Source organism: Roseivivax halotolerans (assembly GCF_900115815.1).
GTDB lineage: Bacteria > Pseudomonadota > Alphaproteobacteria > Rhodobacterales > Rhodobacteraceae > Roseivivax > Roseivivax halotolerans.
In genome coordinates this window covers 1-97,234 of record NZ_FOXV01000013.1, presented here as the reverse complement: position 1 = coordinate 97,234, position 97,234 = coordinate 1, and the positions used below count along the sequence as shown (strand labels likewise).

At 63.7% G+C, this 97,234-nt stretch carries 98 protein-coding genes and 3 pseudogenes; 56 read left to right on the top strand and 45 right to left on the bottom strand.

Annotated features, from left to right (window positions below):
• The first annotated feature begins 546 nt into the window (after positions 1-546).
• Positions 547-711: a DUF1328 domain-containing protein gene (locus BM171_RS15670; RefSeq protein WP_093014589.1), complete on the top strand. Its 165-nt coding sequence runs from the start codon at positions 547-549 to the stop codon at positions 709-711.
• A 62-nt stretch (positions 712-773) separates the two neighbouring features.
• Here BM171_RS15670 and BM171_RS15665 read toward each other — a convergent pair whose 3' ends face one another.
• Positions 774-1,574: a response regulator gene (locus tag BM171_RS15665; RefSeq protein WP_093014586.1), complete on the bottom strand. Its 801-nt coding sequence runs from the start codon at positions 1,572-1,574 to the stop codon at positions 774-776.
• Between the two features lie 48 nt (positions 1,575-1,622).
• Here BM171_RS15665 and BM171_RS18735 point away from each other — a divergent pair, with 48 nt between their 5' ends.
• From BM171_RS18735 to BM171_RS15645, 5 genes are read left to right on the top strand one after another with little or no spacing between them, the layout of a single operon-like run.
• Positions 1,623-1,859, top strand: coding sequence for a NepR family anti-sigma factor (locus tag BM171_RS18735; protein ID WP_139218720.1), 237 nt, complete (start codon positions 1,623-1,625; stop codon positions 1,857-1,859).
• The gene (locus tag BM171_RS15660; protein WP_093014583.1) at positions 1,856-2,413 is read left to right on the top strand and encodes an RNA polymerase sigma factor; all 558 of its coding nucleotides are present in this window, start codon (positions 1,856-1,858) and stop codon (positions 2,411-2,413) included. Before BM171_RS18735 ends, BM171_RS15660 begins: the two co-directional genes overlap by 4 nt.
• Before the next feature lie 2 nt (positions 2,414-2,415).
• A complete protein-coding gene (locus tag BM171_RS15655) occupies positions 2,416-4,152 on the top strand; it encodes a sensor histidine kinase (RefSeq protein WP_093014580.1) in 1,737 nt (578 codons plus the stop codon).
• Entirely contained in the window at positions 4,152-5,093 is a 942-nt protein-coding gene (locus tag BM171_RS15650; RefSeq protein ID WP_093014577.1) for an amidoligase family protein, read from the top strand. Before BM171_RS15655 ends, BM171_RS15650 begins: the two co-directional genes overlap by 1 nt.
• Positions 5,090-5,839 (top strand): gamma-glutamyl-gamma-aminobutyrate hydrolase family protein, encoded by a 750-nt coding sequence (locus BM171_RS15645; protein ID WP_093014574.1) that lies wholly within the window; start codon positions 5,090-5,092, stop codon positions 5,837-5,839. Before BM171_RS15650 ends, BM171_RS15645 begins: the two co-directional genes overlap by 4 nt.
• A gap of 305 nt (positions 5,840-6,144) precedes the next feature.
• Here BM171_RS15645 and BM171_RS15640 read toward each other — a convergent pair whose 3' ends face one another.
• The 3 genes from BM171_RS15640 to BM171_RS15630 form a co-directional block, all read right to left on the bottom strand.
• The gene (locus BM171_RS15640; protein ID WP_093014571.1) at positions 6,145-6,378 is read right to left on the bottom strand and encodes a hypothetical protein; all 234 of its coding nucleotides are present in this window, start codon (positions 6,376-6,378) and stop codon (positions 6,145-6,147) included.
• 72 nt (positions 6,379-6,450) lie between these two features.
• Positions 6,451-7,347, bottom strand: coding sequence for a nickel/cobalt transporter (locus BM171_RS15635; RefSeq protein WP_093014568.1), 897 nt, complete (start codon positions 7,345-7,347; stop codon positions 6,451-6,453).
• Positions 7,329-7,994 (bottom strand): DUF1007 family protein, encoded by a 666-nt coding sequence (locus BM171_RS15630; RefSeq protein WP_093014565.1) that lies wholly within the window; start codon positions 7,992-7,994, stop codon positions 7,329-7,331. Before BM171_RS15630 ends, BM171_RS15635 begins: the two co-directional genes overlap by 19 nt.
• 162 nt (positions 7,995-8,156) lie before the next feature.
• On the opposite strand from BM171_RS15630, the gene BM171_RS15625 reads away from it, so the two are divergent.
• Both BM171_RS15625 and BM171_RS15620 read left to right on the top strand, forming a co-directional pair.
• Positions 8,157-9,443, top strand: coding sequence for an ATP-binding protein (locus tag BM171_RS15625; RefSeq protein ID WP_093014562.1), 1,287 nt, complete (start codon positions 8,157-8,159; stop codon positions 9,441-9,443).
• A gap of 105 nt (positions 9,444-9,548) precedes the next feature.
• Positions 9,549-9,815: a hypothetical protein gene (locus BM171_RS15620; RefSeq protein WP_093014560.1), complete on the top strand. Its 267-nt coding sequence runs from the start codon at positions 9,549-9,551 to the stop codon at positions 9,813-9,815.
• Positions 9,816-9,818: 3 nt separating this feature from the next.
• Here the strand turns inward: BM171_RS15620 and BM171_RS15615 are convergent, their stop codons facing one another.
• Together BM171_RS15615 and BM171_RS19410 are read right to left on the bottom strand one after the other, a co-directional pair.
• Entirely contained in the window at positions 9,819-12,032 is a 2,214-nt protein-coding gene (locus BM171_RS15615) for a PAS domain-containing hybrid sensor histidine kinase/response regulator (RefSeq protein ID WP_245760294.1), read from the bottom strand.
• Positions 12,029-12,424, bottom strand: coding sequence for an FIST C-terminal domain-containing protein (locus BM171_RS19410; protein ID WP_342741997.1), 396 nt, complete (start codon positions 12,422-12,424; stop codon positions 12,029-12,031). The genes BM171_RS15615 and BM171_RS19410 overlap by 4 nt, the downstream gene beginning before the upstream one ends.
• Here BM171_RS19410 and BM171_RS19405 point away from each other — a divergent pair.
• The gene (locus BM171_RS19405) at positions 12,377-12,505 is read left to right on the top strand and encodes a hypothetical protein (RefSeq protein WP_342741998.1); all 129 of its coding nucleotides are present in this window, start codon (positions 12,377-12,379) and stop codon (positions 12,503-12,505) included. The two genes, BM171_RS19410 and BM171_RS19405, sit on opposite strands and share 48 nt — an antisense overlap.
• A 58-nt stretch (positions 12,506-12,563) precedes the next feature.
• Here BM171_RS19405 and BM171_RS19400 read toward each other — a convergent pair.
• From BM171_RS19400 to BM171_RS15570, 9 genes and pseudogenes are all read right to left on the bottom strand, one after another.
• Positions 12,564-13,079 (bottom strand): annotated as a pseudogene (locus tag BM171_RS19400) (FIST N-terminal domain-containing protein); the annotation flags it as partial.
• A gap of 155 nt (positions 13,080-13,234) precedes the next feature.
• Positions 13,235-13,936 (bottom strand): response regulator, encoded by a 702-nt coding sequence (locus tag BM171_RS15605; protein ID WP_093014557.1) that lies wholly within the window; start codon positions 13,934-13,936, stop codon positions 13,235-13,237.
• 80 nt (positions 13,937-14,016) lie between these two features.
• Positions 14,017-15,315 (bottom strand): branched-chain amino acid ABC transporter permease, encoded by a 1,299-nt coding sequence (locus BM171_RS15600; RefSeq protein WP_093014554.1) that lies wholly within the window; start codon positions 15,313-15,315, stop codon positions 14,017-14,019.
• A complete protein-coding gene (locus BM171_RS15595; RefSeq protein ID WP_093014551.1) occupies positions 15,312-16,322 on the bottom strand; it encodes a branched-chain amino acid ABC transporter permease in 1,011 nt (336 codons plus the stop codon). Before BM171_RS15595 ends, BM171_RS15600 begins: the two co-directional genes overlap by 4 nt.
• 5 nt (positions 16,323-16,327) lie before the next feature.
• The gene (locus tag BM171_RS15590) at positions 16,328-17,149 is read right to left on the bottom strand and encodes an ABC transporter ATP-binding protein (protein WP_093014548.1); all 822 of its coding nucleotides are present in this window, start codon (positions 17,147-17,149) and stop codon (positions 16,328-16,330) included.
• A complete protein-coding gene (locus BM171_RS15585; protein ID WP_093014545.1) occupies positions 17,146-17,925 on the bottom strand; it encodes an ABC transporter ATP-binding protein in 780 nt (259 codons plus the stop codon). Before BM171_RS15585 ends, BM171_RS15590 begins: the two co-directional genes overlap by 4 nt.
• 109 nt (positions 17,926-18,034) lie before the next feature.
• Positions 18,035-19,228 carry an ABC transporter substrate-binding protein gene (locus tag BM171_RS15580; protein WP_093014542.1) on the bottom strand — a complete coding sequence of 398 codons (1,194 nt, stop codon included), beginning with the start codon at positions 19,226-19,228 and terminating at the stop codon, positions 18,035-18,037.
• A gap of 90 nt (positions 19,229-19,318) precedes the next feature.
• Positions 19,319-19,822: a GNAT family N-acetyltransferase gene (locus BM171_RS15575; RefSeq protein WP_245760293.1), complete on the bottom strand. Its 504-nt coding sequence runs from the start codon at positions 19,820-19,822 to the stop codon at positions 19,319-19,321.
• Positions 19,819-20,820: a GlxA family transcriptional regulator gene (locus BM171_RS15570; RefSeq protein WP_093014537.1), complete on the bottom strand. Its 1,002-nt coding sequence runs from the start codon at positions 20,818-20,820 to the stop codon at positions 19,819-19,821. Before BM171_RS15570 ends, BM171_RS15575 begins: the two co-directional genes overlap by 4 nt.
• A gap of 168 nt (positions 20,821-20,988) precedes the next feature.
• Between BM171_RS15570 and BM171_RS15565 the strand changes: the two genes are divergently transcribed.
• Positions 20,989-22,356 (top strand): class II 3-deoxy-7-phosphoheptulonate synthase, encoded by a 1,368-nt coding sequence (locus BM171_RS15565; RefSeq protein ID WP_093014534.1) that lies wholly within the window; start codon positions 20,989-20,991, stop codon positions 22,354-22,356.
• A gap of 45 nt (positions 22,357-22,401) precedes the next feature.
• On the opposite strand, the gene ggpS is transcribed toward BM171_RS15565, so the two are convergent.
• From ggpS to BM171_RS15550, 3 genes are read right to left on the bottom strand one after another with little or no spacing between them, the layout of a single operon-like run.
• The gene (gene ggpS, locus BM171_RS15560) at positions 22,402-23,901 is read right to left on the bottom strand and encodes a glucosylglycerol-phosphate synthase (RefSeq protein WP_093014531.1); all 1,500 of its coding nucleotides are present in this window, start codon (positions 23,899-23,901) and stop codon (positions 22,402-22,404) included.
• Positions 23,902-24,678 (bottom strand): HAD-IIB family hydrolase, encoded by a 777-nt coding sequence (locus tag BM171_RS15555; protein ID WP_093014528.1) that lies wholly within the window; start codon positions 24,676-24,678, stop codon positions 23,902-23,904.
• Positions 24,675-25,814, bottom strand: coding sequence for an NAD(P)H-dependent glycerol-3-phosphate dehydrogenase (locus BM171_RS15550; RefSeq protein WP_093014525.1), 1,140 nt, complete (start codon positions 25,812-25,814; stop codon positions 24,675-24,677). Before BM171_RS15550 ends, BM171_RS15555 begins: the two co-directional genes overlap by 4 nt.
• 423 nt (positions 25,815-26,237) lie before the next feature.
• Here BM171_RS15550 and BM171_RS15545 point away from each other — a divergent pair, with 423 nt between their 5' ends.
• Complete coding sequence (locus BM171_RS15545) at positions 26,238-27,149, top strand: UTP--glucose-1-phosphate uridylyltransferase (RefSeq protein ID WP_093014522.1); 912 nt, start codon at positions 26,238-26,240, stop codon at positions 27,147-27,149.
• A 30-nt stretch (positions 27,150-27,179) separates the two neighbouring features.
• Here BM171_RS15545 and BM171_RS15540 read toward each other — a convergent pair whose 3' ends face one another.
• Complete coding sequence (locus tag BM171_RS15540; protein WP_093014520.1) at positions 27,180-27,830, bottom strand: PAS domain-containing protein; 651 nt, start codon at positions 27,828-27,830, stop codon at positions 27,180-27,182.
• A 195-nt stretch (positions 27,831-28,025) separates the two neighbouring features.
• Here BM171_RS15540 and BM171_RS15535 point away from each other — a divergent pair, with 195 nt between their 5' ends.
• From BM171_RS15535 to BM171_RS15510, 6 genes are all read left to right on the top strand, one after another.
• Positions 28,026-28,916, top strand: coding sequence for a YicC/YloC family endoribonuclease (locus BM171_RS15535; RefSeq protein ID WP_093014517.1), 891 nt, complete (start codon positions 28,026-28,028; stop codon positions 28,914-28,916).
• Positions 28,917-28,921: 5 nt separating this feature from the next.
• Entirely contained in the window at positions 28,922-29,569 is a 648-nt protein-coding gene (gene gmk, locus BM171_RS15530) for a guanylate kinase (protein WP_093014514.1), read from the top strand.
• A complete protein-coding gene (locus tag BM171_RS15525; protein ID WP_093014511.1) occupies positions 29,566-30,087 on the top strand; it encodes a gamma carbonic anhydrase family protein in 522 nt (173 codons plus the stop codon). Before gmk ends, BM171_RS15525 begins: the two co-directional genes overlap by 4 nt.
• A gap of 67 nt (positions 30,088-30,154) precedes the next feature.
• Positions 30,155-31,333: a trans-sulfuration enzyme family protein gene (locus tag BM171_RS15520; protein ID WP_093014508.1), complete on the top strand. Its 1,179-nt coding sequence runs from the start codon at positions 30,155-30,157 to the stop codon at positions 31,331-31,333.
• Positions 31,330-32,346 carry a sensor histidine kinase gene (locus tag BM171_RS15515; protein ID WP_093014505.1) on the top strand — a complete coding sequence of 339 codons (1,017 nt, stop codon included), beginning with the start codon at positions 31,330-31,332 and terminating at the stop codon, positions 32,344-32,346. The genes BM171_RS15520 and BM171_RS15515 overlap by 4 nt, the downstream gene beginning before the upstream one ends.
• Before the next feature lie 72 nt (positions 32,347-32,418).
• Positions 32,419-32,907, top strand: coding sequence for a histidine phosphatase family protein (locus BM171_RS15510; RefSeq protein ID WP_217646732.1), 489 nt, complete (start codon positions 32,419-32,421; stop codon positions 32,905-32,907).
• A 4-nt stretch (positions 32,908-32,911) separates the two neighbouring features.
• Here the strand turns inward: BM171_RS15510 and trhA are convergent, their stop codons facing one another.
• On the bottom strand, positions 32,912-33,595 hold the full coding sequence (gene trhA / locus BM171_RS15505; RefSeq protein WP_093014502.1) for a PAQR family membrane homeostasis protein TrhA: 684 nt from the start codon (positions 33,593-33,595) through the stop codon (positions 32,912-32,914).
• A gap of 276 nt (positions 33,596-33,871) precedes the next feature.
• Here trhA and BM171_RS15500 point away from each other — a divergent pair, with 276 nt between their 5' ends.
• From BM171_RS15500 to BM171_RS15470, 7 genes are all read left to right on the top strand, one after another.
• Entirely contained in the window at positions 33,872-34,909 is a 1,038-nt protein-coding gene (locus BM171_RS15500) for a PstS family phosphate ABC transporter substrate-binding protein (RefSeq protein ID WP_093014499.1), read from the top strand.
• A gap of 86 nt (positions 34,910-34,995) precedes the next feature.
• A complete protein-coding gene (gene pstC, locus BM171_RS15495; RefSeq protein ID WP_093014496.1) occupies positions 34,996-36,459 on the top strand; it encodes a phosphate ABC transporter permease subunit PstC in 1,464 nt (487 codons plus the stop codon).
• Entirely contained in the window at positions 36,456-37,799 is a 1,344-nt protein-coding gene (pstA, locus tag BM171_RS15490) for a phosphate ABC transporter permease PstA (RefSeq protein WP_093014493.1), read from the top strand. Before pstC ends, pstA begins: the two co-directional genes overlap by 4 nt.
• Before the next feature lie 15 nt (positions 37,800-37,814).
• The gene (gene pstB, locus BM171_RS15485; RefSeq protein ID WP_093014490.1) at positions 37,815-38,615 is read left to right on the top strand and encodes a phosphate ABC transporter ATP-binding protein PstB; all 801 of its coding nucleotides are present in this window, start codon (positions 37,815-37,817) and stop codon (positions 38,613-38,615) included.
• A gap of 4 nt (positions 38,616-38,619) precedes the next feature.
• Positions 38,620-39,354, top strand: a complete 735-nt coding sequence (phoU, locus tag BM171_RS15480; RefSeq protein WP_093014487.1) for a phosphate signaling complex protein PhoU — start codon at positions 38,620-38,622, stop codon at positions 39,352-39,354.
• Positions 39,355-39,360: 6 nt separating this feature from the next.
• Entirely contained in the window at positions 39,361-40,050 is a 690-nt protein-coding gene (gene phoB, locus BM171_RS15475; protein WP_093014484.1) for a phosphate regulon transcriptional regulator PhoB, read from the top strand.
• Positions 40,051-40,122: 72 nt separating this feature from the next.
• The gene (locus BM171_RS15470) at positions 40,123-41,157 is read left to right on the top strand and encodes a patatin-like phospholipase family protein (protein ID WP_093014481.1); all 1,035 of its coding nucleotides are present in this window, start codon (positions 40,123-40,125) and stop codon (positions 41,155-41,157) included.
• Here the strand turns inward: BM171_RS15470 and BM171_RS15465 are convergent.
• The 4 genes from BM171_RS15465 to BM171_RS15450 form a co-directional block, all read right to left on the bottom strand.
• Positions 41,150-42,058 (bottom strand): calcium/sodium antiporter, encoded by a 909-nt coding sequence (locus BM171_RS15465; RefSeq protein ID WP_093014478.1) that lies wholly within the window; start codon positions 42,056-42,058, stop codon positions 41,150-41,152. The two genes, BM171_RS15470 and BM171_RS15465, sit on opposite strands and share 8 nt — an antisense overlap.
• 94 nt (positions 42,059-42,152) lie before the next feature.
• Complete coding sequence (locus tag BM171_RS15460; protein WP_093014475.1) at positions 42,153-42,848, bottom strand: DUF502 domain-containing protein; 696 nt, start codon at positions 42,846-42,848, stop codon at positions 42,153-42,155.
• A gap of 80 nt (positions 42,849-42,928) precedes the next feature.
• On the bottom strand, positions 42,929-43,843 hold the full coding sequence (locus tag BM171_RS15455) for a pseudouridine-5'-phosphate glycosidase (protein ID WP_093014472.1): 915 nt from the start codon (positions 43,841-43,843) through the stop codon (positions 42,929-42,931).
• Positions 43,840-44,733 (bottom strand): PfkB family carbohydrate kinase, encoded by an 894-nt coding sequence (locus tag BM171_RS15450; protein WP_093014469.1) that lies wholly within the window; start codon positions 44,731-44,733, stop codon positions 43,840-43,842. Before BM171_RS15450 ends, BM171_RS15455 begins: the two co-directional genes overlap by 4 nt.
• A gap of 205 nt (positions 44,734-44,938) precedes the next feature.
• On the opposite strand from BM171_RS15450, the gene BM171_RS15445 reads away from it, so the two are divergent.
• The 3 genes from BM171_RS15445 to tsf all read left to right on the top strand — a co-directional run bounded on the left by BM171_RS15445 (position 44,939) and on the right by tsf (position 47,736).
• Positions 44,939-45,721 carry a HupE/UreJ family protein gene (locus tag BM171_RS15445; protein ID WP_245760292.1) on the top strand — a complete coding sequence of 261 codons (783 nt, stop codon included), beginning with the start codon at positions 44,939-44,941 and terminating at the stop codon, positions 45,719-45,721.
• A 225-nt stretch (positions 45,722-45,946) separates the two neighbouring features.
• Positions 45,947-46,744, top strand: coding sequence for a 30S ribosomal protein S2 (gene rpsB / locus BM171_RS15440; protein WP_093014463.1), 798 nt, complete (start codon positions 45,947-45,949; stop codon positions 46,742-46,744).
• 113 nt (positions 46,745-46,857) lie between these two features.
• Complete coding sequence (tsf, locus tag BM171_RS15435; RefSeq protein WP_093014460.1) at positions 46,858-47,736, top strand: translation elongation factor Ts; 879 nt, start codon at positions 46,858-46,860, stop codon at positions 47,734-47,736.
• Between the two features lie 341 nt (positions 47,737-48,077).
• On the opposite strand, the gene BM171_RS15430 is transcribed toward tsf, so the two are convergent.
• Complete coding sequence (locus tag BM171_RS15430; protein WP_093014457.1) at positions 48,078-48,872, bottom strand: helix-turn-helix transcriptional regulator; 795 nt, start codon at positions 48,870-48,872, stop codon at positions 48,078-48,080.
• Between the two features lie 200 nt (positions 48,873-49,072).
• On the opposite strand from BM171_RS15430, the gene BM171_RS15425 reads away from it, so the two are divergent.
• Complete coding sequence (locus BM171_RS15425) at positions 49,073-50,437, top strand: ISNCY family transposase (protein ID WP_093014454.1); 1,365 nt, start codon at positions 49,073-49,075, stop codon at positions 50,435-50,437.
• Between the two features lie 120 nt (positions 50,438-50,557).
• On the opposite strand, the gene BM171_RS15420 is transcribed toward BM171_RS15425, so the two are convergent.
• Positions 50,558-52,714 carry a thiamine pyrophosphate-dependent enzyme gene (locus BM171_RS15420; RefSeq protein WP_093014451.1) on the bottom strand — a complete coding sequence of 719 codons (2,157 nt, stop codon included), beginning with the start codon at positions 52,712-52,714 and terminating at the stop codon, positions 50,558-50,560.
• Positions 52,715-52,819: 105 nt separating this feature from the next.
• Complete coding sequence (locus BM171_RS15415) at positions 52,820-54,049, bottom strand: acyl-CoA dehydrogenase (RefSeq protein WP_093014447.1); 1,230 nt, start codon at positions 54,047-54,049, stop codon at positions 52,820-52,822.
• 87 nt (positions 54,050-54,136) lie between these two features.
• Between BM171_RS15415 and BM171_RS15410 the strand changes: the two genes are divergently transcribed.
• Positions 54,137-55,054 (top strand): LysR substrate-binding domain-containing protein, encoded by a 918-nt coding sequence (locus BM171_RS15410; protein WP_093014595.1) that lies wholly within the window; start codon positions 54,137-54,139, stop codon positions 55,052-55,054.
• 3 nt (positions 55,055-55,057) lie between these two features.
• Here the strand turns inward: BM171_RS15410 and BM171_RS15405 are convergent, their stop codons facing one another.
• On the bottom strand, positions 55,058-56,575 hold the full coding sequence (locus BM171_RS15405) for a LysM peptidoglycan-binding domain-containing protein (protein WP_093014444.1): 1,518 nt from the start codon (positions 56,573-56,575) through the stop codon (positions 55,058-55,060).
• Between the two features lie 122 nt (positions 56,576-56,697).
• Between BM171_RS15405 and BM171_RS15400 the strand changes: the two genes are divergently transcribed.
• On the top strand, positions 56,698-57,270 hold the full coding sequence (locus BM171_RS15400; protein ID WP_093014441.1) for an LOG family protein: 573 nt from the start codon (positions 56,698-56,700) through the stop codon (positions 57,268-57,270).
• Here the strand turns inward: BM171_RS15400 and rarD are convergent.
• The 8 genes from rarD to BM171_RS15360 form a co-directional block, all read right to left on the bottom strand.
• Complete coding sequence (gene rarD, locus BM171_RS15395; protein ID WP_093014438.1) at positions 57,192-58,109, bottom strand: EamA family transporter RarD; 918 nt, start codon at positions 58,107-58,109, stop codon at positions 57,192-57,194. The genes BM171_RS15400 and rarD overlap by 79 nt on opposite strands.
• 90 nt (positions 58,110-58,199) lie before the next feature.
• Complete coding sequence (locus BM171_RS15390; protein ID WP_093014435.1) at positions 58,200-58,655, bottom strand: host attachment family protein; 456 nt, start codon at positions 58,653-58,655, stop codon at positions 58,200-58,202.
• Entirely contained in the window at positions 58,655-58,885 is a 231-nt protein-coding gene (locus tag BM171_RS15385) for a hypothetical protein (protein ID WP_093014431.1), read from the bottom strand. Before BM171_RS15385 ends, BM171_RS15390 begins: the two co-directional genes overlap by 1 nt.
• Before the next feature lie 128 nt (positions 58,886-59,013).
• Positions 59,014-59,622, bottom strand: coding sequence for a superoxide dismutase (locus BM171_RS15380; RefSeq protein ID WP_093014428.1), 609 nt, complete (start codon positions 59,620-59,622; stop codon positions 59,014-59,016).
• 161 nt (positions 59,623-59,783) lie between these two features.
• The gene (locus tag BM171_RS15375; protein ID WP_175497585.1) at positions 59,784-60,347 is read right to left on the bottom strand and encodes a sarcosine oxidase subunit gamma; all 564 of its coding nucleotides are present in this window, start codon (positions 60,345-60,347) and stop codon (positions 59,784-59,786) included.
• A complete protein-coding gene (locus BM171_RS15370) occupies positions 60,340-63,354 on the bottom strand; it encodes a sarcosine oxidase subunit alpha family protein (RefSeq protein ID WP_093014422.1) in 3,015 nt (1,004 codons plus the stop codon). Before BM171_RS15370 ends, BM171_RS15375 begins: the two co-directional genes overlap by 8 nt.
• On the bottom strand, positions 63,351-63,680 hold the full coding sequence (locus BM171_RS15365) for a sarcosine oxidase subunit delta (RefSeq protein ID WP_093014419.1): 330 nt from the start codon (positions 63,678-63,680) through the stop codon (positions 63,351-63,353). Before BM171_RS15365 ends, BM171_RS15370 begins: the two co-directional genes overlap by 4 nt.
• Before the next feature lie 13 nt (positions 63,681-63,693).
• Positions 63,694-64,938, bottom strand: a complete 1,245-nt coding sequence (locus BM171_RS15360; protein ID WP_093014416.1) for a sarcosine oxidase subunit beta family protein — start codon at positions 64,936-64,938, stop codon at positions 63,694-63,696.
• 185 nt (positions 64,939-65,123) lie between these two features.
• Here BM171_RS15360 and ccmI point away from each other — a divergent pair, with 185 nt between their 5' ends.
• From ccmI to BM171_RS15345, 3 genes are read left to right on the top strand one after another with little or no spacing between them, the layout of a single operon-like run.
• The gene (ccmI, locus tag BM171_RS15355; protein ID WP_175497588.1) at positions 65,124-66,356 is read left to right on the top strand and encodes a c-type cytochrome biogenesis protein CcmI; all 1,233 of its coding nucleotides are present in this window, start codon (positions 65,124-65,126) and stop codon (positions 66,354-66,356) included.
• Entirely contained in the window at positions 66,353-66,826 is a 474-nt protein-coding gene (gene ruvX, locus BM171_RS15350) for a Holliday junction resolvase RuvX (RefSeq protein ID WP_093014413.1), read from the top strand. Before ccmI ends, ruvX begins: the two co-directional genes overlap by 4 nt.
• 22 nt (positions 66,827-66,848) lie before the next feature.
• Positions 66,849-67,097 (top strand): DUF1289 domain-containing protein, encoded by a 249-nt coding sequence (locus tag BM171_RS15345; RefSeq protein WP_093014410.1) that lies wholly within the window; start codon positions 66,849-66,851, stop codon positions 67,095-67,097.
• Positions 67,098-67,103: 6 nt separating this feature from the next.
• Here the strand turns inward: BM171_RS15345 and BM171_RS19365 are convergent, their stop codons facing one another.
• Both BM171_RS19365 and dusA read right to left on the bottom strand, forming a co-directional pair.
• A complete protein-coding gene (locus BM171_RS19365; RefSeq protein ID WP_093014407.1) occupies positions 67,104-68,093 on the bottom strand; it encodes a calcium-binding protein in 990 nt (329 codons plus the stop codon).
• Between the two features lie 154 nt (positions 68,094-68,247).
• The gene (gene dusA, locus BM171_RS15335; protein WP_093014404.1) at positions 68,248-69,243 is read right to left on the bottom strand and encodes a tRNA dihydrouridine(20/20a) synthase DusA; all 996 of its coding nucleotides are present in this window, start codon (positions 69,241-69,243) and stop codon (positions 68,248-68,250) included.
• A 113-nt stretch (positions 69,244-69,356) separates the two neighbouring features.
• Here dusA and BM171_RS15330 point away from each other — a divergent pair, with 113 nt between their 5' ends.
• From BM171_RS15330 to BM171_RS15260, 15 genes and pseudogenes are all read left to right on the top strand, one after another.
• The gene (locus BM171_RS15330) at positions 69,357-70,445 is read left to right on the top strand and encodes a site-specific integrase (protein ID WP_093014401.1); all 1,089 of its coding nucleotides are present in this window, start codon (positions 69,357-69,359) and stop codon (positions 70,443-70,445) included.
• Between the two features lie 88 nt (positions 70,446-70,533).
• Positions 70,534-71,726, top strand: a pseudogene (locus BM171_RS15325) (DUF932 domain-containing protein).
• A 266-nt stretch (positions 71,727-71,992) separates the two neighbouring features.
• Positions 71,993-72,460, top strand: a complete 468-nt coding sequence (locus tag BM171_RS15320) for a GNAT family N-acetyltransferase (RefSeq protein WP_093014398.1) — start codon at positions 71,993-71,995, stop codon at positions 72,458-72,460.
• 248 nt (positions 72,461-72,708) lie between these two features.
• Positions 72,709-73,161, top strand: a complete 453-nt coding sequence (locus tag BM171_RS15315) for an Lrp/AsnC family transcriptional regulator (protein WP_093014395.1) — start codon at positions 72,709-72,711, stop codon at positions 73,159-73,161.
• The gene (locus BM171_RS15310) at positions 73,161-73,775 is read left to right on the top strand and encodes a LysE family translocator (RefSeq protein WP_093014392.1); all 615 of its coding nucleotides are present in this window, start codon (positions 73,161-73,163) and stop codon (positions 73,773-73,775) included. Before BM171_RS15315 ends, BM171_RS15310 begins: the two co-directional genes overlap by 1 nt.
• A 185-nt stretch (positions 73,776-73,960) precedes the next feature.
• A complete protein-coding gene (locus tag BM171_RS15305; protein WP_175497584.1) occupies positions 73,961-74,407 on the top strand; it encodes a MarR family winged helix-turn-helix transcriptional regulator in 447 nt (148 codons plus the stop codon).
• A 49-nt stretch (positions 74,408-74,456) separates the two neighbouring features.
• A complete protein-coding gene (locus tag BM171_RS15300; protein ID WP_093014387.1) occupies positions 74,457-75,809 on the top strand; it encodes a lactonase family protein in 1,353 nt (450 codons plus the stop codon).
• Positions 75,810-75,814: 5 nt separating this feature from the next.
• Positions 75,815-76,516 (top strand): MBL fold metallo-hydrolase, encoded by a 702-nt coding sequence (locus BM171_RS15295; protein WP_093014384.1) that lies wholly within the window; start codon positions 75,815-75,817, stop codon positions 76,514-76,516.
• Between the two features lie 213 nt (positions 76,517-76,729).
• Positions 76,730-78,859, top strand: coding sequence for a ParB/RepB/Spo0J family partition protein (locus tag BM171_RS15290; protein WP_093014381.1), 2,130 nt, complete (start codon positions 76,730-76,732; stop codon positions 78,857-78,859).
• A 99-nt stretch (positions 78,860-78,958) separates the two neighbouring features.
• Positions 78,959-80,002, top strand: coding sequence for a DUF7146 domain-containing protein (locus tag BM171_RS15285; protein ID WP_093014378.1), 1,044 nt, complete (start codon positions 78,959-78,961; stop codon positions 80,000-80,002).
• Between the two features lie 250 nt (positions 80,003-80,252).
• Positions 80,253-81,179 carry a DUF2493 domain-containing protein gene (locus BM171_RS15280; RefSeq protein ID WP_093014375.1) on the top strand — a complete coding sequence of 309 codons (927 nt, stop codon included), beginning with the start codon at positions 80,253-80,255 and terminating at the stop codon, positions 81,177-81,179.
• 130 nt (positions 81,180-81,309) lie between these two features.
• Complete coding sequence (locus tag BM171_RS15275; protein WP_093014372.1) at positions 81,310-81,762, top strand: hypothetical protein; 453 nt, start codon at positions 81,310-81,312, stop codon at positions 81,760-81,762.
• Between the two features lie 642 nt (positions 81,763-82,404).
• Positions 82,405-82,743, top strand: coding sequence for a DUF736 domain-containing protein (locus BM171_RS15270; RefSeq protein ID WP_021100681.1), 339 nt, complete (start codon positions 82,405-82,407; stop codon positions 82,741-82,743).
• A 237-nt stretch (positions 82,744-82,980) separates the two neighbouring features.
• The gene (locus tag BM171_RS15265; protein WP_093014370.1) at positions 82,981-83,868 is read left to right on the top strand and encodes a tyrosine-type recombinase/integrase; all 888 of its coding nucleotides are present in this window, start codon (positions 82,981-82,983) and stop codon (positions 83,866-83,868) included.
• 12 nt (positions 83,869-83,880) lie between these two features.
• On the top strand, positions 83,881-85,074 hold the full coding sequence (locus BM171_RS15260) for an IS91 family transposase (protein ID WP_093014367.1): 1,194 nt from the start codon (positions 83,881-83,883) through the stop codon (positions 85,072-85,074).
• Between the two features lie 612 nt (positions 85,075-85,686).
• On the opposite strand, the gene BM171_RS15255 is transcribed toward BM171_RS15260, so the two are convergent.
• Entirely contained in the window at positions 85,687-86,748 is a 1,062-nt protein-coding gene (locus BM171_RS15255; RefSeq protein ID WP_093014364.1) for a zinc ABC transporter substrate-binding protein, read from the bottom strand.
• Positions 86,749-86,833: 85 nt separating this feature from the next.
• Here BM171_RS15255 and BM171_RS15250 point away from each other — a divergent pair, with 85 nt between their 5' ends.
• From BM171_RS15250 to BM171_RS15240, 3 genes are read left to right on the top strand one after another with little or no spacing between them, the layout of a single operon-like run.
• On the top strand, positions 86,834-87,310 hold the full coding sequence (locus tag BM171_RS15250; RefSeq protein WP_093014361.1) for a transcriptional repressor: 477 nt from the start codon (positions 86,834-86,836) through the stop codon (positions 87,308-87,310).
• Entirely contained in the window at positions 87,307-88,059 is a 753-nt protein-coding gene (locus BM171_RS15245; protein WP_245760290.1) for a metal ABC transporter ATP-binding protein, read from the top strand. Before BM171_RS15250 ends, BM171_RS15245 begins: the two co-directional genes overlap by 4 nt.
• Positions 88,059-88,853, top strand: coding sequence for a metal ABC transporter permease (locus BM171_RS15240; protein WP_093014355.1), 795 nt, complete (start codon positions 88,059-88,061; stop codon positions 88,851-88,853). The genes BM171_RS15245 and BM171_RS15240 overlap by 1 nt, the downstream gene beginning before the upstream one ends.
• A gap of 34 nt (positions 88,854-88,887) precedes the next feature.
• On the opposite strand, the gene BM171_RS15235 is transcribed toward BM171_RS15240, so the two are convergent.
• From BM171_RS15235 to hisI, 3 genes are read right to left on the bottom strand one after another with little or no spacing between them, the layout of a single operon-like run.
• The gene (locus tag BM171_RS15235) at positions 88,888-89,142 is read right to left on the bottom strand and encodes a hypothetical protein (RefSeq protein ID WP_093014352.1); all 255 of its coding nucleotides are present in this window, start codon (positions 89,140-89,142) and stop codon (positions 88,888-88,890) included.
• A 25-nt stretch (positions 89,143-89,167) separates the two neighbouring features.
• A complete protein-coding gene (gene ribD / locus BM171_RS19395; RefSeq protein ID WP_093014349.1) occupies positions 89,168-89,890 on the bottom strand; it encodes a bifunctional diaminohydroxyphosphoribosylaminopyrimidine deaminase/5-amino-6-(5-phosphoribosylamino)uracil reductase RibD in 723 nt (240 codons plus the stop codon).
• Between the two features lie 10 nt (positions 89,891-89,900).
• On the bottom strand, positions 89,901-90,374 hold the full coding sequence (gene hisI / locus BM171_RS15225; RefSeq protein ID WP_093014346.1) for a phosphoribosyl-AMP cyclohydrolase: 474 nt from the start codon (positions 90,372-90,374) through the stop codon (positions 89,901-89,903).
• A gap of 75 nt (positions 90,375-90,449) precedes the next feature.
• Between hisI and BM171_RS15220 the strand changes: the two genes are divergently transcribed.
• The 5 genes from BM171_RS15220 to BM171_RS15200 all read left to right on the top strand — a co-directional run bounded on the left by BM171_RS15220 (position 90,450) and on the right by BM171_RS15200 (position 95,754).
• Positions 90,450-91,589: a CobW family GTP-binding protein gene (locus tag BM171_RS15220; RefSeq protein WP_093014343.1), complete on the top strand. Its 1,140-nt coding sequence runs from the start codon at positions 90,450-90,452 to the stop codon at positions 91,587-91,589.
• Between the two features lie 3 nt (positions 91,590-91,592).
• Positions 91,593-92,933: a cysteine--tRNA ligase gene (gene cysS, locus BM171_RS15215; protein ID WP_093014340.1), complete on the top strand. Its 1,341-nt coding sequence runs from the start codon at positions 91,593-91,595 to the stop codon at positions 92,931-92,933.
• Positions 92,930-93,178 (top strand): membrane protein insertion efficiency factor YidD, encoded by a 249-nt coding sequence (gene yidD / locus BM171_RS15210; RefSeq protein ID WP_093014337.1) that lies wholly within the window; start codon positions 92,930-92,932, stop codon positions 93,176-93,178. Before cysS ends, yidD begins: the two co-directional genes overlap by 4 nt.
• Complete coding sequence (thrS, locus tag BM171_RS15205) at positions 93,175-95,100, top strand: threonine--tRNA ligase (RefSeq protein ID WP_093014334.1); 1,926 nt, start codon at positions 93,175-93,177, stop codon at positions 95,098-95,100. Before yidD ends, thrS begins: the two co-directional genes overlap by 4 nt.
• A gap of 96 nt (positions 95,101-95,196) precedes the next feature.
• Positions 95,197-95,754, top strand: a complete 558-nt coding sequence (locus BM171_RS15200) for a phosphoribosyl-AMP cyclohydrolase (RefSeq protein ID WP_245760288.1) — start codon at positions 95,197-95,199, stop codon at positions 95,752-95,754.
• 366 nt (positions 95,755-96,120) lie between these two features.
• Here BM171_RS15200 and BM171_RS19440 read toward each other — a convergent pair whose 3' ends face one another.
• From BM171_RS19440 to BM171_RS19245, 3 genes and pseudogenes are all read right to left on the bottom strand, one after another.
• Positions 96,121-96,417 (bottom strand): DUF6525 family protein, encoded by a 297-nt coding sequence (locus BM171_RS19440; RefSeq protein ID WP_483880064.1) that lies wholly within the window; start codon positions 96,415-96,417, stop codon positions 96,121-96,123.
• A 47-nt stretch (positions 96,418-96,464) separates the two neighbouring features.
• The gene (locus tag BM171_RS15195; RefSeq protein ID WP_245760287.1) at positions 96,465-97,103 is read right to left on the bottom strand and encodes a DUF1826 domain-containing protein; all 639 of its coding nucleotides are present in this window, start codon (positions 97,101-97,103) and stop codon (positions 96,465-96,467) included.
• A pseudogene (locus tag BM171_RS19245) lies at positions 97,100-97,234 on the bottom strand (GTP-binding protein); the annotation flags it as partial. The gene BM171_RS15195 and the pseudogene BM171_RS19245, both read right to left, overlap by 4 nt.

Sequence of the window (97,234 nt, the reverse complement as noted above, 5' to 3'; positions counted from 1 at the left end):
ACATCTCCTGGTACCGCGCCGCATCCACATGCGCCTTCGCCACCATCTCGTCGCTCGGCGCGTAGATCTTCACATCACTCATATCGCCTCCTCCTGAACATCGCATGGTCATGCGACTCCCCCGTCGCGACCATGGAATTTGCGCCTGACGATACGGCAGCTGTGAAAACAAGGAAACAAGTACCTAAAAACGCGACAGGTTTTTGTGAATATATTTTCCAAGAGCGAATGTAGTTGTAAACATAGTTCACTCTTTGCGTGTAAATACCGCAAGCGCAGCGATGTTAGCGGCTGTCAGATTGGCGCAAGAGATACACGCTGTCCGGCCACAACGCGCCTGCGACGCAGTGGCTCGCCGAGACAGCGGACCATCACGTCATTGCAAGACTTGCCTCCTCTCCACGTGCGGAGCCGTCTTCTTCAGGTTGACGCGTCCGATCTAACGCAAGGGAACCGAGTGCCATTTACAGGCGTTTCAGATGCACCATATCCGGCGCTTCCGGCCGGTGCATTTGTCCCGGGAGAAACCCGGGGGAAAGGACGATCATGCTTGGTTGGGCACTTACGTTTCTCGTCATAGCGATCATCGCCGCGGTTTTCGGCTTTGGCGGTATCGCATCGGCATCCGCCGGGATCGCTCAGATCCTGTTCTTCATCTTCCTCGTGCTGTTCATCGCCGCCATCGTCATGCGAGTGGTTCGCAAGGTATAGCGCGCACGAAAAAGCGCCGGGACAGCGATGCCCCGGCGCTTCCTTGAACAGATGGCGTTACATCAGGCCCGCAGCGTCTCCGTCGAGGAGAAGAACATGGCTTGGCTGATCGCGGAACGGACCTGCTCTTCGGAATAGGGCTTGGAGATCAGAAACGCCGGCTCCGGTTTGTCGCCCGTCAAGAGGCGCTCGGGGAAGGCCGTGATGAAGATCACCGGCCGCTCACCAAGATCCTTCAGAAGGTCATTCACCGCATCGACGCCGGAGGAATTGTCGGCAAGCTGGATGTCGGCGAGGATGAGATCCGGCGTCTCCTTCGAGCCGAGCTGACGCGCACCGTCCCGGGTGCGGGCGACGCCGGTCACGCGGTGGCCGAGATCGGCGACGATGCTTTCGAGGTCCATCGCGATGATCGCCTCGTCCTCGATGATGAGGACCCGGCCCGACATGCCGTCTGCCATTTCCTGTCGCGCCGTTTCGATGAGCGTTTCCGCTTCTTCGGCAGAGATGTTCATCACCTCAGCCACCTGCGAGACCGGGAACTCCTCGATCGTATGCAGGAGCAGCGCCTCGCGGCTGTTGGTCGTCAGACGCGACAAATGGCCTTGCGCGGCCTTTAGCGGGCCCTCGTCCTCTTCGGTGACCGGCGCGCCTGTTGTCACCCAGATACCATGAAACATTCCGAAAAGACCGACCTTGGCCGATGACGCGTTTGCAATCATCTCGCGGTCTGCGAGAACGGCCTCGAGGGTCGCGGCGGCATATTTGTCGCCGGATGTCTGCGACCCCGTAAGAGCGCGTGCATACCGGCGCAGATAGGGAAGAGCGGTACCGATCTCGCTGCTGAGGTCTGCCTGTGGCATAAAATTCTATCCTTCGTCGTAACTTTTTCTGGAACCTAACGTCGACACTTGCTGTTTGTTCCCGAATTAAGGGCCGGAAAATGGGCGCGCAATCCAAGTGCAAGGGAAATGATGGCTCACGATCAACCTAGTACAAAGCGAGACGATGTGATCGACGAGAATCTGAAAAAAGTGTATCGGGACATGCTTGAGCAGGATGTACCCGACCGTTTTCTCGACCTTTTGTCCCAGCTGAAAGAGCAAGACGAGGCCAAGGTAAGCAATTCGGGCGAGAATGACGAATGAGTGCAGATCCCCGCGACGAGCTGGTCGAGCATCTGCCAGCACTGCGCGCCTTCGCTCTGTCGCTGACGCGCAATGGTTCACTTGCCGATGACATGGTTCAGGACGCTCTGGTAAAGGCGTGGACCAAGATCCATACGTTCGAGCCCGGAACGAACATGCGCGCCTGGCTCTTCACGATCCTGCGCAACACCTATTACTCGAACCGGCGCAAGGCCGGCCGCGAGGTTGGCGATGCAGACGGTCTCTTGACGGAGACACTCTCTGAAAAGCCAGCCCATGACGGGCGCTTGCAGATGGCCGACTTCATGCGCGCCTTCCAGACGCTCAACGACGAGCAGCGTGAAGCGCTGATCCTCGTCGGAGCGTCGGGGTTCTCTTACGAGGAGGCCGCCGAGATGTGCGGCGTTGCCGTCGGCACGATCAAGAGCCGCACCAACCGGGCCCGCGCGCGTCTGACGGAGCTTCTGTCGCTGAGCGATGAAGAAGCCTTCGAGCTGACCGATCAAGCCACAATGGCAGTCGTCTCCGGCAACAAACCCGCCACAGCGAGGTAAGCATGATTGGCGCGCCAGGCCCACGTCCGATCCCGAGTGGATTGGGGGCACGGATCATTGCGTTCCTGTCGATTGCGCTGATCCCGCTTGGCCTTGTCGCGTATTTGCAAACCGCTCAGCTCGATCAGGAAACGCGCGCCCGCACGCAGCTCAGTCTCGCCGACTTGACCGAGGCGGCGATGGCGCCGGAGCGGGCTCTCCTGACCCGTGCATTCGGGGCGGCCGAAGCTTTGGGAGCGATAGCGCGCGAAACCGTCGGAACCGATGAGAGCTGCGAGCTTGCGATGCGCGAGTATCAGGAGCTCAATGGCTATGTCAGCTTCGTGGGTTTTCTCGGTGTAGATGGGGCGGTCTTTTGCTCGACTACCGATCAAACGATCGATCTCAGTCAGTATCCCGGCGCGATCGAGGCGCTCGGTCAGCCACGGCCGAAGATCCTTCGCTTTGACTTCGCGCCGGTCAGCGGTGAGTCGGTGGTATCGATATACCGGCCGGTTTTGCGCGACGGGGCACATCTGGGACACATCATCATCTCTGTCCCGGTCCGTATCATGAGCGCCATAGAGAACCGCGAAGAGGCGGCCAATCCCGGATATATCGACGTCGTGCTCATCAACGACACGGGCGAGATCCTGAAATCGCTTGGCGAATACAATCGCCTCGGAGACCTGCTGCCCGGGGATCTCAATATCGAGACGCTGACCGAGGGGGATCAATACAGCTTCCTCGGACGCTCGGGTTCGGGCGAGAGCTATATCTACGCAGTCGCGAGCGTCGTGCCCGATCTCGCCTATGCCCTGACCGTCTGGGATCCCGAAAGTCCGAACGCCACCGCGCTTCAGACCGGGGCTTTCGCAAAGATGCTGCCGCTCGTGATGTGGGCGGCCAGCGTGATCGTGGCCTATCTCGCGGTCAATCGTCTCGTGATCCGGCACATCCGCACCTTGCGCTACCAGATGCGGAGCTTCGCGCGCGACCGCAGGTTGCCGGCACAGTCGAGTGGATCGGACATGGCGCTCGAGCTTCGCGACATGGAGAACGACTTCCTTCAGATGTCCGACTCGATCCTTCAGGACGAAGCGCAGCTCGAGAATACGCTGCGGGAAAAAACCATTCTTCTCAAAGAGGTCCACCACAGGGTCAAAAATAACCTGCAGCTCATCTCTTCGATCATGAACATGCAAATCCGTCAGAGCGAGACGGATGAAACCAAGCGCGTCCTGCGACGGCTGCAAGACCGCATCCGAGGTCTTGCGGCGATCCACCGCCAACTTTACCGCACGGCGGATCTGGGCCATGTGGATGTGCGCGAGCTTCTCAACGAGCTTATCGATCAGGTGGCCGTCGCCGCCGAGCATGGCAATCGGAATATCAAGATCACACGCGATCTCGATCAGGTCGATGTCTATCCCGATCAGGCGATGCCGCTGTCGCTTCTGACGGCCGAAGCTTTGGCCAATGCGGAGAAATACGCACAGGCCGACAGCACCGGCTCGCAGCAGATCTCCGTGCGCCTGAAGACCACATCCGACCGCGACGTCACGCTGGAAGTCGTCAATTCCTCCGATCCCGAACATCCCCCCGAGATCGATCCGATGGGCGGGCTTGGATTGCGGCTCATTCAGGCTTTCGCGACCCAGCTCGGAGGCGAGCTTTCGCACGGCATGGAGGGCGAACGCTTCTGTGTGCGGGTCGATTTCCGGATTTCCGATTTCAAACCCGAAGTGGTGGATTATTGATGTCCGAGACGCCGAAAGCCCTGCCAGTCCCGAAAAATGCCGATGGCGCGCCCCGCAAGGTGGGCGTGGAGATCGAGTTCGGCGCGCTTGCGGAAGAGCGGGTGACCGGAATCGTCGAGGACGTGCTCGGCGGCACGCGATCTGAGCGCGGCGAGAAGGGCTACGTGATCGAAGACACCGAGATAGGCCCCGTGGAGGTCTATCTCGACACGCAATACCTCAAGCGGGCGGAGACTGCGTTGGAGCAGCGCGTCCATGACCTGGCGCGCATGGTCGTTCCGGTGGAGATCGTGACCGCTCCGATCGAACCCGCTGACATCGCCCGGATCGACGAGCTCTGCGATGCCCTGGCCGGAGCGGGAGCCACGGGGACCGCCTCCGGGATATTCCTCGGCTTCGGCGTGCATTTCAATCCCGAGGTTGTCGACCTCTCTCTCGACAATATCCTTCCGGTGCTGCGAAGTTATGCCTTCCTTGAGGATGCGTTTCGCGATGCGATGGGCATCGACTTGGCACGGCGCATGCTGCCTTTCGTCGATCCCTATCCACGTCCGCTTCTCGATGCGCTGGCCGGAGAGGTCGAAAGCCTAGAGCATCTCATCGACATCTATCTCGACCGTGCGCCGTCGCGGAACCATGGGCTCGACATGCTGTGCCTCTTCGCCGAGATCGACCAGGACCGCGTTGCGAAGGCGATGGACCTGAATCTTGTCTCCGCGCGACCGACCTACCATTTCCGGCTGCCGGATGCCCGGCTCGACGAGGACGGTTGGTCGCTCGGCCTTGAATGGAACCGCTGGGTGCGCGTCGAGGAAGTGGCGCAGGACGCGGATCTTGTCGCAGAGCTCTGCAACGCCTGGCGCGACCACCGCGGACGCCTCATCACGACGCGCGGCGATTGGACCAAACGGTCCGCCGAGATCGTCGGAGGCTTCGTATGAGCACCCGACATCCTGTGATCGGCGTGACGGTCTCGCGCCGTTCGGGCTGGCGCATCTTTCCCCTCATGGCGCTCAATATCTGGCTGGCCGGCGGGCGTGCGATCCGCTGGCAAAGTGACCGGGAGATCGATCTCGACGCGGTGGATGGCGTGGTCATCGGCGGCGGTGACGATATCGCACCGACGCTCTACGGCGGAGAGCTGCGCGTGGGCGTTCGTCTCGATCCCGACCGCGACGAGTTGGAAAGCTCCGTCCTGAAGGAAGCTTTCGAGCGTAACCTTCCGATCCTCGGGATCTGCCGGGGCTCGCAGATGCTCAACGTCGTGCTGGGAGGTGACCTGCACCAGGACGCCTACGACGTCTACGACTCGCGCTACTATCGGACGATCCTGCCGAAAAAGCGCGTCGATGTGGAGGAGGGCAGCCTTCTGTCCCGCGTGACCGGAAAGGACTGCCTCAAGGTCAATGCACTGCACTCGCAAGCCGTATACAAGCTCGGGCGCGGGCTTCGGGTGGCGGCCCGCGACGAGGGCGGCATGATCCAGGCGATCGAGCGCATCCGCGATCCGATGGCGATCGGCGTTCAATGGCATCCCGAGCATATCTTCTACCGCCGCGCACATCGCCGTCTTTTCAAGGCGTTGATAGAAGCAGCGCTGGCCCGGATGGCCTCGCGGGGTCAGCTTGCCGCAGCCCATGAAGAAGCGGCTCAGGCAGAACAGCAGTGTGCCAATCTGCCGCTCTAGTGGCGATATTGTCACGAAATCTGCCGGTAATCTTACAAGACCGTGACGGTGACGGAACTTTAGGAAGTGCGGCGCAGTTTGTTTGCCAAATAAAGAGCAGAAGGACGCGCAGAAAATGACACAGACTTTCATCCTAGGTCTCGTCGCGCTCTCCTTCGTCACCGCAATCATCTACGCGCTGACGGGTAGAAAGCGCGACAGGGATTACGACCAACGCAGCCGCTGACCAAAACGTCAGTTCGGTTCTCACACGAGGAAAGGGGTGGCCCGACGGCCACCCCTTTTTGCGTTCATATCGGACGTCTTCAGTAAGCGTCGAAGTCCCTGTCCACCTCGGCCATGTCGACGAAGGCCGGCGGAGTGCCTTCCTCCAGCTCGGATGCAGGCGCAGTCGCGGCGCGGTAGGGAGGCGCAATGTCGGTATCGAATTCCTGCACAAGCCGCGCCGCGTCTGCTGGGCTGAAGCCCGGGGCAAGCGCTTCCTGGTCGTCAAGTACGATCCCGTCCGTGACGGGGAGGGGGCGAGGGATGTCGGACATTCTGGATACCGCAGTCTACAGTTAAGACATCTTGGCAACGCGCGGGGGCGCGAATGGTTCCCGCTACGGCAGCTATATCTGCAGGGCGATTGCCTGAGCCGCGATAAGGATCACGGCAGCACCGGCACAGATCTCCAGGATTGGCCCCAGTCTTGCCAGCCGCGGATTGTCACTGAGCCCTGTCAGAATGGCCTGGCGCGAGGAGGTGGCCAGGATCGCGACGAGGATCGTAACGGCCGCCGTGCCGAAGCCCATCGCGAACGCGCCCGCGATCCCGATCCAAGGCAGGTCGATATACCAGGCGATCACCAGAAGAAACAGCGCGCCGGTGCACGGCCGGATCGCAATAGCACCGATCAGCGCGGCGATGTCTCGTGCGCCGCCAGCCCGCGCCAGGTCGTCGGGCGAGGGGGCATGTGCATGCCCGCAGCCGCAGGCCTCGTGATGCGCGTGGTCGTGGTGATGCACGGCCGGCGTTTGCCGCCGCAGATGCCGCATTCCGCGGATCATCAGCCACAAACCGATTGCGCCGATTGCGCCGAAACTGACGACGGCCAGATGTCCGTCGGCCATATCCGTCAGCGCCTCGCGGGAGATGCCGAATAGCCCGAAGCCGAGCGCCACGAGCCCGACGGCGGTCATGGCCTGCCCGAGGGACGAGGCGAGCGCGACGAGCGCAAGGGTGCGAAGCTTTACCGCGCTCCCGACCCCGTAACCGCCGATGAGGAACTTGCCGTGCCCCGGACCTGCCGCGTGAACGAATCCGTAGGCGAAACAGAGCGAGAGAACCGTCAGCGTCGCGCCTGGATCACCCGCCTGCAACGCCCGGAGCGCGCCCGCAAGCCCGTTCTGGAACTCGCGTTGCCAACTCGCCGCCCAGGCCGCGACATCGTCTGCCGTGCCGATCAGGAGCGCGGCAAGGCCCAGGGCGAGCACGAGGGCGGCGGGGATCAGCCTGTCTGCGCGCATGAGAACACAAACGTGTCAGCAAAGAGGATGCCGATATCGGGCAGATCCACTGTTTCGAAAGGATCCTCGGTCTCGTCGATCTCGGCAAGAAGCTCGCCGTACTTGTCCTGCGCTGCCTCGGTATCGGCCTCGGTGCGTTCAACGGTGCAGGACACAGGCCCCGTCGCTTCGGGCGTTGTCGGAACGTCATACGCGACGAAATAGGTCGGATCATAAGCGCGCGCGATGATTGCCTCACCTCCCGGCAAGACGGGCTCTTCAAGCGGGCGGACATGGCGGGTCACGAGACTGCCATCCTGATAGCTCGCCTCATGCGCTTCGGCGGTTTCGAGCGCGAGAGGCGTCCCCCCGAGCTGGAGATCGAAATCGCCCGGAAAGCCGCCCGCCCAATCGACATCGGTGCCGGCAAAGGCATCGAGACGCTCTTGCTCGGGTACGCCGTCCCCATCCGCATCGAGACCCGCCTCCTCGACGGTGAGCATCGAGTAGAAGGCATCGTAGCTCCATTCCACTTCGACAGCGACCAGCTGACCTTCCTCGTCAAAGCGCAGGTCGAACGTGGTGTCGATGAAGATATGCGGATGCGCCGATACCGCCGTCGCGGCGGCGGACAGGCAGAGGGCAAGAGCGGTGGCAACGCGAGGCATGGCAGGGCGGCCTTGCTGAACATTCGGTTGGCGACGTGTATCCGGTCGCGCGGGGCGTTCCAAGGGTAGGGAGCGGTCTGATTGTCGGGTTTCCGCCTAAGCCAGATCTTGTGCCCCGCATTACTGATGGCGCGGGCCATGAGGCTGCGCTAGCACTGTGCCATGAGCTTCGACTGGCTGAAACGCACCATGCCCCGCGGCCTTTACGGGCGGGCTTTTCTCATCCTGATCCTGCCGGTGGTCACGCTGCAGCTCGTGGTCTCGGTGGTCTTCATCCAGCGCCATTTCGAGGGCGTGACCCGGCAGATGACCTCGGAAATCGCGCGCTCGCTCAATGTCGCGATGCAGCCTGACGACCAGATTCGGCCGTTGTCCCTCGATTTCGAGGTCATCGGCGTCTCGGAAGACGGCATTCCGGCTGGATCGGATCGGCGCTGGTATGACTTCTCCGCGCTGGTGGTGATCGACGAGCTGATGAGTCGCGTGCGCGGTATCCGGCAGGTCGTGACCCCGAACGACGCAGATGTTTTCGTCTTTCTCGAGAGAGATGGCGAGCTCTACCGCGTGCGGTTCGGACGAAACCGTGCGTCGGCATCGAACCCGCACCAGCTTCTCGTGAACATGATTTTTTTCGGCGTCTTGATGACGACGATCGCCTATCTCTACCTGAGGAATCAGCTGCGACCTATCACGCGGCTTGCGGATGCCGCCGAAGCGTTCGGACGCGGCCGACACGTCGCCTATACCCCGGCGGGCGCGCGCGAGGTCCGCATCGCGGGTCATGCCTTTCTCGACATGCGCGCCCGGATCGAGCGGCAGATCGAACAGCGCACGATGATGCTGTCAGGGGTGAGCCACGATCTTCGAACGCCGCTCACGCGGATGAAGCTGGAACTTTCCATGCTGAGCGAGGAGGAACGCTCTGCGCTTGAGGGCGATGTCACCGAGATGGAGCGGCTGATCGACGCTTTCCTCGATTTCGCGCGGGGCGATGCCGAGGCAGGCACGGCGGAACCGACAGACCCCGCCGCGCTGGTTCGGGCCATCGTCGACGATCAGATCCGCGCGGGCCGCTATGTTCAGCTTGCTGAGGTCGAGGGGCAGGGCGATGTTCCGCTCCGGTCGGTGTCGATCCGCCGCGCGGTCGAGAACCTGATCGGCAACGCGGTGCGCTATGGCTCGCGCTGTGAGGTAAGCCTCAGGATCACGCCGAACGCGCTCAGGATTCGCGTGGAAGATGACGGTCCCGGCATCCGGCCCGAGGATCGCGAGGAGGCCGTGCGCCCCTTCGTCCGCCTCGATCCATCGCGCAACCAGAACCGTGGCTCTGGCGTCGGGCTCGGCCTCGCCATCGCCGCCGATATCGCGCGCGCGCATGGCGGCGTGCTTCGTCTCGGGGCGAGCGAGACACTCGGCGGGCTTCGCGCCGATATCGTGATCGGACGGTGATCCCAAAAATTCGACCGAAACTTCGCGTCCTCGCCATATTGCGGCCCCGGTCACGGCGGGGACTGGCGGCATCAGCGACTCTCAAACCACGGAACGAGGTCCGCCATGCACAAGGTCATCATCGCCGCCAGTCTTTCGCTGCTTCCGCTCACGGCACAGGCCCAAACCCAGAGCGTCGAGATCGAGATCCGGCCCGGTCAGGCACAGGCCGCACCACAGGGGGCTGATACCGGCCAATGGTTCACCACGCCCGATGGCTGCACCTACAGCCGTGTCGGCCCGCCCGGCGCAGAGCCGCGGTGGATCATCGTGAAAAACCCGCGTCATATCGGCCGGCCGAACGCGCATCGCGGCTGCAAGGCGATGCTCTGAGCCTCAAGGGACGGCGCGCGCGGCCTCGGTCAGAAACTGTCCGAGACGCGTCCGGTCGAGCGGTTTCAGCATCCGCTCGACGCCCAGACTTTCGCACGTGCGTCGGACCTCCTCGGAGCGATCGGCGGTCAGGATCAGGGCAGGGCGCGGACCGAACCGCCGGGTGAGTTCCACCAGCAGGTCGGTGCCGCTCAACCCGGGTCCGAGCTGCTGATCGAGGATCATCGCGTCGGGCATCAGCTCAAGATCGGCGATGAGGTCGATCGCGGCTTCACCATCTCCGGCGTCGATCACGTCCGCGCCCCAGCTTTCCATCAGAAGCTGCATCGCGCGTCGGAGTTCCGGCTCGTTCTCCACCAAAAGGACGATGAGTCCCGTGCGCCCGAGGTCGATCTTTCTCGGTGCCTGGGCCGAGATGACGCGCGGCTGCGCGCGGCCCGCGAGCGGCACGCTGACCTGAAAGCAGGAGCCGCGTCCCGGCTCCGACCAGAGGCCCAGTGGATGACCGAGCCGCGCACAGGCGCGCTCCACGATGGCAAGGCCGAGGCCAAGCCCGTCGTTGCGGCTCGCCTTTGAATCGAGACGCTGGAATTCCTCGAAGATGCGGTCCTGGTCCTCTTCGGCGATGCCGGGACCGCTGTCCCAGACCTCGATCCGGGCCGAATTTCCCTGGCGCCGAACGCCGATGAGGACGCGTCCCGTCTCCGTGTAGCGGATCGCGTTGGCGGCAAGGTTCTGGATGACGCGGCGCAGATAGGCGGGGTCGCTTTCCACGGTGAGTGCGCTGTCGACGATGGAAAAGCCCAGACCCTTGTCGGTGGCGAGAACTTCCATCTCGTCCCGGAGCGGCAGAAAAATCTCGCTCAGCGCGACCGGCCGGATGTCGAAACGCTGCCTGTCGCTGTCGAGCTTGGAGATGTCGAGAAGCGCGTCGATCAGGCTGACCGCACTCTTGATCGCGGAGCCGGCTTTGGCCGCAACTTGCCGGTCCGCGTCGTTCTCGAGCCGGCCCGCGAGCGACGAGATGAAGAGCTCGGCCGCCGACAGCGGTTGAAGCAGGTCGTGCGAGGCCGCGGCGACGAAGCGGTTCTTGGAGGCATTGGCGCGCTCCGCCGCGCCGAGGGCATCCTCAAGTTCAAGCGTGCGTTCCATGACACGCTGTTCGAGCATCTCGTTGATCTCGAAAAGCCGCTGCGCCGCTTCGCGTTCGGCGGTCACGTCGGTCACCGAAACGAGGAAACCGCCATCGGGCAAGCCGCTGCCGAAGACATGCAAAACGTCCCGCCGTCCGTGCCGCACCTCGAAGGAGATGGGCTCTCCGCGGCCCTGGCGAGACGCCCAGGCGCGGAAGGCCGCGCGGTCCACATCGCCAAGGAAATCCAGGTCACGGCCAAGCTGGTCGACCAGCGCCTCGAAGGCGATGCCGAGCTGGATCAAATGCGCGGGCACCGCGAGAAGCGTGCCGATGCGCCTGTTCCAGCCCAAAAGCAGACCGTCTTCGTCGAAGATGGCAACGCCCTGGTTGAGATGGTCTAGGGTCGCCTGGATAAGCCGGGCCTGCGCGCTCTCGAGCCGTGCCCGTTCCTGGCGTTCGATGCGGATGAGGTCGGTTACGTCGGTCTGCAAAACAACGGTGCCGCCCTTGCCCGTGCGCTGCTCGGAGACCTGCAGCCAGCGGTCCTGCGTCAGCTCGACGTTGAACATCACGTTGCGGTCCTGATGCCGCTCCAGACGGCGCACGCGCCAGCCTGCAGGGGTATCCGCGTCGGGCAGGGCGAGGTAGCGGCTGGACGCGATCCGGTCGATATATTCGTTGAAACTCATACCGGCGGTCAGCTTCGGAGCCACATCGCGGAAATCGCGGCAGAAGCGCGAGTTGAACATCACCAGCCGGTCATTTGGATCGAAGAGCGCAAAGCCTTCCTTGACGGTCTCGATCGCATCGGCAAGGTCGCGGCGGGCATCCTGTGCCTCCGCGCTGGCGCTCGCGAGACGCGCATTGGAATCCTGGAGAAGGTCGAGCGTCCGCTCGAGCTCGGAGGTGCGCTGGCGGACCTGTTTTTCCAGAAGCGCGGCGCGCTCGAATTGCGCGAAGGCCACGCCCGATTGCGATGTCTGGTTCTCGATCCGCCGCATGAGCGCGTCAGTGATCTGCAAAAGCTTTTCGTTCTGACGCTCTATCGTGTCGGACGGATTGATGAGCGAGGTCGAGGTCAATTCGTATCGTCCTCCGGGCGGAAGAAGGCGACGCCTGTCAGGGTCTGGTTGACGTGCAGCGCGCCGATCTGCTCACCATAGGTCGAGAACCCGGTCACGTTGTGGCGGCGCAGGATCTCCGAAATGGCGCGTGCCTTCTGGCTTTGCTCGGCTTCGATGCGCCGCAGGATGCAGTCGCAGGCGAGGATCTCCACGGGCGCGCCGTCCTCCTGCATCGCACCGAGCCGATCCTCGAGGTGTTCGGCGATATCGGCGTGATCGGCGAGGGTCAGCACCATGCCTTCGTTGATCGCGGAGAAGAAGACAAGCTCGCCCGCGTCGTTCACGCGCTGGATCGCACGGACGTGGTGGACATCGCCCAGGCGGACGACGACGGGATGTGCCGCGAAGATGAAGGGATCGAGCTGGTGAGGATCCTTGCCAAGAAGCCGGGCATATTCGGCGGCGGCGGGCTCGGCGTTGATCGTCTGTGACGATCCGTTCCTCGGGACGGGCGCCGGTCACGACCATCCGCGTCTCGGTCGGTTCGAGATGATCGAGCGTGAAGACCTTGACCGGCGCACGCGAGCGCACGAGCGCGACAACCGCCGCGTTCCGACGCGCCGCGCCGCCGAAGTGGATCTGGGTCTCGGCAAAGCGGGTTCCGTCACCCGAAGACCCCCCGAATAACGGCATGGAACCGAGCCCGGTCGCCAGAAGCGTCGTCAGGCGTTCCTCGGCCAGCGACAAACCATCGACCATCAGAAAGGCGAATTCGGACCATGCCTCGGGCGCGCGCTCGGACAGCGTTGTCCGCGTCTGGATCACGGCGTCGATCAGAACCTGGTCCTCGATCTGCGCCAGGTCCGGGATTTCCAGCGTCTCGATATAAAAATCGGCCGCGGGAAAGGCGACCGCCACGATCTCGCCGGTCTCGTAGCCGTTGCGCCCGAGTTCCCCGGCGGTCGTGCAAGCGATGAGGGGCATATCCGGCCATGCCGATGCGACCCCTGCCAGAAGCGTATCGAAATCCGCGTCGGGCGTGACAAAGAGTGCAAGAAGCGCCATCGGTTCGGCCCCGAGCGCGTCGCGGATCTGCGAGGCGGCATCCGGATCGCGTCCGTTGACCTGGGCTGTTCGCAAGATACGCCCTGCCGCGCGCGCGGTGCGGGCCGGGCTGTCGAGTGCTCCGTCCACTGGCGTCATGTCCTCCCGGCGGGAGGTTATTGGGCTTCCTCGCCGGTTGGCAAGACCTGACTGAAGCTGGCTTTCTGCGCGATCAGAACCGCTTGGGTTCGGCTGTGGACACCGAGCTTTCGCATGATCGCGGTCACATGCGCTTTCACCGTCGTCTCGGCGATGGAGAGTTCATAGGCGATCTGCTTGTTGAGCTTGCCTTCGCAGATGAGTGACAGGATGCGCGATTGCTGATTGGTCAGCGTCGCCAGCCGCTCGACCGCATCGAGCGGGCCGGCATCGGATGGGCCGCCTTCGGGATCGATATAGCCTTCGGGCAGGAATGTCTCGCCGCCGGCCATTGCCCCATAGGCGCGAGAGAAGACGGCGCGTTGAGAATGCTTCGGCACGAACCCGTTCGCGCCGGCTTTCAGCGCATGTGAGATCATCCGGTTATCCGCCATCGAAGAGGCGATCAGGATTGCCGCGTCGGGCACCGCCTTGCGGAGCCGCACCAGGCCGTCGAGACCATTCACATCCGGCAGGTTGAGATCGAGGACGATGAAATCGGCACCATGGGTTTCGACCCGGTCGAGGGCTTCCTGCAAGGTGCCAGCGGTGGCCACGCTGTCGAATTCGCCGATAGAGGTCAGCGTGAGGGTCAGCGCATCGCAAAACAGCGGGTGATCGTCGACCACCAGCGCTTTGGTGAACTGTGTCGGCTCGGCTTGGCGCAAGGCTGGGCTCATCGCGAATGTCTTTGCTCTAGGTGTCACGTAGAGCCTACGCCGCTGCGATTGCAGGTGTCACTTGGCTAAAGGTCTTAAAGTCATCGCTCGGGCAGAAGACCCCTCGGCGAGAAACGCAGCACCAGGAGCAGGATCACCCCCATCGTCAGAAGGCGCATGTGCTGCACGCTGTCGATAAGGTGACGCTTCAAGCCGCCATCTTCCATGCCCGAGGTCACGATGCCCATGATCGCCTGGCCGAGAGGTTCGACCTGTACCCAGGCGAACCAGATGAAGAACCCGCCGAGCACCGCGCCGAGATTGTTGCCGGACCCGCCGACGATCACCATCACCCAGATGAGGAACGTGTAACGCAAGGGCTGGTAGGAGGTCGGCGTCAGCTGCCCGTCGAGGGTCGTCATCATCGCGCCCGCGATGCCGCAGATCGCCGAGCCGAGGATGAAAACCTGCAAATGCCGGCCGGTCACGTCCTTGCCCATCGCGCGCGCGGCGGTTTCGTTGTCGCGGATCGCGCGCATCATTCGGCCCCAGGGACTCCGGAGGGCGAGTTGCGCCAGGACGAGGACGATCACGAGAACGACGGTAAAGAGCACCGAATAGCCGAGCTTGACCAAGAGCGTCGACGCGGTTGTCGGGTCGAGCCCGATGCTGCCCGCGCGCTCGACGAAACCGGGATCGGCCTGCAGGTCGACCTCGTAGGGGACCGGACGGGGCAGGCCGTTGACGTTCTTGACGCCGCGGGACATCCAATCCTCGTTCTTCAGGATCGCGATGACGATCTCCGCGATGCCGAGCGTCGCGATGGCGAGGTAGTCGGACCGAAGGCCAAGCGCCGTCTTGCCGATGATCCAGGCCGCGCCCGCCGCCAGAAGCCCGCCGACGGGCCATGCCAGAAGGACCGGCAGACCCAGCCCGCCAAGATATCCCGATGTCGCGGCATCGACCGCCTCCACCGCTTCCACGCCGGCATCGAAGACGGTCCGGAAGGCGAAGAACCCGACGAGGAGCACCGCAGCGACGGCCCAGCCGCGAACCCGGCCCGACGTCTTCTTCCAGACGAGGATCGCAGCGACGATTGACGCCGCCCCGAGGGCGAGACCTGCAAGGATCCGCAGTCCGCCCGCGCTCCAGGCCGCGCCCACGGGGGGCATCGAGGTCAGCACGACCGCAAGCCCGCCAAGCGCGACGAAGCCCATGACGCCCACGTTGAAGAGCCCGGCAAAGCCCCATTGCAGGTTCACGCCCAAGGCCATCAGCGCCGAGACGAGACCCATGTTCAGAATGATGAGCGCCGAGTTCCAGCTTTGCACGAAGCCCGTGCCCACGATCATCAGGGCAACAAGGCCGAAGAGCAGAACGGCGCGGAGACGGTCGTTCATACCGATTTCCCCCTGAACAATCCGGTCGGCCGGAAGAGAAGAACAATGACGAGGATCACGAAGCTCACGGCGAATTTGTAATCCGTGGACAGAAGCTGCACGAGGCTGTCTGGCGCGAGGCTCTCGGGCAGGGTGTATTCCAGCACCCGTTTCCAGGCATAGGTGATCGCGACTTCGGAGAAGGCGATCACGAACCCGCCCGCGATGGCTCCGATCGGCGAGCCGAGACCGCCGACGATGGCCGCCGCGAAGATCGGGAGGAGCAGTTGGAAATAGGTGAAGGGCTTGTAGCTCTTGTCGAGTCCGTAAAGCACGCCCGCGATGGTCGCCAGCGCCGCCACGATGAGCCAGGTCACCCGAACCACGCGCTCGGGGTCGATCCCCGACAGAAGCGCCAGATCCTCGTTATCCGAATAGGCCCGCATGGACTTGCCCGTGCGGGTGCGGTTCAGAAACCAGAAAAGCGCGACGACGACGATGATGGCGACAACGAGCGTGATGCCTTGCGTCGTGCGGATCGCGAGACCTTCCTCGAGGCCCGTCATTTCCTGAAAATCGCGCGCCGAGATGATGAACCGCTCGCCATCGGCGAAGCGCTGGTCGTCCGGGCCCAGGATGATCCGCGTGATACCGTTATAGATGAACATCACCCCGATAGAGACGATCACCATGATGACCGGCACCACTTTCTGAGCGCGGTAGAAGCGATAGACGACACGGTCGGTCGCCAGAACCAGCGCGGCGCACGCGGCGATGCCGACGGGGATCGCCAGAAGCGCGGTCGGCAGCGGGCCGAAGGTGATACCCGCCGCTTGCAGCCCCCAGGTCGCGATGATCGTCGCCATCGTTCCGAAGGCCATCGTGTCGCCATGCGCGAAGTTCGAGAACCGCAAGATCCCGTAAACCATCGTCACGCCAAGCGCGCCGATGGCAAGCTGCGCGCCATAGGCGATCGCCGGGACGAGCACGAAGTTCGACAGAACGATGAAGGCGTTGAGAAGATCCATCGGAATCAGCCCCCCAGGAACGACCGGCGCACATCGGGATCGGCCAGAAGCTCTTTCCCGGTGCCGGTATGCGCGTTGCGGCCCTGGACGAGGACGTAGCCCTTATCCGCGATCTCGAGTGCCTGGCGGGCGTTCTGCTCGACCATCAGGATCGGAATGCCGGTGCGGGCAACCTCGATGATCCGGTCGAAAAGCTCGTCCATGACGATGGGGCTGACGCCCGCCGTCGGTTCGTCGAGCATCAGAACCTTGGGTTTCGTCATCAGCGCGCGGCCGACGGCGACCTGCTGGCGCTGCCCGCCTGACAATTCGCCCGCAGGCTGGCGCCGCTTTTCCTTCAGGATCGGGAACAGGTCGTAGACCTGCGCCATCGTTTCCGAGATGTCGTCTTCGCGGATGAACGCGCCCATTTCGAGGTTTTCCTCGACGGTCAGCGAAGTGAAGATGTTGGAGGTCTGGGGCACGAAGCCCATGCCCTTTTTCACGCGGTCCTGCGGCGACAGGTCGGTGATCTCTTCGCCATCGAGCCGGACGGCGCCCTCGCGCAGGTGCAGCATTCCGAAGACCGCTTTCATCGCGGTCGACTTGCCTGCGCCGTTGGGGCCGACGATGACGGCGATCTCGCCGCGCTCTACCGCGATGGTGCAGGAATGCAGGATGTCCGCGCCCTTGCCGTAGCCGCCCGTCATCGCATCGCCGATCAGGAAGGGGCCATCCGGGGCAGGGCGCGCCGCACCGCCCTTGGCGACCGGATCGCCCTGGCTGACGCCCGGCTCGCGACCGAGCGAGCGGTCCTTGTTGCCGCGACCGGAATAGGCGTCGCTCATGACGTCGCTTCCTTGTTCTTGAGGCCGGTGCCGAGATAGGCCTCGACCACCTCTTCGTTCGACTTGATCTCGTCGATCGTGCCCTTGGCGAGAACCCGTCCCTCGGCCATGACGATGACCGGATCGCAGAGTCGGCCGATGAAATCCATGTCATGCTCGATCATGCAGAACGTGTAGCCGCGCTCTTCGTTGAGCCGCTTGATCGCGTCCCCGATCGTATTGAGAAGCGTACGGTTCACACCGGCTCCAACCTCGTCGAGAAAGACGATCTTGGCCTCGACCATCATCGTGCGGCCAAGCTCCAGGAGCTTCTTCTGTCCGCCTGAGAGGTTGCCGGCCTTTTCGTCTTTCAGATGCGATATCGTCAGAAAATCAAGGACTTCATCCGCTTTCCTGAGAAGCGAGGCTTCTTCCTCGGCGATCCGGCCGCGGCCGAACCAGGCGTTCCAGAGCGTCTCTCCGGACTGGCTGCCCGGCACCATCATCAGGTTCTCGCGACACGACATCGAGGAAAACTCATGCGCGATCTGGAAGGTGCGAAGAAGGCCTCTGTGAAACAGCTCGTGCGGCGGCAGGCCGGTGATATCCTCGCCGTCCATGTACACATGACCGCTTGTCGGCGGCAGCGCGCCCGCGATCACGTTGAACAATGTCGACTTGCCCGCGCCATTCGGCCCCACAAGGCCGGTGATCGACCCCGTGGCAATCTCTAGGCTGGCCCCGTCAACGGCCCGGAATCCGCCGAAATGGCGGTGGAGGGTATCGACCCGGATCACTGGAATATCCCTTCAAAGCCCCGGCTCTCGGGCCGGTTTGGCCACGTCTCTTATCGCAAACGGCCCGGGATGAAACCCCGGGCCGCAGCGTCATTTGATCTAATGTGACTCAGCGGTAGCCGACAACGCTCAGCGCGCCATCCTCGATCGTGTACTCGGCATAGGAACCGGCGGCTTCGCCCGATCCCACGAGTTCCACGCCAGATGCGCCCTGATAGTCGATTTCGCCGCCATCGGCGAGGATCTGCAGCGCGTCGCCAAGCTGGCCCGGCAGGATCGGCTCGCCGGGCGCGTTGGCGATATCCATGATCGCGCCCGAATACTCGGTCGCATCGGTGGAGCCCGTCGCGGCCATCGCGAGCAGGAGGAGCGCCGCCGCGTCGTAGCTTTCGCCCGCATAGACCGACGTGCCGTCGATTCCGGCTTCGGACGCCATCTCGGCGAAGATCGCGCCGCCCTCGTTCTCGCTGCCCGGCGCGGTGCCGATGGAGCCGTCGAGGTCGGAGCCGAAGGCTGCGGTCAGAGCATCGCCGATCATGCCGTCACCGAAGGCGAAGGTGTCGAATGCGCCGGTGTCGAGCGCTGCCTGGATGACGCCCGCGCCGCCCTGGTCCACGTAGCCGAGCACGACGAGTGCGTCGCCGCCCGCGGAGGCCAGCGCGCCGACCTCGGCGGAATAGTCCGCCTTGCCGTCCTCATGCGCGGCAGACAGCGTGACCTCGCCGCCCATTTCCTCGAAGGCGGCCTGGAACGCGTCGGCAAAACCCTTGCCGTAATCGTTGTTGGTGTAGGTCACGGCGACCGAGCCGACGCCCTTTTCATTGAGGATGCTGGCCAGAACCTGGCCCTGACGCGCATCGGAGGGCGCGGTGCGGAAGAACAGGCCATTGTCTTCGGCGCTCGACAGGGCCGGAGAGGTTGCCGCCGGCGAGATCATCGCAACGCCGTTCGGCACGGCGACGTTTGCCAGAACGGCGGTCGTCACGCCCGAGCAATCGGCGCCCATGATGCCGACAACGCCTTCGGAGGTGATCATCCGCTCGGCTGCCGCGGTCGCCGCGGCGGCGTCCACGCAGGTCGCATCGCCCCGCACGGGCGTTACGGCCGCGCCGCCGAGGAAATTCTCGTTCTCCGAGACTTCGGAGATCGCCATCTCGGCGCCGGAGCCCATCGCGGGCGTCAGGCTTTCGATCGGGCCGGTGAAGCTCAGAAGGATGCCGAGCGGAACGCTCTCGGCGTCTTGGGCATAGGCGGTCCCTGCGGTCAATGCGGTGGCGGCGGTCGCCATCAGCAGCTTTTTCATGTCTGTCTCCCTAAATTAGGATCTTGGTCCTGAACCCGACGTTAGGCGGGCGATTTTGAAAAGAAAAGGGCGAGCTTGCCTACCGCTAGGTCATCTTTTCGGCCGCTCCAGCGCGTAATAGGCGGTATCGCACCATTCCTCCCCGCCATAGAGGAAGTTCTTCTCCGCAAAGCCCGTCCGCTCGAAGCCGAGTTTCGTCAGGAGAGCTTCGGAAGCGCGGTTGCGCGGATCGATCTCGGCGGTCAGGGCAGGCAGTCTCGGGTGCGCCGCGAAAGCGCGCGGGATCACCGCATTCATCGCCTCGAAGGCATAGCCTTGGCCCCAGACATCGGGATGCAGAATGAAGCCCACTTCGGGCTTGGCCCACATACCCGCCTTGCCGATGGCCCGTCCGTCCAGCTCGATGATGTACTCCTCGCGGCGCTCCTGATCCGGGGTCATGAACCAGCGCAGGAAGGCGCGTGTGGTCTCGATCTCCTTATAGGCGGGACGATCCCAGTAGCGCATGGCGCGCGGGTCCGAAAAGATCGCGTGCAAGTCCTCCAGATCGTCGTCCCGCGCCGGCCGGAGCAGCAGACGCTCCGTTCGGATCACTTCACCCGGTCCTCGCCGTGAGAGCCGCGCTCGCGGTAAGGCGTCGTCTTGTAATGCGACCGGTAGCATTTGGAGAAATGCGAAGGTGAGGTGAAGCCGCAGGCCAGCGCCACGTTGATCACCGTCATGTCGGTCTGCATCAGAAGGTTGCGCGCCTTCTGCAAACGCAGCTCCATGTAGTACCGCTTGGGGCTGCGGTTGAGATAGCGCCGGAACAGCCGCTCGAGCTGCCTCGTCGACATGCCGACTTCCTTGGCGAGACGCGCGGGGCTGATCGGTTCCTCGATATTGGCCTCCATCTTCTGGATGACCTCGGCGAGCTTTGGATGACGCACGCCGATGCGCGTCGGCACAGACAGGCGCTGCACGTCCTGATCGGTTCGGATCGAGGAATAGATCAGCTGGTCGGCCACCGCGTTCGCGAGCGCCTCGCCGTGATCGCGCGCCACAAGGCGGAGCATCAGGTCGAGCGAGGCGGTGCCGCCGGCGGTGGTAAACCGGTTGCCATCGACGCAGAACACGGACTTGGTCAGTTCGACCTCGTCGAAATCCTCAAGAAAGCTGTCCTGGTTTTCCCAATGGATCGTGGCGCGCTTGCCGTCGAGAAGGCCGGCCTTCGCCAGCACATGCGCCGCGGTGCACAGGCCGCCGATCCGGTGCCCGTTGCGCGCCTCGCGGCGAAGCCAGTTGAGCAGGGTCTTGGTCGTGGTCGACTGGACGTCGATGCCGCCGCACACGACGACCGTGTCGTCCCGCCCGAGCGAGCCGAGCCCGCCGTCGAGATGGAAGGTCGTTCCGGCAGAGCAGGTCGCGGTCTCGCCATTCTCTCCCAATAGCGTCCAGGTGTAGATCGTCTGGCCCGCCATGCGGTTGGCAAGGCGCAGGGTTTCCACGGCTGAGGCGAAGGAGATCAGTGTGAAATTGTCGAGCAGGACGAACACGTACCGCTGAAGCCGGGCTTCGCCTTCAAGCTCCACGACATTGTCGTCATTCAGCATTGGCACATCTCCTGGTCCGACTCAGTTCGACGGAATTGACCCAGAGTCATCAAGCGGCCTTCGGCGTCAAGAAGCGCAGGCAAAATGTTGTATGGTCACCCGGACCTCTATGGTCTAAACCCGGCCCCCGAAACGGAGCAGACGGATCCGCGACATCGGAGAGATAGCATGAGCGAATGGCAGAAAACGAGCTGGCGGCAGAAACCCAGGGTTCAGATGCCGGAATATACCGACGAGGCAGCCCTTGGCGCTGTCGAGGCACAGCTCTCCCAGTATCCGCCGCTGGTTTTCGCCGGTGAGGCACGCGCGCTCAAGCGTCAGCTCGGCGCCGCCGGGCGCGGCGAGGCGTTCCTCCTCCAGGGCGGCGATTGCGCCGAGGCGTTCGACCAGTTCTCGGCCGATGCGATCCGCGACACGTTCAAGGTCATGCTGCAGATGGCGATGGTGCTGACCTACGGCGCGAAGGTGCCGGTGGTGAAGGTCGGCCGCATGGCCGGGCAATTCGCCAAGCCGCGCTCGGCTCCGACCGAGACCCAGGGCGATCTGGAGCTGCCGTCCTACCGGGGCGATATCATCAACGAGCTGGCTTTCACGCCGGAAGCCCGTATTCCGAACCCGCAGAAGATGCTTCAGGCCTACACCCAGGCCGCCGCGACGCTGAACCTTTTGCGCGCGTTCTCGACGGGGGGCTATGCGGATATCCACCAGGTCCACCAGTGGACGCTCGGCTTCACCGAAAGCGAGAAGGCCGCGCAATACCGCGAGATGGCGGGCCGGATTTCGGATACGCTCGATTTCATGAAGGCCGCCGGGCTCGAGAGCGCGTCGAACCACAACCTTTCGACGGTGGATTTCTACACCAGCCACGAGTCGCTTCTTCTCGAGTATGAAGAGGCGCTGTGCCGTCTCGACTCGACGTCCGGCAAGTGGCTTGCAGGCTCGGGCCACATGATCTGGATCGGCGATCGCACGCGTCAGCCGGACGGCGCCCATGTGGAATTCGCGCGCGGCGTTCTGAACCCGATCGGACTGAAATGCGGGCCGAGCACCACCGCCGAGGATCTCAAGATCCTGATGGAAAAGCTGAACCCAACGAACGAAGAGGGCAAGCTGACACTCATCGCGCGTTTCGGTGCGGGCAAGGTGGGCGAGAACCTGCCGCGTCTCATCCAGGCGGTGCGCGAGGCCGGTGCGAATGTCACCTGGGTCTGCGATCCGATGCACGGCAACACGATCAAGTCCGCCTCCGGCTACAAGACCCGGCCGTTCGATGCGGTTCTGCGCGAGGTGCGCGACTTCTTCGCGGTGCACAAGGCGGAAGGCACCGTCCCGGGAGGGGTCCATTTCGAGATGACCGGTCAGGACGTGACCGAATGCACCGGCGGCGTCTACGCGGTCTCGGACGAGAACCTTTCGGACCGCTACCACACCGCGTGCGATCCGCGCCTCAACGCGTCGCAATCGCTGGAACTCGCGTTCCTCGTGGCCGAAGAGCTGACCTCGCATCGCGAGGCGCTCGCAGCCGCGAACGGCTGAAGACGGGCAGGGCGGACCATCTGGTCCGCCCGCTATCTGCCTGGCTCAGGCCGGGCTGTTTTCCTCGGCGAAATCCTCGGGCGACAGAAGCGCCAGCTGGTCCTGCGCCCAGCGGGCCGTGTTGTAGGTCTCGACCTTGCGCCGAAGACCTTCCATCCGGCTCCTGCGATTTTCCTCGCTCATGTTGAGCGCGGTCTCGATGGCATGGTCCATGTTCTTGTGCGAATACGGATTTGTCAGGATCGCCGCGCCAAGCTCGATCGCCGCACCTGCGAATTCCGACAGGATCAACACGCCGTCGCAATCATCCCTCGAGGCCGCGTATTCCTTGCAGACGAGGTTCATCCCGTCTGCGAGCGGCGTAATCCAGGCGACATCCGCGACACGGTAGTATGCGACGAGCTCCTCGAAGGGAATTGCACGTGAAATCAGGGAGACAGGGGTCGATGTGAATGTGCCGAAGCGCCCATTGATCCGGCCTGCAATCTGTTCGATCTCCTGCTGGATCTCCGCGTAAACGGTCATGTTCCGGTTCGCCGGAACCGAGACGTGCAGGAGCCGCACATCGCCGCGCAGATCTTCGCGCTTCTCCAGAAGCCGCTCGAAAGTCAGAAGTTGCTCCGCGCCGCCCTTGGTGTAGTCGGTCCGGCCGACCGACAGTATGAGCTTGGAGCCGCCCAGCTCCTCCTTTATCTTTTCAGCGCGCGCTTTTGTCTCTTCACGCGCCGTGACCTCCGCGATGTAGTCGGTATCGACACCCACCGGCGTCACACCAAGCTTCACGTCGCGATCCTCGGTGCGGATTTTCACGGGCTGGGTGCGATCCGAAAGCGCCGATCCTTCCGAGACGAAGTCTTCCGTGACGAGCACACGCGGCACTTCGCCCACGTCGCGCTGCGAGCGCACGACCGACACGAAATTCGATGCATAGCGCGGGATATGGAAGCCTACGACATCGCAAGCCAGCAGCGAATCCACGATCTCGCCGCGCCAGGGCAGGACATTGAAGATGTCCGCCGCCGGGAAGGGGGTGTGATGGAAAAACGAGATCCGCAGATCGGGCCGCATCTGGCGCAAATATCCCGGAACGAGCCAAAGATTGTAGTCATGCACCCAGACGGCGGCATTCTTGGCCGCCTCGGCTGCGGCGGCCTCCGCGAAGGCCTGGTTCACCTTTCGGAACGTGCCCCAATCCACCGGGTCATAATTGTACTTTTCCTTGAAGCCGTGGAGGATCGGCCAGAAAGCTTCCTTCGAGGTCACGTGGTAGAAGCTTTGCACATCGGCGGCCGTCAGCGGCAGTCGAGAGACCGTATAGCTGCCAAAGCTGTCCTCGATCTGGATGACCCGCTCGAAGCCCGGATCGGTGACATCCTCCGCCTCCTTCCAGGCAACCCAAGCGGCATTCTCGACCTTGCCGAAGAAGCTTTTCAGCGTCGGGACGATCCCGTTCGGACTCTTGTTCTCGCGAAAGACGGTTTTTCCGTTTTCGACAACCTCTTCATAGGGTTGCCGGTGATAGACGATAACAAGATCGCTGCCCATTCAAACTCCTTCGGGGACGGGATGGAGGTCCATCGCGCCGACCGCTTCCAAGATACCGCCAGCGCCGATTGCGCTGGCCTTGTAGACATGCGCGAGAGGGCGCACGCGTGCCAGAAGCGCTTCCTCGGACCCGCCCACGGCCACCGCCGGCAGGCCGCATTCCAGCATCGACAGATCGTTGAGCGTGTCACCCGCCGCCAGAACGCGCGGCTCCGCGAGGTCCATGTGCCGTGCGAAGCGCTTCAGGGACGGCCCTTTCGAAACACCCTTCGGCAGAACATCGAAAAACTTGTCGTCGGAGATGAGCCAGTCGAGACCCATCTCGTCAACCTTCTCCTTGGCGGTCGGATCGAAGGCGTCCGGATCGAGATCGAAACTGACCCGGTATCGAAAATCGGTTGGCTGCAAGCTCAGGCCGGGATGGTCATCAAGCGCCGCGCGAACCCGAGAACCTGCATCATCCCAGAGGCTTGCAATCTCTTCTTCAAGTTCCTCAATAGGTTTGACTTCTTCGTGCTCGACCTTGGCGATCGTGGTTCCGACATCCCCGATCACGTATTCGGGCCAAGGCACGCCACCGGCACAGAGCGACTTGATGAAGGCAGGATCGCGGCCCGTTACGAAGACGAGGCCGATGGTCTCCCGATTGGCCTCGACCCAGTCATAGAGCCGTCGCCGATCCTCTTGGCTGCCGCCTAGAAATGTGCCGTCGAGATCGGTTGCCAATACGAAGCGGCGCTCGGCGAGCGGAGTGGATATCCGGGGAGGCTGGGTCATTTACGGTCCTGGTCAACTGCGGAAGGATGGGCGATGCGGATCGACAGGGCGCGCGGCTCGGATTCAATGGGACGCGCCCAGAGCTCCGTGAAGGTCTGCGAAAGATCGGCGCCTTCATGCAGGATCGCGTGCACTGCTTCCGAAATCGGCATGTGCACGCCAAGCCGCCTGGCCAGATCGACGACGGAGACGGCATTGACCTCTCCCTCGACGACAACGGGCTTGCCGTCGAAACACTCGTCGCGGCGCTTGCCTTCGCCGAGCTGCACGCCCAGCGACATGTTGCGCGACGTCATGGAGGAACAGGTTAGTGTCAGATCGCCTGCCCCCGAAAGGCCGGTCACAGTTTCTCTCCTACCGCCAAGGGCTTCGGCGAGGAACTTCATCTCGTCCATGCCCCGGGCGATCAATGCGGCGCGGGTGTTCTCGGCAAAGCCCGCACCCGTCATCATACCGCAGGCGATCGCGATCACGTTCTTGACCGCACCACCGATTTCCACGCCGACAAGGTCATCCGAAATGTAAGGGCGAAAGACGCTGGAGGACATGGAGACCGCCAGTCGCGCAGCCGGGCTTTCATGCGGGTCGAGCCGGTCGACATAGCGGAAGTCGAAAGCGATGGTCGCGGCGGTCGGATGGCCGAGCACGGTCTCCTTGGCGAAAGTCGGACCGGACAGCGCGCCGACCGGGTGTCCAGGCAGCTCTTCGGCGACGAGGTAGGACAAGAGATAGCCCGTGCCCTGTTCGATGCCCTTGCAACACAGGACGAGTGGCACGCCCTTCGGCAGGTGCGGTTTGAGCTCGGCGCAGACCTCACGCAGCGTCCGCGACGGCGTGACCAGAAGCACGATCTCCGCGCCGTCCAGCGCTTCGGCAAGATCCGTGGTGGCGTGGATGCCCTCGGGAAGCTGCGCTTCGGGCAAGTATCTCGTGTTGATCCGCTTTACATTGATGTCATCGGCCAGTTTCGGTCTGCGACCCCAGATGCGAACGTCCCGGCCCGCCGACGCTGCGACCGCCGCCAGGGCCGTGCCCCAGCTTCCCATGCCGATCACGGCGATACGGCTATAGGGCCGCGCCGAGTGGCGCATCCGGGTGTCGGTGTCTCTGCGAAGGTTCAGGATCTGTCCGTCCATGCTCTGGGCCCGAGGCCTCTGACTGCTTATTTAATGACCTATAGGCTAGGCAGCGCGGGTCCAGTGTCCAGTGGTGGCCCTAGATTCACCGCATGCGGCGCTGCGGCGCTCACATCTGCTGCCCTTTTAAGCATGATCGCGCTTGCCTGCCTACTTATTCCGCAAGCCCGCGTCGGATTCCGGCTGATCTGGCCTTGAATTGGCTGGTTTTGCCGGAAAAGTCGGCAACCTTCCTGCGAACGCTGGAACGTCGAGTTCTCAGGATATCAAGTACTTATGCGACACCTCTGAGATCCCCGAGGACACAGGCGGGAACTTCAGGACCGATTTTTGACTTGGATGGGCGAGCCCGTACTCTAACCGTCCAAACAAGCGCGACGGGGCAGGCGCAGAATCCGAATACACCGCAAGGAGCACGCAGATATGGACCTCAAAGCAACCGTCAGTTCCAATCCGGTCAGGACTGCGATCTTCCCGGTGGCGGGGCTCGGAACCCGGTTTCTTCCCGCCACCAAGGCGACCCCGAAGGAGCTTCTGCCGGTGCTCGACACTCCGCTGATCCAGTTTGCCATAGACGAGGCGCGAGCTGCCGGGATCGAGCGCATGGTCTTCGTGAGCCATCCCTCCAAGGACGCGATCGAACGCTATGTCCGCGAAGACGAGGAGCTCGAGACCACGCTCCGCGAACGTGGCAAGGCACGTCTTGCCGACATGTTGCACGAGAACGCGCTGTGCGAGACCGAGATGCAGGTGCGCTTCGTGATGCAGCCGGAGCCTCTCGGCCTCGGCCATGCGGTTCTTTGCGCGAAGGACGACGTCCTGCCCGGACCTGTCGCTATCATCCTGCCGGACGATTTGATCCTCGGGGAGCCAGGCTGCGTTCAAGAGATGATCGACGCCTACGATCCGTCGAAAGCGGGGCATATGGTGGCGACGATGGAGGTCGACGAGGACGAGGTGAAATCTTACGGCGTTCTCGATGTCACTGGCACGGACGGTCCGCTGATCCTCGCCAAGGGCATGGTCGAGAAACCGGAGCCCGCCGATGCGCCGTCGCGCCATGCGGTCGTCGGGCGCTACGTGCTCGACGCATCCATCTTTGACGCGCTTGACGGTCTGCCGCCGGGAGCTGGCGGAGAGATCCAGCTGACGGACGCGATTGCCGCCGGTGCCGATAGTATCGGGCTCTGCGGCTTCCGCTTCTCGGGCACGCGCTACGATTGCGGCTCCAAACAGGGAATGCTGGCCGCGACGATGGCCTATGCGGCAGGGGATGCGAGTTACGCGTCGGTTCTGTCGGGAACGCAGCCCACACTCGCAACGGCTGCGGAATAAAGGTCTGGCGCGGGCTCGCGGGTCCGCGCTTCAATCGTTGCAGACGACAAGTCGCAGATGCGGCTGCAGCCGGGACGGCGCGAAGGGCGTTGGCGCTTCGGCAAATCCTGTGACCGGCATCTCGCGAGAGGGCGCACCGACTTTCTGCACCTTGAGTGCGCCCAACTCGAACCTTCGCGGCGTTCTTCCGATCTTGCCAATCGTGATCAGCCCGCCGATAGCGCGGTCGACCTGACCGCTTTCCGACCTCAGCGGCAGGACCGTCATCTCCGCACGCAGCTCGGGTCGGCCAAAGCCGGTTTGCGCCGACATCTCCGCGCGCAGAATGCCCCCATCGCGGAACATAGCTTCGAGCGCCTTCGCAAGTCGGGCACGGTGATCGGGCAGGATCAGCGCGGAAAGCGGGAGGCCCGCGACCTCCATCCCTGTCAGGTCGTTGAGATGCGCCCCGGCGATCCTCAGCCGCGCTTGTCCGGGCGCGATACGTTGCAGAAGAAAGGCGTATTCCAACCCGTCTTCGATCCTGCGCGGATCTACGGCGGCGCGCTCCGGTATGCCGCAAGCATCGCGCGACAGATCTTGCCAGTAGGTCTCGATCAGGCGCAAGGCACGCCGCTGGCGTTCGCGGCTCCGCTCGCAAAGGGAGACGTAGCCGGTTCCGCCATGCCAATCGCCTGTCATCTCTCTGTCCTCTGTTCCATCGAGGCGGCGAGCCTTTGAAAGGCTTGGGCCACTATGCTTACCGAAGTCTTAATTACGCCACTTTTGCCCAAATTGCGCCATATTTCGCGACCGCTGGTTAACATCCGCATCGCTTGCCTTGCGCCATCCCGTGCCGTAACCCGAAGGCTGAGAGGCAGGTGAAACGGGGGGCGAATGCGCCAATCGATGACAGGGTTCGCTTCTGCGGACGGCGCGGGCGAGGGGCTCTCCTGGTCGTGGGACATGCGGGGCGTGAACGGCAAGGGGCTCGATCTGCGCTTCCGCGTGCCGGACTGGATCTCGGGTCTCGAGGCAAGCCTTAGGAGCGCCGCGCAGGCACGGCTCGCGCGCGGGTCGATCTCCGTCTCCCTCAAGGTCACCGCCGAGGATACCGGCGCGCGGATGGCGATCAACGAGACCGCGCTTTCTGACGTGCTTGCCGCCGTCGCCCGTATCGAAGCCGCCGCTCAGGCGGAGGGTGTCAGCCTCACTACGCCGAGCGCCGCCGAGCTTCTTTCGGTCCGCGGCATCATGGAAGAGGTGCAATCGGCACCTGACCTCGAGGCCCTGCGGGCGCGCCTGGTGCACGAATTCGACGCGCTTCTGACCACTTTCATCTCCGCCCGCGCATCGGAGGGACAGGCGCTCGGTGAGGTGATCGAGCGGCAGCTCGGCGCAATCGAGGCACTTGTCGCGGAGGCGGAAACGCGCGCCGATGCAAGGCGCGAGGAGCAGGCGAGCCGTCTCCGCACGCAGCTTTCCCGCGTCATCCAGAATACCGACGGGGTCGACGAAGCGCGGATCGCACAGGAACTCGCGCTGATCGCGGTGAAGTCTGACATCACCGAGGAAATCGACCGGCTGCGCGCACATGTAGCTTCGGCTCGCGCAATGCTCGCCGAGACCGGGCCCATCGGGCGCAAGCTCGACTTCCTCTGCCAGGAGTTCAACCGCGAGGCCAACACGCTCTGCTCCAAGGCCGGCTCCGCGCCGCTGACGGAGGTCGGGCTCGAGTTGAAGACGCTCATCGATCAGATGCGCGAACAGGTTCAGAACGTGGAGTGAGGCACATGGAAACCGACCGCAGAGGCCTTCTCATCATCCTGTCCTCTCCCTCGGGCGCCGGGAAATCGACCTTGGCGCGCCGCTTGCGGAGCTGGGACGACCGCATCGTCTTCTCGGTCTCGGCCACCACCCGCGCGCCGCGCCCCGGAGAGGTCGACGGACAGGATTACCGCTTTCTTTCCGACACCGATTTCAAGCGGCAGGTTGGGAATGGCGAGATGCTGGAACATGCCCATGTCTTCGGGAATTTCTACGGCTCGCCCAAAGGGCCAGTGTCGAACGCCATCGACAACGGTCAGGACGTGCTTTTCGATATCGACTGGCAGGGCGCTCAGCAGATCCGCAATTCCGCGCTCGGTATGCACACGCTTTCGATCTTCCTGCTGCCGCCCTCCATCCGGGAGTTGAAGCGACGGCTCGAGACGCGCGGACAGGACGGCCCGGACGTTATCGAGAAGCGTATGCAGAAAAGCTGGGACGAGATCAGCCATTGGGACGGCTATGATTTCGTCCTTATCAACAATGATCTCGACGAGACCGAGGAGCGGCTCAAATCCATTGTGACCGCGACACGGCTTCGGCGCTCGCAGCAGCCTGGCCTGACGGACCACGTTCGCAAGCTGCAATCGGAATTCGAGGAGGGAGTGATATGACGCTGTTTGCTTTGGACGACGTTAAACCGACCATCGACGAAAGCGCCTGGGTCGCGCACGATGCCAACGTGATCGGCCAGGTCATCCTCGGCGCGAAAGCTTCCGTCTGGTTCGGCGCGACGCTGCGCGGCGACAACGAGCCGATCACGGTCGGCGACGGCACAAACATCCAGGAAAATGTCGTTTGCCATACCGATCCGGGCTGTCCGCTGACGATCGGGGCGGGGTGCACCATCGGTCACAAGGTCATGCTGCACGGCTGCATCATCGGGGAGAACACGTTGATCGGCATGGGTGCGACGATCCTCAACGGGGCGAAGATCGGAAAGAATTGCCTGATCGGCGCGGGGGCGCTCGTGACCGAAGACAAGGAAATCCCCGATGGCAGTCTTGTCATGGGCATGCCGGGCAAGGTCGTGCGCGAGCTTGACGCGCAGGCGATCCAGATGCTTCAGGCCTCGGCCTTGAAATACCAGGAAAACGCGGCGCGCTTCCGTGACGGGCTGAAACCGGTCTGAAACAGTCGCGCAACGCTGGCATAGAGAGTGGCAGGGGCTTTCGCAGCCCGGTCCGAAGAGGAACACCATGAGCACCAAGAAGACCTTGCAACGCCCCGATGTCCTGTCGGTCGGCGCATCGAAACCGGTGGTGAACGGCATTCAGCCGTCTGTCGTCTATGCCTCGGAGACACCCGATGCGCTCGACGATCAATACGAGGGCAGGGCGCAGGGCCACACCTATGCCCGCGAAGGTCACCCCAATGCCGATCTCGTCGCCAGCGCCGTTGCGCGGATGGAGGGGATGGAAGCCGGCCTGACCCTCGGCTCGGGCATGGCGGCGGTGACGGCGGTGCTTCTGGGTCTGACCAAAGCCGGAGATCACGTCCTCGGCGGCGATCAGCTCTACGGGCGGTCGCTGCGCCTGATGTCGGAGGATCTGCCGCGACTCGGGATCGAGACCTCGCTGGCCGATCCGACCGATGCCGCTGGCTTCGCCGCCGCGATCCGCCCCGAGACGAAGCTCGCGTTGATCGAGGTGGTTTCGAACCCGACGCTCAGGATGGCCGATCTCGACGGCATCGCCGAGGCGTGCCGCGAGAGGGGCGTGATACTCGTCGTCGACAACACCTTCACCACGCCCGCCGCGATCAAGCCGATAGAGCATGGCGCGGACATCGTGCTGCACTCTGTCACCAAGCTCCTGGCCGGCCATTCGGACGTGACGCTCGGCTGGGTTGGCGCGAAAGATCCCGTGCAGCGCAAGGCGATCTACGATTTCGCGGTGACGACCGGCATGACGCCGTCGCCCTTCGATTGCTGGCTGGCGGAACGGGGCATGATGACCTTCCCCTTGCGCTTTGCCCGTGTACAGGAGACGGCGGAGCGGCTCGCCGCGCATCTGGCCCGTCAGAAAGGTGTTACAAAGGTTCTCTATCCGACGCGGGACGATCACCCCGACCGCGCCCGCGCGCAGGGGCTTTTGCGGGGGCAGGGCTGCAACATGGTGAGTTTCGAGATCGAAGGCGGGCGAAAGGCGGCCAATGCCTTCACTCAAGGGGCTGCCGATATCGCCTTCGCCCCGACGCTGGGGGACGTCGGCACCACGCTGTCGCATCCGGCATCCTCCTCGCACCGCGCGCTTTCGGCGGAGCGGCGAGCGGCGCTCGGAATGTCCGAAGGCTTTTTCCGCGTCTCCGTCGGCCTCGAAGATCCCGACGCGCTGATCGCGGCCTTCGATGCCGGGCTTGCGGCTGCACGTGCATGACGCCCACGGGCTTCCTTGAGGCTCTGCCCATCGCGGCGCTTCTGATCCGCCGGGACGAGCGGATCGAGGCGGCTAACGCGCTGGCCCAGAACCTCCTGGGCAAGGGTCTGATGGGGCGGCACTTCATCACCGCCTTGCGCCAGCCCGCGGTGCTCGACGCGGTCGAGTCGGTGATGCGCGACGGCAAGCCCAAGGATGCACGCTATCTTACGAATGACGGACAGCAGGACACGACGTTCCGCGTGAGCGTCCGCGCCGTCCCTGGCAGCGGCATCCTCGTGAGTTTCGAGGACGAGACCACGCTCGAGCGGGCGATGCAGATGCGGCGGGATTTCGTCGCCAATGTCAGTCACGAGCTGAAGACACCTCTGACCGCGCTAATCTCGTTCATCGAGACATTGCGGGGCCCTGCACGCGACGATGCGGCGGCGCGGGATCGCTTTCTGAACGTGATGGGAGCCGAGGCCGAGCGGATGAACCGCCTCATCGCGGATCTTCTGTCGCTGAGCCGGGTCGAGGCGGAAGAACGGGTGCGTCCGACCGCCCGGCTCGATCTGGCCTCGCTGGTCAAGTCGGTCGCGCTTGGCCTTTCGCGCATCGCCGAGGACGCGGGGGTCGAGATCGCCACCGACACGCCGCCCGAAGTGGAGATCCGCGGCGATTCCGATCAGCTTCGCCAAGTGCTCGTCAACCTCACGGAGAACGCCATCAAGTATGCCGGGAAGGGCGCAAGGGTGACCATCACCGTCACGCATCCCGGCTACGAGGCCCCCGTGCGCGACGAGGGCGTGCGGATCGTCGTGTCGGATACCGGCGCGGGCATCGATCCTGTTCACCTGCCGCGTCTGACCGAGCGCTTCTACCGCGTCGATTCCGACCGCTCGCGCGAGAAGGGCGGAACGGGGCTCGGCCTCGCGATCGTCAAGCATATCGTCAACCGCCATCGCGGGCGCATCCGCGTTGATTCGACGCCGGGCGAGGGCACGGAAGTCACCGTTATCCTTCCACGCTGAGCCTGCCAATGTGCGCAATTGCGCTCTTGCGGAAAGGCAGCGTAAGCTTCGGGAGGATCAGGGGGGCAGGAAATGGAGCGTCGGCAATTTCTGACAGGGCTGGGGCTCGGCTGCCTTATGGCTTGCACCCCAAGAACGCAGTCCGTCACGCTTCCGCCGGGCATCACGCTGATCGTTGTCCGCCACGGCGAGAAGGATGGCGATGCGCTCACCCCGGCGGGCGTTGCGCGGGCCGAGGCGCTGGCATCGGCTCTCGCGGACACTGACATCGACCGGATCTATTCCACGAGCTATCGCAGGAACATCGCGACAGCCGAGCCGCTCGCCGAGGCTCAGGGGCTCAGCATAGAGACGGTGCCAGACTTTGACGTGACGCCGAAGATCCTTGCCGGGAATGCGGGTCGCACAATCCTATGGGTCGGCAACAAGGGCAATATCGCCCCGATGTGGGACGTGCTTGACCTCACTGGGGATGCACCGCTTGCCTACGGCGATCTGGCCTTCGTGCGCGCAGACGAGACCGGACGTATCAGCGTCGCGATGACGCGTTTCGGCTCGTAGCGCCCTAGTAGAGCGTTCCCGGAGCACCGACGCGCAGCGCCGCGTAGAAGCATCCCGCCGCGATGATGACGAAAGCGTGCCAGGTGGCGCGTGCATAGGGCCAATCGTGCCGGACATAGATCGCAACGCCGCCCGTATAGACGAGCCCGCCCGCGAGCATCAGCCAGATGACGGCCATCGGCGCGACGCCGGGCAGGGCGATGACGGGCACGGCCGAAAACCACGCAAGCGCAAGATACAGCAGCGGATCGTAACGGCCCGGCGCATACCAGAAGAGAAGTTTCCGCGAGGCGCCGTAGAGCGCGAGGATCCAGACGACCGACAGCATCGAGAGCGCGAAAGGCGTTGCGATCATTGCCGCGAAGGGCGTGCCGGTCCCTGCGATCTTGATGTAGATCGCCGCGTGATCGAGCCGCCGCAGAAGCGGACGCGCCTCGTGCCACGGTCCTGAGTTGTAGACGAGCGAGGCGAGGAAGCTCGCGACCATCGCCGCCGAGTAGAGCGATAGCGCGAGGATCGTCAAGACCGAGCTTCCGGCGCTGATTCCCTGCGCCAGAAGCAGTCCGGCGCCGACAAGAGCGAGAATCAGCCCTGCGATATTGACCAGCGCATCCGCCGCCCAGGCCCGGAAGCTCAGAGGTTCGCCGCCGTGAAGGGCGGCACCCCAATATGTCAGATCGCGGAACATGAAATGTATCCTAGCAAAGAAACCGGGCGGAATTCCGGGCTCCTAGGGTCAAGATTGCGGCATGTGTTCCTGAAAACACTTAGCGTCTCCAGCGGGCGGCGGAAGAGGCCTGCCGGGATCGTGAGCGCGGCTTGACGCCAAGTGAGCTTCGGTTGTCATAAAACCGTTACGTCGCCGTCACAAAAGCTTTGTGCCCTGTCATTAGGCCTGCCCCCGAGTTCGCTCCCCCGGGGGCGCTCGGACGAACTGAACCCATACACTCGAATGGAGTGATCCATGACCAAGACACTTACCGTTTCCGCGCTGGCGCTTGCCGTTGCGGCTCCGGCCTTCGCACAGTCCCGTGACAACGTGCAGGTTGCCGGCTCCTCGACCGTGCTGCCCTACGCGTCGATCGTCGCCGAAGCGTTCGGCGAAAACTTTGACTTCCCGACCCCGGTCGTGGAATCGGGCGGTTCCTCCGCTGGCCTCAAGCGCTTCTGCGAAGGCGTCGGCGAGAACTCGATCGACATCGCGAACGCATCGCGCGCGATCCGTGAAGGCGAGATCGAGACCTGCGCCGCAAACGGCGTGGAAGAGATCATCGAGGTTCGCATCGGCTATGACGGCATCGTCTTCGCAAGCCAGATCGACGGTCCCGAGTTTACCGCGTTCGAACCCTCCGACTGGTACAGCGCCCTGGCCGCCGAGATCCCGCAGGACGGCGAGATGGTCGCCAACCCGAACCAGACCTGGGCCGACGTGAACGGCGATCTGCCCTCCGTCGACATCGCTGCCTTCATCCCGGGCACCAAGCACGGCACCCGTGAAGTCTTCGAAGAGAACGTCCTTCTGCAGGGCTGCGAAGACACCGGCGCAATGGAAGCCATGATGGAAATGGGCATGTCCGAGGACGACGCGGAAGCGGCGTGCATGGCAGTCCGCACCGACGGCGCATCCGTCGACATCGACGGCGACTACACCGAGACGCTCGCGCGTATCGACAGCAACCCCGACGGCATCGGCGTCTTCGGCCTGGCGTTCTACGAGAACAACACCGACACGCTGAAAGTGGCCACGATGGGCGGCGTCGAGCCTTCCACCGAGACCATCGCGTCGGGTGAGTACCCGGTCTCCCGCCCGCTGTTCTTCTACATCAAGAAGGCACATATCGGCGTCATCCCCGGCCTGAAGGAATACGCATCCTTCTTCGTCTCCGACGAGATCGCAGGCCCGGGCGGCCCGCTCGCCAATTACGGCCTCGTGCCCGATCCGGAACTGGCCGCGACCCAGTCCAAGATCGAGAACGAAGAGACCATGGGCGCTGGCTCGTAAGCCGCCCTCGCCTCTGACCTGACGGAAAAGGGCGGCCGTGTTATCGCCGCCCTTTTTCTCTCCCTCCAATCCGAACGGATCCGATCATGCCCACGTCCTGGCTGGTCCTCATCGTCCTGGCACTTGCTGCAGTAGGCTACGTCCTCGGCCGGCAGCGAGCGCTTTCCGGGGCAGGGGGCGACAACCGCAAGCTTCATTCTCTGCCCTCCTATTACGGCTCCAACGTCGCGATGAAGGTGGCCGTCCCGGCGCTGATCGCGCTCGCAGCCTGGCTGATCCTTCAGCCCCTCGCGGTCGAGACGACGATCCGCGCCGATCTCGCGGAAGAGGCGGAACGTTCCGAACGTCCGATCAGCCTCGTGATGTCGGACGTGCGCCGTGTCGCGAACGGTCTCGACACCGCCATCGAGCGCGGCGTCATCACCCGCGAACGCGCCGCGAACATGCGCACCGAGTTCACCGATGTGCGCGAGCGTCTCGCGGAAGCGGGCGTTGCCCTCGGTTCGGCGGTCAATTCCAACGTTCTGGAGGCGGCGCAACGCTACCGGGGCTTCTCGGCGATCGGTGACATCGCGCGCACCAGCTTTGTTCTTTTGCTCGCTGTTGGAGGCTTCCTCTATGCCCTGCGGGAGTCGACGCCGGATTTCAGGGCGCGGAACACCGTCGAGACCGGCGTCCGTTACCTGCTTATCACCGCCGCCTGCATCGCGATCCTTACGACCATCGGCATCATTCTGAGCCTCGTCTTCAACACGATTGAATTCTTCCGGGTCTATCCCGCCACCGAGTTCTTCTTCTCGACGACCTGGTCGCCCTCCTTCGGCGGCGGCTCGGAGCTCGGCATCCTCCCGCTCCTTTGGGGCACGTTCTACATCTCCCTGATCGCGCTTCTGGTCGCCGTGCCCATTGGCCTTTTCGCGGCGGTATACCTGTCGGAATACGCCTCCAAGAAGGTACGCGGCGTTGCCAAGCCCGCGATCGAGATCCTCGCCGGTATCCCGACTATCGTTTACGGTCTCTTCGCCCTTCTGACAGTCGGCCCGCTGCTCCTCAGCGTCTTCGGCGATGGCGGGCTTGGCTGGATGCGTGCAGGTACGGCGGTCATGACCGCGGGCCTCGTGATGGGGATCATGCTTATCCCCTTCGTCTCCTCGCTGTCCGACGACATCATCAACGCGGTGCCGCAATCGATGCGTGACGGCTCCTACGGACTGGGCGCAACAAAGTCCGAGACGATCAAGCAGGTCATCCTGCCGGCGGCGCTGCCGGGCATCGTGGGCGCGATCCTGCTCGCGGCCTCGCGCGCCATCGGCGAGACGATGATCGTGGTTCTCGGGGCGGGCGCGGCCGCGCGGATCTCCGGCAACCCCTTCGAGGCCATGACCACCGTCACCGCCAAGATCGTCAGCCAGTTGACGGGCGATGCCGACTTCCAGAGCCCCGAAGCGCTGGTCGCCTTCGCCCTCGGCATGACGCTCTTCGTCATCACATTGGGGCTGAATGTCTTCGCCCTCTACATCGTCCGCAAGTACCGGGAGCAGTACGAATGAGCGACGCAGCAAATCCGGCCAGCCCCGCCGCTTCGAACAACGGCGCCCGGTCGATCCACACGGTCGATGCGCGCACCAAGAAGCGCAACGCGTCCGAGAAGCGGTTCAAGTATTACGGTATCGCCGCCATCGCGACGGGCGTCTTCTTCCTGGTCGTTCTTCTGGGCTCGATCCTCTGGAACGGCGTCAGCGCCTTCCAGCAGACCTATCTCGAAGTCCCGGTCTACCTCGATCCCGAGCGGCTCGACCGCGAGAACCCGAGCTCGGCCACGACCTTCACCTATAATCCGCTCATCGCGGAGGCCGTCTGGGAGCGCGCACAGGAGCTCGGCTTCGGCGACGAGTTCGAAGACGAGGGGGGCATGTCGCCGCTGATCTCGGCCTCCGCCGCCGCGATCATCCGCGACCGCGTGATCGCCAATCCCGACCTCATCGGCGAGACGATCGACGTGCGTATCCTCGCCGGCAGCCGTGTGGACGGCTACCTGAAAGGGCGCGTCGACCGCGACTCCGCGTCCCGCGACCGCAATATCGATGTCGCGCATCTCGAGCTCGTGGATGCGATGCAGGAAAACGGCTCGATCCGGAAGGTCTTCAACTGGGACTTCATCACCGGCACGGACGCGTCCGAAAGCCGTGCCGAGCAGGCCGGCATCGGCGTTGCGATGCTGGGCTCCTTCTTCATGATGCTGGTGGTGCTCGGCCTGTCGCTGCCCATCGGCGTTGCGACCTCGATCTACCTTGAGGAATTCGCTCCCAAGAACAAGTTCACCGACCTCATCGAGGTGAATATCTCGAACCTCGCGGCGGTGCCGTCCATCGTCTTCGGTATCCTCGGCCTTGCCGTGTTCATCCAGTTCATGCACCTGCCGCAATCGGCCCCACTCGTGGGTGGGCTCGTGCTGACGCTGATGACGCTGCCGACGATCATCATCTCGACCCGTGCCTCGCTGCAATCGGTGCCGCCCTCGATCCGGGCGGCGGCGCTCGGCGTCGGTGCCTCGAAGATGCAGTCGGTCTTCCACCATGTGCTGCCCCTGGCCCTGCCGGGCATTCTCACGGGCACGATCATCGGCCTGGCTCAGGCGCTCGGCGAAACCGCGCCGCTGCTGCTGATCGGCATGGTCGGCTATATCGCGACGAACTATCCAGATGGCATCGCGTCGGGCTTCCTCGACCCCAACTCGGCGATGCCCGCCCAGATCTACGAATGGGCCAAGCGCGCCGACCCGGCCTATTACGAGCGAGCCTGGGGCGGGATCATCATCCTGCTTGTCTTCCTGTTCGCGATGAACGCGATCGCCATTCTCCTGCGCCGCCGGTTTGAGCGTCGCTGGTAAGGAGGTTAGAAAAAAATGTACGATACCCCATTCCGTGCGGAGAGAGATGTGAGCGCAAAAGATACAAAGATCGCCGCCCGCGAGGTGCAGGTCTATTACGGCGACACCCATGCGATCAAAGACGTGTCGGTCGATATCCTCGACAAAACCGTGACCGCGTTCATCGGCCCGTCGGGCTGCGGCAAGTCCACGTTCCTGCGGTGTATCAACCGGATGAACGACACCATCGACATCGCCCGCATCGAGGGCCTGATCGAGATCGACGGCGAGGACATCTATGACCGCCGCGTCGATCCGGTGCAGCTGCGTGCAAAGGTCGGCATGGTGTTCCAGAAGCCGAACCCGTTCCCGAAGTCGATCTACGACAATGTCGCCTACGGCCCGAAAATCCACGGCCTCGCCAAGAACAAGGCCGAGCTTGACGAGATCGTCGAGAAGGCTCTGCGACGCGGCGCGATCTGGGACGAGGTGAAGGATCGCCTCGATGCGCCCGGAACGGGTCTGTCGGGCGGTCAGCAGCAGCGCCTGTGTATCGCACGCGCGGTCGCGACCGAGCCCGAGGTTCTCCTGATGGACGAGCCGTGCTCCGCGCTCGACCCGATCGCGACGGGCCAGGTCGAGGAACTGATCGACGAGCTGCGCCAGGATTACTCGGTGGTGATCGTCACGCACTCGATGCAGCAGGCGGCCCGCGTCAGCCAGAAAACGGCATTTTTCCACCTCGGCAACCTCGTCGAGTACGGTGATACCGACAAGATTTTCACAAACCCACAGGACAGCCGGACAGAAAGCTACATTACCGGCCGGATCGGATGATATTATGAGCGACATGAACCGGCACATCCTCTCGGCCTTCGACCGCGATCTCGAAGGCATCCAGGCGATGATCATGAAAATGGGCGGTCTGGTGGAAACCCAGATCCGCGACGGCGCGAAGAGCCTTGAGACGCGCGACGAGGAGCTGGCCGAGCAGGTCCGCCAAGGCGACAAGGCGGTCGATGCGCTCGAGGACAGCCTCAACGAGGAAGCGGCCCGCGTCATCGCGCTGCGCGCCCCCGCTGCCTCCGACCTGCGCGTGGTTCTCTCGGTCATGCGGATGTCGGCGAACCTCGAACGGATCGGCGACCTGGCAAAAAACATGGCCAAGCGCACGAGCGTCTTGTCGCAGCTTCAGCCGGTGAACGGCTCGGCCTCCTCGCTGCGGCGCATGGCCCGCGACGTGGAGCTGATGCTGAAGGATTCGCTCGACGCCTATATCCAGCGTGATGCGGAGCTGGCGCGTGACGTGATCGCGCGCGATTCCGAGATCGACCGGATGTACAACACGCTCTTCCGCGAGATCCTGACCTTCATGCTCGAAGATCCGCGCAACATCACGGCCTGTATGCATCTGCATTTCATCGCCAAGAACATCGAGCGGATGGGCGACCACGTCACCTCGATCGCCGAGCAGGTGATTTTCGTGGTGACGGGCGCAGCCGATGATCTGCCGCGCGAGAAGGTAGACCGCACATCCTTCGATCCGAAATACTCGGTTCAGGATTCCGAGGAGTAAGAACGGATGACCGGCGCAAGACCCACTGTGCTCGTTGTCGAGGATGAGGCCGCGCAACGCGAAGTCCTGAGCTACAATCTCGAAGCGGAAGGATTTCACGTCGCGCGCGCAGAGGACGGGGAAGAGGCGATCATGCTCTTCGAGGAAGAGCGGCCCGATCTCGTGATCCTCGACTGGATGCTGCCCAAGCTTTCGGGCATCGAGGTTTGCCGCCAGATCAAGATCCGACCGGAAAGCCGGGGCGTGCCCGTCATCATGCTCTCGGCCCGCTCCGAAGAGGTGGACCGGGTGCGGGGGCTCGAGACGGGCGCGGACGACTACGTGGTGAAGCCGTATTCGGTGATCGAGCTCATGGCGCGTGTGCGCGCGCAGCTGCGGCGGACCCGGCCGGCTTCGGCGGGCCAGCAGCTCGAGTTCGAGGGCATCCTGCTCGACTCCGAGACGCATCGGGTGACGCGCGAAGGCAAGCCGCTGAAGCTCGGACCGACCGAATTCCGACTGCTCTCGACCTTCATGGAAAAGCCGGGCCGTGTCTGGAGCCGCGAGCAACTGCTCGACCGGGTCTGGGGCCGCGACGTCTATGTCGACACCCGGACAGTCGACGTGCATGTGGGGCGTCTTCGGAAAGCGCTGTCGCAGCACGGTGGCACCGACGTGCTGCGGACGGTCCGCGGCGCAGGCTACGCACTCGGCTGACGAAGGCGGGCTTGCAATGCTGCGTCGCAGCATTAGGCTCTGCACCGGACACGGTGTGACGGAGCTTTGACTTTGACCAAACGCATAAACCTGGCCCTGCAAGGCGGCGGAGCGCATGGCGCGTTCACCTGGGGTGTGGTCGACCGGCTGCTCGAGGACGAGGAGATCGAGATCGCGGCGATTTCGGGCACGTCGGCCGGGGCGCTCAACGGCGCGGCGATCAAGTCAGGATGGCAGAAGGGCGGTCGCGAGGGCGCGCGTGCCGCGCTCGACTGGCTTTGGCACGAGGTGGCGCAGGTCAAATCTCTGGCCTTGCCGGACTGGATGAACGCATGGTTGCCGCATCTGGGCCTCACCTCGCTCGCGATGTCCTATTCGCCCGCCTTCGCAATCGCGGACACGACCAGCCGCGTGGTCTCGCCTTATGCCTGGGGGCCGGTCTACCGCAATCCGCTCGAGCCGATCGTCGCCGCGCTCGATTTCGACGCGGTCTGCGGGGCAGGGGGGCCGCGTCTCTTCGTGGGGGCGACGGCGGTGAGTGACGGCAAGATCCGGGTTTTCTCGGGCGAGAACATCACCTCCGAAGCGATCATGGCCTCGGCGTGCCTTCCGACGCTCTTTCAAGCCGTCGAGGTGGACTGCCCGCTGACCGGAGACCGCGTGTCCTGCTGGGACGGCGGGTATTCCGGCAATCCGCCGCTGTTCCCGCTCTATGCCAAGGATCTGCCGGATGACGTGGTGATCGTGAACATCAATCCGCTGATCCGCGAAGAGGTGCCGCAGACCGCGCCCGAGATCCAGAACCGGATCAACGAGATCAGCTTCAATTCGGCGCTCCTGAAAGAGCTGCGCGCGATCGAGTTCGTGCAGCGCCTCATCCGGGACGGTGCCGTCACGCCTGGGCACATGAAGAACGTGCTGGTGCACATGATCGCGGATGACGACTTGATGAACGATCTCTCGGTCGCAACCAAGATGGTTCCGGTGCCGTCCATCATCGCCCAGCTCAAACAAGCCGGGCGCGAGACGGCCGAGGCCTTCCTTGCCGGACACAAGGAAGACCTCAACCTGCGTCAGACCGCAGACCTCGTGTCGATGTTCAACTGATCGCGGCGCAATATCCGACATAGACAAGAAGCGCCGCGCCGCCGGCGATCCGCCCGATGCGTCCGGCGGCGAAGGCCACAGCCACGAGCGCGACGGTCGCCGCCAGCATCACCCAGATATCGCGGGACGCGATGCCCGGATCTATGGGCAGCGGCTTGTAGAGCGCAGTGGCGCCAAGGATACCGAAGAGGTTGAAGATGTTGGAGCCGATGACGTTGCCAAACGCGATCTCTGCCTGACCTTTGCGCGCGGCCACCACGGAGGTCACGAGCTCGGGCAGGGAGGTGCCCACCGCGACGAGCGTGAGGCCGATCACCGTCTCAGAGACGCCGAGCCCGCGCGCGATGCCCGTCGCGCCCGGAACCAGCATCACGGCGCCCGCGATGGTAAGTCCGAGCCCGAGCGCGGTATCGAAGGCGGCGCGGGGCAATTTGGCGTCGGTCTCCGGCGCCTCCTCGGGCGCTGCACCGCTGCGGAAGGACGCGATCAGGAACGCGGCAAGTCCCGCGACGAAGGCCAGCCCCAAACCGCGCCCCATCACCGGCACGAAGGCGAGGAAGAGCGCGGACAGCGTCGCCGCCATCAGCCACGCGCCGTCACGCCGGAACCCGATCCGGTCGACCGCGATCGGCGACAAGAGGGCGGCGAGGCCCAGGATCAGAAGGATATTGGCGATGTTCGAGCCAACGACGTTGCCAAGGGCGATGCCCGGCACGCCCTGCTCGGCGGCGCGGAGCGAGGTCACGAGTTCTGGCAGCGAGGTGCCGAAACCGACCAGGGTGAGGCCGATCACCATCGGGGAGACATTGAACCGGCGCGCGATGGCGACCGAGCCGCCGACGAAACGATCACCGCCGAAGAACAAGGCGGCAAGTCCTGCCGCTGCGAGAAGAAGATCCATGAAGTGTCCTTGTGACGCGCAGCCCGATGCCGCGCGTCCTGTCGTTCGTGTCAGATCGTGCGCCGCCCAACCCGCCGCAAGTGCGGCGCGAGAATTATTCCGCGGCCCGCGCTGGCTCGGCCAAAGGCTGGGAGGGATCCTTCGGATTGGGATAAACAAGACCGGCCGAAATCACCAGTTTCGCGGCATCCTCGAGCGACATCTCAAGCTCGATCACGTCCTCCTCGGGGAAGAACAACAGGAAGCCCGACGTGGGGTTCGGCGTTGTGGGCACGAAGACCGAAACGAGCCCGCCCGATGTCACCGCCTTGCGCGATACCTCGCCCTTCGTGTCGGTCGAGATGAAGCCGATCGCCCAGATTCCCTTGCGCGGGTACTCGATGAGGCAGGCTTTCTCGAAGCTGCGCTCGGACTGGACGAAAACGGTCTCGGCGATCTGTTTCACGCCGGAATAGACCGAGCGCACGATGGGCATCCTGAGAACGACGCTCTCACCCCAGCGGATGAGCGAGCGCCCGATCAGGCCCTTGGCGACCCAGCCCACGAAGACCGTGAAGAGCAAAAGGAAGATGACGCCAATGCCGCGCAGGTTGATCCCGATATATTCCTCGGGATTGAAGCGCGACGGCACCAGCGGCAGCACGAAGGCGTCGATCCATCCGATGACCGTCCAGATCAGCCAGATCGTCAGTCCGACCGGTGCGATCACCACGATCCCGGTCAGGAACGAGGTCCGGAACGCGGAAAAAAGGCCGGGTTTCGGCGGTTTTGGATCGAAAGGTTCGCTCATGGCTGCCACGCGGTCTGTCGTGTTCAAGTGCTATGACGCGCAAGCGGCAACTACAACGGGTTTCGCCGGGTTTCTGCCCGTCAGGCGGGCAGTTCGACCAATTCCGATGCAATCCGGGCCGCGAGAACGGCATTGTTGAGAACGAGCGCCACGTTCGCCTCGAGCGACCGGCCCTCCGTCAGCTCGTAGATGCGCTGGAGAAGATAGGGCGTGACATCCTTGCCGAAAATTCCGTGGTCGGCCGCGTCCTGCATGGCGCGGCCGATGATCGGCGTCATCTCGGTGCGGGGGATCTCGGCCTCTTCAGGGATCGGGTTGGCGACGAGTTGGCCGCCATCGAGCCCCATCTGTCGGCGCATCCGGTGCGCGCGGGCCATCGCAGCGGGATCGTCCATCCGCAAGGGTGCCCGAAGGCCTGCGGAGCGCGACCAGAAGGCGGGCAGCATGTCCTGTCCGTGGGCAATGACCGGCACGCCAAGCGTCTCCAGGACTTCGAGTGTCTTCGGCAGATCGAGAATCGCCTTGGCCCCGGCCGCGACCACCGTGACGGGAGAGCGTGCGAGTTCCTGAAGGTCGGCGGAGACGTCGAAGCTCGTCTCCGCGCCGCGATGCACGCCGCCAATGCCGCCCGTGGCGAAGACCTCGATGCCGGCCATCCGCGCGGCGATCATCGTGGCGGCAACCGTGGTCGCGCCGGTCCGGCCCTCGGCCATGCAGACCGCCATGTCGGCGCGCGACAGCTTGGCGACACGCTCGGCGGCGGCCAGATATTCGAGCTGCGCGTCTTCAAGCCCGACGCAGAGCACGCCCTCGATCACAGCGATCGTCGCAGGCTCCGCGCCGTTCTCGCGGATCGTAGCCTCGATGCGGCGCGCCACCTCGAGGTTCTGCGGCTGCGGCAGACCATGGGTGATGATCGTCGATTCGAGCGCGACAACGGGCCGGCCTTTATCGAGGGCATCGGAAACCGCGCGGGACAGGGTCACAAGGCTCATGATGGGGTTTCTCCTGAGACGTATTGCGCCGCGGCAGCAAGCGCGCGGGTCAGTGCGTCGGCGCGCGCGGCGCCGCGGGCTTCGGTTGCGATATGGGCAGCCATGAAGGTGTCGCCCGCGCCGGTTACGCGCGTGACGAGGACGCGCGGCGGATCGGCGGTGATGCACTCCTCGGAGGTTGCATCTGCGGCCATGTTCGAGCCGTCCGTGACAAGAGCGCGTGCCGCGCCGCGCTCGCAGAGCATGCGGGCCGCGTCCTCGGCCCGGTCGAACCGGGTCTGGCAAAGGATCCCGGCCTCCTCGAGATTGACGTAGAGCGTGCCGCGCCCGGCGCGAAGGAACGGCAAGAGCCGCTCAGCCTTGCCGGGAGAGGCGGGCGCGATCCGCAGATCGGCCGCGGCGAGCGACGGATCATGCGCGATCTCTTCGAGAAGCCGTTCGGTCAGGTTGCCATCGATGGCGATGGGCCCGGCATAGGGCGCATCCTTTTCCCCGAGCGCGCCGGAGCGCAGGGGGCGCAGGATCTTCGCGCCGGCAGCTTCCAGCGAATGCGCGTCGGCGATGGCCGCGATCAGCCCGTTCGCGCCTTCCACGGCCATGTAGCGGTCGGTCGGCAGATCCTCGGAGCGGTAGACATGCAACGTCTCGAGGCCGAACCCACGGCATTGCGCCAGGAGCTCGTTGCCCTCGGGGTCGCGGCCGACCGCGCTCAGAAGCGCAGGGCGCATCCCGAAGCGCGCGAGCGTCATCGCGATATTGAGCGCGACGCCGCCTGGCAGGCGGATGATCCGGCCCGGCACGTCTGCGCCCTTTTCCATATGCGACGGCGCGCGGCCGATCACGTCCCATAGGACGGAGCCGATGCAAAGGATGTCGGGCGTGTCGGTCATGCGCTCCTTTTGGCGCGCGGCGCGGCCATCCGCAAGCGAGATGCCGTCAAGCGAAAGGCCATGCCCGCGACCCTTGACATTCAGGACGCCGCCCCACGTGCTGACAGAGCCTATGCCGCCGCCGAGGGATTGCTTTATGTTACGTGTCTTCCTGGTTTTCTGTTGTGTCTTCCCGGCCTCCGCCCTTCTTGCGGCGGAGACGGAGATGGCCGTTTCCGAAGCGGCGGGAACGGGCTGGCTCAGCACGGCGCTTGCCTATGTGCCGGTCGGCTTCGCGCATATCCTGCCGCTCGGTCTCGATCACATCCTGTTCGTGCTCGCGCTGTTTTTCATGACACCGAATGTCGGTCCGCTGATCCTTCAGATCACGATCTTCACGTTGGCCCATTCGGTCACGCTGGCGCTCGGCGCATTCGGGATCGTCAGCATACCCGGCAGCATCGTTGAGCCGATCATCGCCGCCTCCATCGTCTTCGTGGCTGCCGAGAACATGTTCGCGCGCCGCGTCACAGGCTGGCGGATCGGGGTCATCTTCCTGTTCGGCCTCTTGCACGGGCTCGGCTTTGCCAGCGTGCTGAGCGAGTTCGGCTTGCCTGATGGACAGTTCGGTGCGGCGCTTGTCGGTTTCAATGTCGGCGTCGAGATCGGTCAGATTGCGATCATCGCCGCGATGTTTCTCGTGGTCTGGGTCGCGCTTCGGGTCGACGCGCTCGATTATAGCGAGCGGACCGGGCAGGTGTTCTACGGCGTCCTGGCGCTGGCCCTGGTGGCGCTCAGTTTCCTCGCCCTCGAGGGCAACGCGCTGGCGGGCTTCGAGGTCTCCGCGCCGCTGTTCCTGCTGCCACTCGCCGGATTGTCGCTGCTGTGTCTTCTGGCGGCGACGAATGTCGACAAGCTCGGCGCATACCGGACCTATGTCGCGATCTCGGCCTCTGCCGCGATCGGGCTCGTGGGAGCCTACTGGTTCGTGGAACGGGTGTTTCTCTGAAGGCGAGGATGGGCGGCGAGGGGCCAGCCCCTCGCGCTCCCCGCGGTATTTGGACCAATCCAAAGGGCAGGGGGCTTGCGCTTGGCGAGCACCCGCTCTATACGCGCGCTCACTGAAATCCCGCAGGCGGGGTCGGGCCTTTGGGGGAGACATCCCCAGACGTCCACCGGTTGGCGCAATCCGCGCCCTCACCCCCGCCAAGGCGTAAACCGGAAAGGAAAAGGCATGGCTCTTCCCGAGTTCTCCATGCGTCAGCTCCTCGAGGCTGGCGTTCACTTCGGCCACCAGACGCAGCGCTGGAACCCCCGCATGGGCGAGTTCATCTACGGCGAGCGCAACGGCATCCACATCATGGATCTGACGCAGACCGTCCCGATGCTGGACGCGGCGCTGAACGTCATTCGCGAAACCGTCGCCAAGGGCGGCTCGGTCCTCTTTGTCGGCACCAAGCGCCAGGCGCAGATGCCGATCGCGGAAGCCGCAGAGAAATGCGCGCAGTTCTACATGAACCACCGCTGGCTCGGCGGCACGCTCACCAACTGGCAGACCGTCTCCAAGTCGATCCAGCGCCTCAAGAACATCGACGAGCAGATGGATGCCGGCGCGGAAGGCCTGACCAAGAAAGAACGCCTCGGCATGGAGCGCGAACAGGAGAAGCTGACCGCGTCCCTCGGCGGCATCCGCGAGATGGGCGGCCTGCCTGACCTGCTTTTCGTCATCGACGTCAAGAAAGAACAGCTCGCCGTCGCCGAAGCCAACAAGCTGGGCATCCCGGTGGTCGCCGTTGTCGACACCAACTGCTCGCCTGACGGCGTCGACTACATCATCCCGGGCAACGACGACGCGGCCCGCGCGATCTCGCTCTATTGCGATCTCGCCTCGCGCGCCGCGCTCGACGGCATGTCCGGCCAGATGGAAGCGGCTGGTGTCGACCTCGGCGCGCTCGAGGAAACGCCGACCGAGGCCGCCGTGGCCGAGGACGCCGCCGAAGGGCAGGGCGACGCGGAAGCGGCCCAGTTCTGATTGGCCCCAGCGGGCAGCGCTGTCATGGCGCTGTCACGCGATGGTTGCATTGACCGGGCGACGCCCCATATCGGGGCGGCCCGGAGTTTGATCCGACATTGAGGAGAGCCGACATGGCGATCACTGCTGCACAGGTGAAAGAACTGCGCGAAATGACTGGCGCAGGCATGATGGATGCGAAAAAGGCGCTGACCGAGGCCGAGGGCGACATGGATGCCGCCGTCGACTGGCTGCGCACCAAGGGCCTTGCGAAAGCTGCGAAGAAATCCGGCCGGACCGCGGCCGAGGGCCTCGTGGCCGTGGCTGTCGAAGGCGGCACGGGCGTTGCCGTCGAGGTGAATGCCGAGACCGACTTCGTCGCCAAGAACGCCGAGTTCCAGGAAATGGTTGGCGATATTTCGAAAGCCGCGCTGAAAGAATCCGACGTTGCCGCGCTGGCTGAAGCCGAGATCCAGGGCAAGAAGGTCAAGGACGTCCTGACCGACAAGATCGCCAAGATCGGCGAGAACATGACCCTGCGCCGGATGCAGAAGATCGAAGGCGACAAGGTCGTGTCCTACGTCCACAACGCGGCTGGCGACGGCATGGGCAATATCGGCGTGCTCGTTGCGATCACTGGCGATGACGAAGCGTTCGGCCGTCAGGTGGCGATGCACATCGCCGCGGCGAACCCCGCATCGCTCAGCGAGAACGACCTCGAGCCCTCGATCGTCGAGAAAGAGCGCCAGGTCCAGATCGACATCGCGCGCCAGTCGGGCAAGCCCGAGCAGGTCATCGAGAAGATGATCGAAGGCCGCATGAAGAAGTACCTCGCCGAGATCACGCTGCTCGGTCAGGCCTTCGTCATCGACCCGGACAAGACCGTGGCGCAGGCCGCCGCTGATGCAGGCGTCGAGATCACCGGCTATGTGCGTATGCAGGTCGGCGAAGGCATCGAGAAGAAAGAAGAGGACTTCGCAGCCGAAGTCGCGAAAGCGGCACAGGGCGGCTGAACCTCTTCGGATCGGGAATGAATTAGGCCGCCTCTAGGGGCGGCCTTTTTCGTTCTAAAACAAGCTGTTGAAATCAAACCTTCATTAAATGAGACCCGGCATTGCCCCCAAGACATTTGGGGATGAGAGTTGGGGCCTGCCGGGCCTTCCGAATACACACTCCGAAAATTTGGAGTCTGCACCGATACTCACACTCAACTATGTCGCAGAGCCCTGCAATATCAGGGGTATACGGCATCATCGACGTTCCGGGCCTCTGAAAGCCAACACGCGTGGAACGTGTTCAAGCTGACAGTTTACTTTGCGTTAGGTAAGTCCGGAATTCCTGACCGTCGCTGCAGTCAGCCCCGGAGGTCCAGAACGAACATCTGGTTCTGAAACGCGGCTTTCAGCACGGCCTGCGCCGTGGTTTCGACATTGAGCGCGGCGCGCGCGAGCCGGAGATGTTTTTCGACGGTCGCTGCCGTCAATCCCATGAGCGCGGCGATGTCGGCCGTTGTCTTTCCGTCACCAACCCATTCGAGCGCTTCGCGTTGGCGCGGCGTCAGGCTCTGATTTTGCGGCGTATAGGGCAGGGTGAGGATCTTGAGATGCAGGATGTTGTTGAACAGCTCGATCGCAGCGCCATGCCGGTTCCAGATCTCGTCCACCTCGTCCTGTTCAAGACCCGAACGCGCCATGAGAGCGATCGCGCCCTTGGCCCGTCGCGACACTGACCGGAACGAGATCGAATATCCGGCGGTCACATCTTGCGAGCGGTTGAACGCGACAACCTTGCGCTCCGCTTCAGTGAGAACGCCCGATGCCTGCATCTGGCCAAGGATCCGCCACGACACGACGCCTTCGTTCTCCAAAGACCAGCGAACCATCGGTGCGTCCCGATACATGGCGTCCCCGATGAAACGGTCGGTGTACTTCTTTTCGAGGTTCGTCAGAACGAGGAAGTCCTCTGGATCGCCAAGCGATGCACCGGACCAGAACCGTGTGAAGCCATAGAGGAGCCGCGTGAACCCGTATTCCGCCATCGTAGCGCAATGCGTGGACCAGGCTTGCTCGATCGTATCGCACAGGGTCAGCCGCAGAAGCCGGCCTTCAAGCGCCTCCGAAACGGCGTTGGTGTTCGGATCGGACGACATGGATGCGGGAACCCGAAGATACAGCGGCAGCAGATTACGAGATCGCGCTAAGCTCTGTCCATAATTACAGATCTCACCGTGACGGTTTTTAACATAATACTGATTATGCGATTATCGGACTTGTAACTGCAAAGCTAAAATGTCACCCATGAGCAATTCAGGAATGTCACTCTCCCTTCCGAAGTTGAGGGAGATTGGGCATGGGATGGGTGGTTATGAGCGAGCGCGAGTTGAAACGCGTGGAGGTTTTGGCGCAGGTCGATGATGGACGGTTGAGCGTCGACAATGCTTCGAGCATGCTGGCACTGACGCGTCGGCAGATTTTCCGGTTGTTGAAGCTTTATCGTCAGGATGGCGCGTCGGCGATCCGGCACAAGGCGCGCGGCAAACCTCCGAACAATCGCATCCACAAAGCCAAACGGGATTACGCGCTGTCGCTGATCAAGGAGAACTATCCCGACTTCGGGCCGACGCTGGCGGCTGAGATGCTGGCCGAGCATCATGGGTTCAAGGTGTCGCGAGAGACGGTTCGCAAATGGATGCAGGAAGCCGACCTTTGGCTCTCGCGCAAACAACGTCGGACATTTCATCAGCCGAGATTGCGCAGAGAGTGCTTTGGCGAGCTCATACAGATTGACGGCTCGGAGCACCGCTGGTTCGAGGATCGGGGCGATCCCTGCACCCTGCTCGTCTTCATCGACGATGCCACCAGCACGCTCATGGAACTGCGCTTCGTCAGGTCAGAGAGCACCTTCAGCTATTTTGAAGCATTGGAGCGCTATCTGACGACGCATGGCCGCCCCGTTGCGTTCTACAGCGACAAACACACGGTCTTTCGCGTGCCAAAACCCAGCGAGCACATGACCGGCATGACCCAGTTCGGGCGTGCTCTGGCAGAGCTGCAGATCGAGATTCTCTGCGCCAATACCAGCCAGGCCAAGGGCCGCGTGGAACGGGCGAACCGGACACTACAGGACCGCCTGGTCAAAGAACTGCGCATTGCTGGAATCTCGGATATGCAGGCTGCAAATACCTTCCTCCCTGGCTTCATGGAGCGCTATAACGACAGGTTCGCCAAGCCCGCTGCCCGTCCGGATAATTTGCATCGTGCGTTGAACGTCGCACTGGATCGGCTGGCCGAGATCTTCTGTCTGCGCAACAAACGCTATGTCAGCAAGGATCTGACCCTGAAATACGACCACAAGCGCATCCGGCTGGAAGTCAACGATCTGACGCGCGGTCTGGTTGGCAAATATGCCGATACCTACGAATTCCCCGATGGGCGCATCCAGGTTCGTCACAAAGGCATCGCCCTGCCCTGCACCATCTTCGATCCGCATCAGCAGCGCGTCACACACGCGGCGATAACGGACAACAAGCATCTCAGTGCCGTCCTTGCCCATATCAAGGCCGAGCAGGACAGGACCGCCGCCAGCGCCGAGGTGCGCCCGGAAAGTGCCAGAAACGGATACCGGAAGAACGGACGCCGCAACAACGGCTGGAACACCCTCGCAGACCGAAAGCGAAACGCGGCCCGCAAAGCCAGCCAGGGCTGCGATAATTGAGGTCTCCGCCCTGTCAGGCTTTGCTCACCTCAGCGCTTATGGTGACACTTCTGCTTTGCAAACCCGGTGACATTTCTACTTGGTTGCAACACGGACAGGCGCCATTAGGCGCCCCCGCGCTCAGGCCATCAAGTCCTTCGCCGCTGCCACGATCCCCTCCCGCGATGGCAATGTGGCCGCGTAAGCCGGTCCGGTCGCGATGAAGCAATCCTCGGCTGTCACGCGCGCGAATGGGCGGTCCGATCTTTCGGCAAGCAGCGTGCACAAGGCTTCGGATTGCGAGCCTGTGCGACGGCATTCATCGACGACCAGAACCTTCTCGCATGTACCAACGGCCTTGAGGATCGCGGCTTCATCAAGCGGCGTGAGCCAGCGCAGGTCGATCACGCGCGCTGCAATGCCAGACGCGTTCAAGTCATGCCGCGCTTGTTCCGACAGATAGACACCGTTGCCATAGGTCAGGATCGCAAGATCGGTACCCTCGCCCAGCGTTCTGAGACTCGAGAGCGGCGCTGTTTCGCCCGGCTCGGGATAACGGCGCGTCCACAGCCCGTCGCCCGGCTCCATGAGGTCGCGCATGGGATAGAGCGCGATCGGTTCGACCATGACGACGACGCGCCCTTCCTCCCGCACAAGCCGCACGGCTTCGCGGTACATCCTCACGGCCTCTGCGCCATCCGACGGACAGCCGATCACGATGCCCGGGATATCCCGCAGGACGGCCAGCGAATTGTCGTTGTGGAAATGGCCGCCGAAGCCCTTCTGATAGCCAAGCCCCGCGATCCGCACGATCATCGGGTTGGCATATTGCCTATTGGAGAAGAACGGCAGTGTCGCGGCTTCGCCCCGGATCTGGTCTTCGGCGTTGTGCAGATAGGCCAGGAACTGGATTTCCGGGATCGGAATATATCCTTGTTGGCCAAGACCGATCGCGAGCCCGAGGATCGACTGCTCGTCCAGCAGCGTGTCCGTGACACGGGTCGCTCCGAACCGGTTCTGGAGACCCTTGGTGATACCGTAAACGCCGCCTTTGCGACCGATATCCTCGCCTGCGAGCACGATGTTTTCATAGCTCAGCATGAGGTCCGTCAGCCCCAGATTGATGAGCTTGTTCATTGCTTGCGGCTCTTTCAGCGCGCGCAGATCGGCCGGCCCGAACGCCGCCTCGCGCGCCTCGGGGTCTGGCGCATTCGGGATCGGAGCCTTGGCTTTCGGCGGCAGGATCGAGGCTGCGACTTCTGCGGCGGAGCTAAGCCGCGGGCGCGTCATCGCTTGCTCTGCGGCACGATAACATTCCGCCTCAACGCTTTCATATTGCTCGATAATATCGGCTTCTTCATGTCCTGAATCAAGCAAACGGCGCGCCGTGTAAAGCAGCGGGTCGCGCGCTTCCGCAGCCGCGATCTCGGCCTCGGGGCGATACGTGCTTTCAACGTCCGCGCCGGCATGGCCGTAGAGCCGCACGCAAGTGAGGTGCAGAAGTCCGGGCCGACGTGTCTTGCGGATGCGCTCTGCCATATTGCGAGCCGCGCGATAAGCCGCCACGACATCACAGCCATCGGCCTCGGCATAGTCGAGACCGGGCCGCGATTGCAGCACCGCGCGCACCCAGCCTTCGGGTGATTTCACTGAAATGCCGATACCGTTGTCTTCGCAGACGAACATCAGCGGCAGAGGCGCGCCCTGCCAGGCGGTCCATCCGGCGGTATTGAGCGCGCCTTGCGCTGTGGAATGGTTGAGCGAGGCGTCGCCAAAGGAACAGAGCGCCAGCCGCTCTTCCGTCAGACCGCGCCGCTTGTTGAGGCCAAGGGCGAAGGCGGTACCCACGGATTTCGGCAAATGGCTCGCAATCGTAGAGGTTTGCGGCGGGATGTTCAGATCCTTGGAGCCCAAAACCTTGTGTCGGCCGCCCGAGATCGGATCGTCGGACGAGGCGGCGAAGGACAGCGCGAAGTCCATGATCGGATCCTGACCGGCCTGCAGCGCCCGCGCCGCCTGAAACGCGCCGTCGCGGTAATGCAGAAAGGCCGGATCCTCGACGGAGAGCGCCAGTGCGACGCCTGCCATACCTTCATGCCCCGAGGAGCCGATCGTGTAGAAGCCCTGCCCTTGGGATTGCAGCCAGCGCCCTGCCCGGTCCATGTGCCGCGAGATGAGCTGCGCGCGCCACAGCTGCCGAAGAAGTTCCTGGTCGATCTCCAACGGATCGAGGCTCGGCAGATCGCCGGCCTTCACCCGCTCCAGAAACGTCTCGTGCACCCGTTGGCTTGCGTCCATGTCGCTCTCCCGCTCGACGGCAGGCGCGAGATCGGATGGATCCCGCGCCTTTGCGTGACCTTGGCCTTCGCGAAAAGGGGCCGCAAGAGCCCCAAGCGCCTCGTATCAGAAGAATGCCTGCAAGCCGGTCTGCGCGCGCCCAAGGATCAGCGCATGAATGTCATGCGTGCCTTCATAGGTGTTCACCGTTTCGAGGTTCACCATGTGGCGGATCACCTGGAACTCCGCTGAAATGCCGTTTCCGCCATGCATGTCGCGGGACATGCGAGCGATATCAAGGGCTTTGCCGCAATTGTTGCGCTTGATGAGCGAGATCATCTCGGGCGCGGCCTTGGCCTCGTCCATGAGGCGACCAACCCGCAGGCACGCCTGAAGACCCAGCGATATCTCGGTCTGCATGTCCGCGAGCTTCTTCTGGAAAAGCTGCGTCTGCGCGATCGGCTTGCCGAACTGCTTGCGGTCGAGGCCGTAAGCCCGCGCCCCATGCCAGCAGAACTCGGCTGCACCCATGACGCCCCAGGCAATGCCGTAACGCGCACGGTTGAGACAGCCGAACGGACCTTTCAGGCCCTCGACATGCGGCAACAGCGCGTCCTCACCGACCTCGACGCCATCCATGACGATCTCGCCTGTCACCGAGGCGCGAAGCGACAGCTTGTTACCGACTTTCGGCGCCGACAGACCTTTCATGCCTTTCTCAAGCACGAAGCCGCGGATCTTGCCGTCATGCGCGTCGGACTTGGCCCAGACCACGAATACGTCCGCGATGGGCGAGTTCGAGATCCACATCTTGGAGCCCGAGATACGATAGCCGCCGTCGATTTTCTCGGCGCGCGTTTTCATGCCCGCCGGGTCGGAGCCCGCATCGGGCTCTGTCAGGCCGAAACAGCCGATCCATTCACCCGAGGCGAGCTTCGGCAGGTATTTCTTGCGCTGCTCCTCGGTGCCGTAAGCGTAGATCGGATACATGACGAGGCTCGATTGCACCGACATCATAGAGCGATAGCCGGAATCCACGCGCTCGATCTCGCGCGCGACGAGCCCGTAGGCCACGTAGGACGAGCCGAGCCCGCCATATTCTTCGGGCACGGTGACGCCAAGAAGCCCCATCTCGCCCATTTCCCGGAAAATCTCAGGCTCGACGGTTTCCTCTTCGAATGCCTGAGTCACCCGGGTCTGCAGGCTCTCTTGCGCGAAGGTGCGCGCGCTATCGGCGATCATGCGCTCATCTTCTTCGAGCTGGTCCGTCAGGCGGAAAGCGTCTTCCCAGTCAAACGATCCCAGGTTGGGCGCGTCTTTTGCTTTCAGTACAGGCTTGTCATCGAGGTCTTTCATGACGTGTCCTCCAAATTCGCTTGGAGAGAAGATAACTTGCGCCAGCGTCATCGAACAGCGACAATACCGCAAGAATCCATGCAAGAAATGCAAGCATCCCCCTTATCGCGGCGCCTTCTGCCGCCCCTGCCCGCCTTGCGCGCGCTCGAGGCGCTGGATCGGCTCGGCACCGCAGCGGCGGTCGCGAGAGAGCTCGATCTCAGCCAATCCGCGATCAGCCGGCAGATCCGCACGCTCGAGGATCAGCTTGGGGTGACGCTGGCGAGCCGCGAGTCCCGCGCCCTCAGCCTCACACCCGAAGCGCGCGCCTATGCCGCCGAGGTCCGCGCCGCACTCAACCGCATCGCGCAAGCCTCGCTGAGCCTCAGGATGCCGTCGCGCGCGGGCTCCCTGTCGCTGTCGGTGCTTCCGTCCTTCGGGATGCGCTGGCTCGTGCCGCGCCTTCCGGATTTCACCCGGCGCCACCCTGAAGTGACGATCAACTTCACGACGCGCCTCAGGCCGCCCGATTTCGCGGCCGAAGCCTTCGATGCGGCCATCGAATTCGGCATGGCAGCGCGGCCCGGCACGAACCGGCTGCTCCTGCGTCCCGAACGGGTCTTGCCCGTTTCCGCACCAAGCGTGCTCAAGGATGGGCCTGTCGGACTCAAGACACTGGCGCAACTTCCGCTTCTCCACATCGACACGCGGCCCACGGCCTGGGAGGATTGGTTCGCGGCCCAGGGTCGCGAGACAGGCCCCCTGCCCGGTACATCCTTCGATCAGTTCACGACGATCCTCGAGGCCGCGCTTCACGGGCTTGGCGTGGCCTTGCTGCCTGACTACCTGACCGAGGAAGCGCTCGCGCGAAAACGTCTTGTCGTCGCGCATGACGCCGAGCCGACGAGCCTTGGCGCCTATCACCTGGCCTGGCCCACCGATCGTCCGGTGACCCCGGCCCTTTCAGAATTCCGGGACTGGCTGGCTGGCGAGGCGCAGGGCGAGGACGATCCGCTGCCGCGCTGAGCCTCAATCGGGGAGCGCGAAGACTTGGCCGGGATAGATAAGGTCGGGATCGCGAATGAGGTCTTGATTGGCCTCGAACACCTTCACGTAGAGCAGCCCCTCGCCATAGCGTTCGCGCGAAATACCCCACAGCGTATTGCCGGGCTGGACCGTGACCGCGTAGACCGGCCCGCCGCTTTCAGGCGCCGCCGCCTCGATCGCGGCGCGGCTTTCCCGGCGGAACGGGCTTTCGATCCGCGCCAGAACGCGCCCTTCGGCATCGACCCGGTCTAGGCGGAGCGTGTAGGTGCCCGGCTCCGTGCTCGGCAGGCCTGTGCGCCAGCGGCCTCCTTCGGAGACATCGGTTAGCGTCACTTCAGAATTGTCGACGTAAATGCGGACCGATCCGCCGGGAGTCGCGCGCCCGGAAAGCGAGACGTCTCCCCCGTCGTCGTAACTGATCGCGTCGAGCGCCACGAAATCGCCGTCCGGCAGATCTGCAGGCTCGGTCGCGGGCTGGACGACATCGACGCCTTCGGGGCCGGACAGGAGCACAGCGGTCGGTTGCGGAGCCGCTTCCGGCGGAGCGAGGTCCGGCAGATCCGGTACCGCGCTGCCGGCGGCAGGATCGAGCGCGGCGGTCTCACTCGGTGCGTCACTCGCGGCGGTCGGTTCGCTGGACTCGCTACCCGGCTCGATACCGGGTTCCTCAGCGTCAGGGAGTGCCGCTTGTTGGCTCGGAGCCTCGCTTGGCGGGGTTTCCGGTGCCGCGTCAATTTCGATGGCCGCGGTTTCGGTCGGAGCGTCGCCTGCGTCGTCAGCGCCGACGGGACCAGCCGCCATCTCTTCGCCATTTTCCGCAGAGGCGGTCACTTGGGCCTCGGGAGCCTCCGGCGACGGGGCGAGAATAATCTCTTCCGCGCCGATCCGCTCTGCGTCCCCCATCCGCTCGGCAAGCGTGATGACGCGCGGCGAGGCGCTTGTCCCGAGCGGCTGAAGAAGGACGAAGCTGCCGCTCGCGTCGATCTCGGTTTCCGCGACCTCGGCATCGTCGAGAAGGACGCGGACCCTCGCACCCGGTGTCCCGCGCCCGGCGATCACCGCGTTACCGTCGGGCGAAACCCGAACGAGGTCGAAACTGGGCGCGGTTTCTTCTTCGGTGTCAGCGTCCAACGCTTCGGGCGCGGTTGCTACGCTCTCGGCATCGGCGCGATCGGCCTCCTCAGCGTTTTCAAGCGGCGCTGCGGGCTCTGTCGCAACCTCCGGCGCATCGGGCGTGCGGGCCGCGAGAACAGGCTCCGACCCTGTGGTCGCCGTCTCAGGCGCTGTCATATCGCGTTGCGGCTCGGGAATGGTGTCCGTACCCGGCGCGGGTTGCGGCAGAGCCGCTGTGTCCTCGACAGCCTCGGGCGCGTCCCCGCCGCGGGCGAGAACATCGTCCAACTGGCCCGTGGCATAAAGCCCGGCCAATGCCGCGCCAAACAGCGCGGTCACGCCCAGGACCGCCCCGACCGGCCCGGACATGGAGGATTTGGTCGTCATCTTTGGTCCATCCCCGTAAGGCTGCGTGCGCACAGGCAGATCTTTACGCGCCGCAGCCGGTTGAGAACGTATATCAACAGCGCTAACACCGGTCAAAGCCGCGCAAGCATGGAGTTGTCGCGATGCAACAAATCTCGATCTGCGTGTATTGCGGGGCGCGCGACGGCTCCGACCCGGCCTACGCGGCGGCTGCCGAGGCGCTTGGCAAGGAAATCGGCGCGGCCGGCTGGCGGCTCGTTTACGGTGCGGGCGACGTGGGTCTGATGGGCCGCGTGGCCCGGTCTGCCCAGAACGCGGGCGCCCAGACCTTCGGCGTGATCCCGGATCACCTTGTGAAATGGGAAGTCGGGAAACGCGATCTGACGACCTTCGTCGTCACGGAGACCATGCACGAGCGCAAGAAAGTCATGCTGATGAACGCCGATGCCATCGCCGTTCTTCCGGGCGGTGCGGGCTCGCTCGACGAATTCTTCGAGGTGCTGACCTGGCGGCAGCTCGGTCTGCATGACAAACCCATCGTGCTGATGAACGTCGAAGGCTACTGGGATCCGCTGATCGCGCTGATGCATCACGTCGTCGATCAAGGCTTCGCCGGGAGCGACATTGTCGAGAACGTTCAGGTCTCGCCGGATGCGTCGGGTACGATCGCGGCTTTGCGCCGCGCGCTTTCGGCCCGAAGCGTCGCCGTCGAATAGATCGCCAAAGCTGTCCAGATCAGCGCGAAGGCCACGGCCTGGACCGTGCCGAAGGGTTCGCGGAAAACCAGCGTTGCGACAAGGAATTGCAGTGTAGGGTTCAAGTACTGGATGAGCCCGATGCTTGATAGATTGACGCGCTGGGATGCAAAGCTGAACAAGATGAGCGGCAAAGCGGTAAGCGGGCCAGACACGATCAAGAGTGCCGACACACCTCCATCCTGACCGAAGAGACCCGTGCCGCGGACACCGTGCAGATGCCAGAGCCAGCCGAGTGCCAATGGCGTCAGCAGCAACACCTCGCCCGTGACCGAGACCACCGGTCCGACAGAAAGTCGTTTCTTCGCAACGCCGTAAAGGCCGAAGGTCAGGCTGATGATGAGAGACACCCAAGGCGGATGACCGAGTTGCACCGACAATATGAGAACCGCGATCGTCGCCAATCCCACGGCCACCATCTGCGCGCGCCCCAGTCGTTCGCGAAAGAACAGAACGCCCAACAGAACCGCGACCAGTGGAAAGATGTAATAGCCGAGGCTGGCTTCCGTCGCCCTTTCGATCTGGATGGAGAGGATGAACAGGAACCAGTTGCAGGAAATCATGATCGCGGCGAAGCCGATGGCAGCGATCCTGCGAGGCGTCGATAGCGCGTCCCGCAACGCGCCGAGCCGCCCTTGCACCAAGAGGACACCGGCGAAGAACAACATCGACCACAGCGTGCGATGCGCCAAGACCTCGAGAGGCGGCACATCGGCGAGCAGTTTGTAGTAAAGCGGGGACAATCCCCAGATGGAGCAAGCGCCGATCATGGCGAGAACGCCGATCCGTTGCTCCTGCATTTGCGGTCCCCCTGCCCTTGCCAACAGAGCTTTGCCAGAGCGTGAGGGCCGGCGCAATGAGGCCCGGGCACAAACCCGAGCCTCGCTATCTTATGCCTCTGCGAGCTCGTCGCGCAGCATCTCTTCAACCTTGTCCAGCGGATGGTTGGTCAGCGTCTTGGGGATCTCGGCGATGACCTTTGAAGCCACCTCCTTGTGAATCTGCTTACGAAGCTCACCCAGGATTTGCGGTGGCGCGACGATCACGATCCGCTCGAACTTGTGCTTATGCGCCTGCTTGTAAAGCAAGTCGGCAAGATCGTCGGCAAAGCGTTCCTTCGCCAGCTCATGCCAGTCCGTATCATCCATCGCGGAGCTTTGGCCGATGCCTGTATCGCCCTTGCGGCCGGGCTTGTTGGCAGACTGGTCGAAGTCGGACGGGTTGTCCTGCTCCTCTTCGCGCACGACGTTCAAATCCGGATTGTGCTCGTCCAGATCATTGCGAAGAAACAGCGCCTTCTCACCGTCTGCGATGAGCACCCAAGTTCCGTGAGTGAGTTCGGCCATCACACCTTCTCCTTGTCGCCGCTATCGTCGGTGTCCTGCGCCTTGGGCCGTGTGTTTCCGGCGGACGTGTCGTCGACCTGCTTTTCCTCGTCGCGCTTGCCGACCTTCCGGTTCAACTCGCCGCCGGCACTGCCGGCATGGTCAGGGCTCTCGGGAAGGTTCTCGGGCTTCTCGCCGAGAACCTCTTCGGTCTCGCGATGCCCATCGTTCGATCTCTTACGCTCGGCCATAAGATGCCTCCGTTTGTTGCCTTTCACAGGATGAACGCGCCGCCCGGTCGGGCGTTCCTCGGGGCAAAGAAAAACGCCCCGACCGGATGGGTCGAGGCGTTCAATTTCAATCGCTTGGGAGGCGAAGCTTATGCCTTAGACAGGCGCTCGGCAACGTTTTCCCAGTTCACAAGGTTCTCGAGGAAGTTCGACAGATAGGCCGGCCGCTTGTTGCGGAAATCGATGTAGTAGGAGTGTTCCCACACATCGACGCCAAGAAGCGCGGTCTGATCGAAGCAAAGCGGATTGACGCCGTTCTCGGTCTTGGTGACCTTGAGACCGCCATCGGTGTCCTTCACGAGCCATGCCCAGCCGGAGCCGAACTGACCTGCGCCGGCCGCGGCGAACTCGTCCTTGAACTTGTCGACGGAGCCGAAGCTCTCGGTCAGCGCAGCTTCAAGCTCGCTGGGGATGCCCTTGTTTTCCGGGGTCATCATTTCCCAGAACTGGTTGTGGTTCCAGTACTGCGACGCGTTGTTGAAGATACCGGACTGCGCGACCGCGTTCGGGTCGTACGTGCCCTTGATGATCTCTTCGACGGACTTGTTTTCCCACTCGGTGCCCGAGATCGCCTTGTTGCCGTTGTCGACATAGGCCTTGTGGTGAATGTCGTGGTGGAACTCGAGCGTTTCCTGCGACATGCCCTTCGAGGCGAGCGCGTCGTGGGGATACGGAAGGTCGGGAAGTTCAAATGCCATGACGGTCCTCGTTCTATTCAGAGTATAATCTGCGACATAGCGCCGTTGGTGCGCTGACAAGCCGCAAGCGTCAAGAGCGCAACTGGCGCAATCTGGAAATCAACGTCACGGAGCGGTGAGGGTTCCGCGATCCGCGAAAGAAACCGCCCCGCAACAGGACCTTAGAAATAGCCGACTCTCGCGCTGTCCGCTGCGGCCGTCTTCAGAAGACCGAAGACGTAATCCGCACCTGATCTGAAGGCGATGACATTCGCCGCGCCCTCTTCGATCCAGATGGCTCCCGCGACCTGGGCCAGCCGCGTGCGGCGCACCCGGCCTTCGGGCAGCGCATCGGGCGCGCAATCGGCCGGCGTGAGCTTTGCCAGCGCCTCGCGGACCTCGTTCTCGGGACCGGTCAGGCGGAACATCGCACGTGCGTCCGAGACATTCGCGGCAAGCGCATGAGCGCCCGACAGCGACGCAGACAGCTTTTCGGACAGAAGCTGGGCGGCGTTATAGGCGCAGAGCACCATCACCTCGTCCGGCCCCATCCACAGCACGGCCATCTCGCCGCTGCGCGACATGGAAAGCGGTCCGGGCACCGACAGGCCGCCAAGCTCCGTCAGGGCTGAGGCCAGCGCCGGATCATCCATCTTCGCGCGAACCGAGATCATGCCTTGCGGGCCGAGGGAGTCGACGGTCACCGACCCAGCGGCGCGTGCGCCATCGCGTGCAATGTCAGACATTCTGCTTTTCCCCCTCGGGATCGAAGAAAATGGTGCCGGTGATCTTGGCCGGGACACGGCTGCCATCGGTCATGGCGAACTCGATCACTTCACCCATCCGGTCGGGTCCGTTATGGACAAGGCCCATCGCGATCGGACGGCCAAGCGCGGCGGAATGATAGCTCGACGTTACTCGCCCTTGCGTGTTCACCTGGCCGTTGGCGTTATTGCCCGGCGCGACCGCATAGGCCCCGTCGGGCAGTTTGGAGCCGTCCGTCGTCTCCAGACCAACAAGTTGCCAGCGCTCGGGATTGTCCATGAAGGACCGCTCCTGCGCGCGCTTGCCGATGTAATCTTCCTTCTTCTTGGAGATCGCCCAGTGCAGTCCGAGATCCTGCGGAATGATCGTCCCGTCGGTCTCCTCCCCGATCATGATGAAGCCCTTCTCGGCGCGCAAAACGTGCATCGCTTCAGTGCCATAGGGGGTGACGTTGAACTCTTGGCCCGCCTCGATCAGTTTGCCCCAGAGCTCCCGGCCCCGGTTTGCCGCGACCGCGATCTCGAAGGACAATTCACCCGAGAAGGAGATCCGGAAGATCCGCGCGGGGATGCCCCCGACATTGCCATCGATCCAGCGCATGAACGGCAGGTCGTCTTTGCCGATGCCTTCCGTGCCGAGCTTTTCCAGCACCGCGCGGGACTTGGGGCCGACAACGCCGATCTGGGTGTACTGCTCGGTCACGTTCAGAACCCAGACCTTCCAGTCCCACCATTCGGTCTGGAGCCATTCCTCCATATGGGCGTGGATGCGCTCCGCGCCACCGGTGGTCGTGTGGCATAGGAACGTGTCCTCATCGATCCGCGCCACGACACCGTCATCCATGAGGAAGCCGTTTTCGGAACACATGAGCCCGTAGCGGCAGAAGCCCGGCTTCAGCGACGACATCATGTTGGTATAGAGCATGTCCATGAAGCGCCCGGCATCAGGCCCTTTGACGAGGATCTTGCCCAGCGTCGAGGCGTCGAGCAGGCCAAGGCTCTCCCGCGTTGCGACGCATTCGCGCGTCACCGCGTCATGGGTGCTCTCGCCCGGCTTTCTGTAGGCGAAGGGGCGCCGCCAATGGCCGACCGGCTCCCATTCCGCGCCGTTTTCCTCGTGCCAGGAATGCAGAGCGGTGCGGCGGATCGGCTGGAACAGCTCGCCCTTTGCCTCTCCGGCGATGGAGGCCAGCGAAATCGGTGTGTAGGGCGGGCGGAACGTCGTTGTGCCGACCTGCGGAATGCCTTCACCCAATGCTTGAGACAGGATCGCAAGGCCGTTGATGTTGCTCAGCTTTCCCTGGTCCGTCGCCATGCCAAGCGTGGTGTAGCGCTTGGTATGTTCGACCGAGACATAGCCTTCCTGTGCGGCAAGCTGAACGTCTGTCACCTTCACATCATTCTGGAAGTCTAGCCAGGCCTTCGCCCTGAGCGCGCGCTTGGCGCCCTGCGGCATCAGCCAGACCGGCTCCATCGGTGCTTCGTCGCGTGGGCTGGCCTCGGGCGCGGCCGCATCAACCGACAGGCCGATCCGCTTGAGCGCGGAGGTTGTGCCGCTCGTTGCGTCGCTGACGATCTCCGACAGACCCAGATGCCCGTTCGCCGCGCCAACCGCGGTCACGATGGCGGAGCCGTCATGGGTGATCGGCGCGCGCTCGGGATCGGGGCGGAAGAAGTTCTCGGTCTCGTCCCATGTCAGCTTGCCGCCGATATGCGACCAGAGATGCACGACCGGGGACCAGCCACCCGACATGGCGACGGCGTCGCAGGCGATGGTTTCCTGCGTCGCGCCCTCGCCCGCCTGGGCGCAGATCTCGACACCGGTGACGCGCGCGCCGCCCTGGACCTTGGCGATGCCCTTGCCCTTGAGAACGCGGATGCCCTGCGCCTCGGCCTCGGCCATCAGCGCGCCCCCGCCATTCGCCCGCGCGTCAATCACCGCCGGGACAGAGAGACCCAAAGACTTGAGCGCGAGCGCCGTGCGGTAAGCATCGTCGTTGTTGGTCACGACTACCGTCCGGTCACCCGGCGAGACCGCGTAGTTCACCGCGAAGTCTCGCGCCGCGGACGCCAGCATGACGCCCGGAATGTCGTTGCCCGCAAAAGAGAGCGGACGCTCTATCGCGCCGGTCGCGGTCACGATCTGCCCTGCCCGGATCCGCCAGAGACGATGACGCGGCGCATCGGAGCCCGGCGCATGATCCGAGACGCGCTCATAGGCCGTGGCATAGCCGTGATCGTATAGACCCGCGCCCATCGTCCGCGCCCGCAGCGTGACATTGGCCATGCCTTCGAGCTCTTCAAGCGTGGCCGAGACCCAGGCATCCGCCTCTGCTCCGTCGACAGTGCCGCCATCCACTGGCGCGCGGCCGCCCCAATGAGCGTTCTGCTCGATCAGCAGGACTTTCCCGCCCGACTGCGCCGCGACCTTGGCCGCCTGAAGTCCCGCCACTCCGCCGCCGATCACCAGAACGTCTACGTGAGCGTAGAAATGCTCGTAGGTGTCGGGGTCGCGCGCCTCTTTGTCCGGCGCCTTGCCGAGACCTGCCGACTTTCGGATGAAGGGCTCGTAGACGTGTTTCCAGAACGGACGGGGATGAATAAATGTCTTGTAGTAGAAGCCCGCCGGCAGGAAGCGCGACAGCTTCGCGTTGATCGCGCCGACGTCGAACTCGAGGCTCGGCCAGTGGTTCTGCGACTGCGCCTCGAGCCCGTCGAACAGCTCGGTGACGGTGACGCGCTGGTTCGGCTCGAACGTGTTGCCGGAGCCGAGGCCGACGAGGGCATTGGGCTCTTCGGCGCCGCTCGCCACGATGCCGCGCGGGCGGTGATACTTGAAGGACCGACCGACCAGCATCTGGTCGCCCGCCAGCAAGGCAGAGGCCAGCGTGTCGCCCGCATAGCCCTGCATCTGGCGGCCGTTGAACGTGAAACGGTGCGTGGTGGCGCGGTCGATCAGGCGACCGCCCTTCGCAAGGCGCGTGCTCATGCCTGGCTCTCCTTCGCCCAGCCGGGACGGCGGGCCGCGATCTTCTCGATAATGTCGGACGGGGGCTCCGTGGTCTGGGCCGAATAAGTGCCGAAGACCTCGAGCGTCACGGTGCAGCGCGCGGCGTGAAACCACTTGCCGCAGCCATGCGCGTGCCGCCAGCGCTCGAAATGCACGCCCTTGGGGTTCGCGCGCATGAAAAGGTAGCTTTCGAACGCGTCATCGGACGATCCGGGCCCGAAGCGCGTCAGGTGCGCCTCGCCGCCGGGATGCAGTTCGGTCTCGTCGGCTTTGACGCCGCAATAGGGGCATTCAAGGATCAGCATGTCCCGTATCTCCTTAATGTGCCACGCCGGCGGCGACCGACTCGTCGACAAAACGGCCCTCGCGGAAGCGCTCCAGGCCGAAGGCCTCGGTAAGCGGCGAATGCCCCTTGGCCATCAGTTCGGCAAACCCCCAGCCCGAGCCCGGGATCGCCTTGAATCCGCCGGTGCCCCAGCCGCAATTGATGAACACGTTCTCGACCGGCGTCTTCGACAGGATCGGCGAGCGGTCGCCGGTCATGTCCACGATGCCGCCCCATTGCCGCAGCATCTTGAGGCGCGAGATCATCGGGAAGGTCTCGCAAAGCGCGCGCACCGTCTCCTCGATATGGTGGAAAGAGCCGCGCTGGGTGTAGTTGTTGTAGCCGTCCGCGCCGCCGCCGATCACCATCTCGCCCTTGTCGGACTGGCTCATGTAGCCGTGCACGGTGTTGGCCATGACGACGACGTCCATGCAGGGCTTGATCGGCTCGGAGACAAGCGCCTGCAGCGCGACGCTCTCGATCGGCAGCCGGAAGCCGGCCATCTCGGCAAGATGCCCCGAATGACCCGCGACAACGATGCCGAGCTTGTTGCAGCCGATATCGCCTTTCGTGGTCGACACGCCCGTGACGCGGCCGCCCTCGCGCTGGATGCCGGTCACTTCGCATTTCTGGATCACGTCCATGCCCATGTCGGAGCACGCCCGTGCATAGCCCCAGGCAACGGCGTCGTGACGGGCGGTCCCTGCGCGCTCCTGCCAGAGCGCGCCGAGGACGGGGTAGCGCGGGCCCTTGAGTTCGATGATCGGCACCAGCTCCTTGACCTTCTTTGGGCTGATGAAGGTGGTGTCGACGCCTTGCAGCGCATTGGCATGTGCCGTGCGCCGGTAGCCGCGCACCTCGTGCTCCGTCTGCGCCAGCATCATCACGCCGCGCGGCGAATACATGATGTTGTAGTTGAGATCCTGGCTCAGCGTCTCGTAGAGCGAGCGGGACTTCTCGTATATCGCGGCAGAGGGATCCTGCAGATAGTTCGAGCGGATGATGGTCGTATTCCGACCCGTGTTCCCGCCGCCGAGCCAGCCCTTCTCGATGATCGCGACGTTGCGGATGCCGTGGTTCTTGCCGAGGTAATACGCGGATGCAAGACCATGCCCTCCGGCACCGACGATGATCGCATCGTAATGCTTTTTCGGCTGGGCATCGCGCCAGGCACGCTCCCACCCCTGGTGGTTGCGAAATGCTTCCCGAGCGAGTGCGAAGGCGGAGTAGCGTTTCATATCGGCGGCGATTCCCGAATAAGCGTCCCTGTCCGGCCCTCGTCGCACGGGCGGGCATCGCCCGCCATGCCGAGACCCGTCACATTACCGCGCAGTTGCGACATGCTCGCGCCACCGGGTTTTTTGCCTTTTTGTCAGGGGCCGGGATGGATATGTCTGCACGGGATGAATGGATGGGAGACGGCATGATCGCCTTCTGGATCTTGAGTGCCGCGATGGCGTTGCTGGTCGGCGCGGTGATCGTCTTGGCGCTTCTGCGCGGGCGGCGCTCGGCGCAGGACGCCGTGGCGTCCGATATCGGTGTCTATCGCGACCAGCTGCGCGAGATCGACCGCGATGAAGAGCGTGGCACGGTCGGCCCCGAAGAAGCCCAGCGGCTGCGGACCGAGGTGTCGCGCCGTCTACTGGCGGCCGATGCCAAGGACGCGTCCGAAACCGCCGCCGGGTCGGAGCCGAAGCCGGTCTCGCGCGTCGCGGCGCTTCTCATCGCGCTCTTCCTCGTGTCCGGGTCGATCTACCTTTATGCAAGCCTTGGTGCGCCAGGCTACGGCGATCTCGGCCTCTCCGACCGCATCGCGCGGGCCGAGGAGGCCCGGCAGAACCGCCCCGCGCAAAGCGAGGCCGAAAGCGATGCGGCTTCTGCCCCGGCTGAGGCTCCGAACCCCGAATACCAAGCGCTGGTCGAGCGTCTGCGCGCCACCGTCGCAGAGCGGCAGAACGATGTGCAGGGCTTCCAGCTTCTTGCGCGCTCCGAGGCAGCGCTGGGCAATTATCGCGCCGCCTATCGCGCCCAGGAACGGATCATCGAGCTCAAGGGCGAGGAGGCGACGGCGGAGGATTACGCCGATCTCGCCGACATGATGGTGCTCGCCGCCGGCGGATACGTCTCGCCCGAAGCCGAGGCCGCAGTCGAGAGCGCGCTGAACCGCGATCCCGAGAATGGTGTCGCCTCCTATTATGCCGGGCTGAGCATGGCACAAACGGGCCGGCCGGATCGCGCCTTTCGCATCTGGGACAATCTTCTGCGCCGCTCGACAGCGGAGGATGCCTGGGTCGCGCCGATCATGAGTCAGATCGAGGACATGGCCTGGCGCGCCGGCGTCAACGATTACAGCCCGCCCGTACCGCAGACCGCCCTGCCCGGCCCGACCGCGGACGACCTCGAGGCTGCGGGCGAGCTTAGCGAAGAAGACCGTCAAGGCATGATCGAAGGCATGGTCGCGCGGCTTTCTGACCGGCTCGCGACGCAAGGCGGCAGCCCCGAGGAATGGGCGCGGCTGATCTCGGCCTATGGCGTTCTGGGAAATCTCGACCAGGCTCGCGCGATCCTGCAGAACGCCGAAGAGGTGTTCCTCGGTGACGAGGCGGCGCTGACAACGGTGCGCGAGGCGGCTCGATCCGCCGGGGTTGAGGAATGATCCACGAAACTCTCGACGAGGCCCTGCCGGCTCTTCCCCCGATGAGAGCCATTGCGGGGCTCGATCTTGGCGACAAGACGATCGGTGTGGCGGTGTCCGACAGGCTGTTGTCTGTTGCGACGCCGCTCGAGACGATCCGGCGCAAGAAGTTCACGCAGGATGCCGAGCGTCTGATCGAGATCCTGAACGGGCGCGAGATCGGCGGCGTCGTACTCGGCCTGCCGCGCAACATGGATGGCAGCGAAGGCGCGCGCTGCCAATCGACGAGGGCCTTCGCCCGCAATTTCTCACGGCTTTGGGACGGGGCGATCACCTTCTGGGACGAGCGGCTGTCCACCGTGGCCGCAGAACGTGCGCTACTCGAAGCCGATACATCGCGTATGCGTCGCGCGGAGCGCATCGACAATGTCGCTGCATCCTACATCTTGCAGGGTGCTCTCGACCGGATTAGGCATATTCGCCAAGGGTAAGGCCAAGAGGCAAACGAGCAGCATGGCGGACAAGTCAGGACAGCAACGCGCACGGAGCGCGGGGATCGAAAGCCCCTGCGTGCAGCTATGCGTCGTGCATCCCGAAGAACGCATCTGCGTCGGCTGCTACCGCTCCATCGACGAGATCACGCGCTGGTCCCGCATGACATCCGAGGAACGCGCAGAGATCATGGAGACCCTTCCCGAACGCGCACCGCGCCTCAAGAAGAGGCGCGGCGGCAGGGCCAGCAAGCTGGCCGCGAAAAGCTAGCGTCGATCAAGCCGCGACGGGCGGCTCCATCGTATCCGGCGAGCCATCATCGCCCGCGACCGTTACCACGTTCTCGAGGCTGAACCCGTTCAGGGCACCGTCGATGATCCGCGCCAGCGTGACCGCATCCTCACCCTCTCCGAGCGTCAGAAGCGCATCGTCCCCGTCCTCGGTCACGCCTACAGCAAGGCCATCATCCTGATCGTCGAGCATCAGGAGAAGCACATCCTCCTCCTCGCCCTCGACCGCGAATTCGGTGATCGTTGCCGACATCGCCGGAATGTCTTCGCCGTCTTCGCGCGTCAGGTCGATGGTGAAGCTGTCAGCGCCTGCGCCGCCGGTCAGCACGTTCATGCCCGGACCGCCGTTCAGACTGTCCTCGCCCTCGCCACCGTTCAGCGTGTCGTTGCCGTCGAGTCCGAGAAGCGTGTCGTCGCCGTCATTGCCGAGCACCTGGTCATCATTGGCACCGCCCTCGACGTAATCGTCGTCGTCGCCGCCGCGCAGGGAATCTTCGCCAAGGCCTCCGAGCAAGGTGTCGTTCCCGTCATTGCCACGGATCGTGTCGTCGCCGTCATTGCCCTTGGCAAAGTCGTCGCCGTCGCCGCCTTCTATGGAATCGTCGCCCGTGCCCCCAATCGCGGTGTCCTGACCGCCCTGGCCGACCAGCGTGTCATCGCCGGGCCCGCCCTCGAGCGAGTCGTCACCCGAACTGCCCTCCAGGAAGTCGTCGCCCCCGAGCCCGCGCAGTGTGTCGTTGCCAGTGGAGCCGTCGAACCGGTCATCCCCTTCGGTCAGAGTTATGTCTTCGTCTTCGCCGGAACTGAGCGGCGGCTCTTCGCCGTCATCGCCGTCGTCCCCGTCATCACCATTGTCGCCGCTATCCGATCCATCCGTCGGCGCGGTGTCGTTGTCGTCATCATCGTCGTCGTCACCACCAAAGTCGACAAAGGCCGACAGGGCAAGGAAAGGCAGCAGCGTCAGGAGCCAGATCATCACAATCCCCCAGGCAGAAACACAGAAATCCCCGGCATGAAGGTTTGCCGATATTCGGTCGAATAGGAAGGAATTTCAGCGATTGCTGCAGGATGGGAAACAATGACGCCCAAGCTACCCGATTGCGCCATGTTTGCGCCTTATTTGCGATCCCTCAGGCGGCGCGCTGTGCTGCATCCATCTCGTCGAGCGCATGCAGGATCAGCGACGAATCCGCGCCTCTCTTGGTGGCGTTCTCGGACAAGACGCGCCGCCAGACCCGCGCACCGGGACGCCCCGCGAAAAGCCCCAGCATGTGGCGCGTGACCTGGTGCAGCCTGCCGCCCGCCGCGATATGATCGTCGATATAGGGGATCAACTCGAGCGCGATGTCGCGCGCCTCGGGCGCGGGGCGCCCGGTCGCGAAGATCACGCGATCCGCATCGGCCAGCACGTCCCACGGAGCGTGATAGGCTGCCCGTCCGATCATGACCCCGTCGAGCCCGGCATCGAGAAACTCCCGCGCGGTTTCGAGATCGGCAATGCCGCCATTCACCGAGACATGCATCTGCGGAAACCGCGTCTTCATGCGGAGCACCAGCCCGTAATCGAGCGGCGGGAAGTCCCGGTTTTCCTTCGGGCTCAGCCCCTGCAGCCAGGCCTTCCGCGCGTGGATGATGACCCGCTCGCAGCCAGCGCTCGCAACAGCCTCGATGAATGCGGGAAGCACCTCTTCGGCCTCCTGTTCGTCGACACCGAGACGACACTTCACCGTGACCTCCGCATCGACTTCCGCCCGCATGGCGGCCACGGCACGGGCGACGAGCGCGGGATCCTTCATCAGAACCGCGCCGAACGTGCCCGACTGCACGCGATCCGACGGACAGCCGACATTGAGATTGATCTCGTCGTACCCGGCCGCCTGCCCCAGCCGCGCCGCCTCGGCAAGCTCGTCCGGATCGCTTCCGCCGAGCTGCAAGGCGACCGGATGCTCTTCGGGCGCGTGATCCAGAAGGTGTAAAGCCCCGCCGCGCACCAAGGCCGGCGCCGTCACCATCTCGGTATAGAGCAGCGCCTGCCGTGACAGCAGCCGATGGAAATACCGGCAATGCCGATCGGTCCAGTCCATCATAGGGGCGCAGGATAATCTAGCGTGTTGATTTATTTGCATTTTTTGTGTATCTTCAAACTGTTGGCGGCGGATGCTGCTACGCTGGAATACGCCCCAATATCCCCGAATTTGCCCCTCTACGACGACTCATTGCACATACAGCGCACACGAAAATGGCCTCCATCACCAAGCTCCCCTCCGGTGCCTACCGGGTTCAGATCAGACGAAAGGGCCGCTACGCGAGCGAGACGTTCCTCCGCCGCGACGACGCCCATCGTTGGGCCCGCCAAGCTGAGACCCGGGTCGATCAGGGGCTGGCGCCGAACAAGTCGTCCGTCTCCCGCCTCCAGACCTTTGGCGACCTCATCGACCTTCATATAACCGATATGTGCGAGGTAGGGAAACCGCCGCGTCGCAGCAAGGCCGCGACACTCACGACGCTGAAGCGCGATCTTGGAAAGGAACGGATCGGTCACCTCGATCGGCAGAAGCTGATCGACTACGGGAAGATGCGTGCAGACCAGGGCGCGGGACCAGTGACCCTTGGGATCGACATTGGCGTGATCAAGATGATCATCACCCACGCTGCAGCCGTGCACGGGCTCGACATTTCTCCCGAACCCGTTGATCTGGCGCGTGTCGCGCTCAAGCGGCTCGGCCTCATCGGCAAAGGCACCGAGCGGGACCGCCGCCCCACCACGGACGAGCTGAACCGCCTCTTCCGCTGCTTCGATGACAACGAACGCCTGACCCTGCCGATGACACGGATCGTGAAGTTCGCCGTGGCCACGGCCATGCGGCTCGATGAGATCTGCCGCGTCGCATGGACCGATCTCGACGTCGACCGCCGGATGCTCATGATCCGCGACAGGAAGGACCCGCGCAACAAGACCGGGAACGACCAGCGGATTCCGCTCTTCGCCGCCACGGAGTTCGATGCCTGGGCGTTGGTCACCGATCAGGCAAAGGAACTCGGGCACGCAAGAGGCCGGATCTTTCCCTACAACTCGAGATCGGTCGGAACGGCTTTCCGGCGCGCCTGCGTCGAGGTCAGAGTAAAGGACCTGCATTTCCACGATTTGCGCCATGAGGGCACAAGCCGCCTGTTCGAGGCCGGATTCGCGATCGAACAGGTCTCGCTGGTCACCGGCCACAAGGATTGGAAGATGCTGCGCCGCTACACCCATATCCGCCCGGAGGCACTGCACCGGCTGGCCGCATCGCGCGGCCCCTCTCCGCTGGGGGATCTCGCAGCGGAGTGACCCGAGAGTCAGAGGGGAGCCGTTCCGGCCCGAGACGGGTTTGGAGGTCGAGAGAGAGGCTCCCGGCCGCCCGTCGCGGGAGAAAACCATGAATACCGAGATTTTCGATGCCGGGCGTGACACCAGCGGCGGTTACAAGGTGGATGTGTCTCGCGGCACGAATGTGGACCGCGTGTCATCTGAATGGTTCTCGCGACCGGATGACGAGCGCTATCTGTCGCTCGATGATCTCTTCGCCTCGGTCAAGGGCCGGGCGGAGCGGAGCCGGACGCGCACGGTGGAGAGCGCGGCGATCCGGGTCGACGCGCATCGTGACAAGCCCGAGAAGTTGGGCCTTGTCCTGCCGGGCGCGGATGAACCCATCGCGCCGACGCATTGGTCCTTCGGCCAACTCGCCAGCCTCGTGGGCGCTCCTGCGGCCTAACTGCGCCAGCTCCCTGCACCGCTGGCCGGCATCAACCTGCAATATGGGCTGACCAACCACCGTGCCGAACAGATCAAGACGCTGGAAACCGGAAATGGCCGCACCGAACTGCGTGCCGTGACCGGTCCGGACTATGGCCGCATCTACGACCACGAACTTGTCTCCGCCGTCCAGCGCATCGCCGGAAACGGCATTGGCGACACTCGTTGGAAGGTGCCGGGCGTGCTCGACTGGTCCACCGGTATCTACAACCCGCGCGTGGACGTGACGAAGGAGACGACGACGCTCTACGCCTCCGACCGCGACGTCTTCCTGTTTCTCGTCGATGACCTGAACCCCATCGAGGCGGGGTTGCTGCCCGACGGCTCGCCCGACCTCTATTTCCGGGGTTCTACTGCTGGAATTCCGAGGTGGGCGCCAAGACGCTCGGCATCGCCAGCTTCTATCTCCGGGCCGTGTGCCAGAACCGCAACCTCTGGGGCGTCGAGGATTTCCAGGAGATCACGATCCGGCACTCGAAATACGCCGCTTCCCGCTTCGCCCACGAGGCCGCCCCGGCGCTGAGCCGCTTCGCCGAGTCCTCGCCCGCGCCGTTCATCGACGGCATCCGCGCGGCGCGGGAGAAGATCGTCGCGCGGTCGGACGAGGACCGGCAAGATTTCCTGAAGAAACGCGGCTTCTCGAAAGCCGAGACGGCGAAGATCGTCGAAACGGTTCTGGCCGAGGAAGGCCGACCGCCCGAGAGCGTCTTCGACTTCGTGCAGGGCATCACGGCTGTCGCGCGAAGCAAGCCGCAGCAGGATGCAAGGCTCACCATGGAGACGCGCGCGAAGGTGCTCCTGGAGCGTGCGATCTGATCGCGGGACATTGCCGATCGCCCGCCGTCGTGGCATTGAGGCTCCAGCCGCGCACCCGCGCGGCATGGAGCTTTGATGTCTACGATTGCGGGTCACCGCGCTTCCTGATCCGAGGGCGCTGAACACGGAAGACGCTGGCGGCCGCGAGAGCGACTGCCCGCAGCTCTGAGTGTGGCAATCCAACATCACTGGCGAGAACGGCGCCTGACTGGATCCAGTCAGTTGCTGCCGGTCATCTCGCCGAGCAGACGAAAGCTCAACACACCATGACCATTGACCTGACGATCCGTCCTGCCGAGCGGCTGGACATCGCCGCCATAAAGTCCGTGGCGGAGAACGCCGAACTCTTCCCTCCCGAGACGCTCAAAGACATGATGACCGGCTATCTCGACCGGACCAGCAACGACCTGTGGTTCGTTGCTCTCACCGGCGACCGTCTCATCGGTTTCGGGTTCTGCGAACCCGAGCGCATGACGAGTGGCACGTGGAACCTGCTGGCCATCGGCATCCTCGACGACTGCCGCGGACAAGGCATCGGCGCGGCAATGATGCGTCACCTCGAGGACCTTCTCCGCGCAGCGGGCGGACGCATCCTGATCGTGGAGACCCTTGGCACGCCAGCCTTCGAGCGCACCCGGTCCTTCTACCGCACGAACGGCTATGTGGAGGAAGCCCGCATCCGCGAGTTCTACGAGCCAGGAGGCGACAAGGTCATCTACTGGAAGCATCTCTGACGAAGAACCGGGCCGTCCACTGGGATGGCCCGGCACTCGTTTGCCGGCGTCTTAACATTTGTGCTCAGGAACGACGATTTCGTCGGCGGCATGATTGTCGTGCCGCCGTTCCGAGAAGCCTTCTCTTCCACGAATGAGCTCGGAATCACAAGGCACGACGCCCCCTCTATCGTGCCAGATGCGGCCTTCTGTCTGTGTAACCGAAAGAATCTCTTGTTATTCCGCTACATGCCGCATAATCTGCGGCCATGGATGAAATTGACCGGAAAATCATTGATCTGCTGTCTTTGGATGCCAAGCGCTCATTGGCGGACATCGGCGGCACTGTTGGCCTGTCTCCATCCAGCGTGAACGAGCGTATCCGCCGCCTTACCGCATCGGGTGTCATCAAGCGCTTCACGGTCGATCTGGACCCGGCCGCCATGGGGCTGGAAACCCTTGTATTCGTCTGGATCGCTCTGCGTGAAGACGCCGACGAAGCTTCCTTTCGCGATTTTGCCGAGACGAACCCGGCAATCCTCGAATGCCACCACGTCACGGGTAGCTGGTCCTATCTAATCAAGCTCCGCGTCGTTGCTGCGCCAGAGATCGAAGGGTTTCTGACCGACCTCAAGGCACGGAAATTTCTCGGCCGAACCGAGACGCTGATTGCGCTGTCTTCTTCGGTCTCGGGGGCTTTTGTACAGAAGGGTTCATCCTGATGGATCTCTTGCTTTTCGGAAAGAGCCTGATCATCGGGCTGGCGATCGCCGCTCCGCTCGGACCGATCGGGGCGCTTTGCATCAATCGGACATTGGAGCGTGGCTTCGTCGCTGGTGTCGCTGGTGGCCTTGGAACGGCTCTGGCAGATGGCGTTTATGCGGCCTTGGCCGCCTTCGGCTTCGCGGCGTTCTCGAGCATTCTGAGCGTCATCGATATACCGCTTCGGCTGGTGGGGGGCACCTTCATGCTGTGGCTCGGCTGGAAAGGTCTGACCCCGAGCCCGCCCCGCATGGCGGCGAAGGTCTCGGCGCGGGATCTGATCGGAACAACGGCGTCTACATTCGTTCTCACGATCACGAACCCGCTAACGATCCTGTCGTTCGCCGCGGTCTTCGCCGGTCTCGGACTCGCCTCGGGATCGGGGGCGACAAGTGCCCTGCTCGTTGTCTCCGGCGTCTTCGCCGGCTCGATGCTATTGTGGGGCATTCTCAGCGGTGGTGTGGCGCTCGCCCGGCACCGCCTGCCCGAAACATTTGCGGCATGGGTTTCGCGCCTGTCGGGCGTCGTGCTTATCGCATTTGGCCTATGGGCGATCGGCTCGGCCCTTTCTTGACATCAACAACCGTCCCGTCCCGCTCGGCAGTCACCCCGGGTGACGCGATCGCGGCCCTTTGTTCATAGAGTGAGAGGGCGGCCGGGTTTTTCGTGACGGGTTTGGAGGCCCGTCACTGTACATCGGTGCCAATGCCCAGCTTCCGGCCCCTTCCAAGAACCTTACGAAACTCGTATCGTCCGACCATGACCAAGGATGTCGATGACCTGCACCATGCCGTCGCAACGCTCATGCGGGCGTTGAAGATCGCCGAGACGAAGCTGCGCATCGCGCACAACGAGTTCAGTTTCACCCCAGCCGAAATCCAGACGCTGCGCTTCGTGTCGGGCAAGGACGGCTGCAAGCTGTCGGAACTCGGGGAGTATCTCGGCATCGTGCCCACGACCGCAAGCAGCCTTGTCGACAGGCTGGTGGAGCGCGGTTTGCTCAGACGGGACCGGCCCGATACGAACCGGCGCGCCGTCGCGCTTCATCTGACCGTGGACGGTCGCGACACCTTCGGGCGGCTCGAAGCGGAGGAGCGCGCGACGATGCAAATCATGCTGGATGCGCTCGACCCCGAGGAGCGCGCCGATTTCGTGCGGAAGATGACCCGGATCGCGGACCATGTTTCTCGAAGACGAGACTTGTAAACTACGATATTCGTAATATCTTGCTCCTCGGAACCAGAGGAGTGACGGCATGCGCAGTGTCAGGTGGGTCGCGACGGGATTGGCCGCCGTCATTGCCGGTCTCGCCGCCGCGGTGGGCCTGTGGAACGTGATCGACCGCGCCCCGCCGATCGCAGAACCTCGGGCTGAGGCTGACGGCCTCAACCTTTCCCGCCTGCTCGTCCTGGTGGACGGGGACATGGCCGCCACCGCCTATGCGGATGGGCGTCTCCATCCCATCGAGGGCGCACAGGATCTTCTCGTCATCCTCGATGAGCCGAACAACCCGCAATCTGAACGCCGCACTGTCCCGGCTTCCAACACCGTCATGGGCTGGCCCGGCGCCATGACCGCCGACCCATCGGGCCGCTTCGCCTATGTGATAGAGGGGCGGACGCCGCCCCAGCCGGGGACCGACCGCATGGCGAGCGTCCACGACGAGATGCCGGTCGGCACGCTGCTGACGACGGTCGATCTCGACAGCGGGGCGGTCGTCTCCTCCGTCCCGGTCTGTCGTCGCCCCAACAGCATCGACATCGCGCCGACGGGTGGCTGGCTGCTCATCGCCTGCGGAGATCCGGACGCCGAACTCGCGGTCGCTCCGCTAGAAGGCGGCCAGCCGAGGACAGTGCGCAGCTTCGACCTCGACCTGCCGGATATCGCGGCCCGCCCCGATATCGACGATGGGTTGACCTACGCCATGATCCATCCCACCGGCGCGGCCGCGGGCTATGTTCTGTCGAACCTCGGTGTCGGCCTTGTGCGCTTCACCCTCGGCGACGACGGCGTGCCCATAGCGGCCGACGCCGAAGCTCCGGTCGAGGAGGGCGATTGGCTCACCGTGGGACGCTGGACCCGCGCAGGGGATCATTTCCTCGTCGCCGACGTGAAATGGGGGCCGACGCCCTTGGGCGCCGTGTTCGTCGGCGATGGACAGATTCATTCCTTTGCGCTGTCGCCCGACGACGACACGCGCGGGATCGTATCCTCGGCCACCGTCTCGAAATCGCCTGAGGCCTTCGAGATGAACCGCGCGGGCGACCGTCTGATCGCTGTGAATATGGAGCGCACCTATCTGCCCGGCGGGGCGCTCGCGCTCGTGCCCGGCCGGACCGGATCATCGCTGTCGCTACTGAGTGTGGACGACGCAACCGGCGTCGTCGCAACGCTCGGCGACCCGGTCGGCTTTCGCGGCGTACTGCCGGAGGATGTGGTCTTCGACGCCGATGGCGACCGGCTCGCTGTGGTCGTCTATCAGGATCACGACGGGCCGCGCAGCGACGGTTGGGTGGAGATCTTCGCCATTGACGGCGATGACATCGTGCCCACTGGACGGCGCATCCCGATGCCGCGTGGGGCGCACGACCTCTATACCCTCGATTGACGGTCATGCGCTTCAGGCAAATTGCGCCGGACGTCTACGTCGCCAATCGGCGATTCATCAACGTCTATGCGATCGTGAAGGACCGCCAGACAGTGCTGGTCGATACGGGCGAGCCGTCTTTCGCGTCGCCGCTCCTTCATGCGCTGAAAGCCTTGCCGCCGCTCGGCCACGTGCTTCTGACGCATGTTCACTACGACCACGTCGGCGGCGCGGCGCGCATCGTGAAGGAAACCGGGGCGCGGCTCCACGCACATCCCTCCGAGGCGGCGTTGCTGGCGCAAGGGACGTGGCGCAGACCCTGGACGCCATCGCCCACCTTGCCGGGGCGGATCCTGACCCGGCTCGTCGCCGACAGGTACCCGGATCGCGTCGCCCCTGTAGGCGCCGAGCCGATCCGCGGCGACAGCATTGAGGTCGCAGGCGGAGTGCGGGTTGTCGCCCTACCGGGTCATTCCCAGGGACAGCTGGGCTTTGGCGTGCCGACCGGCGACGGACGCAACGCATGGATTATCGGCGATGCCCTGATGAACGTGTTCGGAATGCGAGAGCCGATCCTCTACGAGGATCGGCCCGAAGGTCTGTCCTCGATCGCCCGGCTCATGGGCGTGATGACCGATGGCGATCTGCTCTGTCCCGGTCATGGAGCGCCGTTGGCGGTCGGCTTGAGGGTCCGTGACCGAATGGCCGACCTTGTCGCCACGACATGAATTCAGCGCGACATCGATGAACGGGAGCCGAACGCCCACTGGAAACGGGCGTGCGGCTACGGTGCACGCGACCGTTTCGGGGTGACGATCTGCCCAAGGGCCGTACGTCTGCGGTTCATCGCTCCGTACAGAGTAAGAGGGGTGCTGGGTTTTCCGTGACGGGTTTGGAAGTCGGGAGAGAGGCTCCCGGCTGGCCCGTCCGGAGATATCCCGATGACCAAGCAACAGAAAATCACCCTCAGCGCCTCGCGCGACATTCCCTTCAACAAGCTGATGCTCAGCCAGTCGAACGTGCGCCACGTCAAGGCGGGCGTGTCGATCGAGGAACTGGCCGAGGACATCGCGCGGCGGACGCTGCTCAGTTCCATCACCGTGCGGCCCGTGCTGGACGACAGCGGCGCCGAGACCGGCATGTACACGATCCCCGCCGGCGGGCGGCGGTTCCGGGCGCTGGAACTGCTCGTCAAGCAGAAGCGGATGAACAAGACCGCGCTGGTGCCCTGCATCGTGCGCACCGATGGGCTCGCCGAGGAAGACAGTCTCGCCGAGAACGTCCAGCGCGCGCCGCTGCATCCGCTCGACCAGTTCCGCGCGTTTCAGGCGATGCGCGAGAAAGGTCGGACCGAGGAGGAAATCGCCGCGGCCTTCTTCGTCTCGGCCAGCGTGGTCAAGCAGCGGCTGAAGCTCGCCGCCGCAGCACCCTCGCTGCTCGACGCCTATGCCGAGGAGGAGATGACCCTCGACCAGCTCATGGCCTTCACGGTCAACCCCGATCACGCACGGCAGGAACAGGTCTGGGAGGCGTTGCAGCGGCACTATTCCCGGCAGCCCTACGAGATCCGCCGCATGCTGACCGAGGGCGCGGTGCGGGCCTCCGACAAGCGGGCGCAGTTCGTCGGGCTTGACGACTACGTCGAGGCCGGGGGCGAGATCCTGCGCGATCTGTTCCAGCAGGACGACGGCGGCTGGTTGCAGGATGCCGCCCTGCTCGACGTCATGGTGCGCGAGAAGCTCGCCGAGGAGGCCGAAGTCATCCGTGCCGAGGGCTGGAAATGGGTCGAGGTCGATACCGAGTTCCCCTATGGCCACACCTTCGGCATGCGCCGCGTCCATGGCGAGGCGGTGCCGATGACCTGTGAGGAAGCCGCCAGCTACCAGGCGCTGAAGGCCGAATACGATGCGCTCGAGGCCGAGCATGCGGAGGCCGACGAGCTTCCCGACGACGTCGATTCCCGATTGGGCGAGATCGAGGAGGCGATGGAAGCACTCGAGGCGCGTCCGATCCGGTTCGAGGCGGAAGACCTCGCGCTGGCCGGGGCCTTCGTCAGCATCGACAGCTCGGGGCGGCTGCGCGTCGAGCGCGGCTATGTGCGGACCGAGGATGAACCGGTCGATGAGGTGGAGGACATCGGCGAGGTCGCACCGGAAGCGGCGCAGGTTGAGGACACCGACGACACCGTCGTATCTGCCGTGGACGAGGAGGAAGAAGATGACGGCCTCAAACCGCTCTCCGACCGCCTCGTCATGGAATTGACGGCCCATCGCACGCTGGCATTGCGCAATGCGCTGGCGCAGGACCCGCAGGTCGCCTTCCTCGCGGCGCTGCACGCGATGGTCCTGCGGCTCTTCTATCGCTACGCCGTCGAAAGTTGCGTCGAGATCGAACCGCGCAACGCGGCTTTTGGTTCGCAGGTGCCGGGCCTTGGCGACACGGCCTATGCGAAGGCCATCGACCAGCGTCACGAGACTTGGGCGCGCAACCTGCCGAAGGCATCCGAGGACCTCTGGGAGGCGCTGACCGAGTTCGACAGCTGCAGCCGCGAGGCGCTCTTCGCCCATTGCGTGGCGATGAGCGTAAATGCCGTCCACGACCCCTACCAGCGCCGCCCGCGCGCCATCGCGCATGCGGATGTGCTGGCCGGGACTGTCGGGCTTGACATGGCCAAGGCGGGCTGGACGGCGACGGGTGACAGCTACCTCGGCCGCGTGACCAAGGCCCGCATCCTCGAGGCCGTGCGCGAGGCGAAGGGTGAGGACGCTGTCAACCGGATCGCCGGGCTGAAGAAGGCGGAGATGGTGACGGCCGCCGAGGACCTGCTCGTGGGCACCGGCTGGCTGCCGGACCCGTTGCGCACGCCGCCGCTGCCGGAAGAGGACACACCGGAAATCGAGCTGGTCGACGACGCGGACCGCGCCGACGATGACGCTTCGGAAGACCATCCCGACAGCGGCGAAGCGCAATCGGCGGAAGATGGCGGCGAACCGGCTATCGGAGATTCCGAAGCATTGGGCGAAGATGAGCCAGTCGCCGGTGACGCCTTCGCCAAGACAGCCGCCGAGTGACCTTCGAGCAGATCGGAGCTCCTTCCCCCGAGTTCCGGCAGCCGGGGTCCGCCAGAAATGGCGGGCCCCTTTTTCTTTCCACGACAGGAGGCACAGAGCATGAATAGCCCCGCCGCCGACATTGCCCGCCGCCTTGCCGAGGATGCCGAGGCCGTCTGCCGTCACTACCTCACGAACGGGAACAAACAGGGCCGCTACTGGATCGTAGGCGATGTGCAGAATACGCCGGGCCGCAGCCTCTACGTTCGGCTGACCGGTCCGAACTCCGGCCTTGGTGCGGCTGGCAAGTGGACCGATTCCGCAACCGGGCAGCATGGCGACCTTCTGGACCTGATCGCCCTGAACATGGGTATCACCACCCTGAGGGACACGCTGGAGGAGGCCCGTAGGTTTCTCAGCCTGCCGCAGACGGACAAGGACCGGGCCACCAAACTGCCAGCTTCTCGCGGCTCAACCGAGGCCGCGCGGCGGCTCTGGGCCATGGGCCAGCCGATGTCGGGCACCTTGACGGAACGCTATCTCGCGGGGCGTGGCCTTACCGGACTGGGCTATCTCGACAATCTCCGGTTTCACCCGAAATGCTTTTACTTGCGCGAGGATCACGCGCCGACAGACCGTCCTGAGGCCTGGCCCGCCCTGCTCGCCAAGGTGACGGACCTCGACGGACGGCTTACCGGCCTGCACCGCACCTGGCTTGACCCCGCCACTGCGGACAAGGCCCCGGTCTTTCCACCGCGCAAGGCCATGGGCAATCTCCTCGGCCATGGTGTTCGTATCGGCAAACCGGTCAGCGTGCTGGCCGCAGGCGAAGGGCTGGAGACCATGCTCTCCCTGCATCTGGCCCTGCCGGAGTTGCCTGCGGTGGCGGCTCTGTCCGCCAATCATCTCGCAGCCCTGCAGCTGCCCGCCGATCTTCGCAGCCTCTACATCGCCGTCGATGCCGACCCGGCAGGCCTGTCCGCCGCGGACCATCTGTCGCATCGGGCCAGACAGGCCGGGATCGACGCGATCCACCTCTCCCCCTGTCTCGGCGATTTCAATGACGATCTGCGGGCCAATGGCCGCGACGCGTTGCGCGCGCATCTGCGTCCGCAACTGGCGCCCGAGGATGCCGTGACCTTCCTCGACCACGCCATCGATTGATCGGAGTCGGCGCAGCCGGCCAGCGCCTCCGCGATCAGAGCCACGCCTTCCGGCCTTCCGAGAGCGGGCAAAACGGAGCAGCGCCCGGACGGGCCCGCAACGGCCATGGCCGTCCTCCGCTGCGCTTCGGTTCCACCCCATCGCGCGGGCGCGACGGGACCCCTGAGAATGCAGACCCGTCCGGCCCCCGCTTTTCCGTTGCCCGGGAAGGCCGCGAGAGGCGCGGGCTTCGACAACCGGAGACGACATCATGACCGAGACCCACCTTCACACCCGATCTTCCACCGCCGTCGTGCTCGAGGAACTGCAGCTCTACGGCTGGCGCCCTCTCACGGACGAGCCTGATCCCCGCCCCTTGCCGGAGCCCGACGCCGTTCGCACTGCCATTGCTGATATCTTCGACGCGCTCGTCTCGACCCTGTCTGACACGCGGCTGGAGCCTGACCTCGAAGACCTGCTCTGGTCTATGGCCAACCTGTTCCACCGCACATCGACACGAATAAACCGTGAGCTCGACAGCAACGAACAAGCGCAGAAGCGGTCGCAACGCGAGCAGGACGGGTCCGAAGTCCGATCAGTCGAACTCGAGACCCTTATCGCCGAAGGCATCACGCTGATCGAACGCCGCAATGCCTTTGAGGCCATGCTCGATCTCGCCGCCGAATTTTTCGAGACCCATCTTGGCCAAACCTGGCACCCGCGCGCAGGCAGCCATGTGAACCGCCGTACCCTGACAGCGTCCTTGATCGACAGCCGCGACCACCTCGCCGCAAAGCGCCGGGCCGATCTGGAGCCGCTCCTGCCGCAGGGCACGAAAATCGCCTTTACCGGCGGGCTGGACTGCAATGATCACGCAGCCATCTGGGCAGCCCTCGACCGCGTCCACGCGAAACATGTCGACATGGTTCTGTTGCATGGCGGCGCCCCACGCGGGGCCGAACGCATCGCCGCCGCTTGGGCCGATAATCGCAGCGTGGCGCAGATCGTCTTCAAGCCCGACTGGACGCGGCACGGCAAGTCGGCCCCCTTCAAGCGCAATGACCAGTTGCTCGACACCCTGCCCATCGGCCTCATTGTCTTCTCGGGCTCCGGCATTACCGAAAATCTCGCCGACAAGGCCCGCGCGATGGGCATTCCCCTCTTCGACTTCCGGCCGAAATGCGCACCGGAGGCATGACCGGATTTCCGCCGAACCACTGCCTTGCATCTTGGCCGGCCCCTCCCGGGGCGGGCCGTTTTCTGCTATGATCTGCCCGTGCCAATGGAGGAGGTGGCGGCGCGATCCTTGTTCTCGAAAGGAGTGCCTTATGCTTGTATCCACCCTCTTCACGCTGTTCGGCCTCGGTGCCCTCTGCTGGATCCTGTTCAATCTGGCTGTCTACGCCCTGCCCTTCGCGATCGGGCTGACGTGCGGCATGTATCTGTATGAGTCCGGCCAAGGCGTTTTTCTGTCGATCATTGCGGGCCTGTTCATCGGCGGTTTCATCGCCGCTGTCGGGGAATTCGCCTTTGACCGCATCCGCTCCATCCCCATCAAACTCGCCATCGGCCTGATCTACGCGATCCCCGCCGGGATCACTGGTTTTCATGCAGCAAAAGGCCTTGCCGAATTCGGCAGCGCGAGCGCTGCGGCCATCACCATCCTGTCTTGGCTGGGCGCGTTGGTCATCGGAGGCACGGCCTGGGCGCGGGTCACCGGCTGGTCCGAGGTCAACGCCATGTCAGATCCGCATCCGCACAGGTCTTTCAACGAACACTGAACGCCCTGTGATGCTTGCGCCGGTGCGTGCTGTCCGCCACATCGTCAGCGTGCGCCGCAACCGATTGCTGCAAAAGGTCTCGATCCTCGCCGTCATCGCAGCATTGCGGTTGGGCAGGACCGGCTGAACAAAGCCAGATCACTGAGACCCACGTCATAGCGCATGGCCCCGGTCGCGCATGCACCTGGATCGGCGGCAGACCGAACATCGCGGCAGACAAACACAGACACGGCGAGAGGGGGAAATCCCGGAGTAGCGAGGCACGTCCAGGACATGCACCGTTTCCGCCTGCACGCCATAGCCTGTCTTTGCACGACGCATGCTGCCGGGATCTTGCGCGGCCCAAAGGTAGCCTGTCATTCCCTCTCCCATGGCTTGCGCCACGCGTCCCTTGCGGGCCTCTCAGCGGCTGATCTGACCGGGATCGGCTGACGCCTCGACCGCCTTGGCCGCAACGGCCGATCCGGACTTTCTTCCCCTGGCGGATGCCCGCCATTCCTCGCGCGGCAAGAAAGACCGGCCTTGCCGTCCTCCGCTGGCGCTGCGGGCCACAGGGCTGCGTCGGCGGATCGCCCCGGTCCTGACGATCGCCATCGAGGCCGCGAAGGGCGCGGGCTCGGACAAGCCAAAAGGAGATATGACATGGCCACCATCGGAACCTTCAAGAAGACCGGCAGCGAATACGTCGGAGAAATCGTCACCCTGAGTGTTCAGGCGAAAGCCGTCCGCATCGTCCCCGAGGACAGCACCCCCAACGACAACGCCCCCTCCCACCGCGTCTTCGTCGGCCGTGCCGAGATCGGCGCCGCTTGGTCCAAGCGCTCGACCGAGGGCCGCGACTACCTGAGCCTCAAGCTCGACGACCCGAGCTTCACCCAGCCGATCTACGCCAACCTCTTCGACGACACGGTGATCGAAGGCGGTGAAGAGACCTTCAGCCTCATCTGGTCGCGCCCCAACACCCGCCGCAACGGCGACTGACAGCAGACCGCCCCGCCCGGGATCACCGGGCGGGGTGGAACTTTGCTCGTCTTGCGTTGACCGCGAGCGGTCCGCAGTAACGTTTGAAACCAACGCGTCCGGCCCAAGGACGAAGCCGCTCCGCGGCATTGGCGCATTTGGCTGATGGAGTGAGCCGCCTATAGCGGCGCGCATTATGCGATCTGACCGACCTGGCTGACGATTGGGACCTTCTCAATCATCAGACAGGAGGTTTCCATGACCAAGGAGAAGATTTCGCCGCTGCGCGCGCGGATGATGGAAGACATGCGCATTCGCGGCATGGGCGAGAAAGCGCAGAAGGCCCACATCAGAGCAATCAAGGACTTCGCAGCGTTTCTCGGACGATCGCCCGACATGGCCACACCGGAGGATCTGCGCGCCTATCAGTTGCACATGACGGATAGCGGGGTCACGCCGTCGACGTTCAACGTGCGCATCGTCGCGCTGCGGTTCTTTTTCGGGATGACCTGCGGGCGCGAGGACATGAAGCGATACATGCAATTCCGCACCCAGCCGCGGAAGCTGCCCGTGGTGTTCAGCGTCGAGGAGGTCTCCGACATCCTGATGGCGGCACCGGGACCGGGTCTCAAGTACCGCGCGGCGCTCAGCATTTCCTATGGCGCCGGGCTGCGTGCTTCCGAGGTTTGCAACCTCAAGCTTGGCGACATCGACAGCGATCGAATGCTCATCCACGTAGAACAGGGCAAAGGGCGGAAGGATCGCAAGGTGATGCTGTCACCCGGCTTGCTGAACCTTCTGCGTGACTGGTGGCGTGAGGCACGCCCGGAGGGCTGGCTTTTCCCGGGCAAACCGAAGATCAATCCGATCTCGCCACGGCAGCTGAACCGGGCGTTCACCTCGGCTAAGCACATGGCCGGGATCAGCAAGCCGGCGACATTGCACACGCTCAGGCACAGTTTTGCGACCCACCTGCTGGAGGCCAACACGGACGTGCGCGTGATCCAGGTCCTGCTCGGCCATGCCAAGCTGACGACCACCGCGCAATACACCCATGTCGCCACCAAGACGATCCGCGACACGGTCAGCCCGTACGAGATGCTGGAGAAGCTGCAGGATCATGCCGTGAAGCGAAGTCTGGAGTGACCGGGCGCCGGGGTGTCCCGGCCCAAGCTGGAGATCGCTGACGTCTTTCGCGCCCATGGTCCTGCGTGGCGGCAGGCCAATGCCGGGCATGTCAGCCTCTCGCAGCTCAAGGTCATGTCGGCGATCGAGGCCTGTCGGACCGAGGCGCTCGGCGGGCATGTGGCCGGCTGTGCCAAGTGCGGCCACCGCCACATCGGCTACAACTCCTGCAAAAACAGGCATTGCCCGAAGTGTCAGGGACCGGCCGCACGCGACTGGATGGCGGCACGCGCCGAGGATCTGCTGCCCGTGGAATACTTCCACCTCGTCTTCACCCTGCCGGCCGAGATCGCCCAGATCGCCTATTGGAACAAGCGAGCGGTATATGGGCTTCTGTTCCGGGCGTCCGCGGAAACGGTGATAACAATCGCGGCCGATCCCAAGCGTCTTGGCGCCCGGATCGGCATGACCAGCGTGCTGCACACCTGGGGATCGGCGCTGACGCATCACCCCCACATCCACATGATCGTGCCGGGCGGAGGCCTGTCGCCGGACGGCACCCGCTGGGTCGCCTGCAGGCCCGGGTTTTTCCTGCACGTGCGGGTGCTGTCGCGCCTGTTTCGGCGCCTGTTCCTCGACGGGCTGCTGGCGCTTCATGCCGCTGGGGAACTGGCCTTCTACGGCGACCAGGAATGTCTAACGCAGACGGACGCCTTTGCCGCCTGGCTCGCGCCGTTCCGCAAATCCAAATGGGTCGTCTACGCCAAACCGCCCTTTGGCGGGCCTGAAGCCGTACTCACCTACCTCAGCCGATACACCCACCGCGTGGCGATCTCGAACCATCGCCTGATCAGCGCCGACACCCAGACTGTCGCGTTTCGATGGAAGGATTACCGCGTCGAATCCGGCGACCGGCAGAAGGTCATGCGCCTGTCCACGCAGGAGTTCATCCGCCGCTTCCTGATGCATGTCCTCCCTGACGGCTTCCACCGCATCCGGCACTACGGCCTGCTGGCCAGCGCGACACGCAAGGCCGCCATCGCCCGCATCCGCGACCTGCTCGGGCAGCGTACGCCCGAACGGGAAGCGCAGTACCCAACGGAGACCGCACCTCTCACCCTGCGCGAACCGTGCCCATGCTGCGGCGGCCCAATGCGCATCATCGAGATCTTCCGCCGCGGCCAGAAACCAATGTCGCGCGCACCGCCACGGGAGCAGGCCGCATGACGAAACGCCCGTCACTGTCACGAACATCACTCCGGTTCTCACGTCCGTTCCGGACTGGCTCAGCCGTGCCTCACGCGGTGCCGCGACCGCAAACTGCCGATGAAACGCGCCACCCGATACCGAACATCATCACCAGGGCAGATCAGGGCGCCCTTGGGGAGGGTCGACAGCCTTTGAACCGCCCATCACGCTACGCCGTCTCTGGAAACTTCAGCCCACTTTCCCCATAGACAGCGCCTGGCCACCGCGGCTTCCACCTTGGGAGGATTTCCAACGCGGGCCGACGACGCGCAAACCGGCACCGTTGCACCACGGCCCGCATCGAAAATCCTTCACCTTACCTGCCATTCACCTTCGCTCTCAATGCTGCAAGGCAGTCCGCCGAAGCGGCCGCTCGTCCTGACCGCAGCATTTCCAAGGAACCGGGGCAGGCACAACGCACGTAGCGATTATCCCGTTCAGGGCCGGCTCTGCCCGTTCGAAACGAGGCCTCGCGCGAAAATCGTGCCAATAGCTGAGGAGATTGCGTGAGCTCCACTTCGCATGAATGCCACGTTATGGATATCGGCACCCCGCCGCCAAAGCGGCGGAGTACAGAGCGTGAGATACCTGTCAGGACGATGAGGCGCAGCTGGCGATGCTCTCAGCAAGAGACCGCATAAGCGCCGGATAAAAATCGGGTCCGGTATCGAGACCGAAGCCGAGCGGGTCGATCACTGTGGTTTGCGCGTCGGTTCCCTCGGTCACTGTCTGCACGAGGTTCTGGTTGAATTGCGGCTCGGAGAAGACACAGGTGACGCCGAGTTCTGTAACTGTATTGCGCACTTCCTCGACTCGCGCGGGGCTGGGATCCGATGCATCGCCAAGCGAGATCGCTCCGGCGGCCGAAATGTCGAAACGGGTCTCGAAATATTGATATGCATCGTGGAACACCACGAAGCTGATCTCGCCGGTGGACGACAACATCTCTTCCACTTCGCCTATCGCAACGTCGATCTCTTCCTGCCCTGCGGCGGCATTCTCGCGGTAGGTGTCCGCGTTTTCAGGGTCGAGCTCGGCGAGCTCCTCGGCGATCACGTCGAGCCAAACCTTGCCATTCTCGGGATCGAGCCAGGCGTGCGGGTCGAGACCATCGTGACTGTGCCCGGCATGATCGTGGCCGCCATGATCGTGCTCGGCATGCTCTTCGCCCTCGTGCGATGCCTCTTCTGCGTGGTCGTGCTTTTCGTGCGCCGCGTCTTCGGAGTGGTCATGACCTGCATGATCTTCACCTTCGTGATCATGGTCGCCGTGATCGTGAGACTCGAAGGTCGCGCCTTCGCGATACTCGAGCGTGGTGATACCCTCGACGTCGAGGAGCTCGACCACATGCGCGTCCGGGGCCAGCGTCCCGATAGAATCTTCGAGCCAGGGCGCAAGCTCAGGACCGATCCAGAAAACTGCGTTCGCGGCTTCCAGCGCACGAGCCTCAGAAGGACGCATTGAATAGCCGTGCGGAGACGCCCCCTGCTGGACTACAAGGTCAGGCTCACCAAGACCCTCCATGACGCGAGCCACGAGGCCATGGACCGGCGCGATGTCGGTGGCGACCTGCGGCACGTCCGCTGAGACGGACGTGGCCGCTGTGATGGCGAACACGCTGCCCGCCAGAGATTTTCCAAAACTGATGGACATCCGAAACTCCTGTAATTAAGTAACACGCTATGGGCATAAGCGTTATGATATATCGTATCAAGCCCAATCTGTGCGGGAGATAGCAGTGAGCCATTATGCGTTTGAGGCACATGACCATGAAACGTGCGTCGAAAGTGGTGTGGCTACAGCGGAGGAGATCTGCACCGAGCGCGGATTGCAATTGACCAGAACTCGAAAGCGCGTGCTCGAAATCCTGCTATCCGAGCACAAGGCAATGGGCGCGTACGACATCCTCGACGTGCTCCGCGCGGAGGGTCTCGGCTCGCAACCCCCCGTGGCCTATCGCGCGCTTGAATTCCTGATCAACCAAGGCTTCGCACACCGAATTGAACGGCTCAATGCGTTTGTCGCCTGCTCGCATCTGGAGGCGTCGCATGCCCCCGTCTTCCTGATTTGCCGCCTTTGCAACTCCGTATCGGAAGTTCAGTCAGATTCCAGAAAGAGCGAGATAAGTCGTCTTGCAAAGCGCGCCGGTTTCGCCGTGGAGCTGATGGTTCGCGAGGCCGAAGGTATCTGTCCCAAATGCGCGAGGGTGGCATGATGCGCGATGCTGCGCCGCTCGTGTCCGTTCACGACCTGACCGTGCGCTACGGCGAGGCGGCCGTACTCCGAGATGTGGACCTGGACGTCGCGCCCGGCGAGATCGTGACCATCGTCGGTCCCAATGGTTCGGGTAAGTCGACGCTGATCAAGGCCATTCTCGGCGGGGTCAAGCATTCGGCGGGGCGGATCGAGCGCAAGCCCGGCCTGCAGATTGGCTATGTGCCGCAGCGGCTGGTTCTCGATCCGACTCTGCCGATGAATGTCGAGCGGTTTCTGTCCCTCCCGCATCGAATCCCGGCGTCTCGCGCCCGCGAAGCTTTGGAGCGCGCGGGCGTGCCCGAGATAGGCAAGCGGCAGATGGCGGCGCTCTCGGGTGGGCAGTTTCAGCGGGCGCTTCTGGCACGTGCGATCCTCGAAGAGCCGGACCTGCTGATCCTCGACGAGGCGGCGGCAGGTCTCGACCAGCCCGGAGCGGCCGCCTTTTACCGCCGCATCCACGAGGTCCGGGAAGAAACGGGCTGCGGTGTGCTGATGATCAGCCACGATCTGCACGTCGTAATGAGTGCCTCCGATCGAGTGATCTGCCTTAACGGTCATGTCTGCTGCGCAGGCACGCCGGAGGTCGTCGCTAATGCGCCGGACTACCGCCGCCTCTTCGGCGAGGGCACGCGCGGGGCATTCGCGCTCTACCGCCACAATCACGACCATCGCCATTCCCAAGATCACGTGCAGGACGCCGCAGAATAATGCTTGATGACTTCTTGACCCGCGCCGCGCTTGCCGGGATCGGCACGGGGCTCGCCGCCGCGCCGCTTGGCTGTTTCGTAGTATGGCGAAGGATGGCCTATTTCGGAGACGCCACCGCCCATGCCGCAATCCTTGGCGTGGCACTGTCGCTGGCGGCGTCTCTGCCGGTCTTTGTCGGGACATTGTTCATAGCGCTCTTCATGGCCATGGTAGTTTCTGTGATCTCGGGACGCGGCTACGCGATGGACACGCTACTTGGCGTCATGGCGCATTCCGCGCTCGCCTTCGGGCTTGTGGGAGTGACCTTTATCCAAGGTGTGCGTATCGATCTCATGGCCTATCTCTTCGGCGACATTCTGGCGGTGTCGCGCAGCGATCTTGCGGTGATCTGGGGCGGCGCGGCGCTGGTCCTTGCGTTGATTGGCTGGCGCTGGAACGCGCTTCTGACGGCAACTTTGGATGACGGACTCGCCCTTGCCGCCGGCATCGATCCGAAACGCGAGCAGCTCGTCCTGACACTGGCTCTGGCGGTGGTAGTCGCCGTGGCGATCAAAGTGGTGGGTGTGTTGCTTATTACCGCGCTGCTGATCATTCCAGCGGCCACTGTACGGCCCTTTGCCGTCACGCCCGAGCGCATGGGAATCATGGCAGCCCTCGTCGGAATGACTTCGGCGTGGATAGGGCTGCGCGCATCCTATGAGTTCGACACGCCGACCGGTCCAACGATCGTCTGCGTGACCGCGCTGCTGTTCATCCTTTCGAACATCGCATCCCGGATACGGCAGCCTGGTTGAAGCTCGGCGCGCAGGCGGGACCTGGTCTGCCGACCTAAAAGATCGCGGCGATGTCGCCCTCGGAGACGTCCGCGACCGGCTTATGTAGAGTCGTGCGCATCTCTTGAAATCCAAGCTGCACGATCCGGATTTCGGTCAAGAATCCTTCGCAGCCAGGGTCGCTGCAGTATGCCTGTTGCACCGAGACAAGACATTGTGCGCCACGTCCGAGGTGCCCCCTGATCATGCGCTTGACGCGCTGCACGTGCCAGAAGGTTCTGGACGCGTCACGAACGGACTTGTTCAGCACTCCCACTCACCTCGCCGCGTCGTTCTCATGAGACAGCTCTGGTTGCGGCCCCGCGTGGTGCAGCCTCGGATCGGTCGGCGAGAGAGCTGGAACCTCTGCGTACGATGAAGTGAGAAGCGGGATCGCCTCGCAGCACTGCCACGGTCGTGAGACCAAGCTCCCCCATCCATATCAATACGGCGTCTGTCCTGTCCTCGGGAACCGGAGTGATCACCATCGTCCCTGATCTGCGTGTGGCGAGACGCATCCCGCCGGTGGATGATACGAGCAGCGCATCAGCGCAGGTCGGGATCCGGTCCAGGGTCCGTTCGACCACGACGACGTCCGGCACGCCATGCCGCACGCGGTGGAAAAAGCCCGACAGCACGCGCGCAGCCTCATCTGCGCAGAGGCCGACCTCGACGTCGACGCCGGCAGCGCGCAGCCTCTCGAATCCACCGCCGTTCACTCGCGGGTCTGGGTCTCCGACGGCGCAGACGACCCGGGCCACGCCGGCGTCGACAATCGCGTCGGCGCAAGGTGGCGTCACGCCCCAATGGCAACATGGTTCGAGTGTGACGAAAAGCGTGGCACCTCTGGCTTCTACTCCGGCCTGATCCAGAGCCTTTCGTTCCGCATGCGGCCGCCCGCCCGCGTGGGTCGCGGCCTCGGCGACGACACGATTATCTCTGACAATTACGCATCCCACCGGCGGATTCGGCCAGACATAACCGCGCTTTTGGCCCGCCAATCGCAGGGCCCGCCGCATCCAGTGCAGATCAGATCTGGGTCGGGTTTGGCACATCGCCATAGACCTCACCGGGATCGAACGTCTTGTCGCCTTCCAGATACACAAGCGGCTGCCCGGCCTTCGCCCCAAGCGGTACAGCGCGATAGAAACAGGACCGGTAGCCCACATGGCACGAAGCGCCGGACCCTGCGACCTCGACTCGCAGCCAGATCGCGTCCTGATCATCATCGATCCGCGCTTCGACAATGTTCTGCACAAGGCCGGAGGTCGCGCCCTTGCGCCATAGCACTTGCCTTGCGCGGCTGAAGTAGTGTGCTTCGCCAGTCTCGATCGTGAGCCGGAGCGCCTCAGTGTTCATCCATCCGAGCATGAGGACCTCCCCGGTGCTTGCGTCGGAGGTGATGCACGGCATGAGGCCGTCCGGGCCGAACTTAGGCACCAACTCGTAGCCCTCCTCGATCTGCTCGACTGAGGTGCGTGACGCGAACTCAAGTTTTCCCATCGTCGCTCCTTGTATTTTGATATGTAATAACGTAGCGCACATGTCGAAGTTAACCAGGATTGTAAAGAGGCACGCATGGCGACCGACATCACAGATGACCGGGTTCCGGTGACGTTGCTCACCGGATTTCTCGGAGCAGGCAAGACAACCCTCCTGAACAACCTGATACGCGACCCCGAGGCCGGTCGCATTGCCGTCATCATGAATGAATTCGGGGATGTCGGGCTCGACCATGATCTGATCGAGGAGGCCACCGAAGAAACCGTGCTGATGCAATCGGGGTGTATTTGCTGCTCAATCCGGAGCGATCTCGCCAACACGATGCGGTCACTGATGGCCAAGCGGAAACGCGGTGACCTGGCGTTCGACCGCGTGGTCATCGAAACCACCGGAATCGCGGATCCCGGTCCGATCCTGCACACGCTCGTCGTGGACGATCTGACCGCTCCTTTCTATCGAATGGACGGCGTGGTGACGCTTGCCGACGCAGCCCTGGGGCCACGCACGCTCGACACTCAGTTCGAGGCGGTTCACCAGGTCGCAATGGCCGACCTGATGGTGGTGACGAAAACCGATCTCGTCACCCCGCGCGAGGTGGCGCAGTTCGAAGCGAGGCTCGAAGGCATCAACGCGACCGCCCGGCGCATCCATTCGGAGCGTGGACGTATTGCCCCCGGCGCGCTGTTCGGCCTCTCGGCGCTGCGTCCCAGCGTGACCACGGACGATATCTCGGAGTGGCTCGGTGTTGAGCCGTCAAAGCCCGATCCGCTTTCAGGTCTGTCGGGCCTCACCCCGACAGGCGCCAAGCCTGCCCCGCTGCCCTTGCAACAGACCGGAGGCCACGCGCATCACGACCATCGCATCGCGTCTGCATCGATCGAGGTCGAGGAGCCGATCCCCGCGAGCATCTTCGATTTTTGGCTCGATACGCTGATCGCGCTCAAGGGGCCGGACATTCTCCGGATCAAGGGGATCCTGCACGTGGAAGGCCTGGATCTCCCCTTCGTCTTCCACGGCGTGCAGCACATCTTCGATGCGCCCGTTCAGGTCCGCTCCTGGTCCGGGACCGACACGACAAGCCGGGTCGTGGTCATCGCGCGCGACACCGATGCGAAGGGTCTGAAAGCAAGCCTTGATACTCTGCGCATGCGCTGGACGGACGATGATGCGGCCACGGACGGCATGATGGCCGACACGACCGAGATGCCATTCTGAACAATGCTCCGACTGTACAATTCGATGACCCGTCAGGTCGAACCGCTGGTCCCGCACGATGCTGAGCATCTGCGGATGTATGTCTGCGGGCCGACGGTCTATTCCTTCGCCCATATCGGCAATGCGCGTCCCGCGGTCGTATTCGACGTCCTCGCGAAGCTGCTGCGCCAGAGCTTTCCACGCGTAAGCTATGCCCGCAACATCACCGACGTGGATGACAAGATCATCGCGGCGGCCGCTGCCGACGGCACCAGCTGCGAAGACGTCGCGGCGCGGTTCACGGCAGCCTATCACGCCGATCTCGACGCGCTGGGTGCCGCGGCCCCGGACATAGAGCCGCGCGCGACGGACCACATTGCGCCCATGATCGCGATGATTGAAGAGCTGATCGCCAGGGGCCACGCCTACCCGGCAGAGGGCCACGTCCTTTTCCATGTCCCGAGCTGTCCGACTTACGGGCGATTGTCCGGAGCGAACCCCGATGAAATGCGTGCCGGCGCCCGCGTCGAGGTCGCGCCTTGGAAACGCGACCCGCGCGACTTCGTTTTGTGGAAACCCTCCAAGGCCGGGCAGCCCGGCTGGCAAAGCACTTGGGGAACCGGTCGCCCCGGATGGCACATAGAATGTTCGGCCATGATCCGGGAGCATCTTGGCGACCGGATCGACATTCACGGCGGCGGCATTGATCTGCGGTTTCCGCACCACGAGAACGAGATCGCGCAGGGGACCGAAGCGCGTTTCTGGGTCCATAACGGCCACGTCACGGTCTCGGGTGCGAAGATGTCCAAGTCGCTGGGCAACGTGCTTTTGGTGCGCGACCTCTTGGCCGAGGCCCCTGGCGAGGCGATCCGCTACGCGTTGCTGACGGCCCATTACCGCCAGCCGCTGGACTGGACGCCCGACACCTTGCGCGCTGCACGGACGGCGCTGGATCGGCTCTACGGCGCGCTGCGCGGCGCCCCCTCGGTCGCACCGAAGGCCGAGGACATGGCCGCCGTGCTCGACGCCCTGAAGGATGATCTCAACACGCCAAAGGCCCTCGCGGCGCTGCACGCGCTCGCAGGCCAGGTCCACGCGAGCGCCGACGCAGAGCGGCAGGCAGAGCTTGCGGCGGCACTGAAGACGGCCGGCTCCCTCCTCGGTCTGCTGCAGCAGGATGTGACCGCATGGGCGCAATCCGGCGTTCTCGATACGACCCGGATCGAGGCGCTGGTCGACGAACGCGCCCAGGCACGCAACGCGCGCGACTGGGACCGTGCCGATGCGCTCCGAGACGAGCTGGCCGAGCTTGGGGTCGACGTCGAAGATGCGAGCGGCGAGAGCCGTTGGCGGGCCCGCGTATGAGGGCGAGCGTCATCTGGCTCTTGATTCTGCCTATCCGGGCCTACCGGCTGATCCTGTCGCCGTGGCTCGGCCATTCCTGCCGGTTCCAGCCGAGCTGCTCCGTCTACGCCATCGAGGCACTGGAAACCCATGGGCCCCTGCGTGGCCTCTGGCTGACACTTCTGCGCCTTGTCCGCTGCAATCCGTGGGGCCGAAGCGGATACGACCCGGTGCCCCCTGTCACGAACCGAAAGACCTCGCGATGATCCATGTCCGCCTGCCAGATGGGGCCAGTCGAGCGCTGGCTCCAGCCAGTACCGCCGCTGACCTCGCCGCCGCCATCAGCCCGAGCCTCGCTAAACGGACCGTGGCCGCGCTTGTCGATGGGAAGATCACCGACCTCTCTGCCGCCTTGCCCGACGGTGCGGCGGTAGAGCTTGTCACCCGCGACGATCCCCGCGCTCTGGAGCTGATCCGCCACGACCTGGCTCATGTGCTGGCCGAGGCGGTTCAGACGCTCTGGCCCGAGACGCGGACAGCGATCGGCCCGGCAATCGAACACGGCTTCTACTACGATTTCGACCGCGACACGCCGTTCACGCCGGAAGACCTCCCCGTCATCGAAAAAAAAATGCGCGAGATAGTCGCCGCGCGACGTCCCTTCGCGCGCGAGGCATGGCGTCGCGCGGAGGTCCGCGCGCATTTCGAGACTGCGGGCGAAACCTATAAACTGGGCCTGCTCGACGCTATCCCGGCCGGTGAGCCTGTCACCATCTACCGGCAGGGCGACTGGCTCGACCTCTGTCGCGGCCCGCACATGCGCAGCACGGCCGATGCCGGCACGGCCTTCAAGCTGACCCATGTCGCCGGGGCCTATTGGCGGGGCGACGCGAAAAACCGGATGCTAAGCCGGATCTACGGTGTTGCTTTCGCCGACAAGCCCGCCCTCGAGTCCCACCTGACCATGATGGCCGAGGCCGAAAAGCGCGATCACCGCAGGCTGGGGCGCGAGATGGACCTGTTCCATTTCGAGGAGGTCGCCCCCGGATCGGTCTTCTGGCACCCGCGCGGATGGCGGCTGTTCCAGACGCTGATCGGCTACATGCGCACGCGTCAGGAAGACGCAGGATACGTCGAGGTGAACTCACCCGACATCATGGAACGTACGCTGTGGGAGACGTCCGGCCATTGGCAGAACTACCGCGCCAACATGTTCCTCGCGAAGACCGAGGATGAGCGCGACTACGCGTTGAAGCCCATGAACTGCCCCGGTCACATGCTCATTTACGGTCAGGGCACCAAGAGTTACCGGGATCTGCCCCTCAAGCTCGCCGAGTTCGGAAAGGTCCATCGCTACGAACCCTCCGGCGCCCTTCACGGACTTCTGCGCGTGCGCAGCTTCACGCAGAACGATGCCCACATCTACTGCACGCCCGAGCAACTCGCCGAAGAGTGCCTGAAGGTCAACGATCTCGTGCTGTCGATCTACCGCGACTTCGGCTTCGAGGATGTCAGCATCAAGCTCTCGACCCGCCCGGAAAACCGGATCGGAAGTGACGAGAGCTGGGACCGGTCCGAAGAAGCGCTGCGCACGGCGCTCGACACCGCCGGGCACGCCTACACGATCTTCGAAGGTGAAGGCGCCTTCTACGGCCCGAAGCTCGAATACGTTCTGCGCGACGCCATCGGGCGGGATTGGCAGTGCGGCACGCTGCAGGTCGATTTCAATCTGCCCGAACGCTTCGGGACAACCTATGTCGCGCCGTCGTGCGACAAGCTGCCTCCAGTCATGCTGCATCGGGCTCTTTTCGGCTCGCTCGAGAGGTTCACTGGCATCCTGATCGAACACCATGCCGGCCACCTGCCGCTTTGGCTGGGGCCAGTGCAGGCGGTGGTGGCGACCGTCACCGGTGCGGCGGATGACTGGGCCCGCGATGTGGCCAGAGCGCTGCGCTCGAATGGGCTGCGCGTCGAGACCGATCTGCGAAACGAGAAGATCGGCTACAAGGTGCGCGAGCACGCCCTGAAGAAGGTGCCCGTGCAGATCGCGCTCGGCGCCCGGGAAGCCGAAGACCGGACGGTCACGATCCGGCGGCACGGAGCCGAGGACACGCGAACACTTGCCATCGAAGACGCGGTCGACAGCCTCGTGCGCGAGGCACAGCATCCTTGCGCGGACAAGACATAACAACCTGTATGCGGACGATGCGCTGCGACCGTTGCGCCGAGTGACACAGATCATGTGTCACGTGTTAAACCCCTAAGAGTGAACGAGGATAGACCCTTGGGCATAACTGATAATGAAATTGCTGCGGCGCGCGAGACTTGGGGCGATGGGCTTGTCACGATCTCGAAGGCTCACGAGGCAAACGGATTTGACGAGGCGCGACGGATTGCTTGCGATCTGCTCGATTCGACCTACGGCTTCGACATCGGGCCGGTTTTGTTCAAGCCGACGCTGAGCGGTGGAGAGAAGACTTTTCGCACGAGCAGAAAGGGTGCGCTGTCCTATTTCGTCGGACGCGACCCCGATTTTCCGCTCGACGCTGGGTTCGCCCTCCGGAGATGGCGGCATACCTGGTCCGAAACAGCCGCCAGCCTAATTGATGGTAACACCGCCATGTGGATGGGATGGTTCTTCTTCACTGACACGGCCGGTAAGACCGTGAAGACCGACAAGAGCTTTGGATACCTGAAGGATGCAGACGACGTTCTCCGCATCGTTTGCATCACTCGTCGCTGCCCTTCGAGGCTTAGACCGAGAACGTCTGAAACGGGGGCTATTGCGAGCCATCAAAATGCTGCCGACAATCAGCGTATGGGCGCCACTTCGCGATGTTGACGAAGCCAGTTCGCGTTGATTTCTTGAGACCCAGCGGTCCCTTGCTCCGATGGGCTCTGCTACTCAACGCACGAAGGTGCGATTTTCCTGCAGCTTCGAAGCGTGTTTTTGGCAGCAACTGTGCAAGCGCAGAAGCGAGAAAACCAAATGTTCGAAGAGATCTCGAACGGATCATGAGGCACTGCGCCAGCGCTTGAGCGCTCTTGCGGTCTCCACGCTGCAGCTCAACACTCAAACCTAACCGGTAGATTCCAGATCAAACCGGCCCTAATCGCGGGGGAAGGTCATTGGCACGCATCGAGGGTACTGCAGTTCAACATTCCAGAAGCGGCAAACGGCGACCTTTCGCAGCATTCGTTTAGTGACTTACGATCTTTCGAGTGGAGACCATCTCAACAGAAGAGAAGTACCGGTTTCTATCGACCTCTTGCTGATCCTTCCGTCCCAATTTGCACTACAGTTTGGCGTCTTTTGAAGCCTAAAGCTACGTTCGATCGCCGCCCGTTCCAATCGGTCAAGGTTCGCGATGATCTCTGAAATCGGCGTCCACTTTTTCCGCGCTTCGCGCCAGATCCCGAGGCACGAGGCGGGAGACCACAAGGCAAGGCGGATTGTGCGAGCATGTCTGAAGCGCGCCGGGAGCAGTCGGTAATAGCTGCGCATGGGGTCCCCGCGCCGGCGGCGGCGCAGGGGTGGCGTGAGGTTACGGCTCATGAGGGCTCATCGGGGTCGTCGATCGGGTCCAGGATGAGAACGAGGCGGGTTTCTCCGCTACCCTCGATCGGGGGAGATCGGTGGCGCAGCCCCGGATCGGGCTCGACAGGCCAGAGTGTGCCGCGCATGACAAGGGGCGATCCGGTCGGGACCGTTTGGATCGTTTCGGGGTCCGCGCCATCCCTTTGGGCCACTCCGAATTGCGTGCCCGTGCCCCGATAGGTGCAGATCAGTCGCGCAGTGGTCCGGTCCACATGGAAGCGCCGGCAGGCGTTGCCATCGACGACGTCGAGTCGCAGGCGCAGCCAGCGGGCATCCATAATGTCCGCGAACATGTTGGCAAGCGCAGAAACGTCATCGATCAGGCGCCGCCGCTCCGGGCCATCTGGCGTACCTGCGGTAACGCAAGCTGCTGTCACCGCGTCGCGGGTCGCAGCGGGGCGCAAAATGACCCGTGTCTGCGGCAGGTTTGCCGGGCTCAGTCCATCAATCCAAGTCTGGAACGAAGCCAGCGTTTCCCGATCCCATATGACACCGCCGACCTCAGCGGCCCGGACCTGCCGCATGCCTTGAGGTGATGGCGTACTGATCACGCTACGGGTTCTGGCGGGTTCGATAAACCGTTGAACCGTCATGCCGCAGCCTTCCGCCATGCCGGGAATGGATCGGGAAAGTCGGGCAGCGCCTCGGGGCCTGTCGCCTGCGCCTCGGGGACCAGCGCCGCGTCGAGCCGCGCTTTCAGGGTCGGCCAATCGATCCCGGACCC

Excerpts from the sequence above, each read along its gene's own strand:
- gmk (WP_093014514.1), top strand. The coding sequence starts at position 28,922 with ATGGAAACCGACCGCAGAGGCCTTCTCATCATCCTGTCCTCTCCCTCG.
- pstA (WP_093014493.1), top strand. The coding sequence starts at position 36,456 with ATGAGCGACGCAGCAAATCCGGCCAGCCCCGCCGCTTCGAACAACGGC.
- BM171_RS15630 (WP_093014565.1), bottom strand. The coding sequence starts at position 7,994 with ATGCCTCGCGTTGCCACCGCTCTTGCCCTCTGCCTGTCCGCCGCCGCG.
- BM171_RS15660 (WP_093014583.1), top strand. The coding sequence starts at position 1,856 with ATGAGTGCAGATCCCCGCGACGAGCTGGTCGAGCATCTGCCAGCACTG.
- BM171_RS15455 (WP_093014472.1), bottom strand. The coding sequence starts at position 43,843 with ATGAGCCTTGTGACCCTGTCCCGCGCGGTTTCCGATGCCCTCGATAAA.
- ccmI (WP_175497588.1), top strand. The coding sequence starts at position 65,124 with ATGATCGCCTTCTGGATCTTGAGTGCCGCGATGGCGTTGCTGGTCGGC.
- BM171_RS15255 (WP_093014364.1), bottom strand. The coding sequence starts at position 86,748 with ATGTCCATCAGTTTTGGAAAATCTCTGGCGGGCAGCGTGTTCGCCATC.
- ruvX (WP_093014413.1), top strand. The coding sequence starts at position 66,353 with ATGATCCACGAAACTCTCGACGAGGCCCTGCCGGCTCTTCCCCCGATG.
- BM171_RS15430 (WP_093014457.1), bottom strand. The coding sequence starts at position 48,872 with ATGTCGTCCGATCCGAACACCAACGCCGTTTCGGAGGCGCTTGAAGGC.
- BM171_RS15645 (WP_093014574.1), top strand. The coding sequence starts at position 5,090 with ATGAGCACCCGACATCCTGTGATCGGCGTGACGGTCTCGCGCCGTTCG.
- BM171_RS15385 (WP_093014431.1), bottom strand. The coding sequence starts at position 58,885 with ATGGCCGAGCGTAAGAGATCGAACGATGGGCATCGCGAGACCGAAGAG.
- phoU (WP_093014487.1), top strand. The coding sequence starts at position 38,620 with ATGAGCGACATGAACCGGCACATCCTCTCGGCCTTCGACCGCGATCTC.
- rarD (WP_093014438.1), bottom strand. The coding sequence starts at position 58,109 with ATGCAGGAGCAACGGATCGGCGTTCTCGCCATGATCGGCGCTTGCTCC.
- BM171_RS15450 (WP_093014469.1), bottom strand. The coding sequence starts at position 44,733 with ATGACCGACACGCCCGACATCCTTTGCATCGGCTCCGTCCTATGGGAC.
- BM171_RS15460 (WP_093014475.1), bottom strand. The coding sequence starts at position 42,848 with ATGAGCGAACCTTTCGATCCAAAACCGCCGAAACCCGGCCTTTTTTCC.
- BM171_RS15245 (WP_245760290.1), top strand. The coding sequence starts at position 87,307 with ATGATGCGCGATGCTGCGCCGCTCGTGTCCGTTCACGACCTGACCGTG.
- BM171_RS15535 (WP_093014517.1), top strand. The coding sequence starts at position 28,026 with ATGCGCCAATCGATGACAGGGTTCGCTTCTGCGGACGGCGCGGGCGAG.
- BM171_RS15360 (WP_093014416.1), bottom strand. The coding sequence starts at position 64,938 with ATGAAACGCTACTCCGCCTTCGCACTCGCTCGGGAAGCATTTCGCAAC.
- BM171_RS15420 (WP_093014451.1), bottom strand. The coding sequence starts at position 52,714 with ATGGACGCAAGCCAACGGGTGCACGAGACGTTTCTGGAGCGGGTGAAG.
- BM171_RS15590 (WP_093014548.1), bottom strand. The coding sequence starts at position 17,149 with ATGAGCGACGCCTATTCCGGTCGCGGCAACAAGGACCGCTCGCTCGGT.
- BM171_RS15665 (WP_093014586.1), bottom strand. The coding sequence starts at position 1,574 with ATGCCACAGGCAGACCTCAGCAGCGAGATCGGTACCGCTCTTCCCTAT.
- BM171_RS15605 (WP_093014557.1), bottom strand. The coding sequence starts at position 13,936 with ATGAGCCCAGCCTTGCGCCAAGCCGAGCCGACACAGTTCACCAAAGCG.
- BM171_RS15195 (WP_245760287.1), bottom strand. The coding sequence starts at position 97,103 with ATGACGGTTCAACGGTTTATCGAACCCGCCAGAACCCGTAGCGTGATC.
- ribD (WP_093014349.1), bottom strand. The coding sequence starts at position 89,890 with ATGCGGCGGGCCCTGCGATTGGCGGGCCAAAAGCGCGGTTATGTCTGG.
- BM171_RS15405 (WP_093014444.1), bottom strand. The coding sequence starts at position 56,575 with ATGACGACCAAATCCTCCATGTCCGGGCCGGTCGGGGCGGTCCTGGGC.
- trhA (WP_093014502.1), bottom strand. The coding sequence starts at position 33,595 with ATGTTCCGCGATCTGACATATTGGGGTGCCGCCCTTCACGGCGGCGAA.
- BM171_RS15425 (WP_093014454.1), top strand. The coding sequence starts at position 49,073 with ATGGGATGGGTGGTTATGAGCGAGCGCGAGTTGAAACGCGTGGAGGTT.
- BM171_RS15550 (WP_093014525.1), bottom strand. The coding sequence starts at position 25,814 with ATGGACGGACAGATCCTGAACCTTCGCAGAGACACCGACACCCGGATG.
- BM171_RS19440 (WP_483880064.1), bottom strand. The coding sequence starts at position 96,417 with ATGCGCAGCTATTACCGACTGCTCCCGGCGCGCTTCAGACATGCTCGC.
- BM171_RS15345 (WP_093014410.1), top strand. The coding sequence starts at position 66,849 with ATGGCGGACAAGTCAGGACAGCAACGCGCACGGAGCGCGGGGATCGAA.
- ggpS (WP_093014531.1), bottom strand. The coding sequence starts at position 23,901 with ATGGGCAGCGATCTTGTTATCGTCTATCACCGGCAACCCTATGAAGAG.
- BM171_RS15555 (WP_093014528.1), bottom strand. The coding sequence starts at position 24,678 with ATGACCCAGCCTCCCCGGATATCCACTCCGCTCGCCGAGCGCCGCTTC.
- rpsB (WP_093014463.1), top strand. The coding sequence starts at position 45,947 with ATGGCTCTTCCCGAGTTCTCCATGCGTCAGCTCCTCGAGGCTGGCGTT.
- BM171_RS15305 (WP_175497584.1), top strand. The coding sequence starts at position 73,961 with ATGACCAAGGATGTCGATGACCTGCACCATGCCGTCGCAACGCTCATG.
- BM171_RS15285 (WP_093014378.1), top strand. The coding sequence starts at position 78,959 with ATGAATAGCCCCGCCGCCGACATTGCCCGCCGCCTTGCCGAGGATGCC.
- yidD (WP_093014337.1), top strand. The coding sequence starts at position 92,930 with ATGAGGGCGAGCGTCATCTGGCTCTTGATTCTGCCTATCCGGGCCTAC.
- BM171_RS15625 (WP_093014562.1), top strand. The coding sequence starts at position 8,157 with ATGAGCTTCGACTGGCTGAAACGCACCATGCCCCGCGGCCTTTACGGG.
- BM171_RS15300 (WP_093014387.1), top strand. The coding sequence starts at position 74,457 with ATGCGCAGTGTCAGGTGGGTCGCGACGGGATTGGCCGCCGTCATTGCC.
- BM171_RS15640 (WP_093014571.1), bottom strand. The coding sequence starts at position 6,378 with ATGTCCGACATCCCTCGCCCCCTCCCCGTCACGGACGGGATCGTACTT.
- BM171_RS15570 (WP_093014537.1), bottom strand. The coding sequence starts at position 20,820 with ATGCTGAATGACGACAATGTCGTGGAGCTTGAAGGCGAAGCCCGGCTT.
- BM171_RS15280 (WP_093014375.1), top strand. The coding sequence starts at position 80,253 with ATGACCGAGACCCACCTTCACACCCGATCTTCCACCGCCGTCGTGCTC.
- BM171_RS15390 (WP_093014435.1), bottom strand. The coding sequence starts at position 58,655 with ATGGCCGAACTCACTCACGGAACTTGGGTGCTCATCGCAGACGGTGAG.
- BM171_RS15580 (WP_093014542.1), bottom strand. The coding sequence starts at position 19,228 with ATGAAAAAGCTGCTGATGGCGACCGCCGCCACCGCATTGACCGCAGGG.
- BM171_RS15600 (WP_093014554.1), bottom strand. The coding sequence starts at position 15,315 with ATGAACGACCGTCTCCGCGCCGTTCTGCTCTTCGGCCTTGTTGCCCTG.
- BM171_RS15240 (WP_093014355.1), top strand. The coding sequence starts at position 88,059 with ATGCTTGATGACTTCTTGACCCGCGCCGCGCTTGCCGGGATCGGCACG.
- BM171_RS15565 (WP_093014534.1), top strand. The coding sequence starts at position 20,989 with ATGAGCGAATGGCAGAAAACGAGCTGGCGGCAGAAACCCAGGGTTCAG.
- BM171_RS15370 (WP_093014422.1), bottom strand. The coding sequence starts at position 63,354 with ATGAGCACGCGCCTTGCGAAGGGCGGTCGCCTGATCGACCGCGCCACC.
- hisI (WP_093014346.1), bottom strand. The coding sequence starts at position 90,374 with ATGGGAAAACTTGAGTTCGCGTCACGCACCTCAGTCGAGCAGATCGAG.
- BM171_RS15415 (WP_093014447.1), bottom strand. The coding sequence starts at position 54,049 with ATGAAAGACCTCGATGACAAGCCTGTACTGAAAGCAAAAGACGCGCCC.
- BM171_RS15540 (WP_093014520.1), bottom strand. The coding sequence starts at position 27,830 with ATGACAGGCGATTGGCATGGCGGAACCGGCTACGTCTCCCTTTGCGAG.
- BM171_RS15465 (WP_093014478.1), bottom strand. The coding sequence starts at position 42,058 with ATGGATCTTCTTCTCGCAGCGGCAGGACTTGCCGCCTTGTTCTTCGGC.
- BM171_RS15380 (WP_093014428.1), bottom strand. The coding sequence starts at position 59,622 with ATGGCATTTGAACTTCCCGACCTTCCGTATCCCCACGACGCGCTCGCC.
- BM171_RS15545 (WP_093014522.1), top strand. The coding sequence starts at position 26,238 with ATGGACCTCAAAGCAACCGTCAGTTCCAATCCGGTCAGGACTGCGATC.
- BM171_RS15400 (WP_093014441.1), top strand. The coding sequence starts at position 56,698 with ATGCAACAAATCTCGATCTGCGTGTATTGCGGGGCGCGCGACGGCTCC.
- BM171_RS15500 (WP_093014499.1), top strand. The coding sequence starts at position 33,872 with ATGACCAAGACACTTACCGTTTCCGCGCTGGCGCTTGCCGTTGCGGCT.
- pstC (WP_093014496.1), top strand. The coding sequence starts at position 34,996 with ATGCCCACGTCCTGGCTGGTCCTCATCGTCCTGGCACTTGCTGCAGTA.
- BM171_RS15320 (WP_093014398.1), top strand. The coding sequence starts at position 71,993 with ATGACCATTGACCTGACGATCCGTCCTGCCGAGCGGCTGGACATCGCC.
- BM171_RS15220 (WP_093014343.1), top strand. The coding sequence starts at position 90,450 with ATGGCGACCGACATCACAGATGACCGGGTTCCGGTGACGTTGCTCACC.
- tsf (WP_093014460.1), top strand. The coding sequence starts at position 46,858 with ATGGCGATCACTGCTGCACAGGTGAAAGAACTGCGCGAAATGACTGGC.
- BM171_RS15635 (WP_093014568.1), bottom strand. The coding sequence starts at position 7,347 with ATGCGCGCAGACAGGCTGATCCCCGCCGCCCTCGTGCTCGCCCTGGGC.
- cysS (WP_093014340.1), top strand. The coding sequence starts at position 91,593 with ATGCTCCGACTGTACAATTCGATGACCCGTCAGGTCGAACCGCTGGTC.
- BM171_RS15270 (WP_021100681.1), top strand. The coding sequence starts at position 82,405 with ATGGCCACCATCGGAACCTTCAAGAAGACCGGCAGCGAATACGTCGGA.
- BM171_RS15525 (WP_093014511.1), top strand. The coding sequence starts at position 29,566 with ATGACGCTGTTTGCTTTGGACGACGTTAAACCGACCATCGACGAAAGC.
- BM171_RS15445 (WP_245760292.1), top strand. The coding sequence starts at position 44,939 with ATGGCCGTTTCCGAAGCGGCGGGAACGGGCTGGCTCAGCACGGCGCTT.
- BM171_RS15670 (WP_093014589.1), top strand. The coding sequence starts at position 547 with ATGCTTGGTTGGGCACTTACGTTTCTCGTCATAGCGATCATCGCCGCG.
- BM171_RS15290 (WP_093014381.1), top strand. The coding sequence starts at position 76,730 with ATGACCAAGCAACAGAAAATCACCCTCAGCGCCTCGCGCGACATTCCC.
- BM171_RS15295 (WP_093014384.1), top strand. The coding sequence starts at position 75,815 with ATGCGCTTCAGGCAAATTGCGCCGGACGTCTACGTCGCCAATCGGCGA.
- thrS (WP_093014334.1), top strand. The coding sequence starts at position 93,175 with ATGATCCATGTCCGCCTGCCAGATGGGGCCAGTCGAGCGCTGGCTCCA.
- phoB (WP_093014484.1), top strand. The coding sequence starts at position 39,361 with ATGACCGGCGCAAGACCCACTGTGCTCGTTGTCGAGGATGAGGCCGCG.
- BM171_RS15365 (WP_093014419.1), bottom strand. The coding sequence starts at position 63,680 with ATGCTGATCCTTGAATGCCCCTATTGCGGCGTCAAAGCCGACGAGACC.
- BM171_RS15510 (WP_217646732.1), top strand. The coding sequence starts at position 32,419 with ATGGAGCGTCGGCAATTTCTGACAGGGCTGGGGCTCGGCTGCCTTATG.
- BM171_RS15515 (WP_093014505.1), top strand. The coding sequence starts at position 31,330 with ATGACGCCCACGGGCTTCCTTGAGGCTCTGCCCATCGCGGCGCTTCTG.
- dusA (WP_093014404.1), bottom strand. The coding sequence starts at position 69,243 with ATGCAAATAAATCAACACGCTAGATTATCCTGCGCCCCTATGATGGAC.
- BM171_RS15595 (WP_093014551.1), bottom strand. The coding sequence starts at position 16,322 with ATGGATCTTCTCAACGCCTTCATCGTTCTGTCGAACTTCGTGCTCGTC.
- BM171_RS15620 (WP_093014560.1), top strand. The coding sequence starts at position 9,549 with ATGCACAAGGTCATCATCGCCGCCAGTCTTTCGCTGCTTCCGCTCACG.
- BM171_RS15330 (WP_093014401.1), top strand. The coding sequence starts at position 69,357 with ATGGCCTCCATCACCAAGCTCCCCTCCGGTGCCTACCGGGTTCAGATC.
- BM171_RS15520 (WP_093014508.1), top strand. The coding sequence starts at position 30,155 with ATGAGCACCAAGAAGACCTTGCAACGCCCCGATGTCCTGTCGGTCGGC.
- BM171_RS15375 (WP_175497585.1), bottom strand. The coding sequence starts at position 60,347 with ATGTCTGACATTGCACGCGATGGCGCACGCGCCGCTGGGTCGGTGACC.
- BM171_RS15410 (WP_093014595.1), top strand. The coding sequence starts at position 54,137 with ATGCAAGCATCCCCCTTATCGCGGCGCCTTCTGCCGCCCCTGCCCGCC.
- BM171_RS15310 (WP_093014392.1), top strand. The coding sequence starts at position 73,161 with ATGGATCTCTTGCTTTTCGGAAAGAGCCTGATCATCGGGCTGGCGATC.
- BM171_RS15275 (WP_093014372.1), top strand. The coding sequence starts at position 81,310 with ATGCTTGTATCCACCCTCTTCACGCTGTTCGGCCTCGGTGCCCTCTGC.
- BM171_RS19365 (WP_093014407.1), bottom strand. The coding sequence starts at position 68,093 with ATGATCTGGCTCCTGACGCTGCTGCCTTTCCTTGCCCTGTCGGCCTTT.
- BM171_RS15315 (WP_093014395.1), top strand. The coding sequence starts at position 72,709 with ATGGATGAAATTGACCGGAAAATCATTGATCTGCTGTCTTTGGATGCC.
- BM171_RS15655 (WP_093014580.1), top strand. The coding sequence starts at position 2,416 with ATGATTGGCGCGCCAGGCCCACGTCCGATCCCGAGTGGATTGGGGGCA.
- BM171_RS15265 (WP_093014370.1), top strand. The coding sequence starts at position 82,981 with ATGACCAAGGAGAAGATTTCGCCGCTGCGCGCGCGGATGATGGAAGAC.
- pstB (WP_093014490.1), top strand. The coding sequence starts at position 37,815 with ATGTACGATACCCCATTCCGTGCGGAGAGAGATGTGAGCGCAAAAGAT.
- BM171_RS15650 (WP_093014577.1), top strand. The coding sequence starts at position 4,152 with ATGTCCGAGACGCCGAAAGCCCTGCCAGTCCCGAAAAATGCCGATGGC.